Annotated in this window: 93 protein-coding genes, 5 tRNA genes and 4 pseudogenes (1 of these 102 running past the window's edge); 69 read left to right on the top strand and 33 right to left on the bottom strand. The window is 71.7% G+C overall.

What is annotated here, in order from left to right; genetic code table 11:
• A pseudogene (gene ilvC, locus OO52_RS10885) lies at nt 1-631 on the top strand (ketol-acid reductoisomerase); the annotation flags it as partial.
• A 49-nt stretch (nt 632-680) separates the two neighbouring features.
• Entirely contained in the window at nt 681-2,270 is a 1,590-nt protein-coding gene (serA, locus tag OO52_RS10890; RefSeq protein ID WP_030649298.1) for a phosphoglycerate dehydrogenase, read from the top strand.
• Between the two features lie 109 nt (nt 2,271-2,379).
• Here serA and OO52_RS10895 read toward each other — a convergent pair whose 3' ends face one another.
• Nucleotides 2,380-3,915, bottom strand: coding sequence for an MFS transporter (locus tag OO52_RS10895; RefSeq protein ID WP_030649296.1), 1,536 nt, complete (start codon nt 3,913-3,915; stop codon nt 2,380-2,382).
• Between the two features lie 97 nt (nt 3,916-4,012).
• Here OO52_RS10895 and OO52_RS10900 point away from each other — a divergent pair, with 97 nt between their 5' ends.
• Complete coding sequence (locus tag OO52_RS10900) at nt 4,013-4,597, top strand: TetR/AcrR family transcriptional regulator (RefSeq protein ID WP_030649294.1); 585 nt, start codon at nt 4,013-4,015, stop codon at nt 4,595-4,597.
• Between the two features lie 348 nt (nt 4,598-4,945).
• Here the strand turns inward: OO52_RS10900 and OO52_RS10905 are convergent, their stop codons facing one another.
• On the bottom strand, nt 4,946-6,235 hold the full coding sequence (locus OO52_RS10905; protein WP_374101812.1) for a PucR family transcriptional regulator: 1,290 nt from the start codon (nt 6,233-6,235) through the stop codon (nt 4,946-4,948).
• Nucleotides 6,236-6,400: 165 nt separating this feature from the next.
• Between OO52_RS10905 and OO52_RS10910 the strand changes: the two genes are divergently transcribed.
• From OO52_RS10910 to OO52_RS53945, 5 genes are all read left to right on the top strand, one after another.
• A complete protein-coding gene (locus OO52_RS10910) occupies nt 6,401-7,327 on the top strand; it encodes a proline dehydrogenase family protein (protein WP_030649290.1) in 927 nt (308 codons plus the stop codon).
• A gap of 39 nt (nt 7,328-7,366) precedes the next feature.
• Nucleotides 7,367-8,998, top strand: coding sequence for an L-glutamate gamma-semialdehyde dehydrogenase (pruA, locus tag OO52_RS10915; protein ID WP_030649288.1), 1,632 nt, complete (start codon nt 7,367-7,369; stop codon nt 8,996-8,998).
• A gap of 95 nt (nt 8,999-9,093) precedes the next feature.
• Nucleotides 9,094-9,987 carry an alpha/beta fold hydrolase gene (locus OO52_RS10920; protein WP_051818715.1) on the top strand — a complete coding sequence of 298 codons (894 nt, stop codon included), beginning with the start codon at nt 9,094-9,096 and terminating at the stop codon, nt 9,985-9,987.
• The gene (locus OO52_RS10925; RefSeq protein ID WP_420711414.1) at nt 9,939-10,505 is read left to right on the top strand and encodes a GNAT family N-acetyltransferase; all 567 of its coding nucleotides are present in this window, start codon (nt 9,939-9,941) and stop codon (nt 10,503-10,505) included. Before OO52_RS10920 ends, OO52_RS10925 begins: the two co-directional genes overlap by 49 nt.
• A 313-nt stretch (nt 10,506-10,818) precedes the next feature.
• Nucleotides 10,819-10,950, top strand: coding sequence for a hypothetical protein (locus OO52_RS53945; RefSeq protein WP_015493350.1), 132 nt, complete (start codon nt 10,819-10,821; stop codon nt 10,948-10,950).
• Between the two features lie 49 nt (nt 10,951-10,999).
• Here the strand turns inward: OO52_RS53945 and OO52_RS10930 are convergent, their stop codons facing one another.
• Nucleotides 11,000-12,547: a purple acid phosphatase family protein gene (locus OO52_RS10930; protein ID WP_030649282.1), complete on the bottom strand. Its 1,548-nt coding sequence runs from the start codon at nt 12,545-12,547 to the stop codon at nt 11,000-11,002.
• A 143-nt stretch (nt 12,548-12,690) separates the two neighbouring features.
• Between OO52_RS10930 and OO52_RS10935 the strand changes: the two genes are divergently transcribed.
• From OO52_RS10935 to OO52_RS10975, 9 genes are all read left to right on the top strand, one after another.
• On the top strand, nt 12,691-13,734 hold the full coding sequence (locus OO52_RS10935) for a 3-isopropylmalate dehydrogenase (protein ID WP_030649280.1): 1,044 nt from the start codon (nt 12,691-12,693) through the stop codon (nt 13,732-13,734).
• Nucleotides 13,735-13,971: 237 nt separating this feature from the next.
• Nucleotides 13,972-15,060 carry a branched-chain amino acid aminotransferase gene (locus tag OO52_RS10940; RefSeq protein WP_030649277.1) on the top strand — a complete coding sequence of 363 codons (1,089 nt, stop codon included), beginning with the start codon at nt 13,972-13,974 and terminating at the stop codon, nt 15,058-15,060.
• Between the two features lie 234 nt (nt 15,061-15,294).
• Nucleotides 15,295-16,017 (top strand): urease subunit gamma, encoded by a 723-nt coding sequence (ureA, locus tag OO52_RS10945; protein WP_030649275.1) that lies wholly within the window; start codon nt 15,295-15,297, stop codon nt 16,015-16,017.
• The gene (locus tag OO52_RS10950; RefSeq protein ID WP_030649272.1) at nt 16,014-17,756 is read left to right on the top strand and encodes an urease subunit alpha; all 1,743 of its coding nucleotides are present in this window, start codon (nt 16,014-16,016) and stop codon (nt 17,754-17,756) included. Before ureA ends, OO52_RS10950 begins: the two co-directional genes overlap by 4 nt.
• Nucleotides 17,757-17,767: 11 nt before the next feature.
• The gene (locus tag OO52_RS10955) at nt 17,768-18,808 is read left to right on the top strand and encodes an agmatine deiminase family protein (protein ID WP_030649270.1); all 1,041 of its coding nucleotides are present in this window, start codon (nt 17,768-17,770) and stop codon (nt 18,806-18,808) included.
• 18 nt (nt 18,809-18,826) lie between these two features.
• A complete protein-coding gene (locus OO52_RS10960) occupies nt 18,827-19,432 on the top strand; it encodes a TetR/AcrR family transcriptional regulator (RefSeq protein WP_030649268.1) in 606 nt (201 codons plus the stop codon).
• Nucleotides 19,433-19,499: 67 nt separating this feature from the next.
• Nucleotides 19,500-20,801 carry an MFS transporter gene (locus OO52_RS10965; RefSeq protein WP_030649266.1) on the top strand — a complete coding sequence of 434 codons (1,302 nt, stop codon included), beginning with the start codon at nt 19,500-19,502 and terminating at the stop codon, nt 20,799-20,801.
• A gap of 284 nt (nt 20,802-21,085) precedes the next feature.
• Nucleotides 21,086-22,696 carry a citramalate synthase gene (gene cimA / locus OO52_RS10970; RefSeq protein WP_030649264.1) on the top strand — a complete coding sequence of 537 codons (1,611 nt, stop codon included), beginning with the start codon at nt 21,086-21,088 and terminating at the stop codon, nt 22,694-22,696.
• Nucleotides 22,697-22,709: 13 nt separating this feature from the next.
• Nucleotides 22,710-23,135: a VOC family protein gene (locus OO52_RS10975; protein WP_030649261.1), complete on the top strand. Its 426-nt coding sequence runs from the start codon at nt 22,710-22,712 to the stop codon at nt 23,133-23,135.
• Nucleotides 23,136-23,160: 25 nt separating this feature from the next.
• Here the strand turns inward: OO52_RS10975 and OO52_RS10980 are convergent, their stop codons facing one another.
• The 4 genes from OO52_RS10980 to OO52_RS10995 form a co-directional block, all read right to left on the bottom strand.
• Complete coding sequence (locus OO52_RS10980) at nt 23,161-23,763, bottom strand: GOLPH3/VPS74 family protein (protein WP_030649258.1); 603 nt, start codon at nt 23,761-23,763, stop codon at nt 23,161-23,163.
• 22 nt (nt 23,764-23,785) lie between these two features.
• Complete coding sequence (locus OO52_RS10985) at nt 23,786-24,076, bottom strand: muconolactone Delta-isomerase family protein (RefSeq protein ID WP_030649255.1); 291 nt, start codon at nt 24,074-24,076, stop codon at nt 23,786-23,788.
• 75 nt (nt 24,077-24,151) lie between these two features.
• Nucleotides 24,152-24,640 carry a hypothetical protein gene (locus OO52_RS10990; protein WP_199819954.1) on the bottom strand — a complete coding sequence of 163 codons (489 nt, stop codon included), beginning with the start codon at nt 24,638-24,640 and terminating at the stop codon, nt 24,152-24,154.
• Between the two features lie 16 nt (nt 24,641-24,656).
• Complete coding sequence (locus OO52_RS10995; RefSeq protein ID WP_030649249.1) at nt 24,657-26,522, bottom strand: ricin-type beta-trefoil lectin domain protein; 1,866 nt, start codon at nt 26,520-26,522, stop codon at nt 24,657-24,659.
• 124 nt (nt 26,523-26,646) lie between these two features.
• Between OO52_RS10995 and OO52_RS11000 the strand changes: the two genes are divergently transcribed.
• Both OO52_RS11000 and OO52_RS11005 read left to right on the top strand, forming a co-directional pair.
• Nucleotides 26,647-29,661: a glycoside hydrolase family 3 protein gene (locus OO52_RS11000; protein ID WP_030649247.1), complete on the top strand. Its 3,015-nt coding sequence runs from the start codon at nt 26,647-26,649 to the stop codon at nt 29,659-29,661.
• Between the two features lie 53 nt (nt 29,662-29,714).
• The gene (locus OO52_RS11005) at nt 29,715-31,082 is read left to right on the top strand and encodes a membrane protein (RefSeq protein WP_030649244.1); all 1,368 of its coding nucleotides are present in this window, start codon (nt 29,715-29,717) and stop codon (nt 31,080-31,082) included.
• A gap of 463 nt (nt 31,083-31,545) precedes the next feature.
• On the opposite strand, the gene OO52_RS11010 is transcribed toward OO52_RS11005, so the two are convergent.
• Nucleotides 31,546-32,151 (bottom strand): YceI family protein, encoded by a 606-nt coding sequence (locus OO52_RS11010; protein WP_030649241.1) that lies wholly within the window; start codon nt 32,149-32,151, stop codon nt 31,546-31,548.
• Nucleotides 32,152-32,366: 215 nt separating this feature from the next.
• Here OO52_RS11010 and OO52_RS11015 point away from each other — a divergent pair, with 215 nt between their 5' ends.
• The 4 genes from OO52_RS11015 (at nt 32,367) to OO52_RS11030 (ending at nt 37,191) form a co-directional block, all read left to right on the top strand.
• Nucleotides 32,367-32,873, top strand: a complete 507-nt coding sequence (locus OO52_RS11015; RefSeq protein WP_030649238.1) for a hypothetical protein — start codon at nt 32,367-32,369, stop codon at nt 32,871-32,873.
• A gap of 37 nt (nt 32,874-32,910) precedes the next feature.
• Nucleotides 32,911-35,214: a polysaccharide lyase 8 family protein gene (locus OO52_RS11020; RefSeq protein ID WP_030649235.1), complete on the top strand. Its 2,304-nt coding sequence runs from the start codon at nt 32,911-32,913 to the stop codon at nt 35,212-35,214.
• Nucleotides 35,215-35,368: 154 nt separating this feature from the next.
• Nucleotides 35,369-36,964 carry an acyl-CoA carboxylase subunit beta gene (locus OO52_RS11025; protein ID WP_030649233.1) on the top strand — a complete coding sequence of 532 codons (1,596 nt, stop codon included), beginning with the start codon at nt 35,369-35,371 and terminating at the stop codon, nt 36,962-36,964.
• A gap of 35 nt (nt 36,965-36,999) precedes the next feature.
• Nucleotides 37,000-37,191, top strand: coding sequence for an acyl-CoA carboxylase subunit epsilon (locus OO52_RS11030; RefSeq protein WP_030649231.1), 192 nt, complete (start codon nt 37,000-37,002; stop codon nt 37,189-37,191).
• Between the two features lie 190 nt (nt 37,192-37,381).
• Here the strand turns inward: OO52_RS11030 and OO52_RS11035 are convergent, their stop codons facing one another.
• From OO52_RS11035 to OO52_RS11060, 8 genes and pseudogenes are all read right to left on the bottom strand, one after another.
• A complete protein-coding gene (locus OO52_RS11035) occupies nt 37,382-37,849 on the bottom strand; it encodes a GTP-binding protein (RefSeq protein ID WP_051854385.1) in 468 nt (155 codons plus the stop codon).
• 20 nt (nt 37,850-37,869) lie between these two features.
• Nucleotides 37,870-38,226: pseudogene (locus tag OO52_RS47070) on the bottom strand (DUF742 domain-containing protein); the annotation flags it as partial.
• A gap of 94 nt (nt 38,227-38,320) precedes the next feature.
• A complete protein-coding gene (locus tag OO52_RS11040; protein WP_004983065.1) occupies nt 38,321-38,734 on the bottom strand; it encodes a roadblock/LC7 domain-containing protein in 414 nt (137 codons plus the stop codon).
• A gap of 10 nt (nt 38,735-38,744) precedes the next feature.
• On the bottom strand, nt 38,745-41,990 hold the full coding sequence (locus tag OO52_RS11045) for a sensor histidine kinase (RefSeq protein WP_209439609.1): 3,246 nt from the start codon (nt 41,988-41,990) through the stop codon (nt 38,745-38,747).
• Between the two features lie 398 nt (nt 41,991-42,388).
• A complete protein-coding gene (locus tag OO52_RS11050) occupies nt 42,389-42,901 on the bottom strand; it encodes a GTP-binding protein (RefSeq protein ID WP_037670720.1) in 513 nt (170 codons plus the stop codon).
• Nucleotides 42,876-43,160, bottom strand: a pseudogene (locus tag OO52_RS47075) (DUF742 domain-containing protein); the annotation flags it as partial. The gene OO52_RS11050 and the pseudogene OO52_RS47075, both read right to left, overlap by 26 nt.
• A 111-nt stretch (nt 43,161-43,271) precedes the next feature.
• Nucleotides 43,272-43,685: a roadblock/LC7 domain-containing protein gene (locus OO52_RS11055; protein WP_014675212.1), complete on the bottom strand. Its 414-nt coding sequence runs from the start codon at nt 43,683-43,685 to the stop codon at nt 43,272-43,274.
• A gap of 9 nt (nt 43,686-43,694) precedes the next feature.
• On the bottom strand, nt 43,695-47,567 hold the full coding sequence (locus OO52_RS11060; RefSeq protein WP_030649219.1) for a sensor histidine kinase: 3,873 nt from the start codon (nt 47,565-47,567) through the stop codon (nt 43,695-43,697).
• A 567-nt stretch (nt 47,568-48,134) separates the two neighbouring features.
• Between OO52_RS11060 and OO52_RS11065 the strand changes: the two genes are divergently transcribed.
• From OO52_RS11065 to OO52_RS11110, 10 genes are all read left to right on the top strand, one after another.
• Nucleotides 48,135-48,329, top strand: coding sequence for a hypothetical protein (locus OO52_RS11065; RefSeq protein ID WP_030649216.1), 195 nt, complete (start codon nt 48,135-48,137; stop codon nt 48,327-48,329).
• A gap of 221 nt (nt 48,330-48,550) precedes the next feature.
• A complete protein-coding gene (locus tag OO52_RS11070) occupies nt 48,551-49,336 on the top strand; it encodes a fumarylacetoacetate hydrolase family protein (RefSeq protein ID WP_030649213.1) in 786 nt (261 codons plus the stop codon).
• Complete coding sequence (gene gltX / locus OO52_RS11075) at nt 49,329-50,810, top strand: glutamate--tRNA ligase (protein ID WP_030649211.1); 1,482 nt, start codon at nt 49,329-49,331, stop codon at nt 50,808-50,810. The genes OO52_RS11070 and gltX overlap by 8 nt, the downstream gene beginning before the upstream one ends.
• A gap of 118 nt (nt 50,811-50,928) precedes the next feature.
• Complete coding sequence (locus OO52_RS11080; RefSeq protein WP_030649208.1) at nt 50,929-51,600, top strand: DUF4241 domain-containing protein; 672 nt, start codon at nt 50,929-50,931, stop codon at nt 51,598-51,600.
• 78 nt (nt 51,601-51,678) lie between these two features.
• On the top strand, nt 51,679-52,410 hold the full coding sequence (locus OO52_RS11085) for an HAD family hydrolase (protein ID WP_030649205.1): 732 nt from the start codon (nt 51,679-51,681) through the stop codon (nt 52,408-52,410).
• A 90-nt stretch (nt 52,411-52,500) separates the two neighbouring features.
• A tRNA-Gln gene (locus OO52_RS11090) sits at nt 52,501-52,572 on the top strand.
• A 21-nt stretch (nt 52,573-52,593) separates the two neighbouring features.
• A tRNA-Glu gene (locus OO52_RS11095) sits at nt 52,594-52,666 on the top strand.
• A gap of 29 nt (nt 52,667-52,695) precedes the next feature.
• Nucleotides 52,696-52,768 (top strand) — tRNA-Glu (locus OO52_RS11100).
• A 21-nt stretch (nt 52,769-52,789) separates the two neighbouring features.
• A tRNA-Gln gene (locus OO52_RS11105) sits at nt 52,790-52,861 on the top strand.
• A gap of 28 nt (nt 52,862-52,889) precedes the next feature.
• Nucleotides 52,890-52,962: transfer RNA gene (locus tag OO52_RS11110), tRNA-Glu, on the top strand.
• Nucleotides 52,963-53,031: 69 nt separating this feature from the next.
• On the opposite strand, the gene OO52_RS11115 is transcribed toward OO52_RS11110, so the two are convergent.
• Entirely contained in the window at nt 53,032-53,676 is a 645-nt protein-coding gene (locus tag OO52_RS11115) for a MerR family transcriptional regulator (RefSeq protein ID WP_030649202.1), read from the bottom strand.
• An 82-nt stretch (nt 53,677-53,758) separates the two neighbouring features.
• On the opposite strand from OO52_RS11115, the gene OO52_RS11120 reads away from it, so the two are divergent.
• Nucleotides 53,759-54,256: a DUF4188 domain-containing protein gene (locus OO52_RS11120; RefSeq protein ID WP_030649199.1), complete on the top strand. Its 498-nt coding sequence runs from the start codon at nt 53,759-53,761 to the stop codon at nt 54,254-54,256.
• Between the two features lie 166 nt (nt 54,257-54,422).
• Here the strand turns inward: OO52_RS11120 and ndgR are convergent, their stop codons facing one another.
• Complete coding sequence (ndgR, locus tag OO52_RS11125) at nt 54,423-55,139, bottom strand: IclR family transcriptional regulator NdgR (RefSeq protein WP_030649197.1); 717 nt, start codon at nt 55,137-55,139, stop codon at nt 54,423-54,425.
• A 206-nt stretch (nt 55,140-55,345) separates the two neighbouring features.
• On the opposite strand from ndgR, the gene leuC reads away from it, so the two are divergent.
• The 4 genes from leuC to OO52_RS11145 all read left to right on the top strand — a co-directional run bounded on the left by leuC (nt 55,346) and on the right by OO52_RS11145 (nt 58,678).
• Complete coding sequence (gene leuC / locus OO52_RS11130; RefSeq protein ID WP_030649193.1) at nt 55,346-56,776, top strand: 3-isopropylmalate dehydratase large subunit; 1,431 nt, start codon at nt 55,346-55,348, stop codon at nt 56,774-56,776.
• A gap of 5 nt (nt 56,777-56,781) precedes the next feature.
• Nucleotides 56,782-57,375, top strand: coding sequence for a 3-isopropylmalate dehydratase small subunit (gene leuD, locus OO52_RS11135; protein ID WP_030649190.1), 594 nt, complete (start codon nt 56,782-56,784; stop codon nt 57,373-57,375).
• Nucleotides 57,376-57,648: 273 nt separating this feature from the next.
• Nucleotides 57,649-57,879, top strand: coding sequence for a hypothetical protein (locus OO52_RS11140; RefSeq protein WP_030649187.1), 231 nt, complete (start codon nt 57,649-57,651; stop codon nt 57,877-57,879).
• 136 nt (nt 57,880-58,015) lie between these two features.
• Nucleotides 58,016-58,678: an HU family DNA-binding protein gene (locus tag OO52_RS11145; RefSeq protein WP_030649184.1), complete on the top strand. Its 663-nt coding sequence runs from the start codon at nt 58,016-58,018 to the stop codon at nt 58,676-58,678.
• 70 nt (nt 58,679-58,748) lie between these two features.
• Here the strand turns inward: OO52_RS11145 and OO52_RS11150 are convergent, their stop codons facing one another.
• Complete coding sequence (locus tag OO52_RS11150; RefSeq protein ID WP_030649180.1) at nt 58,749-58,952, bottom strand: hypothetical protein; 204 nt, start codon at nt 58,950-58,952, stop codon at nt 58,749-58,751.
• 135 nt (nt 58,953-59,087) lie between these two features.
• On the bottom strand, nt 59,088-59,726 hold the full coding sequence (cofC, locus tag OO52_RS11155; RefSeq protein ID WP_030649177.1) for a 2-phospho-L-lactate guanylyltransferase: 639 nt from the start codon (nt 59,724-59,726) through the stop codon (nt 59,088-59,090).
• A 153-nt stretch (nt 59,727-59,879) separates the two neighbouring features.
• Here cofC and OO52_RS11160 point away from each other — a divergent pair, with 153 nt between their 5' ends.
• The 3 genes from OO52_RS11160 to OO52_RS11170 all read left to right on the top strand — a co-directional run bounded on the left by OO52_RS11160 (nt 59,880) and on the right by OO52_RS11170 (nt 63,980).
• A complete protein-coding gene (locus OO52_RS11160) occupies nt 59,880-60,650 on the top strand; it encodes a lysophospholipid acyltransferase family protein (RefSeq protein ID WP_030649174.1) in 771 nt (256 codons plus the stop codon).
• On the top strand, nt 60,647-61,657 hold the full coding sequence (locus tag OO52_RS11165) for an NAD(P)H-dependent glycerol-3-phosphate dehydrogenase (protein WP_030649172.1): 1,011 nt from the start codon (nt 60,647-60,649) through the stop codon (nt 61,655-61,657). The genes OO52_RS11160 and OO52_RS11165 overlap by 4 nt, the downstream gene beginning before the upstream one ends.
• Nucleotides 61,658-62,822: 1,165 nt before the next feature.
• Entirely contained in the window at nt 62,823-63,980 is a 1,158-nt protein-coding gene (locus OO52_RS11170; RefSeq protein ID WP_030649170.1) for a D-alanine--D-alanine ligase family protein, read from the top strand.
• Nucleotides 63,981-63,992: 12 nt separating this feature from the next.
• Here the strand turns inward: OO52_RS11170 and OO52_RS11175 are convergent, their stop codons facing one another.
• Both OO52_RS11175 and OO52_RS11180 read right to left on the bottom strand, forming a co-directional pair.
• Nucleotides 63,993-64,514 (bottom strand): DUF3515 domain-containing protein, encoded by a 522-nt coding sequence (locus OO52_RS11175; RefSeq protein WP_030649168.1) that lies wholly within the window; start codon nt 64,512-64,514, stop codon nt 63,993-63,995.
• Between the two features lie 20 nt (nt 64,515-64,534).
• Nucleotides 64,535-64,768 carry an Lrp/AsnC family transcriptional regulator gene (locus tag OO52_RS11180; RefSeq protein WP_030649166.1) on the bottom strand — a complete coding sequence of 78 codons (234 nt, stop codon included), beginning with the start codon at nt 64,766-64,768 and terminating at the stop codon, nt 64,535-64,537.
• Between the two features lie 204 nt (nt 64,769-64,972).
• Between OO52_RS11180 and OO52_RS11185 the strand changes: the two genes are divergently transcribed.
• Nucleotides 64,973-65,938, top strand: coding sequence for a thiamine-phosphate kinase (locus OO52_RS11185; RefSeq protein ID WP_030649164.1), 966 nt, complete (start codon nt 64,973-64,975; stop codon nt 65,936-65,938).
• Nucleotides 65,935-66,744, top strand: coding sequence for a bifunctional hydroxymethylpyrimidine kinase/phosphomethylpyrimidine kinase (gene thiD, locus OO52_RS11190; protein WP_030649163.1), 810 nt, complete (start codon nt 65,935-65,937; stop codon nt 66,742-66,744). The genes OO52_RS11185 and thiD overlap by 4 nt, the downstream gene beginning before the upstream one ends.
• A 39-nt stretch (nt 66,745-66,783) precedes the next feature.
• On the opposite strand, the gene OO52_RS11195 is transcribed toward thiD, so the two are convergent.
• The 3 genes from OO52_RS11195 to rpmB form a co-directional block, all read right to left on the bottom strand.
• On the bottom strand, nt 66,784-67,986 hold the full coding sequence (locus tag OO52_RS11195) for an FAD-dependent monooxygenase (RefSeq protein WP_030649160.1): 1,203 nt from the start codon (nt 67,984-67,986) through the stop codon (nt 66,784-66,786).
• A gap of 35 nt (nt 67,987-68,021) precedes the next feature.
• Entirely contained in the window at nt 68,022-71,240 is a 3,219-nt protein-coding gene (locus OO52_RS11200) for a BTAD domain-containing putative transcriptional regulator (protein WP_030649158.1), read from the bottom strand.
• 142 nt (nt 71,241-71,382) lie between these two features.
• Nucleotides 71,383-71,568: a 50S ribosomal protein L28 gene (gene rpmB, locus OO52_RS11205; RefSeq protein WP_003993230.1), complete on the bottom strand. Its 186-nt coding sequence runs from the start codon at nt 71,566-71,568 to the stop codon at nt 71,383-71,385.
• A gap of 258 nt (nt 71,569-71,826) precedes the next feature.
• Between rpmB and OO52_RS11210 the strand changes: the two genes are divergently transcribed.
• The gene (locus OO52_RS11210) at nt 71,827-73,599 is read left to right on the top strand and encodes a DAK2 domain-containing protein (protein ID WP_030649155.1); all 1,773 of its coding nucleotides are present in this window, start codon (nt 71,827-71,829) and stop codon (nt 73,597-73,599) included.
• A 91-nt stretch (nt 73,600-73,690) separates the two neighbouring features.
• Here OO52_RS11210 and OO52_RS11215 read toward each other — a convergent pair whose 3' ends face one another.
• Both OO52_RS11215 and OO52_RS11220 read right to left on the bottom strand, forming a co-directional pair.
• Nucleotides 73,691-76,867, bottom strand: coding sequence for a tetratricopeptide repeat protein (locus tag OO52_RS11215; RefSeq protein ID WP_037629783.1), 3,177 nt, complete (start codon nt 76,865-76,867; stop codon nt 73,691-73,693).
• Nucleotides 76,864-78,702: an HSP90 family protein gene (locus tag OO52_RS11220; RefSeq protein WP_078876910.1), complete on the bottom strand. Its 1,839-nt coding sequence runs from the start codon at nt 78,700-78,702 to the stop codon at nt 76,864-76,866. The genes OO52_RS11215 and OO52_RS11220 overlap by 4 nt, the downstream gene beginning before the upstream one ends.
• Nucleotides 78,703-78,901: 199 nt before the next feature.
• Between OO52_RS11220 and recG the strand changes: the two genes are divergently transcribed.
• The 8 genes from recG to mutM all read left to right on the top strand — a co-directional run bounded on the left by recG (nt 78,902) and on the right by mutM (nt 86,331).
• Nucleotides 78,902-81,109: an ATP-dependent DNA helicase RecG gene (recG, locus tag OO52_RS11225; RefSeq protein ID WP_030649144.1), complete on the top strand. Its 2,208-nt coding sequence runs from the start codon at nt 78,902-78,904 to the stop codon at nt 81,107-81,109.
• A gap of 100 nt (nt 81,110-81,209) precedes the next feature.
• The gene (gene rsmD, locus OO52_RS11230; protein ID WP_030649142.1) at nt 81,210-81,797 is read left to right on the top strand and encodes a 16S rRNA (guanine(966)-N(2))-methyltransferase RsmD; all 588 of its coding nucleotides are present in this window, start codon (nt 81,210-81,212) and stop codon (nt 81,795-81,797) included.
• 26 nt (nt 81,798-81,823) lie between these two features.
• Nucleotides 81,824-82,303 carry a pantetheine-phosphate adenylyltransferase gene (coaD, locus tag OO52_RS11235; protein ID WP_030649139.1) on the top strand — a complete coding sequence of 160 codons (480 nt, stop codon included), beginning with the start codon at nt 81,824-81,826 and terminating at the stop codon, nt 82,301-82,303.
• A 57-nt stretch (nt 82,304-82,360) separates the two neighbouring features.
• Nucleotides 82,361-83,467 (top strand): hypothetical protein, encoded by a 1,107-nt coding sequence (locus OO52_RS11240; RefSeq protein ID WP_030649136.1) that lies wholly within the window; start codon nt 82,361-82,363, stop codon nt 83,465-83,467.
• A gap of 130 nt (nt 83,468-83,597) precedes the next feature.
• On the top strand, nt 83,598-84,242 hold the full coding sequence (locus OO52_RS11245) for a YceD family protein (RefSeq protein ID WP_030649133.1): 645 nt from the start codon (nt 83,598-83,600) through the stop codon (nt 84,240-84,242).
• A 2-nt stretch (nt 84,243-84,244) separates the two neighbouring features.
• Nucleotides 84,245-84,418: a 50S ribosomal protein L32 gene (gene rpmF / locus OO52_RS11250; protein ID WP_003951102.1), complete on the top strand. Its 174-nt coding sequence runs from the start codon at nt 84,245-84,247 to the stop codon at nt 84,416-84,418.
• Between the two features lie 20 nt (nt 84,419-84,438).
• Nucleotides 84,439-85,263, top strand: coding sequence for a ribonuclease III (gene rnc / locus OO52_RS11255; protein ID WP_030649130.1), 825 nt, complete (start codon nt 84,439-84,441; stop codon nt 85,261-85,263).
• Between the two features lie 207 nt (nt 85,264-85,470).
• The gene (gene mutM / locus OO52_RS11260; protein WP_030649127.1) at nt 85,471-86,331 is read left to right on the top strand and encodes a bifunctional DNA-formamidopyrimidine glycosylase/DNA-(apurinic or apyrimidinic site) lyase; all 861 of its coding nucleotides are present in this window, start codon (nt 85,471-85,473) and stop codon (nt 86,329-86,331) included.
• Here the strand turns inward: mutM and OO52_RS11265 are convergent.
• Nucleotides 86,304-86,699 carry a winged helix-turn-helix transcriptional regulator gene (locus OO52_RS11265; protein WP_030649124.1) on the bottom strand — a complete coding sequence of 132 codons (396 nt, stop codon included), beginning with the start codon at nt 86,697-86,699 and terminating at the stop codon, nt 86,304-86,306. The genes mutM and OO52_RS11265 overlap by 28 nt on opposite strands.
• Nucleotides 86,700-86,835: 136 nt before the next feature.
• Here OO52_RS11265 and OO52_RS11270 point away from each other — a divergent pair, with 136 nt between their 5' ends.
• The 4 genes and pseudogenes from OO52_RS11270 to OO52_RS52575 form a co-directional block, all read left to right on the top strand.
• Nucleotides 86,836-87,420: a flavodoxin family protein gene (locus tag OO52_RS11270; protein WP_030649121.1), complete on the top strand. Its 585-nt coding sequence runs from the start codon at nt 86,836-86,838 to the stop codon at nt 87,418-87,420.
• A 76-nt stretch (nt 87,421-87,496) separates the two neighbouring features.
• A complete protein-coding gene (locus tag OO52_RS11275) occupies nt 87,497-87,940 on the top strand; it encodes an SMI1/KNR4 family protein (protein ID WP_030649116.1) in 444 nt (147 codons plus the stop codon).
• A 471-nt stretch (nt 87,941-88,411) separates the two neighbouring features.
• The gene (locus OO52_RS11280) at nt 88,412-88,864 is read left to right on the top strand and encodes a hypothetical protein (protein ID WP_234339657.1); all 453 of its coding nucleotides are present in this window, start codon (nt 88,412-88,414) and stop codon (nt 88,862-88,864) included.
• Between the two features lie 43 nt (nt 88,865-88,907).
• Nucleotides 88,908-89,205: pseudogene (locus OO52_RS52575) on the top strand (replication initiator); the annotation flags it as partial.
• A 262-nt stretch (nt 89,206-89,467) separates the two neighbouring features.
• On the opposite strand, the gene OO52_RS11290 reads toward OO52_RS52575, so the two are convergent.
• Nucleotides 89,468-90,883, bottom strand: a complete 1,416-nt coding sequence (locus tag OO52_RS11290) for a CAP domain-containing protein (RefSeq protein ID WP_420711413.1) — start codon at nt 90,881-90,883, stop codon at nt 89,468-89,470.
• Nucleotides 90,884-91,219: 336 nt separating this feature from the next.
• Here OO52_RS11290 and OO52_RS11295 point away from each other — a divergent pair, with 336 nt between their 5' ends.
• From OO52_RS11295 to OO52_RS11310, 4 genes are all read left to right on the top strand, one after another.
• Nucleotides 91,220-91,501: an acylphosphatase gene (locus tag OO52_RS11295; RefSeq protein ID WP_030649102.1), complete on the top strand. Its 282-nt coding sequence runs from the start codon at nt 91,220-91,222 to the stop codon at nt 91,499-91,501.
• Nucleotides 91,502-91,882: 381 nt separating this feature from the next.
• Nucleotides 91,883-92,086: a hypothetical protein gene (locus tag OO52_RS11300; protein ID WP_014675251.1), complete on the top strand. Its 204-nt coding sequence runs from the start codon at nt 91,883-91,885 to the stop codon at nt 92,084-92,086.
• A 270-nt stretch (nt 92,087-92,356) separates the two neighbouring features.
• The gene (locus tag OO52_RS11305; RefSeq protein WP_030649097.1) at nt 92,357-96,061 is read left to right on the top strand and encodes an AAA family ATPase; all 3,705 of its coding nucleotides are present in this window, start codon (nt 92,357-92,359) and stop codon (nt 96,059-96,061) included.
• A 200-nt stretch (nt 96,062-96,261) separates the two neighbouring features.
• Nucleotides 96,262-97,680 carry a sugar porter family MFS transporter gene (locus OO52_RS11310; protein WP_030649095.1) on the top strand — a complete coding sequence of 473 codons (1,419 nt, stop codon included), beginning with the start codon at nt 96,262-96,264 and terminating at the stop codon, nt 97,678-97,680.
• Between the two features lie 135 nt (nt 97,681-97,815).
• Here OO52_RS11310 and OO52_RS11315 read toward each other — a convergent pair whose 3' ends face one another.
• Nucleotides 97,816-98,784 (bottom strand): LLM class flavin-dependent oxidoreductase, encoded by a 969-nt coding sequence (locus OO52_RS11315; protein ID WP_030649091.1) that lies wholly within the window; start codon nt 98,782-98,784, stop codon nt 97,816-97,818.
• Between the two features lie 180 nt (nt 98,785-98,964).
• Nucleotides 98,965-100,416 (bottom strand): cytosine permease, encoded by a 1,452-nt coding sequence (locus OO52_RS11320; RefSeq protein WP_030649089.1) that lies wholly within the window; start codon nt 100,414-100,416, stop codon nt 98,965-98,967.
• Nucleotides 100,417-100,583: 167 nt separating this feature from the next.
• Between OO52_RS11320 and ftsY the strand changes: the two genes are divergently transcribed.
• Entirely contained in the window at nt 100,584-101,786 is a 1,203-nt protein-coding gene (gene ftsY / locus OO52_RS11325; RefSeq protein WP_030649087.1) for a signal recognition particle-docking protein FtsY, read from the top strand.
• Between the two features lie 97 nt (nt 101,787-101,883).
• On the opposite strand, the gene OO52_RS11330 is transcribed toward ftsY, so the two are convergent.
• Nucleotides 101,884-102,546, bottom strand: a complete 663-nt coding sequence (locus OO52_RS11330; protein WP_030649084.1) for a bifunctional DNA primase/polymerase — start codon at nt 102,544-102,546, stop codon at nt 101,884-101,886.
• Between the two features lie 458 nt (nt 102,547-103,004).
• On the opposite strand from OO52_RS11330, the gene nsdA reads away from it, so the two are divergent.
• From nsdA to ftsH, 6 genes are all read left to right on the top strand, one after another.
• Entirely contained in the window at nt 103,005-104,483 is a 1,479-nt protein-coding gene (gene nsdA / locus OO52_RS11335; protein WP_030937814.1) for a transcriptional repressor NsdA, read from the top strand.
• A gap of 342 nt (nt 104,484-104,825) precedes the next feature.
• Nucleotides 104,826-106,166 (top strand): ammonium transporter, encoded by a 1,341-nt coding sequence (locus OO52_RS11340; protein ID WP_030649080.1) that lies wholly within the window; start codon nt 104,826-104,828, stop codon nt 106,164-106,166.
• On the top strand, nt 106,163-106,501 hold the full coding sequence (locus tag OO52_RS11345; protein WP_030649077.1) for a P-II family nitrogen regulator: 339 nt from the start codon (nt 106,163-106,165) through the stop codon (nt 106,499-106,501). Before OO52_RS11340 ends, OO52_RS11345 begins: the two co-directional genes overlap by 4 nt.
• A gap of 55 nt (nt 106,502-106,556) precedes the next feature.
• On the top strand, nt 106,557-109,010 hold the full coding sequence (locus OO52_RS11350) for a [protein-PII] uridylyltransferase (protein WP_030649075.1): 2,454 nt from the start codon (nt 106,557-106,559) through the stop codon (nt 109,008-109,010).
• A gap of 81 nt (nt 109,011-109,091) precedes the next feature.
• The gene (ffh, locus tag OO52_RS11355) at nt 109,092-110,639 is read left to right on the top strand and encodes a signal recognition particle protein (RefSeq protein WP_030649073.1); all 1,548 of its coding nucleotides are present in this window, start codon (nt 109,092-109,094) and stop codon (nt 110,637-110,639) included.
• 93 nt (nt 110,640-110,732) lie between these two features.
• Nucleotides 110,733-112,667, top strand: coding sequence for an ATP-dependent zinc metalloprotease FtsH (ftsH, locus tag OO52_RS11360; protein ID WP_030649071.1), 1,935 nt, complete (start codon nt 110,733-110,735; stop codon nt 112,665-112,667).
• A gap of 9 nt (nt 112,668-112,676) precedes the next feature.
• On the opposite strand, the gene OO52_RS11365 is transcribed toward ftsH, so the two are convergent.
• Nucleotides 112,677-113,561, bottom strand: coding sequence for a class I SAM-dependent methyltransferase (locus tag OO52_RS11365; RefSeq protein WP_199819953.1), 885 nt, complete (start codon nt 113,559-113,561; stop codon nt 112,677-112,679).
• Between the two features lie 523 nt (nt 113,562-114,084).
• On the opposite strand from OO52_RS11365, the gene OO52_RS11370 reads away from it, so the two are divergent.
• Together OO52_RS11370 and rpsP are read left to right on the top strand one after the other, a co-directional pair.
• Nucleotides 114,085-114,681 carry a hypothetical protein gene (locus tag OO52_RS11370; protein WP_030649065.1) on the top strand — a complete coding sequence of 199 codons (597 nt, stop codon included), beginning with the start codon at nt 114,085-114,087 and terminating at the stop codon, nt 114,679-114,681.
• Nucleotides 114,682-114,973: 292 nt separating this feature from the next.
• A protein-coding gene (gene rpsP / locus OO52_RS11375; protein WP_030649062.1) for a 30S ribosomal protein S16 crosses the window boundary here: on the top strand, nt 114,974-115,343 show its 5' portion. 50 nt of this gene lie beyond the right edge of the window; 370 of the gene's 420 nt are visible here — the first part of the coding sequence; it begins with the start codon at nt 114,974-114,976; the stop codon falls past the right edge of the window.

Below are 115,343 nucleotides of genomic sequence, written 5' to 3' on the forward strand. Positions count from 1 at the left end.
GAACCTGAAGGACGGCGACGCGCTGTTCTTCGGCCACGGCTTCAACATCCGCTTCGGCTTCATCAAGCCCCCGGCGGGCGTGGACGTCTGCATGGTCGCGCCGAAGGGCCCGGGCCACCTGGTGCGCCGTCAGTACGAGGAGGGCCGCGGCGTTCCGTGCATCGTGGCCGTGGAGCAGGACGCCTCCGGCAACGCCTTCGCGCTGGCCCTGTCGTACGCCAAGGGCATCGGCGGCACCCGCGCCGGCGTCATCAAGACCACCTTCACCGAGGAGACCGAGACCGACCTCTTCGGCGAGCAGGCCGTGCTCTGCGGTGGCACCGCCGCCCTGGTCAAGGCGGGCTTCGAGACCCTGACCGAGGCCGGTTACCAGCCGGAGATCGCCTACTTCGAGTGCCTGCACGAGCTGAAGCTGATCGTGGACCTCATGTACGAGGGCGGCCTGGAGAAGATGCGCTGGTCCATCTCCGAGACCGCCGAGTGGGGCGACTACGTCACCGGCCCGCGCATCATCACCGACGCCACCAAGGCGGAGATGAAGAAGGTCCTCGCCGAGATCCAGGACGGCTCCTTCGCCCAGAACTGGATGGACGAGTACCACGGCGGCCTGAAGCGGTACAACGAGTACAAGAAGTGCGGCCGTCGGGACGGCCGTCCGCATCGCACATGTGAGGACTCACGTGAGCTCGAAACCCGTCGTACTCATCGCTGAAGAGCTGTCGCCTGCCACCGTCGACGCACTCGGTCCGGACTTCGAGATCCGGCACTGCAACGGAGCGGACCGCTCCGAGCTGCTGCCGGCCATCGCCGACGTGGACGCGATCCTGATCCGTTCGGCCACCAAGGTCGACGCCGAGGCCATCGCCGCCGCGAAGAAGCTCAAGGTCGTCGCCCGGGCCGGCGTCGGCCTGGACAACGTCGACGTCTCCGCCGCCACCAAGGCCGGCGTGATGGTCGTCAACGCCCCGACCTCCAACATCGTGACCGCGGCCGAGCTGGCCTGCGGTCTCATCATCTCCACCGCCCGCAACATCCCGCAGGCCAACGCCGCTCTCAAGAACGGCGAGTGGAAGCGCAGCAAGTACACGGGCGTCGAGCTGGCCGAGAAGACGCTGGGCGTCGTGGGCCTGGGCCGCATCGGTGCCCTCGTCGCGCAGCGCATGTCCGCCTTCGGCATGAAGGTCGTCGCCTACGACCCCTACGTGCAGCCCGCGCGGGCCGCGCAGATGGGTGTCAAGGTGCTCTCCCTGGACGAGCTGCTTGAGGTCTCCGACTTCATCACCGTCCACCTGCCCAAGACCCCGGAGACGCTCGGCCTCATCGGCGACGAGGCGCTGCGCAAGGTCAAGCCCAGCGTGCGCATCGTCAACGCCGCGCGCGGCGGCATCGTGGACGAGGCGGCGCTGTACTCGGCGCTGAAGGAGGGCCGGGTCGCCGGCGCCGGCCTCGACGTGTACGCCAAGGAGCCCTGCACCGACTCCCCGCTCTTCGAGCTGGACCAGGTCGTCTGCACCCCGCACCTGGGCGCGTCGACGGACGAGGCCCAGGAGAAGGCCGGTATCTCCGTCGCCAAGTCCGTCCGCCTCGCCCTCGCCGGTGAGCTGGTGCCGGACGCCGTCAACGTCCAGGGCGGGGTCATCGCCGAGGACGTCAAGCCGGGCCTGCCGCTCGCCGAGCGCCTCGGCCGCATCTTCACCGCGCTCGCCGGCGAGGTCGCGGTCCGCCTCGACGTCGAGGTCTACGGCGAGATCACCCAGCACGACGTGAAGGTGCTGGAGCTGTCCGCGCTCAAGGGCGTCTTCGAGGACGTCGTCGACGAGACGGTGTCCTACGTCAACGCCCCGCTGTTCGCCCAGGAGCGCGGTGTGGAGGTCCGGCTGACCACCAGCTCGGAGTCCGCCGACCACCGCAACGTGGTGACCGTGCGCGGCACGCTGGGCACCGGCGAGGAGGTGTCGGTCTCCGGCACGCTGGCCGGCCCGAAGCACGTCCAGAAGATCGTCGCGGTCGGTGAGTACGACGTCGACCTCGCGCTCGCCGACCACATGGTGGTGCTGCGCTACGAGGACCGCCCGGGTGTCGTCGGCACCGTCGGCCGCATCCTCGGCGAGGCGGGCATCAACATCGCCGGCATGCAGGTCGCCCGCGCGGCGGTGGGCGGGGAGGCGCTGGCCGTGCTGACGGTCGACGACACGGTGGGCTCCGCCGTGCTGGCCGAGGTCGCCTCCGAGATCGGCGCGACGTCCGCCCGCTCGGTGAACCTGGTCTGAGGTCGCCGTCCGGGGGCTGCCGCCCCTGAGCCCCCGCTTCGGCCTTGCGGCCTCGCCCGCACACGCCGGACGGGCTGACAGAAGTCAGCCCGTCCGGCGTTCTTGTTTCCTACTTCTGCCTGGCCTCTGCCCTCCGGAGCGTCACCGCCGCCCCCACCGCCGCCAGCGCCAGGATCACCGCCCCGGCCAGCGCGGCGCCCCGCATGCCGCTGGTGAACGCCTCCCGCGCCGTGGCGAGGAGGGTCTGTCCGGTCCGGCCCGGGAGCCGGGCCGCGTCGGCCAGCGCACCGCCCAGGGTCTCGCGGGCCTCGGCCGGGGCGGTGGCCGGCATCGCGTGGCGGTAGACCGCCGTGCCGATGGAGCCCAGGACCGCCATGCCGAGCGCGCCGCCGAACTCGGTGCCGGTCTCCAGGAGGGAGGAGGCGGTGCCCGCCCGCTCCTCCGGCGCGCCGCCCATCGCCAGGTCGGTGAGCTGGGACAGCACCATGACCGCCCCGCAGGCGAGGACGCCGGCCGCGGTCAGCACCAGCCACAGGGAGTCGGTGCCGACGAGGGCGAGCAGGGCGTACCCGGCCGCGCTGACCGCGAAGCCGCAGGCGACGACGTGTCCGCGGTCGACGCCGCGCTGGACGAGCTGTGCGGTGACCGGTCCGGCGACCCCGATGAGCACCGACGGCAGCAGGCTCCACAGGGCCGCCTCCAGCGGGCTCTTGCCGAGGACCGACTGGAGGTACTGCGTGGTGAAGATGGCCGAGCCCATCATCCCGAACGCGCAGACGAGGGTCAGGACGAGCGATGGGGTGAAGCCGTGGCACCGGAAGAGGGCGGGCGGGACCAGCGGTGAGGCGCCGGTGCGCTGGCGCCGGACGAACAGGGCCGCGAAGAGCAGGCCGACGGTGATCGAGACGACGAATCCCGGGTTCCATCCCTCGGAGGGGATCTCCTTCAGGCCGTAGACGACGGGGAGCACGGCGGCCAGCGACAGCGGGACGCTCAGCCAGTCGAAGCGGCCGGGCGCGGGGTTCCTCGACTCGGGCAGCAGCACCGGGCCGAGGAGGAGCAGCAGCGCCATCGCGGGCAGGTTGACCAGGAAGACCGAGCCCCACCAGAAGTGCTCGACGAGGATGCCGCTCATCACCGAGCCGAGGGCGATGCCGCCGGTCATCACGCCGGACCACATGCCGATCGCCTTCGCCCGCTGGGCCGGGTCGGTGAACATCGTGCGCAGCAGGCCCATCGTGGAGGGCATCAGGGTGGCGCCGCCGATGCCGAGGATCGCGCGGGCAGCGATCAGGGTCTCGGCGCTGCTCGCGTAGGCGGCGAGGAGCGAGGCGGCGCCGAAGGCCGCGGCGCCCATGAGGAGGAGCCTGCGGCGGCCGATGCGGTCGCCGAGCGAGCCCATCGTCATCAGCAGGCCGGCCAGGACGAAGCCGTAGACGTCGAAGATCCACAGCTGCTGGGTGCCGCTCGGGCGCAGGTCGGCGCTGATCGCGGGGGTCGCGAAGTACAGGACCGAGACGTCCATGGAGACCAGGAGCAGCGGCAGCATCAGCACGCCGAGCGCGGTCCACTCGCGGCGACCGGCGCGGGCGGGTGCGCTGCCGGCGCCGGCGGGGTCGGTGGTGCTCGTCGGGTTCGTCGTCATGCCGAGGACTGTACGGGCGTCTTAAACGCTTGTCTAGAACGTTTGTATAAGTCGGCCGTCTAGGACGGTTGTATGGATCGCGCGGTAGGGTGACCGCATGGGACACCGTGAGGATCTGCTCGAAGGCGCCAAGCGCTGCCTGCTGGAGAAGGGCTTCCTGCGCACCACCGCGCGCGACATCGTCAAGGAGTCGGGCACCAATCTCGCGTCCATCGGCTACCACTACGGCTCGAAGGACGCGCTGCTGGTACAGGCGTACATCTCGCTGATCGAGGGCGTGGGGGAGCGGTTCGACCCCGGCCTGGGCGGCGAGATGACCCAGCCCCCGGGCTCGCTGGAGCGCTTCCAGGAGGTGTGGGCCGGCATCATCCGCACCGTGCCCGAGTCACGGGCGATCTGGCTGCTCAGCTTCGAGCTGATGTTCCAGAACGAGCGGCTCGAAGAGGTGCGCAAGCTGCTGGCCGAGGCCCAGAAGGAAGGCCGTGCCGGACTCGTCCCGATGTTCAACGGCGTCCCGGAGCCCGACCTGGACGAGGAGACGATCGACACCGAGGGGCGCCTCTACCAGACCCTCCTCAACGGCCTCATGGTCCAGTGGCTCTTCGACCCCGCGTCGGCGACCACCGCGGAGCAGCTCACCGAGGGGCTGCGGCGGGTGATCGCCGGAGCGGGCAGGAGCTGACCGGCGCTCCGCGGTAGGCCCTCATCGGCGGCCCAGGGTGGGTCCCCACGGGTTCCGCAGGGCGCTGACCCTGCCGTGCGACGCGGCGGAGACACAGCGGCACGGGCCGCCGGGCCACGGACCGCGCGCCCAGGCCGGCGACCGGGAAGAGCAGCGCCGGGGCCGCCCAGCCGACGGAGCCCGCGGCCACCACCTCGCCGGCGATCAGGGACGGCCCGACCATCCCCTTTGCGGTCGGGCCCAGGCTGTACGCGGCGGCGTGGTCGCCGCGCGCGGCCTCGGGCGACGGCGTGTCCTTTCGAGCCGTCCCCGGTCCGACCGCGCTGCGGACGGCTGAACCCGATCGGCTCACAGCCGTGCCCGCTTCAACGCCATGTGCAGCAGCAGCCGGTCCTCCCCGTCGTCCAGGTCGAGGCCGGTCAGATGTTCCACGCGGGACAGGCGGTAGTAGAGGGTCTGGCGGTGGATGCCCAGCTCGGCCGCCGTGCGGCCGGCCTGGCCCGCGCAGTCGAGGTAGACCTCGGCCGTGCGGGCCAGCTCCCGGTGGACGGGGGAGAGCAGCGGGCCGACCACCCGGTCGTACGCGGCCTCCGGCGGCAGCGCGGTCAGCAGCCGGTACGCCCCGATCCCCGCCCACTGCGCGACCGGCCCGAACCGTGGCTCGGCCAGCGCGGCCCGCGCGGCGGCCGAGGCCTCCTGCCAGACCGTGCCCAGCTCGGTGAGGCCGGTGCGGGGCTCGCCGACCCCGGCCGCGCAGCCGGTGACGCCGGCGGACCGGGCCCCGGCGGTGAAACCCGCCGCGACCGCAGCCGCCACCCGGGCCCCGGCCCCGCGCGCCGCGCCGCCCGACGCCCCCCGGGCCCCCTCGGCCTCCTTCAGCAGCCGCGCGGCCGCCGCCAGCGCGGGTGTGCTGGACTCCGTGGTCCGCAGGCGCACCAGCAGCGCGAGGCTCTGCCCCGAGGCGCCCCACGGCAACGTGCACAGCGCCGTGGCGTGCGGGATCGTACGGGCGGCCGGGGCGTCGTCCGGGTCGGCCGACGGCCAGGGCGCGACACAGACCAGGGTGTGCGGGCCGTCCGCGCGGGGCCCCAGCGCGGTGCGCAGCTCGGCCACCGCCATGTCCCGCTGCCAGCCGCGTTCCGAGGTGAGCACCGCCCGCAGCTCCCGGCTCAGCCCCGCCCCGGCCTCCGCCTCGTCCGCGAGCAGCGCGCCGATCCGGCCCGCGACCCGCATGGCGGCGGCAAGCTGGGCGTCGGTCGGCCCGGGATCGCCGTCCAGCAGCCAGACGTAGCCGAGGACGACGCCCCGATGGCGTACCGGCAGACAGATCCGGCCTCGGTAGACACCGGCCTCCGGGCTCGGCGGGATGCGGACCGGTTCGGTCGCGCGCGTGATGCCGAAGCCCTCGAACCAGGCGCGGACCGTGGCCGTGGAGCGCCGGGTCAGGATCGAGCGGGTGCGCACCGGGTCCAGAGCGGACGGATCCAGCTCGTCCTCGCTGTCGTAGGCACCGAAGGCGATCAGCTCGAAGTCGCGGTTCTCCAGGGTCGCGGGCACCCCCAGCAACTCGGAGATCTCGTCCACCAGCTCCTGGTAGTCCGCCTTGAATTCAGCCGCCACTCGGGCATTCTCCCCCATTTTCCGGCCGCCTTCATACATCTGTCTGAGATCCCGGGCACGGATGCGTGACAGCTGTCGATGGCCGACGATCGGAGAGATCCTTAGGTTTCACGGTGGTTCTCCGTGCCGTACCCGAATCGTCGGGTGATGGCCGTATTTGGTGCTTGTCTGTGGAGGTGCCCCGTGCTGGGTCCCGTGATTCTCGCCGCGTCGCGCAGCGACCGGATGCGACGCCTGATCTCGGCGGCCCCGGTGACCAAGCAGGTCGTCGACCGCTTCATCCCCGGCGAGACCGTGGCCGACATCGTCCCGATCATCGAGGACCTGACGGCCAAGGGCCTGGAGCTGACGATGGACGTCGTCGGCGAGGACATCACCACCCCCGAGCAGGCCGCCGCCGCCCGGGACGCCTACCTGGAGCTGATCGGCCACCTCGCGGACCTGGGGCTGGGTGAGCGCGTGGAGATGTCCGTCAAGCTGTCCATGTTCGGGCAGGCGCTGGACGGCGGCCACGAGCTGGCGCTCGCGAACGTCCGGCCCGTTGTCGAGGCCGCCGCCGCCATCGGTACGACCGTGACGCTCGACGCCGAGGACCACACCACCCTCGACTCGATGTTCGCCATCCACGAGGAGCTGCGGAAGGACTTCCCGCAGACTGGCTGCGTCATCCAGGCCTACCTCTTCCGCACCGAGGCCGACGCCCGCCGCCTCGCCGCGAACGGCAGCCGGGTCCGCCTGGTCAAGGGCGCCTACAAGGAGCCCGCCGAGGTCGCCTACCAGCAGAAGCACGAGATCGACAAGGCCTACGTGCGCATCCTGAAGACGCTGATGGAGGGCGAGGGCTACCCGATGATCGGGTCCCACGACCCGCGTCTGATCGCCATCGCCCAGGAGCTGGCCCACAAGGCCGGCCGTAAGCTCGACGAGTACGAGTTCCAGATGCTGTACGGCATCCGCGGCGAGGAACACCTGCGGCTGGCCGCCGAGGGCCACCGCATGCGCGTCTACACCGCCTACGGCACCGACTGGTACGGCTACTTCATGCGGAGGCTCGCGGAGAAGCCGGCGAACCTGCGCTTCTTCCTCCGCTCGATGGTCAGCAAGGGCTGAGCCCGAACACCCGCTCACGTACAAGGAGTTACGGATCTCATGGACGCTGTGACCCAGGTCCCCACCCCCGTCAACGAGCCGGTGCACGGCTACGCCCCCGGCTCGCCCGAGCGCGCCCGGCTGGAGGCCAAGCTCAAGGAGCTGGCCGAGAACCCGATCGAGCTGCCGATGACGATCGGCGGGGAGAAGCGGCTGGGCGGCGGCGAGCCGTTCGAGGTCGTGCAGCCGCACAACCACAAGGCCGTCATCGGCACCGGCCGCCACGCCACCCAGCAGGACGCGAAGGACGCCATCGACGCGGCCCTGGCCGCCGCGCCGGCCTGGCGCGCGATGTCCTTCGACGACCGCGCCGCGATCATCCTGCGCGCCGCCGAGCTGCTGGCCGGCCCGTGGCGCGAGACGATCGCCGCCTCCACCATGCTGGGCCAGTCCAAGACCGCCCAGCAGGCCGAGATCGACACCCCCTGTGAGCTGGTCGACTTCTGGCGCTTCAACGTCCACTACGCCCGCCAGATCCTCGCCGAGCAGCCCCCGGCGAACTCCCCGGGCGTGTGGAACCGCCTCGACCACCGCCCGCTGGAGGGCTTCGTCTACGCGATCACGCCGTTCAACTTCTCGGCGATCGCGGGCAACCTGCCCACCGCCCCCGCGCTGATGGGCAACGTCGTCGTCTGGAAGCCGTCCCCGACGCAGACCCACGCCGCCGTGCTGCTCATGCGGCTGCTGGAGGAGGCGGGCCTGCCCAAGGGCGTCATCAACCTCGTCACCGGTGACGGCATCGAGGTCTCCAAGGTCGCCCTGGAGCACCGCGACCTCGCGGGCATCCACTTCACCGGCTCGACCAAGACCTTCCAGTACCTGTGGAAGACGGTCGGCAACAACATCGAGAAGTACCGCTCCTACCCGCGTCTGGTCGGCGAGACCGGCGGCAAGGACTTCCTCGTCGCGCACCCGTCGGCCGACCGCGCGGTGCTGAAGACGGCCCTCACCCGGGGCGCCTTCGAGTACCAGGGCCAGAAGTGCAGCGCGACCTCCCGCGCCTACATCCCGGCCTCCATCTGGAACTCGGGCTTCAAGGAGGAGTTCGCGGCCGAGGTCGACTACCTGACCATGGGTGACGTGACCGACCTGTCGAACTTCATCGGCGCCGTGATCGACGAGCGTGCCTTCGCCAAGAACAAGGCCGCCATCGACCGCGCCAAGGCGGACCCGACCTGCACGATCGTCGCGGGCGGCAGCTACGACGACTCGGTCGGCTACTTCGTCCGACCGACCGTCATCGAGTGCACCGACCCGGAGAACGAGGTCTTCACCACCGAGTACTTCGGCCCGATCCTCGCCGTGCACGTGTACGAGGACGACAAGTACGACGAGATGCTGACCCAGATGGAGTCGGTGTCGGACTACGCCCTCACGGGCTCGGTGATCGCGGGCGACCGCGCGGCGGCGGCGTACACGATGGAGAAGCTCCGCTTCGCCGCGGGCAACTTCTACATCAACGACAAGTCGACCGGTGCCGTCGTCGGCCAGCAGCCCTTCGGCGGCGGCCGCGCCTCCGGCACCAACGACAAGGCCGGTGCCCCCCAGAACCTCCTGCGCTGGACGCTGACCCGCGCCATCAAGGAGACCCTGGTCGCGCCGACCGACTACACCTACCCGCACATGGGCTGATCAGCCCCCCGAGCACGGCCCGGGAAGCCCGACACGAGCGGGCTCCCCGGGCCGTTCCCATGCGCCCGGCGGCCGGCCCCCGGCACACTGGGCGCATGACGAAGGCAGCCGACGGAGTACCCGCCGACGCCCGAGCGGCCGCCGGGGAGGCGGTCACGGCCGACGACGGGGTCCGGCTGTGGGCGGCGCGGCCGGACGGCGGGGGAGACCCGCTGGTGCTGTGCCACGGCGGGCCGGGGCTGTGGGACATGTTCGGCGACGTGGCCGCGCTCCTCGCCGACCGGACGCCGGTCGTCCGCTGGGACCAGCGCGGCTGCGGCCGCTCGGAGCGGTGCGCGGGACCGTGGACGACCGCCCGGTTCGTGGCCGACCTCGACGCCGTACGGCGGCACTTCGGGCTGGAACGGATGGCGCTGCTCGGCCACTCCTGGGGCGCACAGCTGGCGCTGAGCTACGCGCTGGTCCACCCGGAGCGGGTGAGCAGGCTCGTCTACGTGTCCGGCACGGGCATCGGCCCGGACGCCGACTGGCACCCCGTCTACACCGCAGGCTTCCTCGCCCGGCTCGGCGACCGTCCCGAACGGCTCGCCCGCTGGCGGGAGTTGGACGGCCTGCGGGAACGCGACGGGGCCGCGGAGCGGGAACGGGCCGTGCTGCGGTGGTCGGTGGAGTTCGAGGACCGGGAACGCGCGCTGGAGCACGCCCGGCGCATGGCGGAGCCCTGGTTCGGGGTCAACCAGGAGTGCAACAAGGCGCTGAACGAGGAACGGAAGCGGACCTGGGGCACCCCCGGGCTGCGCGCGGCCTGCGCCCGCCTCGACGTGCCCGTGCTGATCGTCGACGGCGCCCGGGACATCCGCCCCCGCACCGCCGTGGACTCCCTCGCCGCGGTGCTGCCCCGCGCTCGCCGGGTGGTCCTGCCCGCCGCCGGGCACCTGCCGTGGGTGGAGGACCCGGCGGGCTTCCGGCGGGCGATACTGGCGCCGTGATCCTGCGTCTCGCCCACACCGCCGACCTGGAAGCGGCCGAACTCCGCGCCGTGCGCGCCCTGTTGGACGACGCCTTCGACGGGGATCTCTCCGACGCGGACTTCGAGCACGGGCTGGGCGGGATGCACGCGCTCGTCCGGGACGCGGCCGGGCTCGCCGCGCACGGGGCCGTCGTGATGCGACGGGTGCGGCACCGGGGGCGCTGGCTGCGCACCGGGTACGTCGAGGCCGTCGCCGTGCGGGCCGACGTGCGGCGGAGGGGGCTCGGCGGGCGGGTGATGGCCGAGCTGGAGCGGGTGGTCGACCGGGCCTACGACCTCGGCGCGCTCTCCGCGAGCGACGAGGGTGCCCCGCTGTACGCCGCCCGGGGCTGGCGGCGGTGGGCCGGGCAGGTGCACGCCCTCTCGCCGGACGGGATCGTCCGGCTGCCCGGGGAGGAAGGCGGCCTGTACGTGCGGGGCGCGCTCGACCCGGACGGGGAGCTGGTCTTCGACTGGCGGGACGGCGACGTCCTCTGACGTCGGCGGCCGGACCGCGCCGACCGTCCCGCGCTCCCTTGGCCAAGGCTTCCCGAACGCACGAAGGAGCAGGTCAGAGCGGTGTGATCCGGTTCGCCGTCTCAGATAGTAGGAAGTCCGAGTAATTGTGCAGACAGAAGCGGGTCACTCCCTTAGTTTTGTAGGAGCCGAACGTCTCGCTCGATCCAGCGAATGGCGGTCGTGAGCCGGGCCTCGTGCAGGCAACCCCTGCGGCCGGTGCTCCCCGCCCCTTCCGGCGTCTCGTAACCCCCTTCATTGCCGCGCTCCACGTATGCCGAAGGAGTCGATCGCCATGGCCGAGACGACCGTCCGCCGCCGAGTCCGCCACGTGTCCCGCACGAGCGAGTCCGACCGCAAGAACGCCGCCGCCGCCCTCCAGCGCGCCCTGGACCGCCGGGACAACGGCGGCGAGACCGGCCACTGAGCCGGACCACCAGCCGGGAGCCGCACTCCCCTGGGGTGCGGCGCGGCCCTCACCCCCCGCGCCGCACCTCGAAGTGGTCGATCCGCCGCCCGTCCTGGGCCAGTGCCGACACCGCGAGCCGTGGCGCCGCACCCGCCCGCACCTCCACCGAGAGCAGCGAGAAGCCGGTGTAGCGCACCCGCGACCACTCCACCGTCTCCGGCACCCGGTCCCTGTCCTGCGTCCAGGCGAAGGTCTCCACCGCCCGGTGCCGGGTGACGTGTCCCTCGTAGCTGTCCTTCAGGCCCGATGGGAAGCCGTACAGGTCCCGGCCGCCGCCGCCCGCCGTGACGTACACGGTGCCGTCCCGGTCGGGGTCGGTGGAGCCGCCGACGGGCACCGCCCGGCCGGGCTTCCCGTCCCTGACCGGGTCCGTGCGCTCGTACACGTGGTTGTGACCGTTGATCACCAGGTCCACCCGGTGCTTCCCGAACAGCGGCAGCCACTCCCGCCGGACGCCCCCGTCCGAGGCGTGCCGCGAGGTCGAGTAGGCGCAGTGGTGGAAGAAGACGACCACGAAGTCGATGCCGTCGGCCGCGCGCAGCCGGCGCAGCGTCCGGTCCAGCCACGCCGTCTGCCGGCCGCCGCTGTGCCCGAGGTTGGCGGGGATCTCGTACGAGACGTCGTTGGCGTCCAGCGCGACGAAGCCGGCGTTGCCGTAGGTGAAGGCGTAGGCGCCCGGCGTGCCGTACGGATCGAAGCCGGTCTCCGGCAGGGAGAAGCGGGCCAGCTGTCCGCCGTAGCCGTCCGGCGAGTACCACGCCTCCATGTCGTGGTTGCCCGTCGTCACCATCCACGGCACGGACCGCGCGACCGGCTCGTTCTGCCTCAGGAACAGGTCCCAGGAGGCGGGGTCGTAGGTGTCCGCCGTCCGGCCCGTTCCGCTGGTGTCCGCGTAGCAGATGTCACCGGCGTGCAGATGGAAGGCGGGCTTCTGGCGCAGCATCAGACCGTCGTTGGCGTGCGCCGCCCGGCCCACGCCCTGGTCGCCGAAGGCCGTGAACACGAAGCGTTCCGGACGCGCGGGTGCCGTGCGGAAGGAGGAGATGGCCGCGCGGCGGGCGGGCGCGGTGGGCTCCCAGCCGTCGTGGCCGACGCCGTAGTAGTACGTCGTGCCGGGTGCGAGGCCGTCCACGGACGCGTGCACGTAGTACTGCTCCAGCGCGGGCCGTACGCCCTCCACTCCGGGTGTGTGCAGCGGGCGGATCTCGGCCGGGACCCGGCGCCCGAGGTCGTCGGGGCGCAGGCCGACCCGCACGTACGGCCGCTTCACCGCCGACGGCACCTGCCAGGAGATCCGCATCCGCGTCCGTGGGTCGGCGCCGAAGGCGAGATGCCGGCCGAACGGGGCCAGCGCCGAGCCGGGCGCCCGCGAGGCGGCCGGACCCGGCATCGCGCCGGACGCGGTGCCGCAGCCGGTCAGCAGGCCGCCCGCCACCGCGCCCGCCGTCACCAGCGTGCGGCGGCGCACCCTGCGGCTGCGCAGGTACTCGTACTGCTCGGCCATGCCCAGCCGCTCGGCGAGCGGGCGGGGGATGCCGACGTCGGGAGTGTCCATGTCCGGGAACGTTCCACCGGGACCCGACATCCTTGCCGCGCACGGGTGAACGTCGACCGACGGGCGGACAGCGGCAACCCGTCCGGGTGTCCGTATCGCGGACGCCACGTGTCATCACCTGGGACGAGGAGTAGGGTGCCCGCATGTCTCGCAGCATCAATCTCGCAGTGATCCCCGGTGACGGCATCGGCCAGGAGGTCGTGGCCGAGGGTCTCAAGGTCCTCTCCGCCGTCCTGCCGCAGGATGTGAAGCTGGAGACCAAGGAGTACGACTTCGGCGCCAAGCGCTACCACGCCACCGGTGAGACCCTCACCGACGCCGACCTCGACTCCCTCAAGCGGCACGACGCCATTCTGCTCGGCGCCATCGGCGACCCGTCGGTGCCGTCCGGCGTGCTGGAGCGGGGCTTCCTGCTCAAGCTCCGCTTCGCCTTCGACCACCACGTCAACCTGCGTCCGTCGAAGCTGCTCCCGGGTGTCGCCACCCCGCTCGCCGGCCAGCCGGAGATCGACTTCGTCGTCGTCCGCGAGGGCACCGAGGGCCCGTACACCGGCAACGGCGGCACCATCCGCAAGGGCACCGCGCACGAGGTCGCCACCGAGGTGTCCGTCAACACCGCCTTCGGTGTCGAGCGCGTCGTCCGTGACGCCTTCGCGCGCGCCCAGGCCCGCCCGCGCAAGAAGCTCACGCTGGTCCACAAGAACAACGTGCTGACCTTCGCCGGGCACCTGTGGACGAACATCTTCAACAAGGTGGCCGAGGAGTACCCCGAGGTCACCACCGACTACATCCACGTCGACGCCGCGACCATCTACCTGGTCACCGACCCCGGCCGGTTCGACGTCATCGTCACCGACAACCTCTTCGGCGACATCATCACCGACCTCGCCGCGGCCGTCTCCGGCGGCATCGGCGTGGCCGCCTCCGGCAACATCAACCCCACCCGCGAGTTCCCGTCCATGTTCGAGCCGGTCCACGGCTCGGCCCCGGACATCGCCGGCCAGGGCAAGGCCGACCCCACCGCCACCGTCCTGTCCGTCGCCCTGCTGCTGCGCCACCTCGGTTACGACACCGAGGCCGACCGGATCGACGCGGCGGTCACCGCCGACCTCACGGAGCGTGCCGGGAAGCCGGCCCGCTCCACCTCCGAGATCGGCGACGCGCTCGCCGTACGCGTAGCCGGCTGACCCGCCGCGCTACACCGAGCCGCCGGGTCGCAACCGCACCCGGCGGCTTTTCCTGTGCCTCGCCGGGTGTCACCATCAACCCTTGGGCCGCTTCACCCCGATTCCGTCCACTACCGCCGCCCGCGCGATAATCGAACGCGGAGCCGCGATATGAGGGAATGCTCGGACGTCCTAGCACGACCGGGAGCACAGGCGTGAGCGCGGCCCGTCACTACAACCGGTGAAGGACAACCACTCATGACGACGCCCACGATCGAGCTCAAGCCCTCCGCCAGCCCGCTCGCCGCCGCGGAACGCGAGGCGATCCTGGCCAACCCGGGGTTCGGCCGCCACTTCACCGACCACATGGTGACGATCAGGTGGACCGAGGGCCGCGGCTGGCACGACGCCCAGCTCGTTCCGTACGGGCCGATCTCCCTGGACCCGTCCACGCACGTCCTGCACTACGGCCAGGAGATCTTCGAGGGCCTGAAGGCCTACCGCCAGCCCGACGGCTCGGTCGCGCTGTTCCGTCCCGAGGCCAACGCCCGCCGCTTCCGCAACTCCGCCCGCCGCATGGCGATGGCCGAGCTGCCCGAGGAGCTGTTCATCGCCGCGCTGGACGCGCTGCTCACGCAGGACGCCGACTGGGTCCCGCCGCACGGCGGCGAGGCCTCCCTCTACCTGCGGCCGTTCATGTTCGCCACGGAGGCCGCGCTCGGCGTGCACCCGGCGAACGAGTACCTGTTCATGCTGATCGCCTCCCCGTCCGGCGCGTACTTCGCCGGCGGCGTGAAGCCGGTCACCATCTGGGTCTCCGAGGACCACGTCCGCGCCGTCCCGGGCGGCACCGGCGACGCCAAGACCGGCGGCAACTACGCCGCGTCCCTGCTGCCGCAGGCCGAGGCCGCCGCGCACGGCTGCGACCAGGTCGTCTACCTCGACGCGGTCACCCGCACCAAGGTCGAGGAGAGCGGCAGCATGAACGTCGCGTTCGTCTACGGCGACCGGATCGTCACCCCGTCGCTCACCGGCTCCATCCTGGAGGGCATCACCCGCGACTCCCTCCTCCAGGTCGCCCGTGACCTGGGCTACACGGCCGAGGAGGGTGTGGTCACCCTCCAGCAGTGGCGCGAGGACGCGGCGTCCGGTGCGCTGACCGAGGTCTTCGCGTGCGGCACCGCCGCCGTGGTCACGCCGATCGGTCACGTCAAGACCAAGACCGACCAGTGGTCCCACGGCGACGGCACGCCCGGGCCGGTCACCGGGCGGCTGCGCGAGGCGCTGCTCGGTATCCAGCGGGGCCTGACCGAGGACAAGCACGGCTGGATGCACCGGGTCGGCTGAGAGCGCGGCTCGAAGCGCCCCGGAGGGGTGTCGGGCGTCCGCGGGTCCAGTTCGGCTGGTCACGCGGTTCCCCGCACCCCTCCGGGGCGCTTCTTGTTGGCCGCCCTGCCGCGCGTCACCGTTAGAGCATTGCTCAAAATGAAAGGAGCTACCCATCCGGACAGTGCTTCTCTTTCACGGATTCCCTGTTTAGAGTGATGCTCTAACCTGGGGAAGCCAAGGAGGTGCCGGGTCGTGAGACTGACCCCCACGGAACGTGACCGGCTGCTGCTCTTCGGGGCCGCCGAGCTGGCCCGGGCCCGCCGTGCGCGCGGCCTGCGGCTGAACGTGCCCGAGGCCACCGCGCTGATCGCGGACACCGTCTGCGAGGCCGCCCGCGACGGCAAACGACTCGGCGAGGCCGTCGAGGCGGCCCGGTCGGTGCTCGGCCCCGAGGACGTCCTGCCGGGTGTCGCCGACGTCGTCACCGAGGTGATGGTCGAGGCCGTCTTCGACGACGGCTCCCGGCTCGCGGTCGTCTCCGACCCCATCGGCTGGGGGTCCCCCCGCGAAGCAGGGGGAGGCCTGGGCGCGGACGCCCCGGGCGCGCTGCTCCCCGGCCCCGGGCACGCGGACCCCGAGCCCGTCGTCCGGCTCCGCGTCACCAACACCGCGAGCGTGCCGGTCTCCGTCACCTCCCACTTCCACTTCTTCGAGGCCAACCCCCGCCTCGACTTCGACCGCGGGGCGGCCTACGGCATGCGACTGGCCGTACCCGCCGGATCCTCCGTCCGCTTCGGACCGGGGGAGAGCGCGGAGGTCGGGCTCGTGCCCATCGGCGGCGAGCGGATCGCGATCGGCTTCGCCGGACTGGTCGACGGTCCGCTGGACGCGCCCGGAGCGAAGGAGGAAGCCCTCCGCAGGGCCGCCGCCTGCGGCTACCTGGGAGCGGCACCGGAAGGAGGCGAGGAGCGATGAGCCGCTCGAAGGGACGCGAGGTGAGCCGGTCGATCCACGTCGACCCGCACGCCTACGCCGCCACCCACGGCCCCCGCGCCGGCGACCGCATCCGCCTCGGCGACTCCGGGCTCACCGTGCGCGTCGAGTCCGACTCCCAGAAGTACGGCGACGAGTTCCTGGCCGGCTTCGGCAAGACCGCCCGCGACGGGCTGCACCTGAAGGCCGCCGCCGTCCGGGACACCTGTGACGTCGTGATCAGCAACGTCGTCGTGATCGACGCGGTGCAGGGGATCAGGAAGGTGTCCATCGGCATCCGCGAGGGCCGCATCTGCGCCATCGGGCGGGCCGGCAACCCGGACACCCTGGACGGCGTGGACGTCGTCGTCGGCACCGGCACCTCGATCGTCTCCGGCGAGGGGCTGATCGCCACCGCCGGCGCTGTCGACACGCATGTGCACCTGCTGTCGCCGCGCATCATGGAGGCGTCCCTCGCCTCGGGCGTCACCACGATCATCGGGCAGGAGTTCGGCCCGGTGTGGGGCGTCGGCGTCAACTCGCCGTGGGCGCTGCGGCACGCCTTCAACGCCTTCGACGCCTGGCCGGTCAACATCGGCTTCCTGGGCCGGGGTTCGTCGTCCCACGGCGCGCCGCTCGTCGAAGCCCTCGCCGAGGGCGGGGCGAGCGGCTTCAAGGTGCACGAGGACATGGGCGCCCACACCCGCGCCCTGGACACCGCCCTGCGCGTCGCCGAGGAGCACGACGTCCAAGTCGCCCTGCACAGCGACGGGTTGAACGAGTGCCTGTCGGTCGAGGACACCCTGCGGGTGCTGGAGGGCCGCACGATCCACGCCTTCCACATCGAGGGCTGCGGCGGCGGACACGTGCCCAACGTGCTGAAGATGGCCGGCGTCCCGAACGTCATCGGCTCCTCCACCAACCCCACCCTGCCCTTCGGCCGGGACGCGGTAGCCGAGCACTACGGCATGATCGTCTCCGTCCACGACCTGAAGACCGACCTGCCCGGCGACGCGGCCATGGCCCGTGACCGCATCCGGGCCGGCACGATGGGCGCCGAGGACGTGCTGCACGACCTGGGCGCGATCGGCATCACCTCCTCCGACGCCCAGGGCATGGGCCGGGCCGGTGAGACGGTCCGCCGCACCTTCGCCATGGCCGGCAAGATGAAGGCCGAGCTGGGGCCCCTGCTTCCCCACGACGGGGAGGGCGGCGACCGCGAGGGCGACGACAACGCGCGCGTCCTGCGCTACATGGCCAAGCTGACCATCAACCCGGCCATCGCCCACGGGCTCGCCCACGAGGTCGGCTCGATCGAGGCCGGCAAGCTCGCCGACATCGTGCTGTGGCGCCCGGAGTACTTCGGGGCCAAGCCGCAGCTCGTCCTGAAGGCCGGCTTCCCGGCGTACGGCGTGGTCGGCGACCCGAACGCGGCCACCGACACCTGCGAACCCCTCGTCCTGGGCCCGCAGTTCGGGTCGTACGGCGCCACGGCCGCCGACCTCTCGGTGGCGTTCGTCGCCCGGGCCGCCGCCGACCAGGGCAACGACCGGATGCCGACCCGGCGCAGAAGGGTCGCCGTGCGCGGCACCCGGGGCATCGGACCCGCCGACCTGCGCCTGAACTCCCGTACCGGAGCGGTGGACGTCGACCGGCACACCGGCCTGGTCACCCTCGACGGCGAGCCGCTGCGCTCCGAACCGGCCGACTCCGTCTCCCTCAACCGCCTCTACTTCCTCTAAGGACCCGCGCCATGAGCACCCCCGCCGCCGACGGCTTCCACATGCCCGCCGAGTGGGCACCCCACGAGCGCACCTGGATGGCCTGGCCCAGCCCCAACCCCACCTTCGAGGACCCGGACGACCTGGCCGCCGCCCGGACCGCCTGGGCGGCGGTGGCCCGCGCCGTCCGCCGCTTCGAGCCGGTGACGGTCGTGTGCGGCCCCGGCCAGTCGGCGGACGCCCGGGCGCTGCTCGGCCCGGACGTCGACACCGTCGAGCGGGACCTGGACGACGCCTGGATGCGGGACATCGGCCCCACCTTCCTCACCGACGGCCGGGGCCGACTGGCCGCCGTGGACTGGACGTTCAACGGCTGGGGCGCCCAGGACTGGGCCCGCTGGGAGCACGACTCCAAGATCGGCGCGTACGTGTCCGACCTCGCGGGCGCCAGGACGTACGCCTCCGAGCTGGTCAACGAGGGCGGCGCGATCCACGTCGACGGCGAGGGGACCGTGCTGCTCACCGAGACCGTGCAGCTCGGGCCCGAGCGCAACCCGCACCGGACCAAGGAGGAGGTCGAGGCGGAGATCCACGCCCACCTCGGCACCAGCAAGGCGATATGGCTGCCGCGCGGCCTGACCGGCGACTACCCTCCCCACGGCTTCGGGACCCTCGGCCACGTCGACATCGTCGCCGCGTTCGCCCGGCCGGGTGTCGTGGTCGCCCACCACCAGCCGGACCCGGCGCACCCCGACCACGAGGTCACCAAGGAGGTCATCGGCCTGCTGAAGTCGGCGACCGACGCCCGGGGCCGCCGCCTGGAGGTCGTGGAGGTGCCCGCGCCGACCGCACTGGAGGCCGACGGCCACTGGGCCGACTACTCCTACATCAACCACTACCTCTGCAACGGCGGCGTGGTGCTGTGCGGCTTCGACGACCCGCGCGACGAGATCGCCGCCGGGATCTTCCGGCGCCTGTTCCCGGAGCGGACGGTGACGCTGGTGGACGCGCGTACGATCTTCGCGGGCGGGGGCGGAATCCACTGCATCACGCAACAGCAGCCGAAGGTCTGACACACACGGGAGCAGCAGATGACCGGTGCGGGCCGGGCGCGCAGGAACGCGCCGCCGCGCGAGGAGGTCCTCGCCGCCGCCATGGACATGATCGCCGAGCGCGGTCTGGAGAAGCTCACCATGGCGGCGCTGGGCCGCGAGGTCGGCATGAGCAGCGGCCACCTGCTGTACTACTTCCGCTCCAAGGACGAGCTGCTGCTCCAGGCTCTGGAGTGGAGCGAGGGCCGGCTGGGCGCGGAACGGGGCCGCCTGCTGGCCGGTCCGGGCACCGCGCGGGAACGTCTGTCCGCATACGTCGACCTGTACGTGCCCGACGGCCACCGCGACCCGCACTGGACGCTGTGGCTGGAGGTGTGGAACCGGTCGCAGAACGCCGACGACGACGCGCGCGCCCGGCAGGCGGCGATCGAGGGCGCGTGGCACAGGGACCTGGTCGCCCTGGTCGCCGAGGGGATCTCCAGGGGGGAGTTCCGTCCGGTGGACGCGGACCGCTTCGCGACGAGGCTGCGTGCGCTGTTGGACGGGTTCTCGATCCACGTCGCCATCGGACTGCGCGGCACCGATCGTGACCAAGTGCTGGCGCACGTGCGGGAGTTCGTCGAGGAAGCGCTGCCGGTCGCCTAGCCGCGGCGCCGTCGTGGCCGGTCGCGCGGAGGAATCCTTCAGTCCGCCACCGGGCAGGTAACGGCCCATGGGACGACAACACTGGAAGAAGATCTGGGTCGGCTCGGCGGGCAACATGGTCGAGTGGTTCGACTGGTTCGTGTACGCGAGCTTCGCCACCTACTTCGCCGGCGCGTTCTTCCCGAGCGGCAACCCCACCGCCCAGTTGATGAACACCGCCGGCATCTTCGCCGTCGGCTTCTTCATGCGCCCCGTCGGCGGCTGGCTGCTGGGCAGGGTCGGTGACCGCAAGGGCCGCAAGGCGGCGCTGACCCTGACCGTCACGCTCATGTCGGCCTCGGCGATCCTCATCGCCGTCGCCCCCACCTACGGGGTCGCCGGCTACGGCGGAGCCCTCGTGCTGCTCGTCGCCCGCCTGCTCCAGGGCCTGTCGGTGGGCGGCGAGTACGCGGCCAGCGCCACCTACCTGACCGAGGCATCGGACCCGAGGCGGCGCGGCTTCGCGTCCAGCTTCCAGTACGTGTCCATGACCGCCGGCCAGATCGTCGGCCTCGGCCTGCAGATCGTCCTCCAGCGCACCATGTCCGACGACGCCCTGCACAGCTACGGCTGGCGCATCCCGTTCGTCGTCGGCGCGCTCGGCGCGGCCGTCGTCTTCTATCTGCGCCGGAACATGCTGGAGACCGAGGTCTACGAGGAGGACACCTCACACGGCGAGGAGCGCGGCACCCTGCGCGCGCTGTGGCAGCACAGGCGGGAGGCGTTCCTGGTGATCGCCCTCACCATGGGCGGCACGGTGGCGTACTACACGTACACCACCTATCTGACCAAGTACCTGTCGAACTCGGCGGGGCTGTCCAAGGAGACCGCCACGCTCGTCTCGTTCACCGCGCTGATCGTCTTCGCCTGTCTCCAGCCGCTCGCGGGCGCCCTCTCCGACCGCATCGGACGCCGCCCGCTGCTGATCACCTTCGCCGTCGGATCCACCTTCCTCACGGTCCCGATCATGACGCTGCTGCGGCACGCGGACGGCTACTGGTCCGCCCTCGGCCTCGCCCTGCTCGCCCTGGTCGTGGTCACCGGCTACACCTCCATCAACGCCTGCGTGAAGGCCGAGCTGTTCCCGACCGGCATCCGCGCGCTCGGTGTCGCCCTGCCGTACGCCATCGCCAACGCCCTCTTCGGCGGCACCGCCGAGTACGTCGCCCTGTGGTTCAAGAAGGGCGGCGTCGAGTCCGGCTTCTACTGGTACGTGGCCGGCTGTGCCGCCGTGTCCCTCGTGGTGTACGTCACCATGCGGGAGACCAAGGACCTCGATCTGGCCCGGGTGAAGGCAGGCGAGGATTCCACGCTGACGCCCGCATCCTGAGACGGGCGGTGAGCCGGGGGCGGGGCTGTGCCAGACTGCCCCCGTGCTCTCGTTCGCCATGATTATTGGCAGCAGGCGCGCCGGTCCGCAGTGACCACCTCGTACGACCAGGTGCGGGTGGCCACCGTCGTCCTCGACCCGCGCGCAGACCTCTCGCACCCGCGAGGGGTTTTTTCGTTTTCCGGCCCACCTTCAGCCGGTGACGGAGCGCGAGGGAGCATGGAGGAACGGTGGAGCCGGTCATTCCGGTAAAGACCGAAGATTTCCCACAGGAGCCTTGAGACATGACCGAGACGGCAACCAGCGAGCTCGACGACTCGTTCCACGTCTTCGACACCACGCTGCGCGACGGCGCGCAGCGCGAGGGCATCAACCTCACCGTCGCGGACAAGCTCGCCATCGCCCGGCACCTGGACGACTTCGGCGTGGGCTTCATCGAGGGCGGCTGGCCCGGCGCGAACCCCCGCGACACGGAGTTCTTCGCCCGCGCGCAAGCGGAGATCGACTTCCGGCACGCCCAGCTCGTCGCCTTCGGCGCCACCCGCCGCGCCGGCACCACAGCCGCCGAGGACCCCCAGGTCAAGGCCCTGCTGAGCTCCGGCGCCCCGGTGATCACGCTGGTCGCCAAGTCGCACGACCGGCACGTGGAGCTGGCGCTGCGCACCACGCTGGACGAGAACCTGGAGATGGTCCGCGACACCGTGTCGTACCTGCGCGAGCAGGGCCGCCGGGTCTTCGTGGACTGCGAGCACTTCTTCGACGGCTACCGCGCCAACCCCGAGTACGCCAAGGCGGTCGTCCGCACCGCCTCGGAAGCCGGCGCCGACGTCGTCATCCTCTGCGACACCAACGGCGGCATGCTCCCCGCCCAGGTCCACGCGGTCGTCGCCACCGTCCTCGCCGACACCGGCGCCCGGCTCGGCATCCACGCCCAGGACGACACCGGCTGCGCGGTCGCCAACACCCTGGCCGCCGTCGACGCGGGCGCCACCCACGTGCAGTGCACGGCCAACGGCTACGGCGAGCGCGTCGGCAACGCCAACCTGTTCCCGGTCGTCGCCGCCCTGGAACTGAAGTACGGCAAGAAGGTGCTGCCCGAGGGCCGGCTGCGCGAGATGACCCGCATCTCCCACGCCATTGCCGAGGTCGTCAACCTGACGCCGTCGACCCACCAGCCGTACGTGGGAGTTTCGGCCTTCGCGCACAAGGCCGGCCTGCACGCCTCCGCCATCAAGGTCGACCCGGACCTGTACCAGCACATCGACCCAGAGCTGGTCGGCAACACCATGCGCATGCTCGTCTCCGACATGGCGGGCCGCGCCTCGGTCGAGCTGAAGGGCAAGGAGCTGGGCATCGACCTGAGCGGCGACCGCGAGCTGGTCGGCCGGGTGGTCGAGCGGGTGAAGGAGCGGGAGCTCGAGGGCTACACGTACGAGGCGGCGGACGCCTCGTTCGAGCTGCTGCTGCGCGCCGAGGCCGAGGGCAGGCCGCTGAAGTACTTCGAGGTCGAGTCCTGGCGGGCCATCGTGGAGGACCGGCCCGACGGCACCCACGCCAACGAGGCCACGGTCAAGCTGTGGGCCAAGAGCGAGCGGATCGTCGCCACCGCCGAGGGCAACGGCCCGGTGAACGCCCTGGACCGCGCCCTGCGCGTGGCGCTGGAGAAGATCTACCCGCAGCTCGCCAAGCTGGACCTGGTCGACTACAAGGTCCGCATCCTGGAGGGCAAGCACGGCACCCAGTCCACCACCCGCGTGCTGATCTCCACCTCGGACGGCTCCGGCGAGTGGGCCACGGTCGGCGTGGCCGAGAACGTCATCGCCGCCTCCTGGCAGGCCCTGGAGGACGCGTACACGTACGGCCTCCTCCGCGCGGGCGTTGAGCCGGCGGAGTAGCCACAGTGGAGGCATGACCTCAGAAACCCATGACGTGCTGTCCCGGGCCCGCGTCGCGACCCGGCTGCCCGCCCGGGACCTGGACCGGGCCCGCCGTTTCTACGCCGAGAAGCTCGGCCTGTACCCGGTGGACGAACGGCCCGGCGGGCTGCTGTACCGCTGCGCGGGCGTGGACTTCGTCGTGTTCCGCTCGACGGGGGCCTCGCCCGGCACCTTCACCCAGATGGCCTTCGAGGTGGACGACATCGAGGCGGCCGTCACCGAGCTGCGCCACCGGGGCGTCGAGTTCGAGGAGGTCGACGTTCCCGGCTTCGCCACCCGGGACGGCATCGCGGAGATCGAGGGCAACTATCCGAGCAAGGGCGCGCGGGCGGAGCGGGGCGCGTGGTTCCGCGACAGCGAGGGCAATCTGCTGGGCATCGGCCAGCTGATCCTGTGAGGCTCGCCGGCCGGTCCCGCAGCGCTCAGGGCGCCCGCCAGATGTTGTCGAAGGCGATGTTCTCGATGCGGCGCCGTTCGCGCACCGCCTCCAGCTCGGTGACCGCGTCGCCGACGGCCGCGAGGACGGTGATCACCGCCTCGTCGTCGAATTCGCCGGAGGCCGTCCGGCCGGGATCGATGCCCAGGGTGCCCGCGAGGCCGGTCAGCACCGGGTCGTGGGAGTCCCAGCGGTCGGTCGCGTGCCGCCGGGCGGCGGTGTCGGCGGGGGTGCCGGCCTCGCCCCGGCCCGGCCACCAGTGCCGGCGCTTCCCGGTGAGCTGCCCGTCGGCCTCCAGCACGTCACGGTAGGCCACGGCCAGCCCCTCCCCGCGCCGCCACAGCCAGTCCTCGACCGTCTCGTACGGCTCCTGCCGGACCAGCGCGGCCCCCGCCTCGTCCAGCAGCCGGTCACCCGTGGTCAGCACCGGCCCGGGCACGATGCGCTCGCCGTCCAGGGTGAGCGCCCGGACGCCGAGCAGGTCGATCAGCTCGGCCCCGGCGAGCGCCAGCGACAGATCGCCCTGCTCGACGGGGCGCTCGCCGGGGACGTCCAGGCTGACGAGGAAGAGGTCCTGCGGTGTCGTCATGGGGGCTCCAGGTCACCGGCCGTCAGCTACGGCCGGGGTCGTTCGGATGGGACTCCAGCGGGGTGACGGTGAGCTGCATCCAGGGGCGCAACGGCAGCGTGCCGAGCACCCGCTCGTGGAGCTGCGCCTCGTCGTCGGCCCGCCAGACGCCGATGCTGCGCAGCTCCCCGACCGGCCGCCACAGCCGCAGCAGGTGCCCCGTGGCAGCCAGTTCCCGGGCCCGGACGGCCTCGGCGGCCCGGCGCTCCGCGACCTCTTCCTCGGGGGTGCCGTCGGGCACCGAGGTGGTGATCTCGACCAGGAACTCGCGCATGATCCCGCTCCCTAGGTGGGTGGCCGGCCGGGGCCGGCCTCCTTCATCGTCCCCCAGCCACCGGGCGAGCGCCGCTCAGCACGAGCCGGCGGCGAGCCGCTCGAACGCGGCGAGGCTCATCGCCCGGTCGTCCGCCCAGACCTGGCCGGGCCTCAGCCGGGCGATCTGCTCGCCGGTGAACTCCACGACCCCGTTGTAGGAGTCGCCGCCGCCGTAGTGCCCGAACCGGAGGACGTACCCGTGCCGGGGCAGGAGGCGCTGGGTGCCCCGATGGCGGGCGTGCCATGCGGCGGGCGGGTCGAAGAGGGGGAAGTCGGCGTCACCGCGCAGGCCCTCCTCCTTCGCGTCCCACCCGGTGCTGACGGGCCCCTTCCCCGCGCCCCGGGCACGCCCGTCCAGGTGCGGACCGCGATAGCTGTCGTCACGGCACGGCCGGAACACCGCGTACGGCGTCCCGTCCGGCGCGGCCCGCACCCCCGCGAGCGGCAGGTCGACGGCGCCACAGCCGCTGAGCAGCAGCGTCCCGCCGACGATCCACGCCGCCACGGCCCCCGTTCGTCGCACGGTCCGTCTCACCGCCTCATCGCAGGGTCCACTTCTGGTTGGCGGCGCCGGTGCACGACCAGATCTGGACCCGGGCCCCGTTCGCCGACGAGTTGTCGGTGACGTCGAGGCACTTGTTCGCCGCCGTGTTCACCACATCACTCGTGGCGGCGTTGTACGACCACCGTTGGGCACCGGTTCCGTTGCAGTCGTACAACTGCACCTTGGCCCCGTCCGCCGTCGAACCGCCCGTCACGTCCAGGCACTTGCCGAGCGCCTGGATCGAGCCGTCGGCCTGGACGGTCCACTGCTGGGCCGCGCTGCCGTTGCAGTCGTAGAGCTGCACCGCCGTACCGTTGGCGCTCGAACCGCCCGTCACGTCCAGGCACTTGCCGGCGAGGCCGACGAAGGCTCCGGTCCTGGCGCCACCGCCGGACTGGGTGCCGGACCAGGTGAAGGTGGCCGAGGTCTTGCCGGGCAGCGAGTAAGTGGCGTGCTGGGAGCCCCAGTTGATGGTCACGGTCCTGGCCGACGACGAGTCGTTGTACGCGATCAGCGCCTTGCTGCCGTCCGGGTTGCGCCAGGCGACGTTCGGCACTGCGGTGGAGGTGGTGGACGCTATGCGCTGGGCGCCGGGACGGACGAACTTGGTCAGGTGGCCCATGTCGTAGTACTCGACGGTGTAGTCCACGGTCCCGCTCGCGCCGTCGCCGTTGTGCACGGTGATCAGGCCGGTGCAGGTGCCGCAGCCGCCGTTGTGCGGGCCCATGTTCTGGTCGACGGCCAGAGACCACTTGGTCACCGACTTCGCCCAGTTGCGGGTGTAGTCGATGATGTTGGACATGTCCTCGCGCTGCTGGTTGGCGATCCAGGTGCCACCGGAGTGCTCGGTGCCGAAGGCGTCCAACGCGGGGTACTGGTTGTGCACGGTGGTCTGCTTGGTGACGTCACCGCCGTAGCCGTGCCAGGCGATGCCGCCGAAGTTGGGGTGGCTGCGGACGGCCGGGTCGTCCACGGTCTGGGCCGCGTAGGAGTCGTAGACGTCCCAGTTCCAGTCGTGCGCCAGCACCTTGGTGGCGAGGCCCGCCGACTGGAGCCTCGGCAGCAGCTCGTTCTTGGTGAAGTAGGCGAGGCCGCTCGCGTTCCAGCTCATCGACGGGTAGCCGGAACAGCAGGTCGGCTCGTTCTGCGCGGTGACGTACGAGACGTCGATCCCCTGGTCCTTGTACGCCTGGAGGTACTTCACGAAGTAGGAGGCGTACGCCCCGTAGTCCTCGGCCTTCAGCCAGCCGCCGTTGAGCGAGCCGCTGTCCTTCATCCAGGCCGGCGCCGTCCACGGCGAGGCCATCACGGTCAGGGACGGGTTGAGCTGGAGCGCCTGCCGGGTCAGCGGGACGACGTCGGCCAGGTCGTGCGCGATGGAGAACTTCGCCAGGGACGGGTCGGTCTGGCCGGCCGGCACGTCGTCGTAGGTGTAGCCGTAGCGGGCGAGGTCCGAGGCGCCCATCGGGTTGCGCAGGAACGACAGGCCGATGCCGTCCGTCGGCGAGAACAGCTTGCGCATGGTCGCGTCCCGGGTCGACTGGGACAGCGCCCCGCTGCTGTTCATCAGCCAGGCGGCGGTGTCCGTGAAGGACGCGCCTCCGCCGGTGAACGTCTGGTAGCGGGTGTTCTCGTCCACGGTGATGTTCTCGCCGCTCCCGCCCGTCCCGGACTGGAACGCGAACGGCGTCTGCGGCTGGAGGCCGCGCACGACGTGCCGGCCGGCGGAGTCGTCGGTGGTGGTGAGCCAGGCGGTGACCTGCTCACCGGCCGCGTGCGCGGGGGGTACGGCCACACTGAGACCGGCTGCGGAGAGCAGTCCGGCGAGCAACAACCGGACTGTGCGGGGGGATCTCCTCATGGTGCGTCGCCCTTCCTCTCGGATCGGCAGAGCTGACGGGTCGTCTTGACGGGGGTGTGTGCCCCTAGTTAACTCACGGCGTGAGCTAAGCCCTGAGTGAACCACGAGAGCCGAGGGAAGGTCCATGCGAAGAACCGCCCTGCTCGCCTCCGCCGCACTCCTCGCCGGTCTGCTGCCCTGGGCGGCGACCGCGCGAGCCGCCGACGAGCCCGCCCCCGTACCCGTCGACCGTTTCGAGGGCGAGGTGCCCTTCGCCTCCCAGCCCGCCGAGGGCATCTTCACCTGGGGCGGTGACTCCGACGACCCGCCCACGCTCCGTCTCGCCGACCGCGCCGACGCACCCGAGGGCGGCAAGGTCCTCGCCGGCAGCTACGACATCAGCGGCTACGGCGGCTTCACCCACGACTTCGCCGCCACCGCGCCCGCCCACGACTGGTCCGCCCACCAGGGCATCCGGTTCTGGTGGGAGGGGCGGAACAACGGCAAGAAGATCCCCTTCGAGATCAAGGACGGCGGGGCGAACGGCGAGGCGTCCGAACTCTGGACCACCTCCTTCACCGACGACTTCACCGGCTGGAAGCAGATCCAGCTCCCCTTCACCGACTTCACCTACCGCACCGACTACCAGCCCGTCGGCGGCATCGACCACGTGCTCGGTCTGAAGGAGATGTGGGGGTACGCCCTCACCCTCCCGGCCGGCGCCAAGGGCGACTTCGCCATGGACGACGTCGAGCTGTACGGCAGGGCCGACCAGGCGCTGCACGCCTCCGTCACCACCGACGCGCCCGTCCACCCGGTCGAGGAGGGCGGGACGGCCGAGGTGAAGGTCACCGTGGCGACCACCGGCGAGCAGCCCCTCACCGACCCAGTGACCGTCACCTACGCCACCGGGGACGGCACCGCCACCGCCGGCCAGGACTACACCCCCGTCTCCGGCACCCTCACCTTCCCGGCCGGCACCGCCTCCGGCACCGCGCGGACCATCGCCGTGCCCACCCGCCGGGACCGGGCGGCCGAACCCGCCGAGACCGTCCCCCTGAAGCTCACGGTCACCGGCGCGAAGGCCCCCGCAGAGACCCCGCAGGTCGTGATCGACGCGCACGGACTGCCGTACCTGAACGCCAAGCTGCCGGTGAAGAAGCGGGTCGCCGACCTGCTGAGCCGGATGTCCCTGGCGGAGAAGGCCGGCCAGATGACGCAGGCCGAACGCGGCGCGATGACCCAGCCGAACGACATCGCCGCCTACGCCCTCGGCTCCCTGCTCTCCGGCGGCGGCTCGACGCCCACGCCCAACACGCCCGAGGCATGGGCGAAGATGATCGACGCGTTCCAGCTGCGGACCCAGGCGACGCGCTTCCAGATCCCGCTGATCTACGGCGTCGACGCGGTCCACGGCCACAACAACCTCTCCGGCGCCACGGTCATGCCCCACAACGTCGGCATCGGCGCCACCCGCGATCCCCGACTGGCGTACGAGACGGGCGCGGTGACGGCCGCCGAGGTCCGCGCGACCGGCGTCCCCTGGGACTTCGCGCCGTGCCTGTGCGTGAGCCGCGACGAACGCTGGGGCCGCTCCTACGAGTCCTTCGGCGAGGACCCGGCACTCGTTCAGTCCATGGAGACCGTGATCCAGGGCCTCCAGGGCCGTGCGAACGGCAGGGACCTGAAGCGTGACGACAAGGTGCTCGCCACGGCCAAGCACTTCGTCGGCGACGGCGGCACCGCGTACGGCTCCTCCACCACCGGGAAGTACACCATCGACCAGGGCGTCACCAAGGTCACCCGCGAGGAGCTGGAGGACATCCACCTGGCGCCGTTCCGCACGGCCGTCGAGCGGGGCGTCGGCACGGTCATGCCGTCGTACTCCTCCCTCGACATCGCAGGCGACGGCAAGGGCGCGGTGAAGATGCACGCCCGCGGCGACATGATCAACGGCGTCCTCAAGGGCCGCATGGGCTTCGACGGCTTCGTCATCAGCGACTGGAACGCCATCGACCAGCTGCCCGGCGACTACGCGTCCCACGTCCGCACCTCGGTCAACGCGGGCGTCGACATGATGATGGTGCCGTACACCTACAAGGAGTTCAGCACCGCGCTCGTCGACGAGGTGAAGGCGGGCCGGGTCGGTGAGAAGCGGATCGACGACGCCGTCTCCCGCATCCTGACCGAGAAGTTCGAGCTGGGCCTCTTCGAGCACCCGTACGCCGACACGAGCGGGGCCGCCGCCATCGGCTCCCCGGCGCACCGGGAGGTCGCCCGCCGGGCCGCCGCCGAGTCGCAGGTGCTGCTGAAGAACGCGGGCGGGCTGCTGCCGCTGAAGAAGAGCGAGAAGGTGTACGTCGCCGGGTCCAACGCCGACGACATCGGCAACCAGACCGGCGGCTGGACCCTCACCTGGCAGGGCGCCTCGGGGAACACCGTTCCCGGTACGACCATCCTCCAGGGCCTGCGGAAGGCGGGCGGGGACGTCACCTACTCCAAGGACGCCTCCGCCCCGACCGGCGGTTACGACGTCGGGGTGGTCGTGGTCGGCGAGACCCCGTACGCCGAGGGCGTCGGTGACGTCGGCAACGGTCACGACCTCAAGCTGTCCGCCGCCGACCAGGCCGCGGTCGACAAGGTGTGCGCGGCCATGAAGTGCGCGGTGCTGATCGTCTCCGGCCGCCCGCAGCTCGTCGGCGACCGGCTGGACGAGATCGACGCCCTGGTCGCCTCCTGGCTGCCCGGCACCGAGGGCGAGGGCGTCGCGGACGTCCTCTACGGAGCGCGCCCCTTCACCGGACAGCTCCCGGTCACCTGGCCCAAGTCGGAGGAGCAACTGCCGATCAACGTGGGCGACACGGCGTACGACCCGCAGTTCCCGTACGGCTGGGGCCTGACCACCCGCACCGACGTCCCGAAGGGCGGTACGGCCACCCTGCGCGACCTCGCCGTCCGGGCGGCGAAGGCCGAGCGGCACGGCGACGACCGCGCCGGGCGCGCGCTGGTGACCCAGGCCCGGCTGCTCGTCCAGCAGAAGGCGGACGGCCACCTCACGGCGGCCGTGGCGAAGCCTTTCGCCGACGCCGACCACCTGCTGCTGACCGGCAGGTACGGGAAGGCGGTGGAGAAGCTGGCGGAGGCGTACCGGGCGGCCTGATCCCGACGCCACATGAGTGACCGGTTTGGGGAGGCTTCGGGTAGTTTCAAGGTATGAAGGCCGTTCCGCGGACCCGAAGCCTCCCCGCCCTGCTGCTGGCCGTACTCGCCCTGGCGCTGACGACCCTGTTCGCGCCCGGGGCGAGCGCGGACACCAGCGTCTCCACGATCGCCCAGGCCCTGCGCAAGAGCCCGGTCTACGTCGACCCGGCGGCCAGGGACCAACTGTCCGCAGCGGACGCCGCCACACTCGCCGACCGGATCAAGGACGCGAACAAACCCCTGTTCATCGCGGTCCTCCCGGCCGGCTACCCCACCGCACACCTCTTCTCCGACCTCCGCTCCGCCACCGGCGTCACCGGTCTCTACGGCGTCCGCCTGGGCGACCGCTTCGACGCCCGCGCCGACTCCTCCGTCATGCCGACCACGGCCCGGCAGAACCTCGTCCGCAGCGTCCAGGGCGAGGACACCAAGACCCAGCTCGCCGACTTCACCGACCGCGCCCTGGCCAACATGGGCGGCCACGCCCCCCGGAGCTGGGGCGGCTCGGCCGGCGGCGGCGGTGCGTCGGCCACGGCACTGGTCACGACGGCCGTCGTCCTGGTGGCCGCGGGCGTGGGCGCGTACGCCCTGGTCCGCCGCGGCCGCCGGCGCCGGGAGGGGGAGCAGCGGGCCGCCCTGGACCGGCTGCGGGTGGTCGTGGACGAGGACATCACCGCGTTCGGCGAGGAACTCGACCGGCTGGACTTCCACCCCTCGGAAGCGGGCGCCGACGACGCGATGCGCGCCGACTACGAGCGCGCGCTGGACGCCTACGAGACCGCCAAGCAGCGCATGGCCGCGGCACGCAGACCGGAGGACGTCCGGTCGGTCACCGAGGCGCTGGAGGACGGCCGCTTCTCCCTCGCCCAGCTGTCCGCCCGCCGCGAGGGCCGCCCGCTCCCGGAGCGCCGCCCGCCCTGCTTCTTCGACCCCCGGCACGGTCCCTCGGTCTCCGACGCCACCTGGACCCCGCCCGGCGGCGCCGCCCGCCAGGTCCCGGTCTGCGCCGCCGACGCCACCCGTCTGGCCGACGGCCGCGACCCCGTGGTCCGCGAGGTCGACACCGACTACGGCCGCCGCCCCTACTGGGACGCGGGCCCCGCCTACGGCCCCTGGGCCGGCGGCTACTTCGGCGGCGGCCTCCTGCCCGGCCTCCTCGTCGGCACCCTGCTGGGAAGCGTGATGGCCACGCCCACGTACGCCGCCGACTACGGCACCGGGTACGGCGACTTCGGCGGGGGCGGCTACGAGGGCGGCGACGTCTCCGGCACCGACTTCGACCCCGGCGACTTCAGCGGCGGCTTCGGCGACGGGGGTGGCTTCGACGGCGGCGGTGGCTCCGACGGCGGCGGGGGAGGGGACTTCGGCGGAAGCTTCTGAGGCACGCGGCCTGATCGGGACGCGTGACCGCGGCGAGATCGAGGCCGACCGCGGTGAGCCTTGGGGTTTCGTGGCCGTTGGGCTGCCCGCTTCCCGGCCAGTGTCGTGCTTCCGCGGGCTCCAGCACGGGGGATTGAGTCGCCCCGCCGGCGGCCGGACGCGACCGTATGGGTTGGTGTCCCATGCGCCCCTGCGGTCACACGGAACCGGTGATTGGCGGATTTGGGCCACTCGCGCCATCCGCCCAGCCGCTTGACCTGCTCATTTGCGCGGGATCCTTGGTACGAATCCGCCAATCACCGTGCGAGGGACCCAGTGCTCCCGATCCAAGGGCCCGTTGCGGCCCGGTCACCGTCTCTCCGGGCCGTCCGCTCGCTCCAGGCCGGCACCGGCCGGGAAGCGAGCGGACCTACGGTCACCTGACGACGGACACCGTGCCGACCCCCGGTCGGCTGCCGGGCGCTCACGCGCTCTTGATCGCCGAGATGTCGAAGACGAGCTTGATCTTGTCGGAGACCAGGACGCCGCCCGTCTCCAGCGCCGCGTTCCAGGTCAGGCCCCACTCCGAGCGCAGGATCTCGGCCTTGCCCTCGAAGCCGACGCGCTCGTTGCCGAACGGGTCCTTCGCGACGCCGTTGAACTCCAGGTCGATGGTGAGCGGCTTGGTGACGCCGAGGAGGGAGAGGTCGCCGGTGATGCGGTAGTCGTCGCCGCCCAGGGACTCCGCCTTGGTGGAGCGGAACGTCATGACCGGGAACTCGTCGATCTTGAAGAAGTCGGAGGACTTCAGGTGGCCGTCGCGGTCGGGGTTGCCGGTCTCGATGCTGGCCATCTGGACGTCGAGCGTGGCGGTGGACCTGGTGGGGTCGGCGCCGTCGAGGTGGAGGGTGCCGGTGAAGTCCTTGAAGCCACCCTTGACGTTGGTGACCATGGCGTGCCGGGCGACGAAGCCGATCGTGCTGTGGGCCGGGTCGATCGTGTAGTCGCCGGTCAGCGCGGTCAGGTCGGGGCCGGCGGTGGCCTGCGCGACGGGGGCGGGGGTGGTGTCCTTGCGGCTGAAGATTCCCATGACGTCCTCCTAGTTGAAAGTTAAACGAACCCTGTGACTCAGACAGTAGACCCATTCGGTTCGGTTTTCAACATCATCCGCAACGTGTTTGCATGATTCCGTGGAGTAACCGCTTCTGCCCTCTGGCGCACCGGCCGATCGCTCGGGCACCATCTGCCTGCACCACCTGCACAGCCGACCCACAGGACGCACGGCCCACCGCAGGAAAGGTCCCCATGAAGCCGCTCAAGCCCCGCGCGCTGCTGACCGCGCTCGCCCTCGTCGTCGCCCCCGGCGTCGCCGTCCTCGGCACCGCCACCGACGCCTTCGCCGTCACCAAGATCAGCCACGCGACCGCCACCCAGATGTTCCGCGACGTCGGCATCACCTGGTCGTCCTCGGGCAACTGCTCCGACCGCTACAACTCCACCTGCACGTCCTTCGAGCAGCTCAACCTCGCCACCGCCCAGGGCGCCCAGACCCTCAAGCGGGCCAGCGGCTGCGCGCTCAACATCACCGGCGGCACCGAGACCGGCCACGCCTCCGGCACCTACTCCCACTGGAACGGCTACAAGCTCGACTACTCCAAGAGCACCTGCGTGACGTCGTACATCAAGAACAACTTCAGCTACATCGGCCTGCGCGGCGACGGCGCCCCGCAGTACCAGTCCGGTTCCGGCAACATCTATGCCGACGAGGGCAACCACTGGGACGTCCTCTACTACAACTGTGGCGGCTGCTGAGCCGGCAGTCGAGGGGGAGAGGGCGGTGACCGGGCCCATGCGCATGACCCGACGCGCGCTGCTGCTGGCCGCCGCCCTCGCCGCCGCGCCGGCGCCGGGCGCCCGGGCGGCCGAGGACCCGTACGACGTGCTGCGCCGCCGCTGGCTCGGCATCGCCCTCGGCGCGGGATACGACCCGGCCGCCGAGCCGTACGCCTCCCGGCTCGCCCTGCTCGGGCAGCAGGCGCGGGAGTTCCGGGAGGGCATGGAGCCCGGCCCCGCCTTCCTCTGGCCCGGGCATCCCTTCGACCCGCCCTCCGGCATCACCTTCAGCTACGGCCGCCTGTGGACCATGACCCAGGCGTACGTCCAGGCCGGCACCGGTTCCACCGGCGACCCCGGCCTGCTCGCCGACGTGCTGCGCGGGCTCGACCACCTCTCCGCCACCGTCTACAACCCCGCCACCACCCGCTACGGCAACTGGTGGGAGTGGCAGATCGGCAGCCCCCGGCTGCTGACGGACATCACGGCCGCCCTGTACGAGCGGCTCGGCCCCGCCCGGGTCGCGGCGGGCTGCGCGGCCGTCGACCACTTCGTCCCGGACGCCATGCTCACCGACTACTCCGGCACCTCCACCGGCGCCAACCGCGTCGACCTGTGCCGCTCGGTCGCCCTGCGCGGCATCCTCGGCCGGAGTCCGGAGAAAATCTCCCTGGCCCGTGACGCCCTCTCGCCCGTCTTCCCGTACGTGACGCAGGGCGACGGCCTCTACGCCGACGGCTCCTTCGTCCAGCACACCTGGGTCGCCTACTCCGGCACGTACGGCCAGGTCATGCTCGACGGACTCGGGCGGCTGTTCACGCTCCTCGCGGGGTCCGACTGGGAGGTCACCGACCCCGCCCGGCGACACGTCCTGGACAGCGTCGAGCACGCCTACGCGCCCCTGATCCACGACGGGCTGGTGATGGACTGCGTCAACGGCCGTGCCATCAGCCGGGGTTACCTGCGCGGCGACGACCAGCACGTGCTGCGCGGCGACCACTACCACGGGCAGGCCCTGATCGCCGCCATCGCCCTCCTCGCGGGCGGCACGAGCGCGGCCGAGCGGGAGCGGTGGTACGGCCGGATCAAGGGCTGGATCGAACGGGACACCGTCGTACCGATGCTGACGTCACGTCAGTTCGCAGTCGCCGATCTCGCGCGGCTGCACGCCGTCGCCGCCTCGCCCGGACCCGCCGCCCCGGAACCCCTCGGCCACCGCCTCTTCCCGGCGATGGACCGCGCCGTCCACCGCACGCCCCGCTTCACCGCCGCCCTCGCCATGGCCAGTGACCGCATCGCCCACTACGAGTGCGGCAACGGCGAGAACCCGCGCGGCTGGCACACCGGGTCCGGCATGCTCTCCTGGTGGCCCCGGGGCCGGAGCGACCAGTACACCGACTGGTACTGGCCCACCGTCGACTGGTACCGGCTGCCCGGCACCACCGTCTCCACCCGGCGGCTCCCCGACCGGGCCGGCGGCGAGTGGGGCGCCCCCAAGCCGGACGTCCGCTGGGTCGGCGGGACCACCGACGGCACGTACGCGGCGGTCGGCCAGCACCTCAAGGGCCTCGGCTCCACCCTCCAGGCCCACAAGTCCTGGTTCTTCCTCGACGACGCCGTGGTCTGCCTCGGCGCCGGGATCTCCTGCGCCGACGGCGTCCCGGTGGAGACGGTCGTGGACAGCCGCAACCTGGGCGCGAACGGCACCCAGAGCTTCGTGCGCGGGCGGAACTGGGCCCACCTGGAAGAGCACGGCGGCTGGATCCTGCCGTACGGCGGCGAGCTGCACACCCTCCGCGAGGACCGCGCCGGCGCCTGGTCCGACATCAACACCACCAGCACGGACGAGCGGCGCACCCGGCACTGGCAGACCCTCTGGCTCGACCACGGCACCGACCCCGAGGCCGCCCGCTACGCCTACGTCCTGCTGCCCGGCGCGTCCCGCGCGCAGACCGCCGCCCGGGCCGCCGACCGGCATTGGCTCTCCGTCCTCGCCAACGACGCCGACCGCCAGGCCGTCGCCGTCCCCCGGCTGGGCCTGACGGCGTGGAACTTCTGGCGGGCCGGTACGGTGGGGGACCTGACCGTCTCGGCCGGCGCGAGCGTGCTCGTCGTACGCCGGGGACGGACGGCCACCCTCTGCGTGAGCGAGCCGCCCCGCACCGGTGTCCCGCTGGAGCTGGTCTGGAACCGTCCGGTGCGCGCGGTGACCCGGGCCGACGACAGCGTCGAGGTCCTTTCGGCTGACCGCCGTCTGAGGGTCCGTGTCACTCCGGGGATGGCATGTGCCACCCACGAATGTGAGCTGACTCTCGGCTGACGGCTTTGTGGTCTCCCTACAACGGGACGCCCTCCTGAGCAGTCGGAATGCCTGCATGCCGCCATGGTTCTGTTCACTGGTACCAGGAAAACAGGCCGGAGACTGTACGGAGTCGACGGCTCGCTTTTCTTCGGGTCCTTCGTAAGGTCGCTACATGACCGTTTTGGAAGAGACGACGGGTGAGCCGACCGGCGAGCCGACGGACGCACGCGGACGGGTCGCCGAACTGCACGAGATTCGTGCCCGGGCCCTGGCGGGCCCCAGCGAGAAGGCGACCGAGGCGCAGCACGCCAAGGGCAAGCTGACGGCACGGGAGCGGATCGAGCTCCTCCTCGACCCCGGGTCCTTCCAGGAGGTCGAGCAGCTTCGCCGGCACCGGGCGACCGGCTTCGGCCTGGAGGCGAAGAAGCCGTACACCGACGGTGTCATCACCGGCTGGGGCACGGTGGAGGGCCGCACGGTCTTCGTCTACGCCCACGACTTCCGGATCTTCGGCGGCGCCCTCGGCGAGGCCCACGCCACCAAGATCCACAAGATCATGGACATGGCCATCGCGGCCGGCGCTCCGCTGGTCTCCCTGAACGACGGCGCCGGCGCCCGCATCCAGGAGGGCGTCTCCGCCCTCGCCGGCTACGGCGGCATCTTCCAGCGCAACACCAGGGCGAGCGGTGTCATCCCGCAGATCTCCGTGATGCTCGGCCCGTGCGCGGGCGGCGCCGCGTACTCCCCGGCGCTGACGGACTTCGTCTTCATGGTCCGCGACACCTCCCAGATGTTCATCACGGGCCCCGACGTGGTCAAGGCCGTCACGGGCGAGGAGATCACCCAGAACGGCCTGGGCGGCGCGGACGTCCACGCCGAGACGAGCGGCGTCTGCCACTTCGCGTACGACGATGAGGAGACGTGCATCGCCGAGGTGCGCTACCTCCTGTCGCTCCTCCCGCAGAACAACCGGGAGAACCCGCCCCGGGTCGACTCCGCCGACCCGGCGGACCGCCGCGGCGACGTGCTGCTGGACCTGGTCCCGGCCGACGGCAACCGGCCCTACGACATGGCGAAGGTCATCGAGGAGATCGTCGACGACGGCGAGTACCTGGAGGTCCACGAGCGCTGGGCGCGCAACATCATCTGCGCCCTCGCCCGCCTGGACGGCCAGGTGGTCGGCATCATCGCGAACCAGCCGCAGGTGCTGGCGGGCGTGCTGGACATCGAGGCGAGTGAAAAAGCTGCGCGCTTTGTCCAGATGTGTGACGCTTTCAATATCCCGATCGTCACCTTCCTGGACGTCCCCGGGTTCCTCCCCGGTGTCGACCAGGAGCACGGCGGGATCATCCGCCACGGCGCGAAGCTGCTGTACGCCTACTGCAACGCGACCGTGCCGAGGATCTCGCTCATCCTGCGCAAGGCGTACGGAGGTGCCTACATCGTCATGGACTCCCAGTCGATCGGCGCCGACCTCACCTACGCCTGGCCGACCAACGAGATCGCCGTGATGGGCGCGGAGGGCGCGGCCAACGTCATCTTCCGCCGGCAGATCGCCGAGGCCGAGGACCCCGAGGCCATGCGGGCGCGGATGGTCAAGGAGTACAAGTCCGAGCTGATGCACCCCTACTACGCGGCCGAGCGGGGCCTGGTCGACGACGTCATCGACCCCGCCGAGACGCGCGAGGTGCTGATCAAGTCCCTGGCGATGCTGCACACCAAGCACGCCGACCTGCCTTCTCGCAAGCACGGCAACCCGCCGCAGTAACCCGGCGGAAACCTCTCTCACGGAGACTGACACCCATGAGCACTCCTGACATCCGCGTCGAGAAGGGCCATGCCGAGCCCGAGGAAGTCGCCGCCATCACGGCGATCCTCCTGGCCCGCGCCGCCGCCCGCCCCGAGCCTTCGGCGACCCACCGAGTCCGCGCCAAGGCAGGCTGGCGCCGCCTGGAGCGCGAGCCGGGATTCCGCGCGCCGCACAGCTGGCACTGACGTCCTGCGCGACCACAGCCCCGCCGCCCCTTGAGGGAGGCGGGGCTGTGGCGTGTTCCTGCCCCGACACGCCCCCAGTGCCTCGGCACCACCGAACACCGCTCCGGCGAAAGCCCACCCATCACCCGATCGGCCCAAGGTACGGCAAAGGGGCCCTCTCCGGGTGGAAAGGGCCCCTCGTGGAGAAGCGCTAGCGCAGGCGGGCCATCAGGGCGTGTTCCACCAGTGTGATCAGTGCCGACTTGGCGTCCGCGCGGTGGCGGGCGTCCGTCGTGATGATCGGGGTGTCCGGGCCGATCTGCAGCGCCTCGCGGACCTCGTCGGGCGAGTACGGCTGCTGGCCGTCGAAGCCGTTGAGGGCGATGACGAAGGGCAGGCCCGAGTTCTCGAAGTAGTCGACCGCGGGGAAGCAGTCGGCGAGACGCCGGGTGTCGACGAGGACGATCGCGCCGATGGCGCCGCGGACCAGGTCGTCCCACATGAACCAGAAGCGGTCCTGGCCGGGGGTGCCGAACAGGTACAGGATCAGGTCCTGGTCCAGGGTGATACGGCCGAAGTCCATGGCGACGGTGGTCGTCGTCTTGTCTCCGGTGTGGGTGAGGTCGTCGATGCCGGCCGAAGCGGACGTCATGACGGCCTCTGTGCGCAGCGGGTTGATCTCCGAGACGGCGCCGACGGATGCTCGGGCAGTTGACCCTGCATCTGGTGCGGAGCGGCGGTGGTGTGCACCAGCGCCTCGATGGCGAGCTGGTACCGCGGGCGGGTCCGGCCGCCGGTCATGGCGTACGGACGCACCAAGGGGTTGTTCGACGCCGAGGCCGGTGCCGGCTCGGGGCGGCGCTGCGGCTGGACCGGCTGGATGCGCGGTGCCGGGGGCTGGTCGTACGGCGACGGGCCGGGGCCCTGCGGGGCGTACGGCTGCCGGTGGCTGGGAGCGGAGGGGAAGTTGTACGGGTTCGCCGAGCCGTCGTTCTGGCCCTGGGCAGGGCCGTACGACCAGTTGCCCGAAGACGAACCGCCTGGGGGTGTTGCCACTTTCTCCTCCTCCGACTGCGCCGGGCACCCATCCCTGGGGAACCGCGTCCCGAAACCTTACGGCCCCGGGACGCGAATACGCACCGTCCGATTATTAGTTGAGAAGGCTTCCCTGGAGTTCCGCGCGGAGATCCGGGGTGAGGACCGTGCCCGCGCGGTCCACCAGAAGGGCCATCTCGTACCCGATGAGGCCGATGTCCGCCTCCGGGTGGGCCAGGACCGCGAGCGAGGAACCGTCGGAGATGGACATGATGAAGAGGAATCCCCGCTCCATCTCCACAACCGTCTGATTCACGCTGCCTCCCTCGAAGATCCGGGAGGCGCCTGCCGTCAGAGACGTCAGACCGGAGGCGACGGCCGCGAGCTGGTCGGCGCGGTCGCGGGGAAAGCCTTCGGACATCGCCAGAAGGAGTCCGTCGGCGGAGACCACCACCGTGTGGGACACCCCCGGGGTGTTGTCCACGAAGTTGGTGATCAACCAGTTCAGGTTCTGTGCCGCCTGGCTCATCGGGCTCACACTAACGCTCCTGGTTGTAGGTGCTGTCAGGACCGAAGCCCTGGCCGTTCGTTTCACTGCCTGCGCTGCGTCCGCGCTGGACGCCCCGGCGCAGGTTGCTCAGCCTGCCCCGGACGTCCTCCGGGGCGCGGGAGACCTGTGGGCCTCCCTGGGGGGTGGTTTCGGCGGAACCCTCGACCAGATTGGCCTTGGGCACCCGCCGCGGCAGACCCGAGGCGGTGACCCCGCCTGCCTTGGGCTTCCGGAGCTGTGCGGCCTGCTGCCACCGCTCGTCGTTCGCCGAACGCCAGTCGCTCTGGCCGCCCGTCCCCGGAGCGTTCCCCGGTGCGGGAGCCGGCGCTTCCTGCTGCACGCGGGCCGTGCCGTTCGCGGAGCCGGCGGAGTCGCTCGCGGGGGACCCGCGGCGGGGCAGCCCGGCGTCGGTCAGCGCGTGTGCGGCGGGAGATGCCGTTCCCGGACGGTCGAAGCCTACGCGGTTCCGCTCACTCGCGTCAGCGGCCTGCGAGGATTCCGCTTCCGGAGCGTACTGGGCCGGATAGCCGTTCTGGTAGCCGTCCTGCTGGGGCCAGTCGTCCTGGTAGGACGGCGTCTGGGCAGGCTCCGCATACGCGGACGCGGACTCCTGGTAGCCGCCGTTCGCGGAGAAGCCGTCGTGCCGCGGCACTTCGCCGTTCGGCGCGTAGTACTGCTCGTCGTAGCGCTGCTCGTACTGCTGCTCGTACGACGCGTGCTGCGGCTGCTCCTCGTACGACTGCCGCTGCTCCTCGTACGCCGGCGCCTCGTAGGACTGCTGCGGCTGCTCGTCGTAGGACCGCTGCTGCTCCTGGTACGCCTGCTGCTGCCCGGTGAACGGGTCCGTGTACCCGGCGGGGGCCTCGGCGGCCCCCTGCCGCGGCTCGGCGGGCTGCTGGCCCTGGCCCTCCAGGGCGGCGCGGCGCTCCTCGCGCATCAGCGAGCGGCCCACGGGGTCCAGGTCGCGGATGTCGTCGGGGACCGCCGGGTACTGGCTGTCGTCGAAGCCGAGTTCGGCCGCGGTGCGCATGGGCTGCTGCTGGCCGAAGCTCTCACCCTGGAACTGCTGCTCCGGGATGATCTGCGAGACGGTGAACTCGTCGCGGTCCAGCGGGGCCTCGCCGCCACCGCCGTGCGTGATCGCGTCCGGCAGCATGACCAGGGACGTCGTGCCGGCCTGCTCGCCCGAGGGGCGGAGCTGGACCCGGATGCCGTGCCGGTCGGACAGCCGGCCGACCACGAACAGGCCCATGCGCTGCGAGATCGCGGCGTCCACGGTCGGCGGGTTCGCCAGCTTGTGGTTGATGTCCGCGAAGTCCTCGGCGGTCAGACCGATGCCCTTGTCGTGGATCTCGATCATCACGCGGCCGTCGGGGAGACGGGTCGCGGTGACGCGGACCTTGGTCTGCGGGGAGGAGAACGTGGTGGCGTTCTCCAGCAGCTCGGCCAGCAGGTGCACGAGGTCGGTGACCGCGCGGCCGTGGATCTCGGCCTCCGGCACACCCGACAGCTCGATGCGCTCGTACTGCTCCACCTCGGAGGAGGCGGCGCGCAGCACGTCGACGAGCGGCACGGGCTGGTCCCAGCGGCGGCCGGGCTCCTCGCCGGCGAGGACCAGGAGGTTCTCGCCGTTGCGGCGCATACGGGTGGCCAGGTGGTCCAGCTTGAAGAGGTTCTCCAGCTGGTCGGGGTCGGCCTCGTTGTTCTCCAGGTCGGTGATCAGGGTGAGCTGGCCCTCGATCAGCGACTGGTTGCGGCGCGAGAGGTTGGTGAAGATCGCGTTGATGTTGCCCCGCAGCAGGGCCTGCTCGGAGGCGAGCCGGACCGCCTCGCGGTGGACCTGGTCGAAGGCGCGGGCGACCTCGCCGATCTCGTCCTTGGTGGTGATCGGGATCGGCGCGACCCGGGTGTCGACCCGGCCGGGGTCGGTGCGGGAAAGCTGGTCGACGAGCATCGGCAGCCGCTGCTCGGCGATGCCGAAGGCGGCGTTGCGCAGCCGGCGCATCGAGCGGCTCATCTGGCGGGCCACCAGACCGGCCAGGATGAACGCGGCCAGCAGGGCGACGACGACCACGGCACCGGTGATGAACGCCGAGGTCTTGGCGTCGTCGGCGATGGCCGAGGCCTCGTTCACCGCCTTGTCGGCCATGTCCGACTCGATCTGGCGGTAGGCCTTGTACTTCAGCGTGTTGACCGCCCACCAGTTGTCGGCGGTGATGCCGCCCGCGGCGAGCTGGTCACGGGTGAGCGTGCTGGTGTCCTTCATGGTGGCGATCAAGGCCACCATCTTGGTCGGGTCGGAGGGCGGGGCGACGTAGTTCGGGTTGCTCGCCTTGGCCTTCTGGACCATGCCGGCGGCGTCCGTCTTGATCTTCTGTTCCGCGTCGCTCAGCTTCTGCGCGTCGGCCTCGGTGCCACCGCCGAGGTACTCCTCACGGGCGATGCGCTCCAGGTAGGCGTACGAGGACAGGGAGACCCGCTGGGTCGCGAGGTTCGGCGCGTCCGGACCGGGCTTGACCAGCAGGTGGGTGCCGATCGACCGCTCCAGCGACAGCGCCGCCTTGGTCAGCGAGATGGCGTAGACGGTACGGCCGTAGGAGGTGATGTTTCCGGTGCCCAGACCGAGTTCGTTGGCGAACTCCATCAGGGGGTGACTGACCTCGACGTAGCCCTCTTCGGTCTGTACGCCGGTCGCCTTGGAGGTGTACGCGATCTGCCGCAGCTGCGCCAGCTTGGGCTCCGCCTCGCGGAACAGCTTCAGCCGGCGCTGCAGGCCCGAGGTGGCGGGCATGCTCTTCGTCGCCTCGTCGAAGACGTCGGCGGCCTGGTCCGTGGCCTTGCGGGCGTTGTCGACGACCGCCTTGCTGTCGGTGTCCTTCTTGTTCAGCAGCAGTGGTGCCGCGGTGACGTCGCGCTCGCTCTCCAGCGCGTCGGCGTAGGTGAGGGCGGCGCGCACGAGACGGGCGGTGTTCTCGGCGTCGCGGGCCTGCTGCCAGGTGTCGATCGAGCTCTTCACCTGGAAGCCGCCCATGACGAGACCGACGGCCACGGGTATGAGCAGGATCGCGTTCAGCCGGGTCGGCACCCGCCAGTTCCGCGGGGAGAGACGGCCGCCGCTGGGCGCGGGAGTGGCCTCCGGTTCCGCACCGGGAACGGGGGTGGGCGCCGCAGCGCGCGGCGGCGGGGTGAAGTTGCCCCGCGCCGACGGCTCGGGACCGTTCTTGCTTCGCCTCACTCGACCAACAACCTCTCGGCGGTCGGCACCTACGTCGTGCCGCAGTCTCTCAGAGCCCGGTTCGCCATCGACCACCAGTACGTACTCGGTACGCACTCAGTACGTCTTCGACCATTGGGCAGTTCAGGCATTCCAGCACGTGGACCAGTGCACTTCCAAACAGTGGAAACCCGGTGATGGAGCGGTTGTAAGCGCGAGATAAAACGGTCATAAAGAGCGAGCCCCGCCAAAAGGCGGGGCGTTTGTGCGCACAGCGGCACCACACGACCGCGTCGCGTGGTGATACCGGGTGATTCCTCTGCCGAACTGTTATGAACACCGGAGCCGACCGTGTCAAAGGCCACAGTCGGCTCCGAACCCCTTACGACAACTGCCGTACGGCCCGTCGTACTTGAGTGCTACTTGAGCCGTGCCATCAGGGCGTGTTCCACGAGCGTGATCAGTGCCGACTTGGCGTCCGCGCGGTGGCGGGCGTCCGTCGTGATGATCGGGGCGTCCGGACCGATCTGCAGGGCTTCCCGCACCTCGTCCGGGGTGTAGGGCTGCTGCCCGTCGAAGCCGTTGAGGGCGATGACGAAGGGCAGGCCCGAGTTCTCGAAGTAGTCGACCGCGGGGAAGCAGTCGGCCAGGCGCCGGGTGTCGACGAGGACGACGGCACCGATGGCGCCGCGGACCAGGTCGTCCCACATGAACCAGAAGCGGTCCTGGCCGGGGGTGCCGAACAGGTACAGGATCAGGTCCTGGTCCAGGGTGATGCGGCCGAAGTCCATGGCCACCGTGGTGGTGGTCTTGTCTCCGGTGTGGGTGAGGTCGTCGATGCCGGCCGAAGCGGACGTCATGACGGCCTCTGTGCGCAGCGGGTTGATCTCCGAGACGGCGCCGACGGTCGGCCACCAGGATCCGGGCCACACCGAGCGGCATGGCCAGCAGCGCGGAGACCTCCGCGACCGACTTGACCTCGCGGCACAGGTGGCAGATGCGCTGGTGCTCCGGGAGCAGCCCCATGAGCGCTGCCGGGTCGGCCGTGGTGCTGATCAGCGCCTCGATGGCGAGCTGGTAGCGAGGCCTGGTCCGGCCGCCGGTCATGGCGTAGGGCCTCACCAGCGGCTGGTCGCCCTCGTCCCCGTACGGCTCCGCGTACGGATCATGATGGGCGGTGGGCGGGGTCATGAATCCTCCGGGCGGGACAGCAAGTCGGTCAGTCAAGCCGTCTGACGGGGCCGGTGGGGGGATTGTGGCGGCCGGACGGTGTTTTCGTGAGGTGGGTGGTGCCGGGGGCGGTCAGTGAAGCAGACTTCCCTGGAGTTCGGCGCGCAGGTCCGGGGTGAGCACCGCCCCTGCGCGGTCGACGAGCAGTGCCATCTCGTAGCCGACGAGACCGATGTCCGCCTCGGGATGGGCCAGGACCGCGAGGGACGACCCGTCCGAGATGGACATCAGGAAGAGGAACCCGCGTTCCATCTCGACGACCGTCTGTGCCACGGTGCCGCCCTCGAAGATCCGGGACGCCCCGGCCGTCAGCGAGGTCAGACCGGAGGCGACGGCCGCCAGCTGGTCGGCGCGGTCCCGCGGGAAACCTTCGGACATCGCCAGCAGAAGGCCGTCGGCGGAGACCACCACGGTGTGGGACACCCCAGGGGTGTTGTCCACGAAGTTGGTGATCAACCAGTTCAGGTTCTGTGCCGCCTGGCTCATCGGACTCAACTAACGCTCCTGCTGGTGAGTGGGGCTCGGGAAGCTGCCGGTCTGGCCGCTGCCGGCCTGACGGCCCTGAGCGATGCCCCGACGGAGATTGGTCAGCCGTCCGCGCACGTCATCAGGCGCGCGCGAGACCTGCGGACCGCTTTGGTGCTGTTGCTGCTGTGCCGTGCCCGGTACGAGGTTCGCCCGGGGTACACGGCGCGGCAGGCCGGAGGTGGTGACCCCGCCGGCCGCGGGCTGCCGGACGCGCTCGGCCTGCCGGACGAGTTCGTCGTTCGGTGAGGTGCGCCAGGAGCCGTTGCCGTTGCCGTTGCCGTTGCCGTTGGTGTTGGCGGGCGCGGGGCGCTGCGGAGCGGGAGCCTGGGGCTGCTGCTGCGCGGGCGCGTTCTCCTGCTGCTGACCGTGGAACCAGTTGGTCTCCAGGGTGTCGTACAGCGGGGTACGGCCGTCACCCGGGTTGCTGGCCGGCGGCAGGGCCCAACCGTCACCCGGCGCCTGCGCGGCGCCCCGGTTGTCGGGCTCCTGGCGGACCGGACGCTGCTGCGGGGCCGGCTGACGGGGGGCGCCGAAGTCGGCACGGGCCGGCTGCGGGCGCTCGAACTGACCGGGCTGACCGGGCTGACCGGGGTTCTGGCGACCGGGCAGAGCGTGCTGCCCCGTGGAGCCGCTGTGATAGCCGCCGTCGTACGCCTGCGGGGCCGGGTACTGACCGGTGTGCTGAGCGCCGTTGTCCCGCTGCCCGGGCGCCGGCGTGCCGAAGACGTCGGAGCGGACGAACGAGCCGGTGCCCTGCTGGTCGCCGCCGTCGAAGCGGTCCTGCCGGCGGCCGTCGTCGGGGAGTCCGAACTGGCCCGTGTCCTGGGGGCTGTCCGGGCGCGCGTACTGGCCGGTCTGCTGGAAGTCGTCGGGGCGCGCGAACTGACCCGTGTTCTGGGGGTTGTCCTGGCGGGCGTACTGGCCGCTCTGCTGTGCGTGGTCCGGGCGGGCGTACTGGCCCGTGTGCGAACCGCCGTTCAGCTCGGCGCGCGGGAACCCGCCTGTCGCGGACGGTCCCTGGGCGTCGATCCGCGGCATCTCCGCGGTCGAGCCCGGGCCCTGCCGGTCGTCCACGCGCGGCATGTGCGCGGTCTGCGCCGGGTCCTGCTCGTCATGGCCGCGCGGGGTGTCCAGCGAGGCACGCGACAGCGGTGCCTGGGCGCCGTTCCAGTCCTGGGTGCGGGACTGCGGGTCCGCGCCGGGCAGTTCGGCCCGCGGGCCGCCGCGCGGCGGGAGCTGGGGCTGGCGGCCCTGGTCGGGGATGCCGCCGGACCGCTTGGCGCCACGGCCGCCGAAGAGGTCCTGCTGCTGTCCGCCCGGGTTCGCGGCCTGCAGGCCCTGCGGGGCGCCCGGTGCCTGACCGCCGAAGCCGCCCGCACCGGCACCGGCCGGCGCCGGCCGGCCGCCCTGGGGACCGCGGGCGCCCGGCGCACCGGGACGGCCGCCCTGGCCCGCGCCGGGCAGCGCGGCCCGGGGACCCTGGGCGGAGCCGACCTGGCCACGCGGGCCCGGACCGGCACCGAGCAGACCGCCACCGCCCTGGGCACCGCCGTTGCCGGCGGTCTGCCGCCGGGCCGCGGCCGCACCGGCGGCGGCCTGCGCGGCGGCGGGACCGCCGGTCGACACGGGGGCGCCGGGCTTGCCCGGAGCGGGCTTCTTGCCGCCCTGGGCGACGTCCACGGGCAGCATGACCAGCGCGGTCGTACCACCGGAGTCGGACGGGCGCAGCTGGATGCGGATGCCGTGCCGCTGGGACAGCCGGCCGACCACGAACAGACCCATGCGGCGGGAGACGGAGACGTCCACGGTGGGCGGCGAGGCGAGCCGCTCGTTGATCGCCGCGAGGTCCTCGGGGGAGAGGCCGATACCGGTGTCGTGGATCTCGATCAGGACGCGGCCGTCGGGCAGCGCGTGACCGGTGACCTTGACCTTGGTCTGCGGCGAGGAGAACGAGGTCGCGTTCTCCAGCAGCTCGGCCAGCAGGTGCACGAGGTCGTTGACGACCCGGCCGGCCACCTCGGTGGTGGGTACGGCGGCCAGCTCGATGCGCTCGTACTGCTCCACCTCGGACGCGGCGGCGCGGAGCACGTCGACCAGCGGGACCGGGCGGGTCCAGCGACGGCCGGGCTCCTCACCCGCGAGGACGAGGAGGTTCTCACCGTTACGGCGCATACGCGTCGCGAGGTGGTCGAGCTTGAAGAGCGAGGAGAGCTGGTCCGGGTCGGCCTCGCGGGACTCCAGCTCGGAGATGAGGGAGAGCTGGCGCTGGATCAGACCCTGGGAGCGGCGCGAGAGGTTGGTGAACATCGCGTTGACGTTGCCCCGCAGCAGGGCCTGCTCGGCGGCGAGGCGGACCGCCTCGCGGTGCACGTCGTCGAAGGCCGCGGCCACCTGGCCGATCTCGTCCCGGGAGTGCACACCGACCGACTCCACGGAGGTGTCGACGTCCTGCGGGTCCGCCTCCGAGAGCTGCTTGACCAGCTCGGGCAGGCGGTCCTGGGCGACCTTGGTCGCGGTCTCCTGGAGCCGGCGCAGCGAGCGGATCATGGACCGGGCGACGACGAACGCGCCGACCAGCGAGACACCGAGCACGAGCAGGATCAGCGCACCGGAGATGATCGCGTCACGCTGGGTCGCGCTCTTCAGCTCGCGCGCCTTCTGCTCCATCTCCTCCAGGAGCGTGCGCTCGATCTTCTTCATCTGCTCGATCTTGGTCGAGCTGTCGTCCACCCAGTCCTTGTAGGACCGCGCCGGCAACTGCTGGAGGCCGTCCGGGGACTCGAAGGAGCGCTTGGCGTAGGTGTCGGCGGACTCGATCGTCGGGTTGCCCTCGTCGATCGGCTTGAGCAGTTCCTCGGCGTTCTGGCTGGCGTAGATCTTCCGGAAGATCGCCAGCTCGGAACCCTCGCTCTCGTACGCCGACTGGCCGTAGAGGCGGTCGTTCTCGGAGAGGTCGCCCTTGGTGCTGGTCGTCGCGGGCAGCGCGGCGGCGATCATCGCGCGCTGCACGGACGCGTACTCCTTGGCGGTGGAGAAGGCCGCCAGGGCGCGGGTGCGCGAGATCATCTCCGGATTGCTGGACGCCTCGGCCATGTCCTGGGAGAGGCCGATCAGCTGGGTGATGAGCCGGTGGTACGACTCGACGGTCTGGGTCGCGTTGTCCTTGGACGCGTAGGCCGACTTGCGGATCCTGGCGAGGTCGTCGAGCTGGTTGGCGAGACCGACCAGCGCGTCGCGGACGCCCTGCAGGTTGCCGTCCTTGCTGGCCGTGTCGATCTGCTCGGAGGCGTCGAGGAAGTTCTCGCGGGCCCGGTCGGTCTTCTGCTGGTAGGCCTTGATCTGGTAGTCGTTCGCCTTCAGACCGCCGTGCGCCAGGGGACCGGCGGACTGGTCGCGCTCCTCCTGGAGCGCGTGGGCCAGCTCGGTGGCCTGCTTGGTCATCTCCGTCAGCAGCTTCATGTTGTCGAGCTGCTGGATGTCCTCGACGGACTGGTCGATGCGCAGCGCGCCCAGCGAGGTGGCCGCGACCACCGGCAGCGCGAGCAGCGACACCAGGCGGGTGGAGATGCGCCAGTTGCGCAGGGCGAGCCGCGAACCGGTGCCGGTCGGGCCCTGCGCGGGCTTCACCGGGGGCGCGGGGTCGCCCGACGGCGTCGCGGTCGCGGAGGCCGACGAGGCCGAGGCGCCCGGACGCCCGCCGCGCTCACCGCCGTCCGCGGCCTGGCCCGGGCCCGGGTTCTGGGCGTGCTGGGGCGAGGAGCTGACGGCCTTGGGGCCAGTCCCGCCGTGCGGCTCCGGCTCCGCCGAAGCGCTGCCATCCCTCTTGAAACGTCCCTGCACTAGCGTCGCAACCTCTGGACCAGGCACCCCTCCGCGCGAACGGAGGGACACGGTGTCGGCGTTGTGGAGAGCGCCCTGAAAACGCCCCCCGGTGGTCTTGAGTGACCGGCGCTGGTTCCCCCCTGTCTCGCCGCCGCTCGGCGCTGTGCGCGCCCCCTGCGCCGGTTCGATCCCGCGGCGGTCCGTGGAATTCCAGCACAGTGGAGGATCTCCAACAAGGGCAGTGGGCCGAGCTGTGACCTCCGTGACGGGCAGTGAGTGCCGGGTTACCAGCCGTGGAACCTGATCCCGGGCATAACGGACGTAATCCTGCGAGTCGCCGGTCCGCGCCCTGTGTCCCAGTCGCCATGATCAGGAGCGGAATGGTGGCTTCAGTGGGTCAATGTCCGTTTCGCTGGGGCGGGTTGTCAGCCGGAATTGACCGGTTTGCCCGCGCCTTCGTGAGCAAACTCACACGCGACTCGTAGGGAGTTGGCGCCTTCGTCGGGGAATCGGATGTTTAGCCTGACGCTTTACAAGACGGACGACTCTGCCAACCACTCGACCAGAGGGCACAGGACGACAACGGTGAAGACGACGATGATGTTCCGCAAGATAGCCAACCCGCGACGCACGACCCTGGCGCACCTCAAGGACGCCGGCGAACTGCAGACGCCCGAGCTGCCGGAGCACCCCGTCGACCTCCCCGCCCAGACCGCCAACCCCCGGCGCACCGTCCTGGTGGACGTCCCGGCCGGCGTGGGCGCCCCGGCAGGCGAGTGACCCAAGGCTCCGCGAGGCGCGGCCGGGAGGACCACGACGGTCCCTTCCGGCCGCGCTCGCTTTGTGGGGCCTCCCGGCGGACGCCTCACCGCCGTGGCTGAGCGCACCCCGGTGACCCGCCTCTGACCTGCGCCGATGCCCCCGGAAGCGAACAACTTCGCATAGCTCCGATAACCTGAGGCGTCAGTACGCCGGTTCTCAGTGAGGGGCGCAAGGATCCCGTGCGCATCGCCAGGTTCTCCATCGACGGGAACGTAGCCTTCGGCGCGGTCGAGGGCGACAAGCAGGACGAACTCGTCCTCGACATCATCAAGGGCATCCCGTTCGCGGACTTCGAGCTGTCCGGGACGAAGGTGCCGCTGAGCAAGGTCAGGCTGCTCCCGCCGGTGCTCCCCAACAAGGTCGTGGCGTTCGGCCGCAACTACGCCGAGCACGCCCGCGAACTGGGCAACGAGGTGCCCGAGGCGCCGTTCGCCTTCTTCAAGCCGTCCACCTCCGTGATCGGCCCCGGCGACGACATCCAGTACCCCTCCTTCTCCCAGGAACTGCACCACGAGGCCGAGCTGGCCGTCGTCATCGGCCGCCTGTGCCGCGAGGTGCCGCGCGAACGCGTCAAGGACGTGATCTTCGGCTACACCTGCGCCAACGACGTCACCGCCCGCGACGTGCAGAAGCGCGAGAAGCAGTGGGCCCGGGCCAAGGGCTTCGACACCTCGTGCCCGCTCGGCCCCTGGGTGGAGACCGACCTCTCGGTGGACGCCGCGAACGACCTCACCATCCAGCTCACGGTCAACGGCGAACAACGCCAGCTCGGCCGCACGAGCGAGATGATCCACCCCATCGAGGACCTGATCGTCAACATCTCCGAGGCCATGACGCTGCTCCCCGGCGACGTGATCCTCACCGGCACCCCCGCGGGGGTCGGCCCCCTCGGCGTCGGCGACGAGGTCGCCGTCACCATCGAAGGCATCGGCACTCTCACCAACAAGGTTGTCAAGCGTGGCTAGCGCACCCGGCTCCGTACGCGTCCGTTTCTGCCCCTCGCCCACCGGTAACCCCCACGTGGGCCTGGTCCGCACCGCCCTGTTCAACTGGGCGTTCGCCCGGCACCACCAGGGCACCCTGGTCTTCCGCATCGAGGACACCGACGCGGCCCGCGACTCGGAGGAGTCGTACAACCAGCTGCTCGACGCGATGCGCTGGCTCGGCTTCGACTGGGACGAGGGCCCCGAGGTCGGCGGCCCGCACGCGCCGTACCGCCAGTCGCAGCGCATGGACATCTACGCCGACGTCGCCCAGAAGCTCCTCGACGGCGGCCACGCCTACCACTGCTACTGCTCCCAGGAGGAGCTGGACAGCCGCCGCGAGGCCGCCCGCGCCGCCGGCAAGCCCTCCGGCTACGACGGCCACTGCCGCGACCTGACCGCCGAGCAGGTCGAGGAGTTCCAGGCGCAGGGCCGCACCCCGATCGTCCGCTTCCGCATGCCGGACGAGACCATCACCTTCACCGACCTGGTCCGCGGCGAGCTGACCTTCACGCCGGAGAACGTGCCCGACTACGGCATCGTCCGCGCGAACGGCGCCCCGCTGTACACGCTGGTGAACCCGGTGGACGACGCCCTGATGGAGATCACCCACGTCCTGCGCGGCGAGGACCTGCTCTCCTCCACCCCGCGCCAGATCGCGCTGTACAAGGCGCTGATCGAGCTGGGCATCGCGCAGCAGATCCCGCAGTTCGGCCATCTGCCGTACGTCATGGGCGAGGGCAACAAGAAGCTCTCCAAGCGCGACCCGCAGTCGTCGCTCAACCTCTACCGCGAGCGGGGCTTCCTGCCCGAGGGCCTGCTCAACTACCTGTCCCTGCTGGGCTGGTCGCTCTCCGCGGACCAGGACATCTTCACGATCGAGGAGATGGTCCAGGCCTTCGACATCGCCGACGTGAACCCCAACCCGGCGCGCTTCGACCTGAAGAAGTGCGAGGCGATCAACGCCGACCACATCCGCATGCTGGAGGTGAAGGAGTTCACCGAGCGGTGCCGCCCCTGGCTGAAGGCCCCGTTCGCGCCCTGGGCGCCGGAGGACTTCGACGAGGCCAAGTGGCAGGCCATCGCCCCGCACGCGCAGACCCGCCTGAAGGTCCTGTCCGAGATCACCGACAACGTCGACTTCCTGTTCCTGGCGGAGCCGGTCTCCGACGAGGCCTCGTGGACCAAGGCGATGAAGGAGGGCTCCGACGCCCTGCTGCGCACCGCCCGGGAGAAGCTCGAGGCGGCGGACTGGACCTCGGCCGAGTCGCTCAAGGAGGCCGTCCTGGCCGCCGGCGAGGCGCACGGCCTCAAGCTCGGCAAGGCCCAGGCCCCGGTCCGCGTGGCCGTCACCGGCCGCACCGTCGGCCTGCCGCTCTTCGAGTCCCTGGAGATCCTGGGCAAGGAGAAGACGCTGGCCCGCATCGACGCGGCGCTGGCCAGGCTGACGGCGTAGGCGAGCGGGTTCCCGAGGGGCGGTGGCCGTACCGGCCGCCGCCCCTCCGGCATGCCTGTCAGTGGGTCGCACTAGTGTTTCGGCTCACACAGCGAGCGAGATCGAGAAGGGCGCCGTCATGCCGATGAGTCCGCGGGTCTACACCTGGCTGTTCACCCTGGGCAGCACGTTCAGCTACGAGTCCGGGACCACGGGCGTGATCCATGTGGCCGACGGCGGCGAACTGGACCTCCCCACCGGCCGGGTCGTCGCCAGCGACCCGTTCGTCTACCTCGGCAGCGGCGACATCGAGCCCTTCACGGCCACCGTCGAGCCCGGCCGCTACCGCGTCGAAGCGGCGGTCGCGACCCTCACCCGGCCCGGCGAGCCCCCCTCCGAGCGCCCCCACCTGCGCGTGGCCGCCGCCCGGCTCGTCATCCGCGACGAGCCCGCCGTCACCTGGGAGCTGGCGCTGCTCCCCGGCCAGGACCTCGCCGAACTGAAGGACGACGAGTTCTTCGGGTACGGCGTCGACGCCGGCACGGGCTGCTTCTACGACGCCTCGGCCGAGGAGGCGTTCCCGGAGACCCAGGAGGAGGAAGGGCCGCTGTGGGAGGCGTTCGAGAGCAACGACTGGTCGCCGGGGCCGTACCTGGTCACGTCCACGGACGGCGGCCACACCCTGGCCGCGTTCACCTCGGGCTGGGGCGACGGCAGCTACCCCACCTGGACGGGCCGCTCGGCGTCGGGTGAGGTCACCTGCTTCCTGACGGACTTCTTCGTGGCCCCGGACCCCTCTGACCAGGCCTGACGAACGCCCGACGAGCGCCCGCCGGGCAATGATCCCAATCCCCGGCGCCCCCGGCCGGTCCGGCGTACCGTCGGTCGTATGACGATCCGAGCCGTGGTCTGGGACGTGGACGACACCCTCTTCGACTACACGACCGCCGACCGGGAGGGCATGCGTGCCCATCTCGCGGTGGAGGGGCTGCTCGCCGGCCACGGCAGTGCCGAGGCCGCGCTGACCCGGTGGCGGGAGATCACCGAGCAGCACTGGGCGCGCTACTCGGCCGGCGAGACCACCTTCCAGGGCCAGCGGCGCGACCGGGTCCGCGTCTTCCTGGACAGGGACCTGACCGACGCGGAGGCCGACGACTGGTTCGGGCGGTACATCGGGCACTACGAGGCCGCCTGGAGCGTCTTCCCGGACGTCCTGCCCGCCCTGGAGGCCCTCGCGGCCAGCCACCGGCACGCGGTGCTGTCCAACTCCAGCATCGTGGTCCAGGAGCACAAGCTGCGCACCCTCGGCCTGCTCCACCGCTTCGAGTCCGTGCTGTGCGCCGCCGAGCTGGGCGTCTCCAAGCCGGAGCCGGGCGCCTTCCTGGCGTCCTGCGAGGCGCTGGGACTGCCTGCGCACGAGGTGGCGTACGTCGGCGACCATCCCGAGATCGACGGGCGGGGTGCCGCCGAGGCCGGGTTGCTGTCCGTGTGGATCGACCGCGGGGCGGCCTGCGCGCGGGCCGTCGGGGAGGTCGTGGCGCACCGGATCTCGACCCTCGCCGAACTCCCGGCGCTCGTCCGCGCGGATACCCGTTTTGGAGCCCCGTCCACCTTCAGGTAATGTTCTTCCTGCGCCGAGGGGAGCGGGCCGGAAGGCCGGAGCCCCGAGGAGCAAGCTAGAACGAGACCCCCGTAGGGGCTTGAGTTCCAGTGGCCTATGGTGTAATTGGCAGCACGACTGATTCTGGTTCAGTTAGTCTTGGTTCGAGTCCAGGTAGGCCAGCTCGCAGAGCTTATCTGCAAAGCCCCCGTTGTGTAGCGGCCTAGCACGCTGCCCTCTCAAGGCAGTAGCGCCGGTTCGAATCCGGTCGGGGGTACTGATCTCGATCTCGTCGGGATCGCTAGGGCCCCCGTTGTGTAGCGGCCTAGCACGCCGCCCTCTCAAGGCGGTAGCGCCGGTTCGAATCCGGTCGGGGGTACTGACTGGTCTAAACCATCATTGGTCTATGGTGTAATTGGCAGCACGACTGATTCTGGTTCAGTTAGTCTTGGTTCGAGTCCAGGTAGACCAGCTCGGACCTGCGGAAACGCAGAGTCCACGCCCCCGTTGTGTAGCGGCCTAGCACGCCGCCCTCTCAAGGCGGTAGCGCCGGTTCGAATCCGGTCGGGGGTACGCACAGGGAAGGCCCTCCACCTCGGTGGAGGGCCTTCGTCGTGCCTGCCCGCACCCCGGCCCGCGCGCTCACTCGAAGCCGTAGCGCCGCGCCGACTCCTCCTCCTGGGCCAGCCGGTGCAGGGCCTGGAGCATCGGCTCCACCAGGACCGCGCCGAGCACCGCCGTCTCCACCTTCTCCGCCTCCGACGGGTGCGTCTCCACGAAGTCCAGGTCGAGCTTGGCGGCCTCGTGCATCAACTTCGCGTACGACACGAGCAGTTCGGCGTCCCAGTCGTAGCCGAGCCGGCGGAACGCGGCCACCGCCACCACCAGTGAGCGGTACGCGGGGGAGACGGTGGTCAGCAGCCGTGCGTTCGACCAGCCGAGCCGGTCCAGCAGCTCGCCCGCCTCCCGGTGCGCCGCCCGCACGAACTCGTCGTCCTCGTCCGGCTCCGGGACCTGGGGCAGCGCCCACAGGGCCGCGCCCAGCCGGATCGTACGGCCCAGCGAGTCGTCGTCGACGTGCCCGAGCACCTCGCGGACCGTCGCCACCGGGAGCCCGCCGACCTGGATCATCGCGCGGACCAGCCGCAGCCGGCGCAGGTGCGTCTCGTCGTAGTCGGCCGTCGTCGCGTTCACCTGGCGGCCCGGCGGCAACAGCCCTTCGCGCAGGTAGTACTTGATCGTCGCGGTGGCCACACCGCTGCGTCGGCTCAGCTCGGCAAGCCGCATGTCTTGCGCTCCTTCTTGGACAACGGCACTATCCAAGCATCGGGCGATTGGATAGTGCTGCTCACCGATGAGGGGGAGAGCCATGGTGTCCCGTACGACCGCCGACGCGAAGGGCGAGGTCGTCGTCCTGCTGATCGGCATGCGCGTGAACCGCTTCCGGGCGGTGCGCCTCTGGCTGCCGGTGATGCTGGCGATGCTCCGCATGCTGCGGGAGCTGGAGAAGGACCCGGGGCGGGGGCTGCTGGCCAAGGTGCTGCTGACCGCGTCACCGCGGACGTACTACGTCGTGCAGTACTGGGAGTCCAAGGAGAAGCTCTACGCCTACGCGACCGCGCCGGACGCCTTCCACCACAAGGCGTGGGCCGCGGTCAACCGCAAGGAGCGGAGCGGCAGGCTGCGGGGGCAGGTCGGGATCTGGCACGAGACGTACGTCGTGCCGGAGGGGTCGTACGAGGCGATCTACGGGGACATGCCGGCGTTCGGGCTGGCCGCCGCGCACGGACAGGTGCCGCTCGCCGCGCGCGGGCGGTACGCGAAGGACCGGTTCGCCCACCGGTCGGGCGGTGAGGTGCGCGCCTAGTCGTCACGGGGGCGGCGGAAGGGGGCGCGTGCGGGCCGTCCACGGCCGGTCGCGGCCACGTGGCGGAGCCACGAACCGCGCCCCTGAGGCCGGCTGCCCCGCGCTCGGGAAGGATCTGCCGCGGCGTTGAGGCAGGCCCTTCTCCGGGCGGGGCTTTCCCGCGTGCTCAGCCCGAGCGGCGCAGGGCCTCCGAGAGGCGTGTGGCGGCGTCGATGACCGCCTGGGCGTGCATGCGGCCAGGATGGCGGGTCAGACGCTCGATGGGGCCCGAGACGGAGACGGCGGCCACCACGCGGTTGGAGGGGCCGCGTACGGGCGCGGAGACGGACGCGACGCCCGGCTCGCGCTCGCCGATGGACTGGGCCCAGCCGCGCCGCCGTACGCCCGACAGGGCCGTCGCCGTGAAGCGGGCGCCCTGCAGGCCCCGGTGCAGGCGCTCGGGCTCCTCCCAGGCGAGCAGGATCTGCGCCGAGGAGCCCGCCTTCATGGTGAGCGTGGAGCCGACCGGGACCGTGTCCCGCAGGCCGGACAGGCGTTCCGCCGCGGCCACACAGATCCGCATGTCACCCTGGCGCCGGTAGAGCTGCGCACTCTCGCCGGTGACATCACGGAGGTGGGTGAGCACGGGGCCCGCCGTCGCGAGCAGGCGGTCCTCGCCCGCCGCGGCCGCGAGCTCCGCGAGGCGCGGGCCGAGGATGAAACGGCCCTGCATGTCGCGTGCCACCATGCGGTGGTGTTCCAAGGCCACGGCCAGGCGGTGGGCCGTGGGTCGTGCCAGTCCGGTCGCGCCGACCAGACCCGCGAGGGTGGCCGGACCGGACTCCAGAGCGCTCAGGACGAGGGCCGCCTTGTCCAGAACGCCGACGCCGCTACTGTTGTCCATGCAACGATACTCACGTCTCACTCTGTGAAACGCAAGTTCAATTTTCCGTGGAACGCGCCACCCTGGAATCACACAGCGGCCCGCAGACCAACGGGCCTGGCGGTGGACGCCCGGAATCACGACGTTCAGGGGCCCGAGAAGGGCAGCCACCGCTCCTCAAGATCTCTAGTTGGGTCGGTGGACGCTTGCCGGCCGGAGGGAAAGCGATGGGTAGGACACTCGCGGAGAAGGTCTGGGACGACCACGTCGTCCGGCGCGCCGAGGGCGAGCCCGACCTCCTCTACATCGATCTGCACCTGCTGCACGAGGTGACCAGCCCGCAGGCCTTCGACGGGCTCCGCAAGAGCGGCCGCGCGGTCCGCCGCCTCGACCTCACCATCGCGACCGAGGACCACAACACCCCGACCCTCGACATCGACAAGCCCATCGCCGACCCGGTCTCGCGGGCCCAGCTGGAGACCCTGCGCAAGAACTGCGCCGAGTTCGGGGTGCGGCTGCACCCGCTGGGCGACGTCGAGCAGGGCGTCGTCCACGTCGTCGGCCCCCAGCTCGGTCTGACCCAGCCGGGCACCACCGTCGTCTGCGGTGACTCGCACACCTCCACGCACGGTGCGTTCGGTGCGCTGGCGTTCGGCATCGGCACTTCGCAGGTCGAGCACGTGCTGGCCACCCAGACGCTGCCCATGGCCCGTCCGAAGACCATGGCGATCACGGTCGACGGCGAGCTGCCCGAGGGCGTCACGGCCAAGGACCTGATCCTGGCGATCATCGCGAGGATCGGCACCGGCGGCGGCCAGGGCTACATCCTGGAGTACCGCGGCTCCGCCATCGAGAAGCTCTCGATGGAGGCCCGGATGACCATCTGCAACATGTCGATCGAGGCCGGCGCCCGCGCGGGCATGATCGCCCCCGACGAGACCACCTTCGAATACCTCAAGGGCCGTCCGCACGCCCCCGAGGGCGCCGACTGGGACGCGGCCGTCGCGTACTGGAAGACGCTGAGGACCGACGAGGACGCCGTCTTCGACGCCGAGGTCGTCATCAACGCCGCCGAGCTGTCGCCGTTCGTCACCTGGGGCACCAACCCCGGCCAGGGCGCGCCGCTTTCGGCAGACGTCCCCGACCCGGCTTCGTACGAAGACGCTTCGGAGCGCCTGGCCGCCGAAAAGGCCCTGGAGTACATGGGGTTGGCGGCCGGACAGCCGCTGCGGTCCATCGACGTGGACACCGTCTTCGTAGGCTCCTGCACCAATGGCCGCATCGAGGACCTGCGCGCCGCCGCCGACATCCTGCGGGGCCGCAAAGTCGCCGACGGCGTACGGATGCTGGTCGTCCCGGGCTCCGCGCGCGTGGGTCTCCAGGCGGTCTCCGAGGGCCTGGACGTGGTCTTCAAGGAGGCCGGCGCCGAATGGCGGCACGCGGGCTGCTCGATGTGCCTCGGCATGAACCCCGACCAGCTCGCTCCCGGCGAGCGCTCCGCCTCCACCTCCAACCGCAACTTCGAGGGCCGGCAGGGCAAGGGCGGTCGTACCCACCTGGTGTCGCCGCAGGTCGCGGCGGCCACCGCCGTCCTGGGCCACCTGGCCTCCCCGGCCGACCTGACCGACGCCGAGACCCGTACGCCCGCTGGAGTCTGAGAATCATGGAAGCCTTCACCACCCACACTGGCCGGGCCGTCCCGCTGCGCCGCAGCAACGTCGACACCGACCAGATCATCCCTGCTCACTGGCTCAAGAAGGTCACCCGGGACGGCTTCGAGGACGGGCTGTTCGAGGCCTGGCGCAAGGACCCCGAGTTCATCCTCAACCGCCCCGAGCGGCAGGGCGCCACGGTCCTGGTCGCCGGCCCCGACTTCGGCACCGGCTCCTCCCGCGAGCACGCCGTCTGGGCGCTGCAGAACTACGGCTTCAAGGCCGTGATCTCCTCCCGCTTCGCCGACATCTTCCGGGGCAACTCGCTGAAGAACGGCCTGCTCACGGTGGTCCTGGACCAGAAGATCGTGGACGCGCTGTGGGAGCTCACGGAAGCGGACCCCACTACTGAGGTCACTGTGGACCTTGAGGCGCGTGAGGTGCGGGCCGAGGGCATCACCGCCTCCTTCGAGCTGGACGAGAACTCCCGCTGGCGGCTGCTGAACGGCCTGGACGACATCTCCATCACCCTCCGCAACGAGGACGAGATCGCCGCCTACGAGGCCGGACGGCCCGCCTACAAGCCCCGGACGCTCCCGGTCTGATCCGGCGCCGACCGGACCCCGGCGCAGGTCAGGTTTCGGCCACCCCAACCCCCGCCTGTACCCCCGATCGCCACGATTGGGGGTACAGCCATGTCTGCACCCGAACGGCCCTGCGGCTCCGCCCCGGCCCGGTCAACTCCCCACGTTACGAAGGCTGTTGTCCGGGTAGGTGAGTGCTGTGTTCGCGTCTCCCGCAAGTGCCTGGAAGGCCATTTGAGGCGGTAGTTGCACCCTGCGCAGGCGACAACTCGCCCCAGATGGCACAATCTGTGCATGGAACACGACGGCCAACTCCAGCTCTATACGGCGGTCGCGAACCAGCTCAAGGAAGCGCACGCAAGGGTGCGCGCACTGCAAGTCCCGGAGGGCGTACGGATGGCGCTGACCCGGAAGCTGCTGGTCATTACGGCCGCGGCCAAGCACGATCTCGCCGACGCGGCAAGGCGGCTCGATCGGTTCACGGCGGATCTTGACGCGGGTCGGATCCCCGAAGAGGACCGCTGAACCGTCCGAGACAGCCGAGTCCGTTGCGGCACAAGGGTGATAAGCCCGTTTCGTGTTTGATTTGCGGTATATATCTGCCTAACGTGCGAAAAAGCTTGAACACTTTCGTTCTGGCGATGTCTCCGAAGGGGAAGACGTGAACAAGGCGCAGCTCGTAGAAGCGATTGCCGACAAGTTGGGTGGCCGCCAGCAGGCCGCCGACGCTGTCGATCATGTTCTGGACGCCATCGTCCGCGCGGTCGTCGCGGGCGAGCGGGTCTCGGTCACCGGCTTCGGGTCCTTCGAGAAGGTGGACCGCCCCGCCCGCTACGCCCGTAACCCCCAGACGGGCGAGCGGGTTCGGGTCAAGAAGACCTCCGTGCCGCGCTTCCGCGCCGGTCAGGGCTTCAAGGACCTGGTGAGCGGCTCGAAGAAGCTCCCGCGCGGGGGCGAGGTCGCGGTCAAGAAGGCGCCGAAGGGCAGCCTGTCCGGCCCGCCGCCCACCATCGCCAAGGCCGCCGGCAAGAAGGCCGCCGCCAAGAAGACGGCGGGTGCGGCGAAGAAGACCACGGGTGCCGCGGCGAAGAAGGCCGCGGCGAAGAAGACCACGGCCGCCGCGAAGAAGACCACGGCGAAGAAGGCTCCCGCCAAGAAGGCCACGGCGACCGCCAAGACCACCGCGACGAAGACCGCCGCCAAGAAGACGACGGCCAAGAAGGCTCCGGCGAAGAAGGTCACCGCCAAGAAGGCCCCGGCGAAGAAGTCGACGGCCCGCAAGACCACCGCCAAGAAGACCACCGCCCGCAAGGCGACGTCGTAAGGCCGCCGGGGCATTCACGCGACGGGCCGGACTCCCCTGGGGAGCCCGGCCCGCGGCGTGTGTAAGGGGGTCAGAGGGTTTGGAGGGTTACGAGCGTGATCCGGAGGGCGCCGCCCTCGGACTCCGTCTCGATCCGCACCCGCTGTCCCGGACGCAGCAGCCGCAGTCCCCCCCGGTCGAACGCCGCCGCGTCGAAGGGGATCGGGGTGCCGTCGTCGAGTAGCACCTGGCCGCTGCGGGTTTCGGGGTCGTAGGTGTACGCGGTCGCTTGCATGGCGGCCAGCGTAGTGCGTCCCGCGGGGCGCCGTTGGGGGAGCCGCACGGCTGTCGCGTGCGGGGATGGCGTGGCTGGTCGCGCCCACGCCGCGGAGCCGCACATCGATACGACCCGCGCCCCTTCCAGGAGGCTTCAGGGACCCGGGATCAGCAAGCCCGCCGAAGCCGCCGCTGTGTGCCGGCCCACTCCCAGAGTCAGTGCCGCGCGCAGGTCCGCGGCCGTGTCGACGTCCTGGCGGACCGAATCCACCCCGGTGAGCGCGAGTTCCACCGCGCCGGAGGCCCGGTGGCGGGAACGGGAATCGACGCCGAATGCCGGTCGCAATTCACGATCCCCGGCCGCCGTCAGCAAAGTCGTGCCCAGCGCCGCCGCGTCCGCGAGAAAGGCGCGCGGGAATTGCGAAGCGGCCGCCAGTACCCGGGACAGTTCCGCCGGCCGCAGGGCCGGCAGATCGGCGTTCAGGGCCGCCACCGCGGCGCCGGGACGGATCGCGCGCACGACGGCCGCGCCGTGCGCCAGCGCGGCGTTCAGACCGCTGCCGGGCGCGTCCGGCACGATCCGCGCGCCCAGCGCGGCCAGCTCCCGGCCGGCCAGCTCGTCGTCCGTGACGACCGCCACATCCGACACCGCCGGACACGCCACCGCCGCGGCCACCGTGTCCTGCGCGAACGCCAGTGCCAGGCCCGGCCGCACCCCGTCGTCGGCGGTGTCCGCGAGCCTGCTCTTGGCCCGCGTCAGGGGCTTCAGGGGGATGACCAAGGTCCACTGCACCGGCGTACCGTCCCTCTCTCGTCGCGCTCATTGTCCCCCGGGCCATCCGGCGCCGCGGAAGGCGGGGCGTACGGTGTTCTCGACAGACCGGCGGCTCGGGGCCACACTTGTGCGGCCCCCGCCGGGGTGGCAGTCCTAGAGGAAGGTGTCCTTGTGTCCCGCCGCAGAATCGGCTTCTGGTACCGCTTCGCCGCGGTGATCTGCAAACCGCCGCTGGTGGTTCTGATCAAGCGGGACTGGCGTGGAATGGAGCACATTCCGGCCGAGGGCGGATTTATCACCGCGGTGAACCACAATTCCCACCTGGACCCCTTCGCGTACGCGCACTATCAGTACAACACCGGACGGGTGCCGCGATTCCTGGCGAAGAGCGGGCTTTTCAAGAAGGGATTCGTGGGCGCCGCCATGCGCGGCACCGGACAGATCCCCGTGTACCGCGAGTCCACGGACGCCCTCAGCGCCTTCCGGGCCGCCATCGACGCCGTGGAGCGCGGCGAGTGCGTCGCGTTCTACCCCGAGGGCACCCTCACCCGCGACCCGAACGGCTGGCCCATGACCGGCAAGACCGGCGCCGCCCGGGTCGCCCTGCAGACCAAGTGCCCGGTCATCCCGGTCGCGCAGTGGGGCGCCAACGAACTTCTGCCGCCGTACGCCAAGAAGCCGAACCTCTTCCCGCGCAAGACGCACCACGTGCTCGCGGGACCACCCGTGGACCTCTCCCGGTTCTACGGCCAGGAGATGACCCCGGAGGTGCTGAAAGAGGCCACCGAGGTCATCATGGCGGCCGTCACCCGCCAGCTCGAGGAGATCCGCGGCGAGAAGGCCCCCGAGACGCCCTACGACCCGCGCCGCGAGCGGATCGAGCAGCGCCGCCGCACCCAGGCGCAGACGGAGGGCCGGCAAGTGGAAGGGCAGACCAAGTGAGCGCACCGGTAAAGGCGGCGGTCTTCAGCGCCGGTTCGTGGGGCACCGCCTTCGGGATGGTGCTCGCCGACGCCGGCTGCGAGGTCACCCTGTGGGCCCGCCGGCCGGAGGTCGCGGAAGCGATCAACACGACCCGGATCAACCCCGACTACCTGCCGGGCGTCGAACTCCCCGAGAACGTCCGGGCCACCACCGATCCCGCCGAGGCCGCGGCCGGCGCCGACTTCACGGTCCTGTCCATCCCCTCCCAGACCCTGCGCGCCAACCTCGCCGAGTGGGCCCCGCTGCTCGCCCCGGACACCGTCCTCGTCTCCCTGATGAAGGGCGTCGAACTCGGCTCCACCATGCGGATGACCGAGGTCATCGAGGACGTCGCCAAGGTCGGCGCCGACCGGATCGCCGTCGTCACCGGGCCCAACCTGGCCCGCGAGATCGCCGCCCGCATGCCCGCCCTGGCCGTCGTGGCCTGCACCGACGAGCAGGTCGCCCAGCGGCTCCAGGTCGCCTGCCACACGCCGTACTTCCGGCCGTACACCAACACCGACGTGGTCGGCTGCGAACTCGCCGGCGCGGTCAAGAACGTCATCGGGCTCGCGGTCGGCATCGCCGACGGCATGGGGCTCGGCGACAACGCCAAGGGCTCGCTCATCACGCGCGGCCTCGCCGAGACCACCCGGCTCGGCCTCGCGATGGGCGCCGACGCGCTGACCTTCTCCGGACTCGCGGGCCTGGGCGACCTGGTGGCCACCTGCTCCTCGCCGCTGTCCCGCAACCACACCTTCGGCACCAACCTCGGCAAGGGCATGACCCTGGAGGAGACCATCGCGGTCACCAAGCAGACCGCCGAGGGCGTCAAGTCCTGCGAGTCCGTGCTGGATCTGGCCCGCCGGCACGGTGTCGACATGCCCATCACCGAGACGGTCGTCAGCATCGTGCACGAGGGCAAGTCACCGGTCGTCGCCCTCAAGGAGCTGATGGCGCGCAGCGCCAAGCCCGAGCGCCACTGAGCCCGGGGGACGCCGGGGCCGGGAAGGCGTCCGCCTGTCCGGGAGGCGTGCGCCAAGCCCGAGCGGCACTGAACCCCGGGGATGCCGAGGCTGGGAGACGTTGGGCCCGGGGAGCGGAGCTCGGGGGAGGCGCCCGGGTTGGGGTGGAGTCGAGGGCGGCACCGGGGACGCCGAGGCTGGGAGACGTTGGGCCTGGGAAGGCGTCAAGGCCGGGAGGTGCGAGGGCTGGGAGGTGCCGAGCCCGGAAGCCGTTGCCTGGGGAGGTTCTGAGCCCGGGAGGCGTTGGGCCCGGGAAGGTGCCGAGACCGGGAGGGGCGAAGGCCGGGAGGCGTTGAGCCTGGGAGGCGCCGAGGCCGGGAAGGCGTCCGCCCCGTCCGGGAGGCGTGCGCCAGGCCTGAGCGGCACTGAACCCCGGGGATGCCGAGGCTGGGAGACGTTGGGCCTGGGAAGGCGTCAAGGCCGGGAGGGGCGAGGGCTGGGAGGTGCCGAGTCCGGAAGCCGTTGCCTGGGGAGGTTCTGAGCCCGGGAGGCGTTGGGCCCGGGAAGGCGTCAAGGCCGGGAGGGGCGAAGGCCGGGAGATGCCGAGCCCGGAAACCGTTGCCCGGCGAGGTTCTGAGCCCGGGAGACGTAGGGCCCGGGAAGGTGCCGAAACCGGGAGGGGCGAGGGCTGGGAGGCGTTGAGCCCGGGAGACGCCGAGCCCGGGAAGGCGTCCGCCCCGTTCGGGAGGCGTGCGTCAAGGCCGGGAGGGGCGAGGGCTGGGAGGCATTGAGCCCGGGAGACGCCGAGGCCGGGAAGGCGTCCGCCTGGTCCGGGAGGCGTGCGCCAGGCCTGAGCGGCACTGAATCCCGGGGACGCCGAGGCCGGGAGACGTTGGGCCCGGGGAGGCGCCAGGGTTGGGGAGGCGTCAAGGCCGGGAGGGGCGAAGGCCGGGAGATGCCGGGCCCCGGGAGACACCGAGGACGCGAGACGTCAAAGCCAGCAGATGCCGGGCCCGGAAGCCGTTGCCCGCGAGGTTCTGAGCCTGGAGACGCCGAGGCCGGGAACGCGTTCGTCCCGTCCGGGGGGCGTTGGGCACGACGCTGAGCGACCGTCCGTGCGACGCTGAGCGACGGCCCGGGAGCGCGCGCTGACTTGGGCGCTACCTACGGGTACTCTCAACGCGATATGAGCACCGAGAACCTTCCCCAGAGCCCTGAGCAGCCGTCGCGCAAGCCGCGCGTGGCCGTCGTGTTCGGCGGGCGCAGCTCCGAACACGGGATCTCCGTGGTCACCGCCGGCGCCGTCCTCAAGGCCATCGACCGGACGAAGTACGACGTCCTGCCGATCGGCATCACCACGGACGGCCGCTGGGCGCTGACGGCCGACGAGCCGGAGCGGATGGCCATCACCGACCGCCGCACCCCCAGCGTGGCGGAGCTGGCGGAGTCGAACGAGGGCGGCGTGGTGCTCCCCGTCGACCCGGCGAACCGCGAGGTCGTCTACAGCGAGCCCGGCTCCGTGCCCAAGGCGCTCGGCGAGGTCGACGTGGTCTTCCCGGTGCTCCACGGCCCATACGGCGAGGACGGCACGCTCCAGGGCCTGCTGGAGCTGTCCGGAGTGCCGTACGTCGGCTCGGGCGTGCTCGCCTCGGCCGTCGGCCAGGACAAGGAGTACATGAAGCGGATCTTCACCTCCTACGGGCTCAAGGTCGGCCCGTACCTGGTGATCCGCCCCCGTGAGTGGGCGCAGGACGAGTCCGCCGCCCGCAAGAAGATCGTCGACTTCGCCGGCGAGCACGGCTGGCCGCTGTTCGTGAAGCCCGCCCGCGCGGGCTCGTCCATCGGCATCACCAAGGTCGACGACCTGTCCGGTCTGGACGAGGCGATCGCCGAGGCGCAGGCCCACGACCCGAAGATCCTGGTCGAGGCGGCCGTACGCGGCCGCGAGATCGAGTGCGGCGTCCTGGAGTTCGAGGACGGCCCGCGCGCCTCCGTCCCGGCCGAGATCCCGCCGCCGGACGCGCACGCGTACTACGACTTCGAGGCCAAGTACATCGACTCCACGCCCGGCATCGTCCCGGCCCCGCTCACCGAGGAGCAGACCGCCGAGGTGCGCAGGCTCGCCGTCGAGGCGTTCGAGGCGACCTCCTGCGAGGGCCTGGTCCGCGCGGACTTCTTCCTCACCGAGGACGGCGAGTTCGTGATCAACGAGATCAACACCATGCCCGGCTTCACGCCGATCTCGATGTACCCGCAGATGTGGCAGGCGAGCGGGATCAGCTACCCCGAGCTGGTGGACCGCCTGGTGCAGGCGGCACTGCGCCGCTCGACGGGACTGCGCTGACCCCGGCCGGTCTCATCCCCGCATGGAGGCGATCCCCTTCGGGATCGCCTTCTTCACGGCCGGCGCCAGGTCCGTCAGCACCTGGGCGCTGTCGTCCGCTCCCGACCGCTTCTTCGGCAGGGTCACCTGCACATACGCCCGGCGATTGGACGTGGTGAACCGCCAGGTGCCGTCGCCCTGTTTCTCCATGAGCCAGTCGACGCCGTTCACCCCGCCGCCGATCGCGTTCGGGTCGTCGCCCTGCGCCACCTTGGCATCGACCATCTTCGGCGGCCGGACGACGCCGCAGCGCAGTATGATCGCCGGGCTTCCCCAGCCCGCCGTGTAGGCGGACCGGGGCTCGGGGTCGGCGCGGGTCTGCCCGTCCACCGTCCGCGGCAGGGCCTTGTCCAGGTCCCGGCAGAGCGGGGCGGTCCGCGCGTCAGGGGTGGGAACCGCCACGGTGTCGCTGTCGTCTGCCGTGGAACAGCCCGCGACCGCGACGAGCAGGGCCGGCGCGAGCAGGGCGAGAGGCCGGTGACGGAAGATGTTCACCGGCCAAGCGTAGACGGGGGCTACAGATGCACCACCGGACAGGTCAGGGTGCGCGTGATGCCGTCCACCTGCTGGACCTTCGCGACCACCATGCGGCCGAGCTCGTCGACCGTCTCGGCCTGGGCCCGCACGATGACGTCGTACGGCCCTGTCACGTCCTCGGCCTGGAGCACTCCAGGAATCTTGCTGATCGTCTCGGCGACGGTCGACGCCTTGCCGACCTCCGTCTGGATCAGGATGTACGCCTGTACCACGGAACCTCCAGGGCGGCCACGAGGATCATGTGGGGAAAAGGAACGCCACGGTATCGCGTCGCCGCTCCCGGAGGGGAGACCCGCGGGAACCGGGCTTGCGCGCCAGGGTGCAGGTGCGACGGAAGTTGACGGTCACCTCGACCGTATCGGGGACACTGGTGACGCGCGACCGGGCGTGGCAAGGCACAGAAGGGGCTTGAGGCAATGAAGGGCACAGTGGGTGAGCTAGGTGAGTTCGGGCTCATCCGGGAGCTGACCTCCCGTCTCACCACCACCCCGGCGGTCCGGGTCGGCCCCGGCGACGACGCCGCGGTGGTCGCCGCGCCCGACCGACGGGTGGTGGCGAGCACCGACATCCTGCTGGAGGGCCGGCACTTCCGCCGCGACTGGTCCACGGCCTACGACGTCGGCCGCAAGGCCGCCGCGCAGAACCTCGCGGACATCGCCGCCATGGGCGCCGTACCGACCGCGCTGCTGCTCGGTCTGGTCGTCCCGGCGGAACTGCCGGTCACCTGGCCGACCGAGCTGATGGACGGCCTGCGCGACGAGTGCCAGGTCGCCGGCGCCTCCGTCGTCGGCGGGGACGTCGTACGCGGCGACACGATCATGGTGTCGATCACCGCGCTCGGCGATCTGCGCAACCAGGAGCCCGTCACGCGCGCGGGTGCCCAGCCCGGCGACCTCGTGGCCGTCACCGGCTGGCTGGGCTGGTCCGCGGCCGGGTACGCGGTGCTCGCCCGCGGTTTCCGCTCGCCCCGCGCCTTCGTCGAGGCCCACCGGCGCCCCGAGCCGCCGTACCACGCGGGCCCGGCCGCCGCCGCGCTCGGCGCCACCGCGATGTGCGACGTCAGCGACGGCCTGATCGCCGACCTCGGGCACATCGCCGAGGCCAGCAAGGTCCGCATCGACATCCGCTCCGGCGCGATCGACATCCCGACGCAGATGAACGACATCGGACAGGCCGTCGGCGTGGACCCGCTCCAGTGGGTGCTGACCGGGGGAGAGGACCACGCGATCGTGGCCACCTTCCCGCCGGACGCCAAGCTCCCGGCCCGCTGGAAGGTCATCGGCGAGGTCCTCAACCCCTCCGCGCTGCCCCAGGTGACGGTCGACGGGGCGCCCTGGACCAGCAAGGGCGGCTGGGACCACTTCGGGGACATCGAGTCATGAGCACCTCCGCGGCGCCGCCCCGGGTGCTCACCGTGGCCGGCTCGGACTCCGGCGGCGGCGCCGGCATCCAGGCCGACCTGAAGACGATGCTCGCGCTCGGCGTGCACGGCATGAGCGTGCTCACCGCCGTGACCGCGCAGAACTCCGTGGGGGTGCAGGGCGCCTGGGAGCTGCCCGTGGAGGCGGTCCGGGCCCAGTACCGCAGCGTCGTGGACGACATCGGCGTCCAGGCCGTGAAGACCGGCATGCTGGCCTCCGCCGAACTGGTCGAGGCGGTCGCCGAGTTGATCTCCGGCACGGACGCACCGGTCGTGGTGGACCCGGTCGGCGTGTCCAAGCACGGCGACCCGCTGCTGGCCGCCTCCGCCTTGGACTCCGTACGGACGGAGCTGCTGCCGGTGGCGACCGTGGCCACCCCGAACCTCGACGAGGTGGCCCAACTCACCGGCGTCCGCGTCCAGTCGGAGGACGATCTGCGACGGGCCGCCGCGGCCGTGCTGGAGTTCGGGCCGCGCTGGGTGCTGATCAAGGGCGGACACCTGGCGGGCGACGCCGTGGACCTGCTCACCGACGGCTCCGAGGTACACCTTCTGCGGGCGCCCCGCCACGACAACCGGCACACCCACGGCACCGGCTGCACCCTCGCCTCCGCCATCGCCTGCGGGCTGGCGAAGGGGCGGCCCGTGCCGGAGGCGGTCGCGGCGGCCAAGGAGTACGTCACCGGGGCCATCGCCGCGGGGTTCGCCCTCGGCGCCGGGATCGGGCCCGTGGACCACGGGTGGGCGCTCCGGCGGGACACTCCCTGAAGGTCGGCGCCTGAGGTAGGGCGGGACACCCGCTGAGGATCAGGCGGGGTACTCCCCGAGCTCGATCGCGGTCGCCGCCTTCTCCGTCAGCCGTTTGAAGAAGCCGGCCAGCGGCCGGGAGCTGAGCAGCCGGTACATCCGGTCCCGGCTGCGGATGCGCCGCTCGGTGGCCGGGGCGAAGAACGGCCCCGCGTTGCCGGAAACCTTCTGGCAGCCCTTGGCGAAGTCCCGGACGCGGTTCTCGTAGGCGGCCAGCGCGGCCCGGTGATCCCCGCCCGCCAGGGCCAGCTCACCGGCGAGGACATAGGCGCCGACGATCGCCACACCCGTGCCCATGCCGCCCATCGTCGCCCCGTACCCGGCGTCCCCGAGCAGCGCCACCCGGCCCTCGACGAGACGGTCGACGTGGATCTGGGCGATGGCGTCGAAGTACAGGTCGTCCGTCTCCGCGAGGCCCTTCAGCACGGCCGGCGTCTCCCAGCCCATCCCGGCGAACCGCTCGGCGAGGATCCGCTTCTGCGCCGCGACGTCCCGGCGGTCGTAGGCCAGCCGCTCGGACCGGAAGACCAGCAGGGCGCCGGCGCGCTCCGGGTCGCCGTCGTAGTTGTTGATGACGACGCAGCGGCCGGGCTCGCTGTAGAGGCGGCCGGTGCGGTTCAGGCCCAGGTGGTTGGGGAGGGAGAAGCCGGCCACGTAGTGGTCGAGGAAGCGCAGGTGGCGGGACTCGTCGCCGAAGACCAGGCGGCGGGTGTTCGAGTGCAGGCCGTCGGCGCCGACGACGAGGTCGAAGCGGCGCGGCGCGCCCCGCTCGAAGGCGACCTCGACGCCCCGCGGGGTGTCGGCCAGCGCCGTGACGGAGTCGCCGAAGACGTACTCCACCGAGTCCTTCGTCCGTTCGTACATGATGCGGGCCAGATCGCCGCGGAAGATCTCCACGTCGCCGCTCATCAGCTCCGCGGGCAGGTCCACGCGCGGGGTGCCGTCGGCGGCGACGACGGTCTGGCGGCCCATGTGGGTCTGGTGGGCGTGGACGTCGTCCCAGATGCCCATCGCGGTGAGCACCGTACGGTGCACATGCCCCCGGAAGTCGACGGCGAAGCCGCCGGCGCGCAGGGCGGGCGCCTTCTCCACGACCGTGACACGGGCGCCGTAGCGGGCCAGGTTCAGGGCGAGGGCGGGGCCGGCGACGCTGGCGCCGGAGATCAGGACGGACAGGTGGCGGAGGTCGTGTGTCTGCGTCATGCCGGCCACTTTCCGGGGCCCCGCTCACCGTGCCCCTACCGTTTGCTGACCGCCGCTGACCGCAAGTGCCGGCCCCGCTCGTAGGCCTGGGCGTAGGCCTCGGGGGACAGGCACGCGCGCGTGTGCTCCGTCGTCCGCGCGACGTCCGGGTCCCCGGGCAGGGGCGCGCCGCGCAGGCCCGCGGCGGCGCCCAGGAGTTCGGCCGCCCGCTCCGGCCGCGGGGCCACGGCGGCGAGCGCGTCGGCGACATCGGCGAGCAGGAGCCCGTCGGACGACTCCAGGGCCTGCGCGCGGGCCTGGGCCAGCCAGTCCCGGGCGGAATCCGTGTCCCCGCCGGCGGCGGCGGTACGGCCCAGCCCGACGAGGATCCGCGCCGTCTCGCCCACGCTGAACCAGGTGGCCGCGCAGGCCTCCAGGGCGTTCTCGTAGTGCACGCGTGCGCGTGCCGTGTCACCGCCCAGCCGGGCCACGTCCCCGAGGCCGCGCAGCGCACCGGCCACCTTGTCGGTCGCCCCGGCGGTACGGGCCAGGTCGGCGGAGCGCGTGAAGTGCGCGACCGCTTCCTCCGGGGCACGCTGGGCGAGCAGCACCACCGCGCGCGTGCGCAGCAGGTCGGCGGTCTCCTCCGGCGCGTCCAGTTCCCGGACGTGCACCAGGCCCTCGTCCAGCAGGGCCAGCGCCCTCCCGTACGCGCCCCGGCCGTACGCGAACCCGGCCAGCGGGTCGAGGCAGTTGGCCATGCCCCAGCGGTCACCCGTCCCCTGGAAACCCTTCCACGCGCGCGTGAAGCCCGCTTCCGCGTCGTCGGCCCGCCCCGCGAACAGCGCCTGGTAGGCGAGGCCCAGCTCCAGCAGAGCCAGGCCCCACGGCTCCCGGTCCAGTTGCACGCGCACCCGTTCGTCCACGCTCAGTCGGGGGCCGCCCGTGAGGGACCACAGGACCACCGTGAACGGCAGCCGCAGCGGGCCGTCCAAGGAGGCCATGAGGGTGGCCGCGCGGTCGATCAGGCCGGGGTCCGCCGGGTCGTCACCGCGCCCGGAGACCGCGTTCATCACACACAGCGCGTACTCCTCGGCCAGGCCGGGCGGCGGCTCGTCGCCGACCGCCGCGAGCAGGGCCCGGGCGCCCGGCACGCGGTCGCCGTGCAGGCCGCGCAGCCGACGGAACCAGGTCAGCGCGGCCGTCAGCCGCAGCGCGTCCTTCGGAGCCGTCTCGGTCAGATACCGCAGGGCCGCGTCGAGATTGCCCTGCTCGGCGGCCAGCCGCCCCAGCCAGGGGAGTTGCCCGCCACCGCGCAGGAGCGGCTCGGCGTGCTCGGCCAGCCGCAGGAAGTAGGCGGCATGGGCGGCGCGCAGTCGGTGGGGGTCGGTGGGTGGTCCGGCGGGTCCGGTGCCGGGCTCTTGGGGGTTGGCGGGTGGCTCGGCGGGATCGGCGGGCGCACCGGGCGCTCGGGAGTCGGCGTGCGTGGCCTCCCGTGAGTCGGCGTGCGTGGCGCTCGGCCGTCGGGGACCCGTGAGCGACTCGGCGGCGAAGGCGCGGATCGTCTCCAGCATCCGGTAGCGCCCGTCGGACACCTCCAGGAACGACTTCTCGACCAGGGACGCCAACGGATCCTCCGGGTACGGCACCCCGCAGACGGCCGCCACGGCGTCCAGCGTGGCCCCGCCCGCGAAGACGGTCAGCCTGCTCGCCAGGTCCCGTTCCGCCGCGTCCAGCAGCTCCCAGCTCCACTCCACCACCGCGCGCAGCGTGCGATGCCGGGGCGCCTTCGCCCGGTCCCCGCGCGCGAGCACCCGGAACCGGTCGTGCAGCCGGTCCGCCAGCTCGTCCACGGAGAGGGTGCGCAGCCGGGCCGCCGCCAGCTCGATCGCCAGCGGCAGCCCGTCCAGCGCCCGGCAGATCTCCGGCACGCGCGCGTGGCCGTCGAAATCGGGCCGCACCGCCCGCGCGCGGTCCAGCAGCAGCCGTACGGCCGGTTCCTCGGGCAGCGGCGGCACCGGCACCAGCACCTCGCCCGTGACGCCCAGCGACTCCCGGCTGGTCGCCAGGACGCGGACCCCGGGGCAGGCGCCGAGGAGCAGCGCGGCCGTGCGCGCGGCGGACTCGACCAGGTGCTCGCAGTTGTCGAGCACCAGCAGCACCTCACGATCCGCCAGCGCGGCCAGCAGCCGGTCCAGGGCGTCCGTGGCAGGGCTGCGGAAGCCGTCCCGCACCCCGAGCGCCGCCAGCACCGCGTACGGGATCCGGGCACCGTCGGAAAGGGGCGCGAGTTCGACCAGGCAGACCTCCGTCGGCCCTGTGGCGGTGTGGGCGGGGCGGCTGTCCGCGCCGGTGCGGGACCTCGTCGCGTTCCGGCCGGTCCGGGCGCGGGCCGCCTCCAGGGCGAGCCTGGTCTTGCCGACGCCGCCGGGGCCCGTCAGCGTCACCAGGCGGGAGTCGGCGAGGGCGCGGCCGATCCGGGCCAGTTCCGGTTCGCGGCCCACGAAGCGGGTGAGCTGGGCCGGGAGACGGGGGCGGGCCGGGGTTTCCGTCCCGTCCCGGAGCAGGTGGAGGTGGAGCGCGGACAGGGCGGGCGACGGGTCGGCGCCCAGCTCGTCCGCGAGGCTGCGCCGCGCCTCCTCGAACACCGCGAGGGCCTCGGCGGACCGCCCGGCCGCGTGCAGGGCCCGCATCAGCTGCCCGTACAGCCGTTCGTCCAGCGGACGCGCCCGGAGCAGCGCCCGCAGCTCGGGCACCAGTTCCGGCCCGCCCCCGAGACCCAGCTCCGCCTCGATCCGGTCCTGTACGACGGCCAGCCGCAGCTCCTCCAACCGGGCCCGGTCGGCGTGCGCGTCCGGCAGGGCGGGCAGCGCCGGCCCGCGCCACAGCGCGAGGGCGTCCCGCAGGAGGGCCGCCGCCCGCGGATGATCGGCGGCGGTGAGCGCCGTACGGCCTTCGGCGGCCAGGCGCGCGAAACGGTGGGCGTCGACCGTGTCCGGGTCGACCGCGAGGGCGTAGCCGGCGGGGACGGCGTCGATGCCGGCGTGCGGCGCGAGACGCCGACGCAGGCGGGAGATCTGGGACTGGAGCGCGCCCGTGGCCCCGGCGGGCGGCTCGGCGCCGTACAGACCGTCCAGCAGGCGCTCCACGGACACCGCGCGGCCGGCGTCGAGCAGCAGCAGCGTGAGCAGGGCGCGGGGCCGGGGGCCGCCGGGGTCGAGGGCAGTGCCGTCGTCGGTGCGGATCTCGACCGGGCCCAGGATGCCGAAGCGCATTCCGTGGATTCTGGCAGGCGGCGGCCGTCCGTGCGTACGGCTGCTGCGTACGGCTCAGGGGTACGGCAAGAAGCCGGCCCACCCGGGGGTGGACCGGCTCAGTGCAGCGAACCAGGCAGTGGCCGCGCGCTCAGCTGTAGCGTCAGCGCGAGACCTTGCCGGCCTTGATGCACGAGGTGCAAGCGTTCACGCGCTTCGGCGTCCCGCCCACCACGGTACGCACACGCTGGATGTTCGGGTTCCAGCGGCGGGACGTACGGCGGTGCGAGTGCGAGATGTTGTTGCCGAAGCCCGGCCCCTTGCCGCAGACGTCGCAGTTGGCAGCCACGGGTCACTCCAAAGACTTCAGATGCACTTACGGTTGATCCCGGCATGCCGGGATCGAGATCCTATAAGACCTGAATCTTGAGTGGCGCTGCCAGGGGAATGGCCCGATCGGATCGGGCAACCGGAGCAGCATACAACGGCTGCGCCCGTACAGCGAAACTACCATGGCAGCTCAGGCCCCCGCCCCGGCCCTCTTCCGGAGGACACCGGTCCGGGGTCTACGCTGCGTCCCACGTCAAGCCAGCTCAAGGAGGCGCAGGTGACGCAGGTGCCGCAGACATTCCTCGATGCTCTCGCGGTGCGCACCTGGTGCGGTCTGGCGCTCCGGGCGCTGGGGACGGCCCGGGAGGAGATCGACGCGATCAACGTCTATCCGGTGCCGGACGGCGACACCGGGACCAATCTGTATCTGACCCTGGAGTCGGCGGCGACGGCCGTGGAGGCGGTGTTCGCCGGGTACGAGACCGGCTCCGGGGAGCCCGCGCTGGCGGACGCCGTCCGGGCCATGGCCCACGGGGCGCTGATCGGGGCCCGGGGCAACTCGGGGACGATCCTCGCGCAACTGCTGCGCGGGATGGCGCAGGTGCTCGCGGACGACGGTGACGCCTCTCACATCGACGGCTCGGAGCTGCGGCTGGCCTTGCGCCGGGCCGCCGACTCCGCACGGCAGGCCGTCGCCCACCCCGTCGAGGGCACGGTGCTCACGGTCGCCTCGGCCGCCGCCGACGCCGCCGAGGGAGCCGAGGGCGACTGCCGGACGGTCGCGCGGGCCGCCTACGAGGGAGCGCGGGCGGCCCTGGCCGCGACCCCGGGCCAGCTGGCCGTGCTGGAGCGGGCCGGCGTGGTCGACGCGGGCGGCCGGGGGCTGGTGGCGGTGCTGGGCGCGCTGGTGGAGGCGTTCACGGGGGAGGCGGTACGGGAGCCTCCGGTACGCGAGTTTCCGGTGCGCGAGCTTCCGGCACGCGAGCTCCAGGCACACGAGTCCCTGCTGCGGGAGATCCCGCCGCCCCAAGGAGCCGTGTCCTCACCCGCATCGCATTCCGGCACCGCCGCACCCGCGCACGCGCGCGTGGCCGCCCCCGAGCGATGCGCCGACGCGGCAGGACCCGGCGGACCGGCGTTCGAGGTGATCTATCTCCTGGAGGCCGACGACGCGGCCGTGGCCCGGCTGCGCGCGCGGCTCGACGCCCTCGGGGACTCCCTGGTCGTGGTCGGCGGCGACGGGCTGTGGAACGTCCACGTGCACGTCGAGGACGCCGGCGCCGCCGTGGAGGCCGGCGTGGAGGCCGGGCGGCCGTACCGGATCCGGATCACCCACTTCGGGCTCGGCTCTGTGCACACCGGCCGTGAGCGCCCGCCGCGCGAGCGTGCCCAGCGGGCGGTCGTCGCCGTCGTACCGGGCGAGGGGCTGGCCGGGCTGTACGCCGAGGCGGGCGCGACCACCGTCCTCGCGCGCCCCGGCGAGCCGCCCGCCAGCGGGGAGCTGGTGCAGGCGGTACGGCGGGCCCACGCGCGGGAGGTCGTGCTGCTGCCCAACGACGCCGAACTGCGCCACACGGCCGCCGCCGCGGCGGAACAGGCCCGTACCGAGGGCATCCGTGTGGCACTGATCCCCACCCGCTCGGCGGTCCAGGGCATCGCCGCGCTCGCGGTGCACGAGCCGGGGCGCCGGTTCGACGAGGACGTCGTCCAGATGACCTCGGCGGCGGGCGCCACCCGGTACGCCGAGATCGTCGTCGCCGAGCGCCAGTCCTGGACGACGGCGGGCGTCTGCCAGGCCGGGGACGTGCTGGGCCTGATCGACGGCGATGTCGCGGTGATCGGCGCGGACGTCACCGCCACCGCCCGCACCGTCCTGGACCGCATGCTCCAGGCCGGCGGCGAACTGGTCACGCTCGTCGTCGGCGACGAGGCGCCCGACACCGTGGCCGCGGAGCTGGAGGCACGCGTACGGGACTCCTACCTGGCCGTGGACACGGTGGTGTACCGGGGCGGCCGCCAGGGGGCGCTGCTGCTCATCGGCGTGGAGTGACGGCCTGCGATGGCGGGGTGAAGTACCGGCGCGCGGTGACGGTCCGGACTGACGCCGTGGTGATGACAATCCGGACCGACGCGGCCCTGGCTCAGTCCCGTTCGGTGTCCTTCCCCTCCTGTTCCCGCGCCGCCTCCAGCAGCCGGGCCGCCTCTTCCCGCCGTGCCCGGACCGTCTCGTCCCCGTCGTCCGCGCCCTCGTAGGCCGCGAGCACCCCGCGCGCGCGTGCCGCCGCCCGCGCCGGACGGCCGAGATCCGCCTCCAGCCGGCCCGCCGCCAGTTCGGCGCCGGTACGGCCGTGCAGCCCGGCCGCGCCGAGCGTCGCGAACACCGCCACGGCCCGGGTCAGCTCCTCCAGCGCCGCCTCGAACGCGGCCCGGATCGCCCCGGCCTCGGCCTCCTCGGACGCCGAGCGGATCAGCAACTCCGCGAACTGCCGGTACGTGCCGCCCAGTTCGGCGGTCAGCTCCTCCCGGTCCGCCTCCTCCCCCGCCGCCGCCAGCGCCGTCTCGCACTCCCGTACCGCCTGCGTCATCAGCGCGCGGGCGTCCGCCGCCCCCGGCTCACCGTCGAGGGCGAGCCAGGCGCGGGCGCGCAGCGAGCGGACCAGGAACGGCGTGTTGCCGAGCGCGCGCCACAGCTCGCCCGCGCGCGCGTACGCGCGATCCGCCTCCGCCGCCAGTCCGGCGTTGCCCAGTGACTCGGCGGCGAGGTGGGCGAGCGTGGCGTGGTCCTGCTGCTCGGGCCAGTGCCGGGCGAGGTCGGCGGCCTTGAGCCGCTGTTCGGCGGCGGCCCGGTGCTCACCCAGCTCGCCCAGGCAGTCCCCGAGCCACCAGCGCGCCTGGACGACCGTCCCGTCGCCGTGCGTGTCGGCGCTGAGGTCGGCCAGCGCGGACTCCAGCACCTCGGCGGCCTCCGCGTACCGTCCCCGGCGCAGCAGGAACCCGCCGAGCTGCTGCCGCGCCCAGGCGCCCAGGGTGCCGCTCTCGCCGGCCTCGTCGGCCCAGTGCGTGGCCTGAAGCGCGTGCTCGGCCGCCTCACCGGGCGCGTCCCGGCCGCCGAGCACCTCGGCGAGCTGGAGGTGCAACTGGGCCCGTCCGACCGGCTCCACGTACGGCGCGCCGTGTTCCAGGGCCGCGCGCAGCGCCCGCTCGGCCCCGGCCGGATCACCGGTCTGGTGGGCCAGTGCGGCGGCCTGCACCTGGTGCTCCACCGCGAACCAGGGAAGCCCGGCGGCCACGTACGCCCCGGCGGCCCGCAGGAACAACTCCGCCGCCCGCCCGGCGTCCCCGGTCACCCCGGCCAACTCGCCGAGCATGGCCCACGCCTCGGCCCCCCGCGCCCCCAGCCGCACGTCGTCCCCACCATGCCCGTCGACGAGCGCCAGCACCTCCCGCACGGCGACCTCTGCTTCCGCGACGGCCTGGCCGACGCCGACGGCGGCCTGCGCGCGCCCGGCACCGGTCACTTCGAAGCCCGCCCCGACCTGCCCGGGCCCGGCCATGGCGTGCCGGCCGTCCGCGCCGACTTCGTCGGTCTCCCCGAGGCCCGCCCCGGCCTCCCCGGTCTCCGTGACGGTCTGCCCAGCGTCCGCGACGGCCTGCCCGGCGTCCGGCCACGCCTCCCCGGAACCCGCCTCGGTGAGCTCCTCGAACGTCTCGGCCCCGCCCCCGCCCGCCGCCTCGTGCACCCGGCGCATCAGGACCCGGGCCCGGCTCATCGCCACCGACGCCGTCTGGCGCACTCCGGTGCCCTCGTCGGCGTACAGGGCGAGTGCCTCGTCGTACAGGGACGTGACCGTGGCGAGGGCCGTGTCCAGCTCGCCCGTCAGGGCGCGGATGTGCGCCCCGCGCGCGCGTGCCGCCAGGGCCTCGCCGGGGTCGCCCGCCTCCGCGTACAGGGCCGCCGCCCGTTCGAACAGCCCCAGCCCCTCCGGTCCCCGGGCCATCGCCTCGTGGTCGGCGATCTCCGCGCGGTCGCGTGGCGTGAGGCCGGCGCCGTCCCGCGCGGCCCGTGCGACCGCCGCCCAGGCCTCCAGGGCCTGCGGGCGCAGGGTGTCCGACAGGCGCCGCGCCTCGGCGAGCAGGGCGGGGAGGTCCGGTGCGGCGGGGTGCGCCACCGCCGAGGGCGCGACCGTCGGCGCCGGCGCGGGGCGTACCGTACGCACGCCCAGGGGGAGGCGGTCCACCAGTGGGCGCTGGGCCATGCGCGCGCGGACGCGGTCGCCGACGGCGGACGTGCCGTTGCGCCGGTCGAACCGCTCGGCGAGCTCCGTCGCCTCCGCGCGCGCGTGCGCGGCGAGTTCCCGCGCGGTCCAGGTCCGCCCGGCCGGCCCCGGCACCCGCTGCTCGCCGTGGCCCAGCTCGGTCAGCCGGTCCATCAGCAGCGTCACCACGGCCATGAAGTCCAGCCGGCTGCGCGGATGCCCGGTGTCCGTGAAGTACGCCGGCCGCTCCGCCAGCAGCTCCAGCCCGCGCGCCTCGTTCCCGGTCAGCGCGCAGAACTCCACATGCTCGGCGTACGCGCCCCGCATGCTCTCCATGGAACGCACCAGCCGGAAGCCTCGCAAGTGGTGCGCGCGAGCCTCCTCGACGCGCCCCAGCCGCAGCAGCGGGGTCAGCGAGGAGGCGAGGACGCCGTGCGGCTCGTGGGCGCACGCGAACTCGCCCTCCAGCACCGGCCGCCACAGCTCTAGCGCCTCGGCGTCCCGCCCGCACCGCACCTGCCAGGCGCCCTGCCCGCGCAGCTCACAGGCGTGACAGTCGGCCATCCGGTCCCGGTCGGCGGCCAGCCACGCCGCGTACGCCCGCTCCGCGCGCGCGAGGTCCCCGATGTGCGCGGCCACGCTGAACTCGGCGCTGCGCACGGCCCGTTCGGAGTGCCCGGCGAGCCGGTAGCGGTGCTCCATCTCGCCGAGCCACTTCTCGACCGAGGCGAGCGGGATGTGCGGCTGGTCCAGCATGCCCGCCGACATCCACTTGAAGACCCAGTACAGGGAGTGCGTCTCGTACTCGTCGAAGTCCTCGGGCCGTTCGTCCCACATGCGCAGCAGCCGCGCGAACGGGACGAACATCTTGTCCTTCTCGGAGCTGTAGTTGTAGACCTTCAGCTGGTGTCCGAGCGCCTCGATCACGGCGAGCGGGATGTCCAGCCTCTCGGCCTCGGCGAGCAGTTGCTCCGCGCGCGCGTTGCGGGCCGGGCCCTCCGGCTGCTCGGAGTTCTCCGCCAGCGCCCGGCGCAGCGCGTCGAAGTCCGTGATCCCACTCATCGTCCGTCCCCCTCCCCATGGGTCGCCCATTCGAGCAGCCCGATGAACGCCTGGTTGAGCAGCGCCGAGTCGGCCGGCCTCAGCGGGCGCTGTGCCATCAGCAGGGCCTGCCCGTACAGCGACTCGGTCGCGGTGCCGATCAGCTCCGGGTCACCGAGCGAACCGATGCGCCGGACCAGCGGGTTGAGGTGGTTGAGCACCAGACGCGCGCGGGGGGCGCTGCCGCGCAGGGAGCCCAGGATGCCCGCCCACAGGTCGTCGGCCTGGTCCTCGGCCGCCGCGCGGGCCTGCTCGTGCCGGGCGGCCCGGTCGTCCAGGTGCAGCGCGGGCACGGACAGCGGATGGAAGGCCCGCAGGACGACGTCACAGCCGAGCGGGTCGAGCCGGTCCCGCGCGGCGGCCAGGAACCCGGACAGCGCCAGCTCCTCGGCGGGGTCCACCGCGTCCAGGTGCGCGGTCACGGTGTCCGCGTCCAGCTCGGCGACCACCGTCCCCGGCCGCACCCGCGGCAGCGCCTCGACCAGCTCGCTGTCGTACGTGTAGCCGCCGTTGACCACCCCGACGCCCTGCGCCGCGGCGATCGGCGCGACCTGCCGGTACTCCTCGACCGTCCGCGTGAAGTGCACCACCGGGTGCCGCTGCGCGAACTCCTCCAGGGACAGCTGCCCGTCGGTCGTCTCGAACGGCAGCCACGGCAGCATCGTGCGCAGCATGTCGGCGTCGTGCCGGGCGAGGGACTTCACGCCCAGGTGGTGCACGGCGAGGAAGGCCGCGAGGCGTTCGGGATCGCCGGCCGCGAGCCCGGTCAGCCAGGACCGGATCCGCATGCCGAGCGCGTCCCGCACGGCGGCCAGCGTCTCGTCCTCGTACAGCGCCTCGCGCGAGGCGGTCGGCCGCAGGCTGTCGGTGTCCAGGACGCAGCGCACGAAGAACGCCCAGTCCGGCAGCAGCTGTTCGGCCCGCTCGGTGAGCAGCATGCCCTTCAGGTGCACGCGGTGGGTCGCCCGCTGGGCCGGGCTGACCGCCGACGGCAGCACGTACGCCACCCCGCGCACCCCGGCCACCGGCACGTCCAGGTCGATGGAGTCCAGCGGGGTGAACCCGAACAGCTCGTGGCAGTGCCGGGCCAGCGCCACCCGCCGGCCGGCCGGACTGGGATGGGCGCGGTCCCAGGGCGCGGGCAGCTCGGTGACGGGCTCCTCGCCGACCCGGACGTCGTACGGCAGCAGGGAGCCGAAGTCCCGGGCCAGGGCGCGGACCCGCTCCGGCGCCAGCCACTCGGCTGCACCGGGCCGCGCGGTCAGGTACACGGTCGTACCCGGCTCGGGCCGCTCGGCGTCGGACAGCGTGCGCACGGTGTACGAGCCGTCGTCACGGGCGGTCCACTCCACCGGCGGGGCCCCGGGCGTGCGGGCGCTGCGGCTGACCACCCGGATCCGCTCGGCGACGACGAAACAGGCCAGCAGCCCGATGCCGAACTGGCCGAGGAAGTCCGACCGGGCCTCCTGCAGGCCCTCGGCCCGCTTGGAGCTGCGGCCGATGGTCGCCAGCAGGCTGTGCACGTCCGGCTCGGTCAGCCCGACACCGGTGTCCTCCACCCGCAGCCCGCCGTCCGCCGCGTACAGCCGGACCCGCGCCGGGGCGTCCGGGTCGGCGGCCCGGCGGGCGGTGATGGCGTCCACGGCGTTCTGCAGCAGCTCGCGCAGATAGACCTTGGGGCTGGAGTAGAGGTGATGGGAGAGCAGGTCCACCAGACCACGCAGGTCGACCTGGAAGCTGTGAGGTGGGTGAGGTGACTGGGAAGGCTGGGATGCCTGAGAGGTCTGGGAGTCCATCGTCACTGCGCCGGAGGGGGCGTGCGTGCGGCGCGGGGTCGGGCGGTCCCGGCGGGGCGGTGACCGCGAAGGATGGCCGGAGCGCGTCATCCTAGAGCCGGAACAGGCAGCCTGACCAGGAGTTTCCCTGATGTTTACGGCATGCGGCCGGGAATCGGGCGGGGCAGGGTGTACGGCATTGTCAGTGGCGTGGTGTGCAATGGATCTCGTGCCCGCACTGCAAGAACCGCTCAAGAAGGTGCTCGGCCCCGCCACCGCGAAGGTGATGGCCGAGCACCTCGGCCTGCACACCGTCGGCGACCTGCTCCACCACTACCCGCGCAGATACGAGGAGCGCGGCCAGCTCACGCACCTCGCCGACCTCCCCATGGACGAGCACGTCACGGTGGTCGCCCAGGTCGCCGACGCCCGCCTGCACACCTTCGCCTCGGCCAAGGCCCCCCGTGGCAAGGGCCAGCGCCTCGAGGTCACCATCACCGACGGCAGCGGCCGGCTCCAGCTCGTCTTCTTCGGCAACGGCGTGCACAAACCCCACAAGGAGCTGCTGCCGGGCACCCGCGCGATGTTCGCCGGCAAGGTCTCCGTCTTCAACCGCCGCCTCCAACTGGCCCACCCCGCCTACGAGTTGCTCCGGGGTGACGGCGAGGAGGCCGTCGAGACCTGGGCGGGCGCCCTGATCCCGATCTACCCGGCCACCGCCAAACTGGAGTCCTGGAAGATCGGCAAGGCGGTGCAGACGGTCCTCCCGAGCGCCCAGGAGGCCCTCGACCCCCTGCCCGACACCCTCCGCGAGGGCCGCGGCCTGCTCCCGCTCCCCGAGGCCCTGCTCAAGATCCACCGCCCGCACACCAAGGCCGACATCGCCGACGCCCGCGCCCGCCTGAAGTGGGACGAGGCCTTCGTCCTCCAGGTCGCCCTGGCCCGCCGCCGGCACGCCGAGACCCAGCTCCCCGCCGTGCCCCGCGTCCCCAGGCCGGACGGCATCCTCGCGGCCTTCGACGACCGCCTCCCCTTCACTCTCACCGAGGGCCAGCGGAAGGTCTCCGAGGAGATCTTCGCCGACCTGGCCACCGCCCACCCCATGCACCGCCTCCTCCAGGGCGAGGTCGGAAGCGGGAAGACGATGGTGGCCCTGCGCGCCATGCTCGCCGTGGTCGACGCGGGCGGGCAGGCGGCCATGCTCGCGCCCACCGAGGTCCTGGCCCAGCAGCACCACCGCTCGGTCACCGAGATGATGGGCGAACTGGCCGAGGGGGGCATGCTGGGCGGCGCCGAGCACGCCACCAAGGTCGTCCTGCTCACCGGTTCCATGGGCACGGCCGCCCGCCGCCAGGCCCTCCTGGACCTGGCCACCGGCGAGGCCGGCATCGTCATCGGCACCCACGCGCTCATCGAGGACAAGGTCCAGTTCCACGACCTCGGCCTGGTCGTGGTGGACGAACAGCACCGCTTCGGCGTGGAACAGCGCGACGCCCTGCGCGGCAAGGGAAAACAGCCCCCGCACCTCCTCGTCATGACCGCCACCCCCATCCCGCGCACGGTCGCCATGACGGTCTTCGGCGACCTGGAGACCTCGGTCCTCGACCAGCTACCGGCCGGCCGCTCCCCGATCGCCAGCCACGTCGTCCCGGCCGCCGACAAGCCCCACTTCCTGGCCCGCGCCTGGGAGCGGGTCCGCGAGGAGGTCGCGAACGGCCACCAGGCGTACGTCGTCTGCCCGCGGATCGGGGACGAGGAGGACGACCCCAAGAAGTCCGGCAAGAAGAAGTCCCCCGAGGACGAGGCGGAGAAGCGTCCCCCGCTGGCCGTGCTCGACGTGGCCGACCAGCTCGGCCGCGGACCCCTGCGGGGCCTCGCGGTGGAGGTGCTGCACGGCCGTATGCACCCCGACGACAAGGACGCCGTGATGCGCCGCTTCGCCGCCGGCGAGACCGACGTCCTGGTCGCCACCACCGTCATCGAGGTCGGCGTCAACGTCCCCAACGCCACGGCCATGGTCATCATGGACGCCGACCGCTTCGGCGTCTCCCAGCTCCACCAGCTGCGCGGCCGGGTCGGCCGTGGCTCCGCCCCCGGCCTGTGCCTCCTGGTCACCGAGATGCCCGAGGCCAGCGCGGCCCGCCAGCGCCTGGGTGCCGTCGCCTCCACCCTCGACGGCTTCGAACTCTCCCGCATCGACCTCGAACAGCGCCGCGAGGGCGACGTCCTCGGCCAGGCCCAGTCCGGCGCCCGCTCCAGCCTCCGGGTCCTGGAGGTCATCGAGGACGAGGAGGTCATCGCGGAGGCGAGGCAGGAGGCGGCGGCGGTGGTCGCGGCCGACCCGGAGCTGCGGCAGCTTCCCGGTCTGCGCACGGCCCTGGACGCCCTCCTGGACGAGGAGAAGGAGCAGTACCTGGAGAAGGGGTGAGGCGGGCGCGCCCCGCAGGTGGCGCGGGGAACTGCGCGAGCAACCACGACGGACCTGCTGCCAAACTGAATCCGTAACCACCCCCGAACAAGGACCGCAGATGACTCGCGTGATCGCCGGCCGGGCAGGCGGACGGCGCCTCTCCGTACCGCCCGGCACCGGTACCCGGCCGACCTCGGACCGCGCGCGCGAGGGCCTCTTCTCCACCTGGCAGTCCCTCCTCGGCGGCCCCTTGAACGGCGAACGGGTCCTGGACCTCTACGCCGGCTCGGGCGCCGTGGGCCTGGAGGCCCTGTCCCGGGGCGCGAGCCACACCCTCCTCGTCGAAGCCGACGCCCGAGCGGCGAAAGTCGTCCGCGAGAACGTGAAAAATCTGGGCCTTCCCGGCGCGGAGGTGAGAGCGGGCAAAGCGGAACAAGTCATCAGAACCGCACCTCCCACCGAGCCGTACGACCTCGTCTTCCTCGATCCCCCGTACGCCGTCTCGGACGACGATCTTCGGGAGATTCTGCTCACACTCCGCTCGGAACGCTGGCTCGCCGAAGAAGCCCTCGTCACCGTGGAGCGCAGCACCAGAGGCGGCGCATTCCACTGGCCGGACGGTTTCGAGGCCATCCGCTCCCGTCGCTACGGCGAGGGAACGTTTTGGTACGGTCGCGCCGCCTCTACGTGCGAAGACGCACGATGACCGGACCGGAGAGCGAGGGATCACAAGTGCGCCGCGCCGTCTGTCCCGGGTCTTTCGACCCGATCACCAACGGACACCTCGACATCATTGCCCGAGCCTCCCGTCTCTACGACGAGGTCTACGTCGCGGTGATGATCAACAAGTCCAAGAAGGGTCTGTTCGAGATCGAGGAGCGGATCGAGCTGATCCGCCAGGTCACCGCCGAGTACGCCAACGTCCGGGTGGAGGCGTTCCACGGCCTCCTCGTCGACTTCTGCAAGGAGCGGGACATCCCCGCCATCGTCAAGGGGCTGCGTGCCGTCAGCGACTTCGACTACGAACTGCAGATGGCCCAGATGAACAACGGCCTCACCGGCGTGGAGACGCTGTTCGTGCCCACCAACCCCACCTACAGCTTCCTCTCCTCCTCCCTCGTCAAGGAGGTCGCGGCCTGGGGCGGCGACGTCTCCCACCTGGTGCCGGCCGAGGTCCTGGAGGCGCTGAACGAGCGCCTCGCCAAGGGCTGATGGGGCTACAGTCGTCCCGTCCGTCTCCAACCCGGCTGTAGAGAGTGGCGAGCACAGGTGGACGTGCAGAAGAAGCTCGACGAGATCGTCTCCGCGGTCTCCAGCGCCCGGTCCATGCCGATGTCGGCGTCGTGCGTGATCAACCGCGCCGAGCTGCTCGCGATGCTCGAAGAGGTGCGCCAGGCGCTGCCCGGCTCGCTGGCCCAGGCGCAGGAGCTGATCGGCGACCGTGAGCAGATGGTCGAGCAGGCCCGGCTGGAGGCCGAGCGGATCATCGAGAACGCGCACGCCGAGCGCGGCTCGCTGATCTCGGACACCGAGATCGCGCGCCGGTCCCAGGCCGAGGCCGACCGGATCCTCGACGAGGCCCGCAAGGAGGCCGAGGAGATCCGCGCCGAGGCCGACGACTACGTCGACTCCAAGCTCGCCAACTTCGAGGTCGTCCTCACCAAGACCCTCGGCTCGGTCGGCCGGGGCCGCGAGAAGCTCCTCGGCACCGGGCCGGGCCTGGACGAGAACGGCTACGAGGACGAGGACGCCCCCGAGCGCAGCCAGGACCCGGAGACCCTGCGTCACAACGCCGACGCCTACGTCGACGCCAAGCTCGGAGCCTTCGAGGCGGTCCTCGCCAAGACGTTGGAGGCCGTCGGCCGGGGCCGGCAGAAGCTGCACGGCCGGATCGCCACCGACGACCTCGGCGCCCTCGCCGACGACACCACGACCTTCCAGCACTCCAGCGACGCCGACTACCTCGCCGACCTCGCGGCCCTCGCCGACAGCGACCGCGCGGCGCAGCGGCAGCCCGAGCCGCCGCAGCCGTCGTACGAGCCGCAGCCGGCCTACTCCCCGACCTCCGGCTACGCCCCGGCGGGAGGTGTCCCCGTCCAGCAGCAGCCGGACCCGTACGCGGGCTTCCCGCAGCAGCCGGAGTACGCCCCGCAGCAGGACCCGTACGGCTACCAGCAGGCCGACCCCTACGCGTACCAGGGCTACGACCAGCAGACCGGCTACGACCCCCAGCAGGCTCAGCAGCCGCATCAGACCCAGCAGCAGCCGCAGCACCAGGACCAGCAGGGCTACGCGCTCGACGAGACCAGCCTCTTCGACACGAGCATGATCAGCGCGGAGCAGCTCAGGGCGTACGAGCAGGGGCGGGGCCTGTAGCCACGGGCGGATTGGGCGCTGAGCGAAAGGTCCAGTATCCTGGCTCTTCGGTCGCGCGTATGTCCGCGATCACCGCTGCCCGGAACACCGACGGGTGGCGTCCCTTCGAGTTCGAAGATCGAAAGCAGGAATGGCTTCCAACGCCCGCCTCGACCACCGGAACCCCCTCGTGATCGACACGCACGAGCTGGGTCGGCGTCCTGGTGCGCTGCAGCGCCTGACCCGCGAGGTCGACGCTCCCAGGGATCTCGGCATCCAGGGAGTCGTCGGAGTGCCGGAAGGCGCCCCGATGGAGCTCGAACTCCGACTCGAGTCGGTCATGGAAGGGGTGCTCGTCACAGGCACCGCCCGTGCAACCGCCGAGGGGGAGTGCGTAAGGTGTCTGGAGCCGGTCGAGCTGGAGCTCGAAGCGGACTTCCAGGAGATGTTCTCGTACCCTGACGCCGACGACCGGGGCCGTGTGATCGCGGAACCGGGCGACGACGCCGAGGACGACGAGGACAGGCTCTTTGTCGAGGACGGTCTGATCGACCTCGAACCCGTGCTGCGCGATGCGGTGGTGCTCGCACTGCCGATGCAGCCGGTGTGCCAGGAAGACTGCCCGGGTCTGTGCTCCGAGTGCGGGGCGCGGCTGGCGGACGACCCGGACCACCACCACGACGCCGTCGACATCCGTTGGGCGGCTTTGCAGGGATTCGCCGATTCATTTGAAGCCGGCGATAAGGACGAGATGAGCGGCGCCGAAGCGGGCGTCGACGAGAAGCAGGAGAAGTAGCCGTGGCTGTTCCGAAGCGGAAGATGTCGCGCAGCAACACGCGCCACCGCCGGTCGCAGTGGAAGGCTGCGGTCCCCACCCTGGTTGCGTGCGAGCGCTGCCACGAGCCCAAGCAGCAGCACATCGCGTGCCCGTCTTGCGGCACCTACAACAAGCGCCAGGTCCTCGAAGTCTGAGCGGGCTGGTGAGAGGCACTGTGTCCACGCCGAAGAAAACCTCTGCGGACAACCAGGCCTCGTCCCACACGCTTCTGGAAGGGCGGCTCGGCTACCAGGTCGAGTCCGCCCTTCTGGTGCGAGCGCTGACCCACCGTTCCTACGCGTACGAGAACGGCGGTCTGCCGACGAACGAGCGCCTGGAGTTCCTCGGGGACTCCGTGCTGGGCCTCGTCGTCACGGACACGCTGTACCGCACCCACCCCGACCTGCCCGAAGGCCAGCTGGCCAAGTTGCGGGCCGCGGTGGTCAACTCGCGTGCGTTGGCGGAGGTCGGCCGCGGCCTGGACCTGGGCGCCTTCATCCGGCTCGGCCGGGGTGAAGAGGGCACGGGCGGGCGGGACAAGGCATCCATCCTCGCCGACACCCTTGAAGCGGTGATCGGCGCGGTCTATCTCGACCAGGGCCTCGACGCGGCCTCCGAACTGGTGCACCGCCTGTTCGACCCGCTGATCGAGAAGTCCTCCAACCTCGGTGCCGGCCTGGACTGGAAGACGTCCCTCCAGGAGCTGACCGCGATCGAAGGGCTCGGCGTGCCCGAGTACCTGGTCACGGAGACCGGCCCCGACCACGAGAAGACCTTCACTGCTGCCGCCCGCGTCGGGGGCGTCTCGTACGGCACCGGCACCGGCCGCAGCAAGAAGGAGGCGGAGCAGCAGGCCGCCGAGTCCGCCTGGCGGGCCATCCGGGCCGCCGCGGACGAGCGCGCCAAGGTGGCCAAGGAGCCCATCAAGGAGACGGCCGACGAGGCCGTCAAGGGCAGCCAGGTCGTCAAGGACGGCGACGCGTCGTCGGCCACCGCCTGACGGGAACAGAACAGCACCACCCGAGCGCCCGTCCCGCCTCCCGCGGGACGGGCGCTCGGTCATCCGTCCACGGGTGCTCGGCCATCCGCCGGGGTTCGGCCGGCCGCGGGGCCGCCGCCAGGCGGCGGTCGCCCACCGGCCCGGTGGAGCGGCCAGGCCCCGGGATACCCTGCCTTCAGCTCTTCCGCAGTCGCCCGAAGGAGTGTCGTGCCCGAGTTGCCCGAGGTCGAAGTCGTCCGCCGGGGCCTGGAGCGTTGGGTCGCCCACCGGACCGTGGCCGAGACCGAGGTGCTGCATCCGCGAGCGGTACGCCGGCACGTCGCCGGGTCCGACGACTTCGCGCACCGGCTCAAGGGCCACCACATCGGCGCGCCCCGGCGGCGCGGCAAGTACCTGTGGCTGCCGCTGGAGGAGACGAACCAGTCCGTCCTCGCCCACCTCGGCATGAGCGGCCAGCTACTGGTCCAGCCGCATGAGACGGCGGACGAGAAGCACCTGCGCATCCGTGTCCGGTTCGCCGACTCCCTCGGCACCGAACTCCGCTTCGTCGACCAGCGCACCTTCGGCGGGCTGTCGTTGCACGACAACACCCCCGACGGCCTGCCCGACGTCATCGCGCACATCGCCCGCGACCCGCTGGACCCGCTCTTCGACGACGAGGCCTTCCACCAGGCGCTGCGCCGCAAGCGGACCACCATCAAGCGGGCCCTGCTGGACCAGTCGCTGATCAGCGGCGTCGGCAACATCTACGCGGACGAGGCCCTGTGGCGCGCCCGCATCCACTACGAACGCCCCACGGCGAACTTCACCCGCCCGGTCACGGCGGAACTCCTCGGCCACATCCGCGACGTGATGAACGCGGCGCTCGCCGTCGGCGGCACCAGCTTCGACAGCCTGTACGTCAACGTCAACGGCGAGTCCGGATACTTCGACCGCTCCCTGGACGCCTACGGCCGCGAGAACGAGCCCTGCCGCCGCTGCGGCACCCCCATGCGCCGCCGCCCCTGGATGAACCGGTCCAGCTACTTCTGCCCCAAGTGTCAGAGGGCGCCGCGCGTCTCGTCGTAACGCGCGCGGGCCGCGAGGACGTCGTCCATCGCACCCTCCACGCAGTGGATGAGCGCCAGCAGCCGCTCGGCGACCTGCCGTCCCAGGGGCGTCAGCTCGTAGTCCACGCGCGGCGGGTTCGTCGGCTGGGCCTCGCGGTGCACCAGCCCGTCGCGTTCCAGCGCGTGCAGCGTCTGGGACAGCATCTTCTCGCTCACCCCGTCCACCCGCCGGCGCAGTTCGTTGAAGCGCAGCGGACCCTCGTGCAGCGCGCCGAGCGTCAGCCCGCCCCAGCGGCCGGTGACGTGCTCCAGCGTGCCCCGTGACGGACACGCCTTGGCGAAGACGTTGTAGGCGAGGTCCTCGTGGTCCTGGGTGATGACGGTCATACCGGACAGGGTACGCCCGCGCAGCGCTCTCCACCAGGTTGCACTAACTTCTAGATAGTGCTTTCCTGTGGTTACCGCTTGCGAGCTGCTCACTTGCCGAGCCGCCGCTCAATTCGCCCCTTTCGAGGAGTCCGCCATGACCACGCCCGTCGTTTCCATCGCCTACCACTCCGGCTACGGCCACACCGCCGTGCTCGCCGAAGCCGTCCGCGCCGGCGCCCTCGACGCGGGTGCCGAGGTGCACCTGATCAAGGTGGACGAGATCACCGACGAGCAGTGGGAGACGCTGGACCGCTCCGACGTGATCGTCTTCGGCTCGCCCACCTACATGGGCACCGCCTCCGGCGCCTTCCACACCTTCGCCGAGGCCACCTCCAAGCGCTGGTTCGGCCAGGACTGGAAGGACAAGCTGGCCGCCGGCTTCACCAACTCCGCCTCCAAGAGCGGCGACAAGCTGCACACCCTGCAGTTCTTCCAGACGCTCGCCGCCCAGCACGGCATGCACTGGGTCAACCTCGGCCTGCTCCCGGGCTGGAACAGCAGCACCGCCTCCGAGCACGACCTCAACCGCCTCGGCTTCTTCGCCGGTGCCGCCGCCCAGAGCAACAACGACCAGGGCCCCGAGGGCGTCCACAAGGCCGACCTGGCCACCGCCGAGCACCTGGGACGCCGGGTGACGGAGACGGCGAAGGCCTTCACGCGCGGCCGCGTCGCCGCGTAGCGCCGCCACGGCGTGCGGGTCCGCACATGCGTAGCCCGTCGTTGCCTCACCTGGACGTCGGCACGATCATCGCCGCATGTACAAAGAGCTGATCACTCGGTACGCCGGCGGAGTCGACATCGCGTTCAGTGCCCCGGTCACGGAAGGCGCCTTGAGCGAGGCCGCGGAGGCCTTGGGGCACCCGGTCCCGCACGATTTGGCCTCGGTGTTGCGAGAGAGCGACGGCGTCGTCGGAGAGTACGGCTATCACCTGGTGTCACCGCTCGAAACGATCGTCCAGCGGAACCTGGAACTGCGGAGCTCCTATTCCGAGCTGTACATGGCCTTCGATCAACTGCTCTTCTTCTCGGACATCACAGGCAACGGTGACTTGTTCGGAACAGTGCTGGTGCCGGGGCAGTTTCACCAGGTCTTCTTCTGGGACCACGAGTCCGACAGCCGCAGGTGGGCAGCCCCTTCGATCGCCGAGTTCATGGAGCGATGGCTCACCGGCGTGATCGAGGAGCAGCTCGACTGCTAGCCCCCGCACGGGGTCTCTGACCTGCGGCCGTGTAGTCGATCAACGCTGCGACCTGCGACTTGGCTGTCGTTGGTGGTCAGCGTTGGTCGTCGTTGAGCTCCCTTTGACGGCCCTGGCCACTGCTGGGCTTCGCCTCGGCGCGGCATGCCAGACTGCGACCGTGGAGGAGATCTACCAACTGTGGTTGGCGGCCGTGCCGAGCCCCGTACCCGAGAACGAGGCCCGGATCTACTGGACCTGCAAGGCAGACCCCACCCCGGTTCTGGACGAGGGCTTGCGTCGGGCCTCCTACCGACCAGTATCAGGCGCCGTTGCTTGACGATGAGCTGATGGCCCGGCTGGTCGAGCTCCATCGTCCCCGTTCCAGTGATCTCCCGGCCGACGCGATCGACCTCCCACGGCTGGAGAGCTTTCTCCGCCGGCACCGGGGGCTGCACCTCCTCACTGAGGGACCCGGCTACCCTGGCGCCGGTGAGTAGCGTGCACATATACGCCGATCGCTTCCTGGGCGATTTCCGGGAGCTGGAGCATGGCCGCCCGGATGGGCCTTCCCTGCACGCCTCGCTGCGGAGTAAAGGTGATCCGCACGAAGAGGACCTCGTGCGCTACCTACGTGCTGGCTCGGTGCTTGCCGCGAGCGGATCAGCCGTCTATGACGTTCTCAGCCCGACGAACGAGTTGATAGATGGCCTTCTCCTGCTCACGGATGGTGAGTGGTTCTGGCACACGGACCTCGCCCATTACGTCGAGCGGTACCACGTACCGGTGGATGACCGTTTCGTCGAGCACGCACGCCTCCGTGGATGGTCCCCGCCGCAGCTGAGCGAAGCCGAGTTGACCCAGCTTGCAGACGCCTTCTTGGCCGACATCGGGGAGCCTGGCGTCGAAGGGCGAGAGCAGGGCATGGCGGCTTCCAACTGGTGAGGCCTGGATCATCTGGTGCTGCGGCCTCATTGGGCCTGACCATGACCAGATTCGCCGCACCGGCGGCTGCGCTCACCCGATCCGCCTGCGCTCTACTCCTACGGCACCGAGCAGGAGCCGGGCGGCATGCTCAGGGTCGCCTGCGGCACCCGCTGGACCTCCCGCTGCCCCGCGTGCGTATGGACCCACGCCGGGGACACCTACCACCTGATCCGGGACGGGATCACCGGCGACGAACGCGAGGACGTACCGGCCACCGTCCGGGATCACCCCCGCGCCTTCGCAACCGGCCCGACACCAACCGCTGCCGCTGCGGGAGTTCCCACACCGAGGACGACCCGACCCCTGACTTTCACCGGCCCTATGGGGCTGCCGCTGGATCGGAACCGCTTCAACGACCGCGTCTGGCGGCCGGCGCTTCGGGCTACGGGTGTCGAGACCGCGGGGGAGAGCATCAAGGCTCTGAATGAGTACCGCACCTGATGCCGTCGAGCGGGACCCGGACCCGGGCCGCCGTGGATCGCGTCTTCGCGGACGAGGAACCCGCGATTGACTGCCCGGACACGGCCCGGGAGAGTGCTAGCCGTCGGACCTGCGGTTATCTCAGTATCCGAAGTCCTGCGTCCACCAAGGTCCGCCCGGGCCGAAGTGAACGCCGACGCCGAGGGTCTTGAAGTCGCAGTTCAAGATGTTCGCGCGATGGCCGGGGCTTTCCATCCAGGCCGCCATCACGGCCGCCGCGTCCGCCTGGCCCCGGGCTATGTTCTCGCCGCCGAGATCGGTGATGCCAACCGCCCCCGCCCGGACCCACGGCGTCCTGCCGTCCGGGTCGGTGTGGTCGAAGTAGCCGCGCGCGGCCATGTCGTCGCTGAAGACCTCGGCCAGCTTCGTCAGCGAGGAGTTCGCCGCCAGCGGGCTGCAGCCGACCTTCGCCCGCTCGTCGTTGACGAGCTTCAGCACCTGTGCCTCGGCGACGGCCTCCCGCGACACCGTCACCGGCGAGGACGTCGACCTCGGCGCCTTGGTGGCCGTACGGGACGGGGAGGCGTTGGGCGCGGACGGCTTGGCCGACGCGGACGGTGCGGAGGACGTGGTCCCCGGCGCCGTCCTGCCCGGCGTCGGCTTCTCGGCCGCCGTCTTGGCGGGGGTGGCCGTCCTTGAGGGGGTGGCCGTCCTTGAGGGGGTGGCCGTCTTCGAAGGGGCGGTGGTCTGAGAGGGGGGCGCCGTCTTCGAAGGGGTCACCGGTGTCGAAGGGGTGGCCGTCTTGGAGGGGGTCGCCGTCTTCGAGGGGGTGGCCGTCTTGGAGGGGGTGGCGGTCTTCGAAGGGGTCGCCGGTGTCGAGGGGGTGGCCGTCTTGGAGGGGGTTGCCGTCTGAGAGGGGGGCGCCGTCTTCGAAGGGGTGGCCGTCTTCGAGGGAGTCGCCGTCTTGGAGGGGGTCGCCCTCTTCGAGGGAGTCGCCGTCTTCAAAGGAGGCGTCGCCTTCACGGCAGGCGCGGAGGCGGAAGGGGAGTGCGAAGACGAGGGGGCGCGCGAGGGGGACGGGGGCTGGGCGGAGCGGGCGGTCGCCGAGGCCGACGGGCTCGCGGAGCCGCCGCGCGCACTGGTCCCGCTGCCGGCCGGCCCGGTGGAGGTCCCCGCGCTGCCCGAGGTGCCGCCCTGTTCGCGGGCCGTGTTGCTGGGGGCGGCCGCGGTCCGTACCCGGTCGCCGCCGGTGGTGTGCGTACCGCCGCCGAGCTGGTACTGCTCCAGGCCCGGTACGACACCCGTGGCCACCGCGACCGTGCCGAGGGCGACGGCCACGGACACACCGAGCAGACCCGCGCGCACCGGCCGTGTGATCTTGTTGCGCCGCCGGTGTCCACCGGACGGCCCGCCGCCCTTGGTGCCCCCGCCGCCGGATCCGGACCCGGGCGCACCCGCCGTCGGCTCGTCCGCCGTCGCGAACAGGTACGCCTGGGCCTTCGCCGTGGCCTCGGCGTAGGCCTCCGGGTTCAGGTAGGGCGCGATGCCCATCGGCATGCGTCGTTCCCCCGCGGACGAGTGCTGGGGGTCGTCGCTCCCGGATCCCGGGTGCTGTGTGTGGTCGACCCCCGTGGCGCGGCCCGTGGCGGCGCGGCCGGCGGCGGAGCGTCGGTGGCGTCCCATGTCCTTGCCCTCTTCCTCGTGCCTGCGGTCGACCGGCGCCTGCACGGCGAGTGAGTCCTCGGCGAGCGACTCGTGGCGAGTGACTCCCTCTGGCCAACCCGACTCACTCGATCGAGTGAGTTTCATATGAAATGCATTGGGTCCGGACGGTACCGCATGCCGCTCGGGGACGATGTGTCCCGGCCGACACCGGCCGGTTAGGTTGCACCCATGAGCGAGGAAGTACGACTGGTCGCCTGGGTGCGTGGACGCGTGCAGGGCGTGGGATTCCGCTGGTTCACGCGCGCCAAGGCGCTGGAGATCGGCGGGCTGAGTGGTTTTGCTCTCAATTTGGCCGACGGCCGGGTCCAGGTGGTCGCGGAGGGGCCACGGGAGGGGTGCGAGGGGCTGTTGGACTGGCTCCAGGGCAGCGACACGCCCGGGCGCGTGGACGGTGTCACCGAGATCTGGGACACACCCCGCGGCGGCTACGACGGCTTCGCCATCCGCTGATCCGGAGCGGCCCGGTCCCGCGCGCCGGAGCGTGGCAAGCTGCCGGGGGCACATGCAGAAGACGGAAACGCCCTGGTGGTTGCCAAGACAGGCGTGGCATGGCAGGCTCCGCTTTTACTGCTGGTCGCCACGCCCTGAGGGTCCGGAGGAGTCGCAGCGCCGCCGCTTCACCGGCCGCGCGCCCCGGTTCGCCCGCCAATACAGGGCGTGATCGTGTTGACCGTCAAACTTTTTGGTGAGACGCTGAAAGCCCCGCGCACCTTAGCTGTTTGGCATGGAGCAACACCAGAGCAACACCCGGATGTGCCAAGCACCACGGGTGCGAATCCCTCACGACCCACACCGCATCGGTCGGTCACTCAGTGTGGAGGACCATCCATCATGGCAAAGGCGCTTCTCGGTTACGTCGGCGGCTCCGACCCTCGACTCCTCGCCGAGATGCGACGGCTGCAGCAGCGCGTTCAGGACCTGGAGTCCGAGCTCGTACGGATCCAGGCGGAGAACGAAGCGCTGACGGCTGCCGCCTCTCAGGACAGGATCATGGAGAGCATCGACGCACACCAGGCGGAGCCTGCGCTCACCTGATCGTTGCATCGCTCCACGACAGCAGTCGCAGCGATCGGGCTGCCCGTATCAACCGCTCAGTGGAACGGACGGCTGAGATCCAGCCGTCAGAGTTGCAAGGGACGCTTCGGCGTCCCTTCGTTCTTTCCCCCGCCTTACCCCGCCGGTCGTTAGCCCGCACATCCTTTCAGGCTCTTTAACATCTGATGTGCCCTGCATGGTCACGAGTGAAACCGCGCGGTTGCGAGGGTTCATGGAGTGAGATAGCGGCGGCGGGTAGAGTCCAGCGGCGTGCACCTCAAGGCCCTGACCCTCCGCGGGTTCAAGTCGTTCGCCTCGGCGACCACGCTCCGGTTCGAACCGGGCATCACGTGTGTCGTCGGACCGAACGGCTCGGGCAAGTCCAACGTCGTGGACGCGCTCAGCTGGGTCATGGGCGAACAGGGCGCCAAGTCGCTGCGCGGCGGCAAGATGGAGGACGTCATCTTCGCCGGCACCACCGGCCGCCCGCCGCTCGGCCGCGCAGAGGTGTCCCTGACCATCGACAACTCCGACGGCGCGCTGCCCATCGAGTACGCCGAGGTCACCATCACGCGGATCATGTTCCGCAACGGCGGCAGCGAGTACCAGATCAACGGCGACACCTGCCGCCTGCTCGACATCCAGGAACTCCTCTCCGACTCCGGCATCGGCCGCGAGATGCACGTCATCGTCGGCCAGGGGCAGCTCGACTCGGTTCTGCACGCCGACCCCATGGGCCGCCGCGCCTTCATCGAGGAGGCGGCCGGGGTCCTCAAGCACCGCAAACGCAAGGAGAAGGCGCTCCGCAAGCTGGACGCGATGCAGGCCAACCTCGCGCGCGTGCAGGACCTGACGGACGAGCTGCGGCGTCAGCTCAAGCCCCTCGGCCGCCAGGCCGCCGTCGCCCGCAGGGCCGCCGTCATCCAGGCCGACCTCCGCGACGCCCGCCTGCGGCTCCTCGCCGACGACCTCGTCCGCCTGCGCGAAGCCCTCCGGGCCGAGATCGCCGACGAGGCGGCCCTGAAGGAGCGCAAGGAGACGGCCGAGCAGGAGCTGAAGAAGGCCCTCCACCGCGAGGCACTGCTGGAGGACGAGGTACGCCGGCTCACCCCGCGCCTCCAGCGCGCCCAGCAGACCTGGTACGAGCTGTCCCAGCTGGCCGAACGCGTGCGCGGCACGGTCTCGCTGGCCGACGCCCGGGTCAAGAGCGCCACCTCCGCGCCCCCCGACGAGCGGCGCGGCCGGGACCCGGAGGACCTGGAGCGCGAGGCCGCCCGCATCCGCGAGCAGGAGGCCGAGCTGGAGGCCGCCCTGGAAGCGGCCCAGCGGGCACTGGACGACACCGTCGCCCACCGCGCCGAACTGGAGCGCGAGCTGGCCGTCGAGGAACGCCGGCTGAAGGACGTCGCCCGCGCCATCGCGGACCGCCGCGAAGGGCTGGCCCGCCTCTCCGGGCAGGTCAACGCGGCCCGCTCGCGCGCCGCCTCCGCCCAGGCCGAGATCGACCGGCTGGCCACGGCCCGCGACGAGGCACAGGAACGCGCCGTCCACGCGCAGGAGGAGTACGAGGCTCTCCAGGCCGAGGTCGACGGCCTCGACGCCGGCGACGTCGACCTGGCCGGACAGCACGAGACCGCGAGACGACAGCTCGCAGAGGCCGAGGCCGAGCTGACCACGGCCCGCGAGGCACTGACCGCCGCCGAACGCAGCCGCGCCGCGACCCAGGCCCGCCACGAGGCGCTGGCGCTGGGCCTCCGCCGGAAGGACGGCACCGGCATACTGCTGGGCGCCCGGGACCGGCTCACCGGAATCCTGGGCCCGGCGGCGGAGCTGCTGACGATCAGACCGGGTTACGAGATCCCGCTGGCAGCGGCCCTGGGCACGGCGGCGGACGCCATCGCCGTGACGACCCCCGCGGCGGCGGCCGAGGCGATCAACCTCCTACGCAAACAGGACGCCGGCCGAGCGACCCTCCTCCTGTCAGGAGCCCCGGAGAAGGAGCCCGCCGGGGCCGCCGGGAACGGCGCGGGCAACCCCGGCGAACCGGCAGCGGGCCACGGCGCGGGCAACCACGATGGCCCCGCAGCCCACGGTGAGGGATCAGCGCCCGCCGGCGGCGCCGGGAACGGCGTGGGCAACCACCGCGAACCCGCCCCCGACCGCCGACCCGGCGCACCCCTCCTCGCCGCCGACCTCGTCCACGGCCCGGCCGAGCTGATGCCCGCCGTCCGCCGCCTCCTGACCGGCATCGTCGTGGTCGACACCCTGGACGACGCAGAGGCCCTGGTCTACGCCCACCCCGAGCTGACCGCCGTCACCGCCGAGGGCGACCTCCTCGGCGCCCACTTCGCGCACGGCGGCTCGGCGGGCGCGCCCAGCCTGCTGGAGGTGCAGGCCTCCGTCGACGAGGCAGCCGCCGAACTGGCCGAGCTGGAGGTGCGCTGCCGGGCGCTGGCCGAGGCCCAGCGGGCCGCGGCCGAGCAGCGCAAGCAGGCCGCGGCCCTGGTCGAGGACCTGGCGGAGCGGCGCCGGGCCGCCGACCGCGAGAAGTCGGCCGTGGCCCAGCAGCTCGGCCGGCTCGCCGGACAGGCGCGCGGCGCCGCCGGGGAGGCCGAGCGGTCGGCCGCGGCGGCGGCCCGCGCGCAGGAGGCGCTGGAGAAGGCCGTACAGGAGGCCGAGGAACTGGCCGAGCGGCTGGCCGTGGCCGAGGAGATGCCGGTGGAGGAGGAGCCAGACACCTCGGTGCGCGACCGGCTCGCCGCCGACGGGGCCAACGCCAGGCAGACCGAGATGGAGGCCCGGCTCCAGGTCCGTACGCACGAGGAACGGGTCAAGGGGCTCGCCGGCCGCGCCGACTCGCTCGACCGGGCGGCCCGCGCCGAACGCGAGGCACGGGCGCGTGCCGAGCAGCGCCGGGCCCGGCTGCGGCACGAGGCGGCGGTCGCGGAAGCCGTCGCCTCCGGCGCCCGGCAGTTGCTCGCGCACGTCGAGGTGTCCCTGGCCCGGGCGGAGCAGGAGCGTTCCGCCGCCGAGGCCGCCAAGACCCGGGGCGAGCAGGAGCTGGCCGCCGCCCGTACGGCGGGCCGCGAACTGAAGGCCGAACTCGACAAGTTGACGGATTCGGTTCACCGCGGCGAGGTACTCGGTGCCGAGAAGCGGCTGCGCATCGAGCAGTTGGAGACCAAGGCGCTGGAGGAACTGGGTGTCGAGCCGGAGGGGTTGGTCGCCGAGTACGGGCCGCACCAACTCGTGCCGCCCTCGCCCCCCGCCGACGGCGAGCGGCTGCCCGAGGACCCGGATCATCCGCGCAACCAGCCGCGCCCCTTCGTTCGGGCCGAGCAGGAGAAGCGGCTCAAGGCGGCCGAGCGGGCGTACCAGCAGCTCGGCAAGGTCAACCCGCTGGCGCTGGAGGAGTTCGCGGCGCTGGAGGAGCGGCACAAGTTCCTCAGCGAGCAGCTTGAGGACCTGAAGAAGACCCGCGCCGACCTGCTCCAGGTGGTGAAGGAGGTCGACGAGCGCGTCGAGCAGGTCTTCACCGAGGCCTACCGGGACACCGCCCGTGAGTTCGAGGGAGTCTTCAGCCGTCTCTTCCCGGGTGGCGAGGGCCGGCTGATCCTGACGGACCCCGACAACATGCTCACCACGGGTGTGGACGTCGAGGCGCGCCCGCCGGGCAAGAAGGTCAAGCGGCTCTCCCTGCTGTCGGGCGGCGAGCGCTCGCTGACGGCTGTCGCGCTGCTGGTGTCGATCTTCAAGGCCCGGCCGAGCCCCTTCTACGTCATGGACGAGGTCGAGGCCGCGCTGGACGACACCAACCTCCAGCGGCTGATCCGGATCATGCAGGAGTTGCAGGAGACCTCGCAGCTGATCGTGATCACGCACCAGAAGCGCACGATGGAGGTCGCCGACGCGCTCTACGGCGTGTCCATGCAGGGGGACGGCGTCTCGAAGGTCATCTCCCAGCGCCTGCGGTAGCACTCCCTCAAGATCAACTGACTCTGCGTTCAAGAAATGAACACGGAGAGCTTGGGCATATCTGAAAACTCACAGGTCGTGAACTATTGACTTCGAAACTTGAAGGCATAGTCTCTGCAACGTTGCTTTTACCTTCAGGTTCTACCTGTAAGGGCTCGCCCCCACCCGCGGCAGCGCTGCCGTGGCCCGAGGAGTTACACGTGACCAGCACAGCGCAGGCACCTCAGTCAGGAGCCAGGACGGCTCACCCCGATCATCTCGGGCACGTCATCTTCATCGCGGCGGCTGCCGCCATGGGCGGCTTCCTCTTCGGCTACGACAGCTCCGTCATCAACGGCGCCGTCGAGGCCATCCGAGGCCGTTACGACATCGGGTCCGCCGCCCTCGCCCAGGTCATCGCGATCGCCCTGATCGGCTGTGCCATCGGCGCCGCCACCGCCGGCCGCATAGCCGACCGGATCGGCCGCATCCGCTGCATGCAGATCGCCGCCGTGCTCTTCACCATCAGCGCCGTCGGCTCCGCGCTGCCCTTCGCGCTGTGGGACCTCGCCTTCTGGCGCATCGTCGGCGGCTTCGCCATCGGCATGGCCTCCGTCATCGGCCCGGCCTACATCGCCGAGGTCGCCCCGCCCGCCTACCGCGGCCGGCTCGGCTCCTTCCAGCAGGCCGCGATCGTCGTCGGCATCGCCATCTCGCAGCTGGTCAACTGGGGCCTGCTCAACGCGGCCGGCGGCGACCAGCGCGGCAAGCTGATGGGCCTGGAGGCCTGGCAGGTCATGCTCGGCGTGATGGTGATCCCGGCCGTCCTCTACGGGCTGCTCTCCTTCGCGATCCCCGAGTCCCCGCGCTTCCTGCTCTCCGTCGGCAAGCACGACCGCGCCCGTGAGATCCTCGCCGAGGTCGAGGGCAAGGACATCGACCTGGACGCCCGCGTCGCCGAGATAGAGCTGGCGATGAAGAGCGAGCACAAGTCCAGCTTCAAGGACCTGCTCGGCGGCTCCTTCTTCTTCAAGCCGATCGTCTGGGTCGGTATCGGCCTGTCGGTCTTCCAGCAGTTCGTCGGCATCAACGTCGCGTTCTACTACTCCTCGACGCTGTGGCAGTCGGTCGGCGTCGACCCGACGGACTCGTTCTTCTACTCCTTCACCACCTCGATCATCAACATCATCGGCACCGTGATCGCGATGATCTTCGTGGACCGCGTCGGCCGCAAGCCGCTCGCCCTCATCGGCTCGATCGGCATGGTCGTCGGCCTGGCCCTGGAGGCCTGGGCGTTCAGCTACCACCTGGTCGACGGCAAGCTGCCGAGCACCCAGGGCTGGATCGCCCTGATCGCCGCCCACCTGTTCGTCCTCTTCTTCGCCCTCTCCTGGGGCGTGGTCGTCTGGGTCTTCCTCGGCGAGATGTTCCCGAACAAGATCCGTGCCGCCGCCCTGGGCGTGGCCGCCGCCGCGCAGTGGATCGCCAACTGGGCCATCACCGCGAGCTTCCCGTCGCTGGCCGACTGGAACCTCTCCGGCACCTACGTGATCTACACCGTCTTCGCCGCGCTCTCCATCCCGTTCGTCCTGAAGTTCGTCAAGGAGACGAAGGGCAAGTCCCTGGAGGAGATGGGCTGAGCCTCGTAGCGAGGCCCCCCGACTCGGGGAGAAGGGCCAAGTCCCCGCTGCCCCTCTCCTCGAACCGTCCGCCGCCCCCGGCCCGGCCACTGCCCGGACCGGGGGCGGCGGTGTCGTAAGAGCACCCTCCCGCCGTCAGCCGAGCGCCGGCACCACCCGTTCCGCGAACAACCGGAGGCTGCGCCAGCCCTCCTCCACCGGCATGCCGCCCGCCAGCGGATGCAGCACCAGGCTGTCCAGGCCCAGCGCCGCGCACTGCTCCGGGGCGAGGATCCAGTACACGCCCTCGGCACGCAGTTCCGCCACGGTCGTGGCCGCCGATCTCACCGCCGAGCGGACCTCGTCCGACTGCCAGGAGGCGTACGTCCGCGCCTCGTGCAGGAAGTGCTCGCCGTACCGGGCCCACGCCCGGTCCGGGTCCTCGGCGACGTGCAGGAGGGGGGTCTCCGCCGCCGGCATCATGGTCCAGCCCCCGGTGCCGTACTCGGTCAGCCTCTCCTTGTAGTACGTCTCCAGCTCCGGCAGATGCGCGCTCGGGAAGAACGGCAGGCCGAGCCGCGCGGCCCGGCGGGCGGCCGCCCTGGAGGAACCGCCGACCAGCAGCAGCGGATGCGGATCGGTGTACGGGCGCGGGGTGAGCCGTACCCGTCGGCCCCGGTAGGTGAACTCCTCGCCGGTCCACGCCGTCAGCAGCGTCTGGAGCAGCTCGTCCTGGAGCCGGCCGCGCCGGTGCCAGTCCACGCCGAACAGGGCGTACTCCTCCGGCCGGTACCCGATGCCGGCCACGGTCACCAGCCGGCCGCCGCTGAGCAGGTCCAGCACGGCGATCTCCTCCGCCAGCCGCAGCGGGTCGTGCAGCGGGCCGATCATCGCCGACACCGTCACCGCGATCCGGCGGGTCGCTCCGAACACCGCGCCCGCGAAGGCGAACGGCGACGGCAGCCAGTTGTTCCGCGCGCCGTGGTGCTCCTCGGTCTGCACGGTGGTGATCCCGTGCTCGTCCGCGTACGCGGCCATCTCCAGGGCGGCCCGGTACCGGGCGGAGAGGGCGGCGGGAGAGGCGCCGGGCGCGACGAGATTGAAACGTACGACGGTGACGGGCATGGGGAGGTCCCCCTCCGGTGCGCTGCGGTGGAGGGGGACCTTAGCTGACGATGCGTCAGATATCCAGGACCGGAGAGGCCGGCTGCGCTTCGGGGCGAGTGCCGTCCTGCAAAGAGCGGCCTGTCCCAGGGAGGCGAGGGCCCGTCCGGACGGGGGAGCGACCCCTCCGGCTGAGGCGCCTCACACGCCGGCGGTCTCGCGCTCCCCGGCCGGGTCGGTCGTCCCCGCCGGGCGCTCGACCGCCGGCTTCGGCAGCACCAGGTACAGCCCGCCCGAGATCACGATCGTCGCGACCCAGCCGAGGCCGTACTCGCCGATCACGTTGTTCGCCGCGAGCGGGCCGGTGAACCAGTCCGAGGTGGTGAACATCAGCCCCGACACCAGGCCGACCGCCCAGGCGGCCACCGCAGCGGGGGAGAAGCCGCCCCGGTACCAGTAGGCGCTGGTCCGGGTGGTGTCGGTCATCGCCGCGCCGTCGTACTCCGTGCGGCGGAACATGTCCGCGCCGAACACGCCGACCCAGGCCGAGAAGGCGACCGCCAGCAGCGAAAGGAAGGCGATGAACGACCCCATGAAGCTCGTCGCCACCAGCATCAGCACCCCGCCGAAGACCAGCGAGATCACGGCGTTGACGGAGACCGCCCAGTGCCGCGGCACCTTGAAGCCCAGGGTCTGCGCGGTGAAGCCCGCCGAGTACATCGACATCGAGTTGATCAGCAGCATGCCGATCAGCGCGATGAACAGGTAGGGCACGGCGATCCAGGTCGGCAGGATCTCGCCGAGGAAGGACACCGGGTCGCTCGCCGAGGCGAGGTCCGGCGTGGCGACGGCCATCACCGCGCCCATCAGGACCATGGGCAGGACGACGACACCGGCGCCGCCCACCGCCGTACCCACGATCGCCTTCGAGGACGCCGTGCGCGGCAGGTAGCGGGTGAAGTCCGGGGCGGACGGGATCCAGCTGACACCGCCCGCGGCGATCATGCCGATGCCGGTGATCACGGCGGCCGTGGAACCGGCGCTGTGGTCCATCACCTTCTGCCAGTCGGTGTTCGCCACCAGATAGCCCAGGACGAGCACCGAGAAGACGCCGAAGAAATAGGTCGCGTACTTGTTGCACTTCTGCACGGCGTTGATGCCGAGCCCGGAGATCGCGAAGGTCGCGACGACGAACGCCAGCAGCGTCACCATGTCCAGCACGCTGTTCGCCTCGACGCCGAACAGGATGTCCAGGATGGTGAGCATCGCGTAGGCGCCGGTCACCGCGTTGATCGTCTCCCAGCCCCAGCGCGCGACCCAGATCAGCGAACCGGGCAGCAGATTGCCCCGCTGTCCGAAGACCGCCCGCGACAGCGCCATGCCGGGCGCGCCGCCCCGCTTGCCCGCGATGCCGATCAGGCCCACGAGGCCGTACGACACGATCGGCGCCGCCACCGCGACGACCAGCGCCTGCCAGATGTTCAGGTGGTACGCCACGACCAGGCTCGCGCCCATCGTCAGCAGCAGCACGCTGATGTTCGCGCCGACCCAGGTGGGGAACAGTTCCCGGGTCCTCGCCGTGCGCTCGTGGTCGGGGACCTGCTCGATACCGCGCGTTTCGAGAGCGCCTTCGGTCTCGACGGTTTTCGTCATGAAAGAGGTGCCAGACGTGGGGGGACAGGGACGAGGGGACTCTACGCGCGTCAACAGCGCGGTCACCATCGTACTTTGCTCCCACTCCTAGCGATAAGTGGCTTTGTCTCTCGGAGGAAGCCACAAGCGGGGTCCGCGCACACCCCATGGCCGATACTGGACGCGTTATGGAAACCGTCATCCTTGCTGTAGTCATCGCCGTGGTCGTGCTCGGCGCGCTCGGCGGGCTGATCGTGGGCAGCCGGCGCCGGAAGTCGCTGCCCCCGCCGCCCCCCAAAGCGCCCGACATCACCGCGCCCCCGGCCGAGCCGCACGTCGGCGACGAAGCCGAGACGCCGCGCGACGAACCGCGCCGGACGATCGAGGAGGTGGATCTTCCCGGCGGCCCCGCACCGGTCGTCGTCGAGGAGCCTCCCGTGGTCGAGGCTCCCGAGATCGAGATCCCGGAGCCCACGGCAGGCCGGCTGGTCCGCCTGCGCACCCGCCTGTCCCGCTCGCAGAACGCCCTCGGCAAGGGCCTGCTCACGCTGCTCTCGCGCGAGCACCTGGACGAGGACACCTGGGAGGAGATCGAGGACACGCTGCTCACCGCCGACGTCGGCGTCCAGCCCACCCAGGAACTGGTCGAGCGCCTGCGCGAACGCGTCAGGGTCCTCGGCACCCGCACCCCCGAGGAGCTGCGCGGCCTGCTCCGCGAGGAGCTGCTCGTGCTGATCGGCACCGACGTCGACCGCACGGTCAGGACCGAGCCCGAGGACCGCAAGCCGGGCATCGTGATGGTCGTCGGCGTCAACGGCACCGGCAAGACCACCACCACCGGCAAGCTCGCGCGCGTGCTCGTCGCCGACGGCCGCACGGTCGTGCTCGGCGCCGCCGACACCTTCCGCGCCGCCGCCGCCGACCAGCTCCAGACCTGGGGCGAGCGCGTCGGCGCCTACACCGTGCGCGGCCCCGAGGCCGGCGACCCCGCCTCCGTCGCCTTCGACGCGGTCAAGGAAGGCAAGGAGATGGGGGTCGACGTCGTCCTCATCGACACCGCCGGCCGCCTGCACACCAAGACCGGCCTCATGGACGAGCTGGGCAAGGTCAAGCGGGTCGTGGAGAAGCACGCTCCGCTGGACGAGGTGCTGCTCGTCCTGGACGCCACCACCGGCCAGAACGGCCTGGTCCAGGCCCGCGTGTTCGCCGAGGTCGTGGACATCACCGGCATCGTGCTGACCAAGCTGGACGGCACGGCCAAGGGCGGCATCGTCATCGCGGTCCAGCGGGAGCTGGGCGTGCCGGTCAAGCTGGTCGGGCTCGGCGAGGGCGCGGACGATCTCGCGCCGTTCGAGCCGGAGGCGTTCGTGGACGCGCTTATCGGAGAGTGAACCACCTGCGGACGCCCGCAGGCGGTCGCGTGGCCACCAAGAAGCTCCCGCCCCGAGGTGCAGTCGGGGACGGGAGCTTCGTCTTGGGCGGGCGGGCCTACGCCCGGGCCCGTGACCGGTGGGCTACGTACGCCAGCGTGCCGAGCAGCAGCCGGGCCGCCGGGGGCCGGGTCGCCGCGTCCAGCACGGGCGGGCGCAGCCAGCGCACCGGGCCGAGGCCGCCCCGGTCGGAGGGGGGCGCGGTGATGTGCGTGCCGGGGCCGAGGCCGCGCAGGTCCAGCGCGGCCGGGTCGTCCCAGCCCATGCGGTAGAGCAGCCGGGGGAGGTCGGCGGCGGCGCCGGGCGCGACGAAGAAGTGGGCGCGGCCGTCCGGGGTCGCGGTCACCGGGCCGAGCGGGAGGCCCATCCGCTCCAGGCGGACCAGAGCACGGCGGCCGGCCGGCTCCGAGACCTCGATGACGTCGAAGGCCCGGCCCACCAGCAGCATCACCGAGGCGCCCGGGAACTCCGACCAGGCCTTGCCCACCTCGTCCAGCGTGGCCCCGGCCGGAACGGGCGGGGCGAAGTCCAGCGGATGCGCGCCCGGTGCCGCGCAGTCGGACCGCCCGCAGGAGCAGGCGCCTCCGGCGGCCCGTGCCCCCGGCACCACGTCCCAGCCCCACAGCCCGGTGAACTCGGCGACGGCGGTGCACTCCGCGGACCGGCCGCGCCGACGCGTGCCGGACCGGATTTCGCGGATGCCGCCGATCGTGAAGCCCATGCCCCCTCCAACGGGTCCAGCGCGCCGGTGGTTACGCCACGGAGCGAGACGGAAGCGGAACGTAACGCTACGGCTCCGCCTCCCCGTGGGGACGCGGCGCTAAGGCGGCGCCTTGAGGTGCGGAGGGTGGCGCACCGGGGGGATACGCGCCCCCGAGTGCATCACTCCGCCCACTTCCGGCCGTCCTATGTCAAGTGAATCGCGTGCGGGCCACCGTGAGTTCATTCGAAGGGGTGGCGAATGGTGGCGTTTCAGGGATCCCTGTGGTTGGACGGGTGATCGTAGGATTACTGTGAGTGTGCGAGTCCCCGGGGCACATGCACTCGCGGGTATGCCGGAGGCAAGTCGTCAAACCGTTCGAAGGGTGAGAACCGGCGGACGGGAGGCCGTATTTACCGGCATTCTGATAGGGCTTGGCGCATCGGGCGACAAGTGGTCTCAGGGATGGGGGCGTTCCAGTGGGCGGCAATGGCGGAAGCGGGACACACGCTGACAAGCGCCCCAACGAGCTGCTCGGTTCGTGGTTCGTGCGCAGCGGCTGGTCCAAGGGCGAGCTGGCCCGCCAAGTGAACCGCAGGGCACGCCAGTTGGGTGCCAACCACATCTCCACCGACACCTCGCGGGTGCGCCGCTGGCTGGACGGGGAGAACCCGCGCGAACCGATCCCGCGCATCCTCTCGGAGCTGTTCTCCGAGCGCTTCGGCTGCGTCGTCTCCATCGAGGACCTCGGCCTGCGCGCCGCCCGCCAGTCGCCCGCCGCCTCCGGAGTCGACCTGCCCTGGACGGGCCCGCAGACGGTCGCCCTGCTCGGTGAGTTCTCCCGCAGCGACCTGATGCTCGCCCGGCGCGGCTTCCTCGGGACCTCGCTCGCGCTGTCCGCCGGCCCCTCCCTCATCGAGCCCATGCAGCGCTGGCTCGTGCCCACCCCAGCCTCCCCGGCCCCGCCCGAGCCCCAGTCCGCCCTCGACGCGCGCAGGCCTGGCCGGCTGTCCCGGCCGGAGCTGGAGCTGCTGGAGTCCACCACGCGCATGTTCCGCCAGTGGGACGCCCAGTGCGGCGGCGGTCTGCGCCGCAAGGCGGTCGTCGGCCAGTTGCACGAGGTCACCGACCTGCTCCAGGAGCCCCAGCCCGAGGCCACCACCCGCAGGCTGTTCAAGGTCGCCGCCGAGCTGGCCGAGCTGGCCGGCTGGATGTCGTACGACGTCGGCCTCCAGCCCACCGCCCAGAAGTACTTCGTGCTCGCCCTGCACGCGGCCAAGGAAGCCGGGGACAAGCCGCTCGGCTCGTACATCCTCTCCAGCATGAGCCGCCAGATGATCCACCTCGGCCGGCCCGAGGACGCCCTGGAGCTCATCCACCTCGCCCAGTACGGCAGCCGCGACTGCGCGAGCCCGCGCACCCAGTCCATGCTGTATGCGATGGAGGCCCGCGCCTACGCCAACATGGGCCAGCCCGGCAAGACCAAGCGCGCCGTCCGCATGGCCGAGGACACCTTCGCCGAGGTCGACGAGTGGGACGAGCCGGACCCCGACTGGATCCGCTTCTTCTCCGAGGCCGAGCTGTACGGCGAGAACTCCCACTCCTACCGCGACCTCGCCTACGTGGCCGGGCGCAGCCCCACCTACGCCTCCCTCGCCGAGCCGCTCATGCGGCGGGCCGTGGAGCTGTTCGCCGAGGACTCCGAGTACCAGCGGTCGTACGCGCTCAACCTCATCGGCATGGCCACCGTGCACCTGCTCCGGCGCGAGCCCGAGGAGAGCGCGACCTACGCCACGCGGGCCATGCAGATCGCCAAGAAGGTCCGCTCCGAGCGTGTGAACACTCGTATCCGAAAGACGGTCGACACGGCCGTCCGCGACTACGGCGACCTCGCCGCCGTGGTCGACCTCAGTGACCAGCTCGCCGTCGACCTGCCGGAGACCGCCGAAGCCGTCTGACCACCACAGCACCCCAGACCCCGGCCGCGGCCGGTCCTCCCGAACTGCCCGACTCGGCTCCCCCATGCCAGGTCATCGGAAGGCCCGCCGCGGCCGGCCCGTGTCTCCGCGCGTCTCCCGCGGAGAAGGTTGCGCCACGATAACGATCGCGCGGCCCGGCATCCCGCACTTCATCGACGCGTAACACACAGGGCGCCTTCGTCACCCCGGCGAAACAACGAGGGGCTTCCACCGAAACCGCGCTGCGCCAGTCTCGTGGCGCATAACCGGCCCACCCCTCACCCGACCGGACCGCTCAGGCACCGCCCGCACGGGGCCGTACCAACCGACGAGGAGACGCCGATGGCACCAGCCATCATGCTTGCGGCGGACGCACCCAAACTGTCGTCCGCCAACACAGGCTTCATGCTCATCTGTTCCGCCCTGGTGATGCTCATGACCCCGGGACTGGCCTTCTTCTACGGAGGCATGGTCCGCGTCAAGAGCACCCTGAACATGCTGATGATGAGCTTCATCAGCCTCGGGATCGTCACCATCCTGTGGGTCCTCTACGGCTTCTCCCTCGCCTTCGGCACGGGCAACAGCCTGCTCGGCTGGAACGCCGACTGGATCGGCCTCAGCAACATCGGCCTGACGCAGCTCTGGGACGGCTACACCATCCCGATCTTCGTGTTCATGGTCTTCCAGCTGATGTTCGCGATCATCACCCCGGCCCTGATCAGCGGCGCCCTCGCCGACCGGGTCAAGTTCTCCGCCTGGGCGCTGTTCGTCGCCCTGTGGGTCACGATCGTCTACGTCCCGGTCGCCCACTGGGTCTGGGGCGCCGACGGCTGGGCCTACAAGCTCGGCGTGATCGACTTCGCGGGCGGTACGGCGGTCCACATCAACGCCGGTGCGGCAGCGCTCGGTGTCATCCTCGTCATCGGCAAGCGCGTCGGCTTCAAGCGCGACCCCATGCGCCCGCACAGCCTCCCGCTGGTCATGCTCGGCGCCGGCCTGCTGTGGTTCGGCTGGTTCGGCTTCAACGCCGGCTCCTGGCTCGGCAACGACGACGGCGTCGGCGCGCTGATGTTCGTCAACACGCAGGTCGCGACGGCCGCCGCCATGCTGGCCTGGCTCGCCTACGAGAAGATCCGGCACGGCGCGTTCACCACGCTCGGCGCCGCCTCCGGCGCGGTCGCCGGTCTGGTCGCCATCACCCCGTCCGGCGGCGCCGTCTCCCCGCTCGGCGCGATCGCCGTCGGCGCCATCGCCGGTGTCGCCTGCGCCGCGGCCGTCGGTCTGAAGTTCAAGTTCGGCTTCGACGACTCCCTCGACGTCGTCGGCGTCCACATGGTCGGCGGCATCATCGGCTCCCTGCTCATCGGCTTCTTCGCCACCGGCAAGGGCCAGTCCACCGCCACGGGCGTCTTCTACGGCGACCACACCTTCACCCAGCTGTGGAAGCAGTGCGCCGGTGTCTTCGCGGTCCTCGCCTACTCCCTGATCGTCTCCGCCGTCCTCGCCTTCCTCCTCGACAAGACCATGGGCATGCGGGTCACCGAGGACGAGGAGATCTCCGGCATCGACCAGGCCGAGCACGCCGAGACCGCATACGACTTCAGCGGCGCCGGCGGCGGCGTCACCGGTTCTCTCGCCGCCCCGGCCCTGGCCGCCGCGCAGAACAAGAAGGTGGACGCATGAAGCTCATCACCGCCGTCGTGAAGCCCCACCGGCTCGACGAGATCAAGGAAGCCCTCCAGGCATTCGGCGTCCACGGCCTCACGGTCACCGAGGCCAGCGGCTACGGCCGGCAGCGCGGGCACACCGAGGTCTACCGCGGCGCCGAGTACACCGTCGACCTCGTGCCCAAGATCCGTATCGAGGTGCTGGCCGAGGACGACGAGGCCGAGCAGCTGATCGAGGTCATCGTCAAGGCGGCCCGTACGGGCAAGATCGGGGACGGCAAGGTCTGGTCCCTGCCCGTCGAGACCGCCGTACGGGTCCGCACGGGCGAGCGCGGGCCGGACGCGCTCTGACACAGCAGAATCTGGGTCAGGGGAACGTCCGGGGAAACGGAACAGGAGTCGCTGGGTGACGGGTACGGATGTGCGGAAAGAGACGGAAGGCTCGGGACCCGGCGGCTACGCGGCGGCCCGGCTGCGCCTCCTCACGGAGGGGGCGCGGTCCGGGCCGCCGCGCCGTACCGCCCTCAGCGGACTGACCGACGACTGGCTCGCCGGACTGTTCGACGCGGCGGCGGGCGCGGCGCACGGCGTCTCCCTCGTCGCCGTCGGCGGCTACGGCCGCGGGGAGCTGTCCCCGCGCAGCGACCTCGACCTCGTTCTGCTCCACGACGGCTCCGACCCCGGCGCGGTCGCCGCCCTCGCCGACCGGATCTGGTACCCCGTCTGGGACCTCGGCCTCGCCCTCGACCACTCCGTCCGCACTCCCGCCGAGGCCCGCAAGACGGCCGGCGAGGACCTCAAGGTCCACCTCGGCCTGCTGGACGCCCGCCACCTGGCCGGCGACCCGGCCCTCACCGCCGGCCTGCGCACCGCCGCCCTCGCCGACTGGCGCAACCAGGCCCCCAGACGCCTGCCCGAACTCCAGGAACTGTGCGCCGAACGCGCCGCGCGCCAGGGCGAACTCCAGTACCTCCTGGAACCCGACCTCAAGGAGGCCCGCGGCGGCCTCCGCGACGCCACCGCCCTGCGCGCCGTCGCCGCCTCCTGGCTCGCCGACGCCCCCCGCGAGGGCCTGGCCGAGGCCCGCCGCCGCCTCCTCGACGTCCGGGACGCCCTCCACCTGGCCACCGGCCGCGCCACCGACCGGCTCGCCCTCCAGGAACAGGACCAGGTCGCCGCCGAGCTCGGCCTGCTCGACGCCGACACCCTGCTGCGACAGGTGTACGAAGCGGCGCGGGTGATCGCGTACGCCAGTGACGTGACCTGGCGGGAAGTGGGGCGCGTGCTGCGTTCGCGCGCCGTCCGGCCGCGTCTGCGCGCCATGCTGGGTGGCGGCAAGCCGGTCACGGAACGGTCGCCGCTGGCCGAAGGCGTGGTCGAGCAGGACGGCGAGGTGGTGCTGGCCCGCGCCGCACGCCCGGAACGCGACCCCGTGCTCCCGCTGCGCGCCGCGGCCGCCGCCGCCCAGGCCGGCCTCCCGCTCTCGCTGCACGCCGTCAGGCGGATGGCCGCCACCGCGCGGCCCCTGCCCGCCCCCTGGCCCGCCGAGGCCCGCGAGCAACTGGTCACCCTGCTCGGCTCCGGCCGCCCCACGATCGAGGTCTGGGAGGCCCTGGAGGCCGAGGGCCTGATCACCCGCCTGCTGCCCGACTGGGAACGGGTGCGCTGCCGGCCGCAGCGCAACGCCGTGCACGTGTGGACGGTGGATCGCCACCTGATCGAGACGGCGGTCCGGGCCTCCGAGTTCACCCGTCGCGTCAGCCGCCCCGACCTGCTGCTGGTCGCCGCGCTGCTGCACGACATCGGCAAGGGCTGGCCCGGCGACCACTCGGTGGCCGGCGAGATCATCGCCAAGGACGTCGCCGCACGGATCGGCTTCGACCGGTCGGACGTGGCCGTGCTGTCCCTGCTGGTGCGCCACCACCTGCTGCTCATCGAGACCGCCACCCGCCGCGACCTGGACGACCCCGCCACCGTCCGCTCCGTCGCCGAGGCCGTCGGCAGCCAGAGCACCCTGGAGCTGCTGCACGCCCTCACCGAGGCGGACGCCCTCGCGACCGGCCCGGCCGCCTGGTCCTCCTGGCGCGGCTCCCTCGTCGCCGACCTCGTCCGACGCGTCCGCGCCGTCCTCGCCGGGGACGTCCCCGACGAACCCGAGCCGGCCGCGCCCACCGCCGAGCAGGAACGCCTCGCCATCGAGGCCCACCGCACCGGTGGCCCGGTCCTCGCCCTGCGCGCCCAGACCGAACCGGTCAGCGACGAGGATCCGGACGGCGACCCGGAGCCCCTGGGCGTGGAGCTGCTCATCGCCGTACCCGACCAGCCCGGGGTGCTGCCCGCGGTCGCCGGTGTCCTCGCCGTGCACCGCCTCACCGTCCGCACGGCGGAGCTGCGCGCGCTGCCCCTGCCGGACGACGTGGACGACGACGGAGCGGTCCTCCTGCTCAACTGGCGGGTCGCCGCCGAGTACGGCTCCCTGCCCCAGGCGGCCCGCCTGCGCACCGACCTCGTCCGCGCCCTGGACGGCACCCTCGACATCGCCGGCCGTCTCGCCGAACGTGACGCGGCCTACCCGCGCCGCCGCAGCTGGACCGCCCCGCCGCCCCGCGTGACGGTCGCCCCGGCCGCCTCCCACCACGCCACGGTGATCGAGGTCCGCACCCAGGACGCCCCGGGCCTGCTGTACCGCATCGGCATGGCCCTGGAGAAGGCGGGCGTACGGGTCCGGAGCATGCACGTGAGCACGCTGGGCTCCAACGCGGTGGACGCGTTCTACGTCACGACCGGGACCGGCGCGCCGCTGCCCGCCGGGGACGCGGCGTCACTGGCGGGGGTGCTGGAGGAGACGCTGCGCGGATGACCTGCCCCGGTGCTTGCGGCGCCGGGATACCCTGGAGGGCGACCTTCAAGACCGTCACCGACCCCGAGGACCGCGAGCGCCGTGTTCGACACTCTCTCCGATCGCCTGTCAGCGACTTTCAAGAACCTGCGCGGCAAGGGACGGCTCTCCGAGGCGGACATCGACGCCACGGCGCGCGAGATCCGCATCGCGCTCCTCGAAGCCGACGTGGCCCTGCCGGTCGTGCGCCAGTTCATCAAGAACATCAAGGAGCGCGCGCTCGGGGCCGAGGTCTCCCGGGCGCTCAACCCCGCCCAGCAGGTCCTCAAGATCGTCAACGAGGAACTGATCACCATCCTCGGCGGCGAGACCCGGCGTCTGCGTTTCGCCAAGCAGCCGCCCACCGTGATCATGCTGGCCGGTCTCCAGGGTGCCGGTAAGACCACCCTCGCGGGCAAGCTCGGCCGGTGGCTCAAGGAGCAGGGCCACTCCCCGCTGCTGGTCGCCGCCGACCTCCAGCGCCCGAACGCCGTCAACCAGCTGAGCGTCGTCGCCGAGCGCGCCGGTGTCGCGGTGTACGCGCCGGAGCCGGGCAACGGCGTCGGTGACCCGGTGAAGGTCGCCAAGGACTCCATCGACTTCGCCAAGTCCAAGGTCCACGACATCGTGATCGTGGACACCGCCGGCCGCCTCGGTATCGACGCCGAGATGATGCAGCAGGCCGCGGACATCCGGGACGCGGTCGGCCCCGACGAGATCCTGTTCGTCGTCGACGCCATGATCGGTCAGGACGCCGTCAACACCGCCGAGGCCTTCCGTGACGGCGTCGGCTTCGACGGCGTGGTCCTCTCCAAGCTCGACGGTGACGCCCGCGGTGGTGCGGCCCTGTCCATCCGGCAGATCACCGGCAAGCCGATCATGTTCGCGTCGAACGGCGAGAAGCTGGACGACTTCGACGCGTTCCACCCGGACCGGATGGCCTCCCGCATCCTCGACATGGGTGACCTGCTCACCCTGATCGAGCAGGCGGAGAAGACGTTCAGCCAGGAAGAGGCCCAGAAGATGGCCTCGAAGCTGGCGTCGAAGAAGGGCCAGGACTTCACCCTGGACGACTTCCTGTCCCAGATGGAACAGGTCAGGAAGATGGGCAGCATCAGCAAGCTGCTCGGCATGCTCCCGGGCATGGGCCAGATCAAGGACCAGATCGCCAACCTGGACGAGCGGGACGTCGACCGCACCGCCGCGATCATCAAGTCGATGACCCCGGCCGAGCGCCAGGACCCGACGATCATCAACGGCTCCCGCCGCGCCCGTATCGCGCGGGGTTCCGGTGTCGAGGTCAGCGCGGTGAAGAGCCTGGTCGAGCGGTTCTTCGAGGCCCGCAAGATGATGTCGCGCATGGCCCAGGGCGGTATGCCGGGCATGCCGGGGATCCCGGGCATGGGCGGCGGCCCCGGCCGGCAGAAGAAGCAGCAGAAGAAGGCCAAGGGCAAGCAGCGCTCCGGCAACCCGATGAAGCGCAAGCAGCAGGAGCTGGAGGAGGCCGCACGCCGGGCCGCCGCGGCGGAGGGCGGCAACGCCTTCGGCCTGCCGCAGCAGGGCGGTCAGGACTTCGAGCTGCCGGACGAGTTCAAGAAGTTCATGGGCTGAGTCCCGCCACTCGCGCGAAACGCCGGGGCGCCTCCTTCCGCGGGGGCGCCCCTTGCGCGTGCCGAGGCCCGTGGGGTGTCGTAACGTCCAGATATGAGCGATGCGGCGCCGCCCCGCAAGGCGCCTGATCAGCCGTGGCGCGCCGAGGGCACACCGGAGGAGCCTCCTCGGCGGTCCGGCCGGTTCCGCGGCGGCAAGTGGTGGGGCCTGCTCGCCACCGCCGTGATCGTCTTCGTACTGGCCTACCTCGGGTTCCACTACCTCGGCCAGGGCAACGAGCCGACGATCTCGTACACGGAGTTCAGCAGGCAGGTCGGCGCGGGCAATGTCGCCACGATCTACTCCAAGGGCGACGCGATCCAGGGCCAGCTCAAGAGCGCCCGCTCCGATCCCGAGGGCGGCGGCGAGTACACCAAGTTCAAGACGCAGCGGCCGGCCTTCGCGGACGACCGGCTGTGGCAGAACCTGAGCAGCCACGGGGTCACGGTCACCGCGCGGCCGGTCGTGCAGGAACGCAGCCTGGCCTCCAACCTGCTGATGTCCCTGATCCCGATCGCGGTCCTGGTTGTGGTGTGGGTCCTCGTCCAACGGCGGCTCGGCGGGATGCTGCCCGGCGCGGGTGGCCTGTTCGGCCGCCGGTCGCCGCCCAGACCGGTCGGGCTGCGGCCGGGCACCGAGCGCACGACCTTCGCCGACGTGGCCGGCATCGACGAGGTCAAGGGCGAACTCGACGACGTCGTCGACTTCCTGGAGCACCCCGACGTCTACCGCAGGATGGGCGCCAAGCTGCCCCGCGGGGTGCTGCTCTCCGGACCGCCCGGCACCGGCAAGACCCTGCTCGCACGGGCGGTCGCGGGGGAGGCCGGGGTGCCGTTCTTCTCGGCCTCGGCGTCCGAGTTCATCGAGATGATCGTGGGCGTCGGCGCGTCCCGCGTGCGCGAGCTGTTCGCCGAGGCCCGCAAGGTGGCGCCGTCGATCATCTTCATCGACGAGATCGACACCATCGGACGCGCGCGCGGCGGCAGTTCGTCGATGAGCGGTCACGACGAGCGCGAGCAGACGCTGAACCAGATCCTCACGGAGATGGACGGCTTCTCGGGCTCCGAGGGCGTGATCGTCATCGCCGCGACCAACCGCGCGGACATCCTTGACCCGGCGCTGACCCGTCCCGGCCGCTTCGACCGGGTGGTCACCGTGTCCCCGCCGGACCGCGGCGGACGCGAGTCGATCCTGCGGATCCACACCCGGCAGATCCCCCTCGCGCCCGACGTGGACCTGACGCAGATGGCCCGCGTCACCCCGGGCATGACCGGAGCGGATCTGGCCAATCTCGCCAACGAGGCCGCTCTGCTCGCGGTCAAACGCAAGCAGGAGCAGGTGACCGGCGCCGACCTGTCCGAGGCGCTGGAGAAGGTGCAACTGGGCGCCGAGCGCACCCTGGTCATGCCGGAGGAGGACCGCCGCCGTACCGCGTACCACGAGAGCGGCCACGCCCTGCTCGGCATGCTGCAGCCCGGCGCCGACCCCGTCCGCAAGATCACCATCGTGCCGCGCGGCCGGGCGCTGGGGGTGACCATGTCCACGCCCGAGGTGGAGCGGTACGCGCACTCCGAGGAGTATCTGCGCGGGCGCATCATCGGCGCCCTGGGCGGCATGGCGGCGGAGGAGGTCGTCTACGGGGTCGTCACGACGGGTGCCGAGAACGACCTGGAGCAGGTCACCAACATCGCGCGCGGGATGGTGGGCCGCTGGGGCATGAGCGAGCGCGTCGGCCGGCTGTCCGCCCTGCCGAGCGACGCCCAGCAGGCGTACGGACTGTCGGCCGCCCCGCAGACCCTGGACGTCATCGACTCCGAGATGCGGCGGATCGTGGACGAGTGCTACGAGGAGGCGTGCCGCAAGCTCCGGGACCACCGGGGCCGGCTGGACGCGCTCGCGCAGGCCCTGCTGGAGAGCGAGACGCTGGAGGAGGCGGACGCCTACCGGATCGCCGGGATCACCCGCCTGACCAAGGCGGGCGAGGGCTGACGGCGGGCCTCAGGGCACGCGCGCGATGAGGTAGCGGAAGACGTTCGGCATCCACACGGTGCCGTCCGGGCGCCGGTGCGGGTGCAGGGCCTCCGTCAACTCCTTGTCGACCTGTTTGGCGTCGGTCGCCGCGATCGCCGCGTCGAACAGGCCGGTGGACAGCAGCCCCCGTACGGCGCTGTCGAGATCGGCGTACCCGAACGGGCAGGCGACCCGGCCCGAGCCGTCCGGCTTCAGCCCGGCCTCCCCGGCGACCTCCTCCAGGTCGTCGCGCCGGACGGGCGGCCGGCTGCGCGCACCGCGCAGCGGATCGGCCAGCTTGGCGGCCACCCGCAGCACCGAGGAGGTGGCGCAGCGCTCCGGCGGTCCCCAGCCGGCCAGGACCACGGCGGCCCCGCGCCCGGCCAGCGGCACCACGTCCGCGAGCAGGTCGCCGAGCCCCTCGGCGTCGCCCGGGAGGCCGCCGATCGGCTCGAAGGCGGTCACCAAGGTGTACGCGGCCGTATCCGGGCCGTCCGTGGCCGTGGGCGGGCCGTCGAGGAGCGCCGCGGCCGTACGCGCGCGCGTGCCGCGTCCGCCGTCGCGGCCCCGGCCGGGCGGGGCGTCCGGCAGCAGGCGCTCGCGCGCGAGGGCGAGCCGTTCGGGGGAGGCGGGGTCGACACCGGTGACCGCCGCGCCTCTGGAGGCCGCCATCAGCAGGGCGAGCCCGGAACCGCAGCGCAGGCCCAGCAGCCGGGTGGCGGGGCCCACCTCGAGTCGGTCGTACACGGCTTCGTAGAGCGGCACGAGCATCCGCTCCTGGATCTCGGACCAGTCACGCGCGCGTGCGCTCAGGTCCACGCGGGGTGCGGACTCCGCGTGAGACGTGTGCTGCCGCACGAGCGTAGGTGTCATAGGTAAGCGCCCCAATCCGCCGACAGTTCGCCGCCGCGCCCGGTTGCGTGCCCCCCGTGCCGTGCGCGCGCCCTTCCCACGTATGCCAGGTAACTCCCGGCTCGCGGCGGCGTCCAGGGGTCGTGGGGCCCGGCTTGGGGTGAGGAAGCCGGTGTGGCGAGATTTCACATCCCGGCAATCTGGATGGTCCTCCGGTGTCGGCCCCCCGGCGGGCGGGCCGGTGACGGAGGTCGCAGCGGCACGCGGTAACGTCACGGAGGCCGTGGACGCTGACCGGGGTGAGGGCGCGCGCCGAGAGCGGCCGAAACACCTCTTGCGCAGCAGCCGGCCCCCGTCGCCCCAGGGCTCACCGGTGGTGCGTAGCGCGGACTACGCACCAGCTTGGTATGAGCTGTGACGCTTCTCCGCAGATCAGCGCACCCGCCCTCGTCAGGACGCATCAGCGGCAACTGACGGGTACGTGCAAATTATTTGGGATGCCCCGGAATAGGAACACAGCGGCACCCCCGCTCGTTGTCATTACGTGAGCACGACACAGACACCACCTGTTCTCGCCGCAGAGCTGGCGCAGGCGTGGGCCGACATTCAGCGGTACCACCCCGAGCTGCCGGACCTTGCCGCGCCAGAGTCCCTGATCGGGGAGTCGTCGTCCGCGTGCGGGCACGAACTCTCCTTCGAGAGGCTGCTCCACGAGGCAGTCCACGGCATCGCCGCCGCCCGCGGCGTCCGCGACACCTCCCGGGCCGGCCGCTACCACAACCGTCGTTTCCTCGCGATCGCCGAGGAGCTGGGCCTGGACCACCCCGAGGAGCCGCACCCGAGCAGCGGTTTCTCGCTGGTCACGCTCAACGCCGAGGCGAAGCGGCGCTACCGCCCGACCATCGAGCGGCTCCAGCGCGCCCTGAAGGCCCACACGGCGGCCACCTCGGCCGACACCTCCCGCACCTTCCGCGGCCCGGCCGCGCGGCACGGCTCCTCCGGCGGCGGCGTCCGGGTCAAGGCGGTGTGCGACTGCGGCCGCAACGTCCGGGTGGTGCCCTCGGTCCTCGCCCAGGCCCCCATCGTCTGCGGCGGCTGCGGCAAGCCGTTCAGGATCCCGGAGGTCGTGGGAGCGGCGTAGGGCTACGGCTGCTCGTGGCAGCCGTAGCCGGCGGCGACCTCACGGCACGGGGCGGCGCACCCGACGTGACCTCACCTCCACGCCGGGTGCCTCCCTGCCATGCCCGGGCACAGCCCGCACACCCTCGGCCCGGAGCGGCCCTCAGGGTGTGGCAGAATGGCTAGCTGTACTCGACAGCCGCACAGGACCCCTCTCTCCTCCGGCTGACGCGTCCATCGGGCACTCGGGTACCGCAACCCCACGCGGCCACTCGCCGTGCCCAACCACGTCAAATCCAGGAGAACCCACTCCCGTGGCAGTCAAGATCAAGCTGAAGCGTCTGGGCAAGATCCGTTCGCCTCACTACCGCATCGTCGTCGCCGACTCCCGTACCCGCCGTGACGGCCGGGCCATCGAGGAGATCGGCAAGTACCACCCGACCTACAACCCGTCGGTCATCGAGGTGGACGCCGAGCGCGTGGCGTACTGGCTCGGTGTCGGCGCCCAGCCGACCGAGCCCGTGCTCGCCATCCTGAAGAAGACCGGCGACTGGCAGAAGTTCAAGGGCGAGCCGGCTCCCGCGCCGCTGCTCGTCGCCGAGCCGAAGGCCGGCCGCCCGTCGTTCGAGGCTCTCGGCGGTGACGACGAGGGCAAGGGTGAGGCGATCACCCAGAAGAAGAAGG

The sequence above is a fragment of the Streptomyces flaveolus genome (genome assembly GCF_000716535.1).
GTDB classification, from domain to species: domain Bacteria; phylum Actinomycetota; class Actinomycetes; order Streptomycetales; family Streptomycetaceae; genus Streptomyces; species Streptomyces flaveolus_A.

Coding starts and splice junctions, on each gene's coding strand:
- OO52_RS10895 (WP_030649296.1), bottom strand. CDS start 3,915: ATGACGACGAACCCGACGAGCACCACCGACCCCGCCGGCGCCGGCAGC.
- OO52_RS10900 (WP_030649294.1), top strand. CDS start 4,013: ATGGGACACCGTGAGGATCTGCTCGAAGGCGCCAAGCGCTGCCTGCTG.
- OO52_RS10905 (WP_374101812.1), bottom strand. CDS start 6,235: ATGGGGGAGAATGCCCGAGTGGCGGCTGAATTCAAGGCGGACTACCAG.
- pruA (WP_030649288.1), top strand. CDS start 7,367: ATGGACGCTGTGACCCAGGTCCCCACCCCCGTCAACGAGCCGGTGCAC.
- OO52_RS10920 (WP_051818715.1), top strand. CDS start 9,094: ATGACGAAGGCAGCCGACGGAGTACCCGCCGACGCCCGAGCGGCCGCC.
- OO52_RS53945 (WP_015493350.1), top strand. CDS start 10,819: ATGGCCGAGACGACCGTCCGCCGCCGAGTCCGCCACGTGTCCCGCACG.
- OO52_RS10930 (WP_030649282.1), bottom strand. CDS start 12,547: ATGGACACTCCCGACGTCGGCATCCCCCGCCCGCTCGCCGAGCGGCTG.
- OO52_RS10935 (WP_030649280.1), top strand. CDS start 12,691: ATGTCTCGCAGCATCAATCTCGCAGTGATCCCCGGTGACGGCATCGGC.
- OO52_RS10940 (WP_030649277.1), top strand. CDS start 13,972: ATGACGACGCCCACGATCGAGCTCAAGCCCTCCGCCAGCCCGCTCGCC.
- OO52_RS10950 (WP_030649272.1), top strand. CDS start 16,014: ATGAGCCGCTCGAAGGGACGCGAGGTGAGCCGGTCGATCCACGTCGAC.
- OO52_RS10955 (WP_030649270.1), top strand. CDS start 17,768: ATGAGCACCCCCGCCGCCGACGGCTTCCACATGCCCGCCGAGTGGGCA.
- OO52_RS10960 (WP_030649268.1), top strand. CDS start 18,827: ATGACCGGTGCGGGCCGGGCGCGCAGGAACGCGCCGCCGCGCGAGGAG.
- OO52_RS10965 (WP_030649266.1), top strand. CDS start 19,500: ATGGGACGACAACACTGGAAGAAGATCTGGGTCGGCTCGGCGGGCAAC.
- cimA (WP_030649264.1), top strand. CDS start 21,086: ATGACCGAGACGGCAACCAGCGAGCTCGACGACTCGTTCCACGTCTTC.
- OO52_RS10975 (WP_030649261.1), top strand. CDS start 22,710: ATGACCTCAGAAACCCATGACGTGCTGTCCCGGGCCCGCGTCGCGACC.
- OO52_RS10980 (WP_030649258.1), bottom strand. CDS start 23,763: ATGACGACACCGCAGGACCTCTTCCTCGTCAGCCTGGACGTCCCCGGC.
- OO52_RS10985 (WP_030649255.1), bottom strand. CDS start 24,076: ATGCGCGAGTTCCTGGTCGAGATCACCACCTCGGTGCCCGACGGCACC.
- OO52_RS10995 (WP_030649249.1), bottom strand. CDS start 26,522: ATGAGGAGATCCCCCCGCACAGTCCGGTTGTTGCTCGCCGGACTGCTC.
- OO52_RS11000 (WP_030649247.1), top strand. CDS start 26,647: ATGCGAAGAACCGCCCTGCTCGCCTCCGCCGCACTCCTCGCCGGTCTG.
- OO52_RS11005 (WP_030649244.1), top strand. CDS start 29,715: ATGAAGGCCGTTCCGCGGACCCGAAGCCTCCCCGCCCTGCTGCTGGCC.
- OO52_RS11010 (WP_030649241.1), bottom strand. CDS start 32,151: ATGGGAATCTTCAGCCGCAAGGACACCACCCCCGCCCCCGTCGCGCAG.
- OO52_RS11015 (WP_030649238.1), top strand. CDS start 32,367: ATGAAGCCGCTCAAGCCCCGCGCGCTGCTGACCGCGCTCGCCCTCGTC.
- OO52_RS11020 (WP_030649235.1), top strand. CDS start 32,911: ATGCGCATGACCCGACGCGCGCTGCTGCTGGCCGCCGCCCTCGCCGCC.
- OO52_RS11025 (WP_030649233.1), top strand. CDS start 35,369: ATGACCGTTTTGGAAGAGACGACGGGTGAGCCGACCGGCGAGCCGACG.
- OO52_RS11030 (WP_030649231.1), top strand. CDS start 37,000: ATGAGCACTCCTGACATCCGCGTCGAGAAGGGCCATGCCGAGCCCGAG.
- OO52_RS11040 (WP_004983065.1), bottom strand. CDS start 38,734: ATGAGCCAGGCGGCACAGAACCTGAACTGGTTGATCACCAACTTCGTG.
- OO52_RS11055 (WP_014675212.1), bottom strand. CDS start 43,685: ATGAGCCAGGCGGCACAGAACCTGAACTGGTTGATCACCAACTTCGTG.
- OO52_RS11080 (WP_030649208.1), top strand. CDS start 50,929: ATGCCGATGAGTCCGCGGGTCTACACCTGGCTGTTCACCCTGGGCAGC.
- OO52_RS11085 (WP_030649205.1), top strand. CDS start 51,679: ATGACGATCCGAGCCGTGGTCTGGGACGTGGACGACACCCTCTTCGAC.
- OO52_RS11115 (WP_030649202.1), bottom strand. CDS start 53,676: ATGCGGCTTGCCGAGCTGAGCCGACGCAGCGGTGTGGCCACCGCGACG.
- OO52_RS11120 (WP_030649199.1), top strand. CDS start 53,759: ATGGTGTCCCGTACGACCGCCGACGCGAAGGGCGAGGTCGTCGTCCTG.
- ndgR (WP_030649197.1), bottom strand. CDS start 55,139: ATGGACAACAGTAGCGGCGTCGGCGTTCTGGACAAGGCGGCCCTCGTC.
- leuC (WP_030649193.1), top strand. CDS start 55,346: ATGGGTAGGACACTCGCGGAGAAGGTCTGGGACGACCACGTCGTCCGG.
- leuD (WP_030649190.1), top strand. CDS start 56,782: ATGGAAGCCTTCACCACCCACACTGGCCGGGCCGTCCCGCTGCGCCGC.
- OO52_RS11140 (WP_030649187.1), top strand. CDS start 57,649: ATGGAACACGACGGCCAACTCCAGCTCTATACGGCGGTCGCGAACCAG.
- OO52_RS11150 (WP_030649180.1), bottom strand. CDS start 58,952: ATGCAAGCGACCGCGTACACCTACGACCCCGAAACCCGCAGCGGCCAG.
- OO52_RS11170 (WP_030649170.1), top strand. CDS start 62,823: ATGAGCACCGAGAACCTTCCCCAGAGCCCTGAGCAGCCGTCGCGCAAG.
- OO52_RS11185 (WP_030649164.1), top strand. CDS start 64,973: ATGAAGGGCACAGTGGGTGAGCTAGGTGAGTTCGGGCTCATCCGGGAG.
- thiD (WP_030649163.1), top strand. CDS start 65,935: ATGAGCACCTCCGCGGCGCCGCCCCGGGTGCTCACCGTGGCCGGCTCG.
- OO52_RS11195 (WP_030649160.1), bottom strand. CDS start 67,986: ATGACGCAGACACACGACCTCCGCCACCTGTCCGTCCTGATCTCCGGC.
- OO52_RS11200 (WP_030649158.1), bottom strand. CDS start 71,240: ATGCGCTTCGGCATCCTGGGCCCGGTCGAGATCCGCACCGACGACGGC.
- OO52_RS11215 (WP_037629783.1), bottom strand. CDS start 76,867: ATGAGTGGGATCACGGACTTCGACGCGCTGCGCCGGGCGCTGGCGGAG.
- OO52_RS11220 (WP_078876910.1), bottom strand. CDS start 78,702: ATGGACTCCCAGACCTCTCAGGCATCCCAGCCTTCCCAGTCACCTCAC.
- recG (WP_030649144.1), top strand. CDS start 78,902: ATGGATCTCGTGCCCGCACTGCAAGAACCGCTCAAGAAGGTGCTCGGC.
- rsmD (WP_030649142.1), top strand. CDS start 81,210: ATGACTCGCGTGATCGCCGGCCGGGCAGGCGGACGGCGCCTCTCCGTA.
- OO52_RS11245 (WP_030649133.1), top strand. CDS start 83,598: ATGGCTTCCAACGCCCGCCTCGACCACCGGAACCCCCTCGTGATCGAC.
- OO52_RS11265 (WP_030649124.1), bottom strand. CDS start 86,699: ATGACCGTCATCACCCAGGACCACGAGGACCTCGCCTACAACGTCTTC.
- OO52_RS11270 (WP_030649121.1), top strand. CDS start 86,836: ATGACCACGCCCGTCGTTTCCATCGCCTACCACTCCGGCTACGGCCAC.
- OO52_RS11275 (WP_030649116.1), top strand. CDS start 87,497: ATGTACAAAGAGCTGATCACTCGGTACGCCGGCGGAGTCGACATCGCG.
- OO52_RS11290 (WP_420711413.1), bottom strand. CDS start 90,883: ATGCCGATGGGCATCGCGCCCTACCTGAACCCGGAGGCCTACGCCGAG.
- OO52_RS11295 (WP_030649102.1), top strand. CDS start 91,220: ATGAGCGAGGAAGTACGACTGGTCGCCTGGGTGCGTGGACGCGTGCAG.
- OO52_RS11300 (WP_014675251.1), top strand. CDS start 91,883: ATGGCAAAGGCGCTTCTCGGTTACGTCGGCGGCTCCGACCCTCGACTC.
- OO52_RS11315 (WP_030649091.1), bottom strand. CDS start 98,784: ATGCCCGTCACCGTCGTACGTTTCAATCTCGTCGCGCCCGGCGCCTCT.
- OO52_RS11320 (WP_030649089.1), bottom strand. CDS start 100,416: ATGACGAAAACCGTCGAGACCGAAGGCGCTCTCGAAACGCGCGGTATC.
- ftsY (WP_030649087.1), top strand. CDS start 100,584: ATGGAAACCGTCATCCTTGCTGTAGTCATCGCCGTGGTCGTGCTCGGC.
- OO52_RS11330 (WP_030649084.1), bottom strand. CDS start 102,546: ATGGGCTTCACGATCGGCGGCATCCGCGAAATCCGGTCCGGCACGCGT.
- OO52_RS11340 (WP_030649080.1), top strand. CDS start 104,826: ATGGCACCAGCCATCATGCTTGCGGCGGACGCACCCAAACTGTCGTCC.
- OO52_RS11345 (WP_030649077.1), top strand. CDS start 106,163: ATGAAGCTCATCACCGCCGTCGTGAAGCCCCACCGGCTCGACGAGATC.
- ftsH (WP_030649071.1), top strand. CDS start 110,733: ATGAGCGATGCGGCGCCGCCCCGCAAGGCGCCTGATCAGCCGTGGCGC.
- OO52_RS11365 (WP_199819953.1), bottom strand. CDS start 113,561: ATGACACCTACGCTCGTGCGGCAGCACACGTCTCACGCGGAGTCCGCA.